The sequence below is a fragment of the Streptomyces flavusporus genome (assembly GCF_046267975.1).
Taxonomy (GTDB): domain Bacteria; phylum Actinomycetota; class Actinomycetes; order Streptomycetales; family Streptomycetaceae; genus Streptomyces; species Streptomyces flavusporus.
In genome coordinates this window covers 1,462,789-1,578,131 of the sequence record NZ_CP176503.1, presented here as the reverse complement: position 1 = coordinate 1,578,131, position 115,343 = coordinate 1,462,789, and the positions used below count along the sequence as shown (strand labels likewise).

Below are 115,343 nucleotides of genomic sequence, written 5' to 3'. Positions count from 1 at the left end.
GAAGCCGATGCCCAACATGGAGTACACGCCGTCGTTCTGGTCCTCGGTGGCGGGCACCTTCAAGGACGACCCGACCGTCGTCTTCGACCTGTTCAACGAGCCCTACCCGGACCGCGCCACCTCGACGGCGGAGCAGGCCTGGACCTGCTGGCGCGACGGCGGCACCTGCCCCGGCATCGGCTACCAGGTCGCCGGCATGCAGGACCTGATCGACGCGATCCGCGCCACCGGTGCGCAGAACCTGATCCTGGCCGGTGGGCTCGCGTACTCCAACGACCTCAGCCAGTGGCTGACGTACAAGCCGAGCGACCCGGCGGGCAATCTCGCCGCCGCCTGGCACGTGTACAACTTCAACGTCTGTGCCAACGAGAGCTGCTGGGACTCCACCCTCGCCCCGGTCGCCGCCCAGGTGCCGCTCGTCGCGGGCGAGATCGGCGAGAACACCTGCGCGCACTCCTTCATCGACCGCGTCATGGCCTGGTTCGACGCGCGTGAGCTCTCCTACCTCGGCTGGACCTGGAACACCTGGAACTGCAACTCCGGTCCGGCTCTGATCTCCAGCTACGACGGAACTCCCACGTCGTACGGAATCGGGCTGCGCGATCACCTGCGCGGCCTCGACGGATAACCCGACCCCGAAACACACCAACCCAGGAACACACCAACCCAGGAACACACCAACCCAGGAAGAGGAACCCGCACTGATGAGCCGTACCAGAACAAGAACGGCACTGCTCGCCGCCCTGGCGCTCGTGGGCGGTGCCACCGGGACCGCGATGGCGGCGGCCCCCGGCGACGTCGGCGCCGCCGTCGTCCCCTGCACCGTCGACTACAAGGTGCAGAACCAGTGGGACACCGGCTTCACCGCCTCCGTCACGGTCACCAACCACAGCGCCGCGAAGAACGCGTGGTCGCTGAAGTGGTCGTACGCCGGCAACCAGCAGATCACCAGCGCCTGGAACGCGAAGGTCAGCCAGAGCGGCGCCGCCGTGACGGCCGCCAACGAGGGCTACAACGGGACGCTGGCCACCGGCGGTTCGGTCAGCTTCGGCTTCAACGGCACGTACAGCGGCACCAACGCCGTCCCGGCGACCTTCACCCTCGACGGCGTGACCTGCAACGTCGACGACGGAGGCGGCGGCCCCACGGATCCGCCGGACCCCGACCCCACCGCGCGGGTCGACAATCCCTACTCCGGCGCCAAGGTGTACGTGAACCCCGAATGGTCCGCGAAGGCCGCCGCCGAACCGGGCGGCAGCCGGATCTCCGACCAACCGACGGGCGTCTGGCTCGACCGGATCGCCACCATCAACGGCGTGAACGGCGGCATGGGCCTGCGCGACCACCTCGACGAGGCGCTGGAGCAGAAGGGCGCAGGCGAGCTCGTCGTCCAGCTGGTCATCTACAACCTGCCCGGCCGTGACTGCGCGGCCCTCGCCTCCAACGGCGAGCTGGGCCCGACGGAGATCGGCCGGTACAAGACCGAGTACATCGACCCGATCGCCGCGATCCTCGCCGACCCGAAGTACGCGGACCTGCGGATCGTCACCACCGTCGAGATCGACTCGCTGCCGAACCTGGTCACCAACACCGGCAGCCGCCCGACGGCCACCCCGCAGTGCGACGTGATGAAGGCCAACGGCAACTACGTCAAGGGCGTCGGCTACGCGCTGGGCAAGCTCGGCGACGTGCCGAACGTCTACAACTACGTGGATGCCGGACACCACGGCTGGATCGGCTGGGACGACAACTTCGGTGCCTCGGCCAACACCTTCAAGGAGGCGGCCACCGCCGAGGGCGCCACGGTGAACGACGTCCACGGCTTCATCACCAACACGGCCAACTACAGCGCCCTGAAGGAGGAGAACTTCACGATCAACGACGCCGTGAACGGCACCTCGGTGCGCCAGTCCAAGTGGGTCGACTGGAACCGCTACGTCGACGAGCTGTCGTTCGCCCAGGCGTTCCGCAGCCAGCTGGTCTCGGTCGGCTTCGACGCGGGCATCGGCATGCTGATCGACACGTCCCGCAACGGCTGGGGCGGCTCCGCCCGGCCCGCCGGCCCCGGCGCGCTGACCAGCGTGGACACCTACGTGGACGGGGGCCGCTACGACCGCCGGATCCACGTCGGCAACTGGTGCAACCAGTCCGGCGCGGGCCTGGGCGAGCGCCCGCAGGCCGCTCCCGCCGCGGGCATCGACGCCTACGTGTGGATGAAGCCGCCCGGCGAGTCCGACGGGGCCAGCCGGGAGATCCCGAACGACGAGGGCAAGGGCTTCGACCGGATGTGCGACCCGACCTACACGGGCAACGCCCGGAACAACTTCAACATGTCGGGCGCCCTGCCGGACGCACCGCTGTCCGGGCACTGGTTCTCCGCGCAGTTCCGGCAGCTGATGGCGAACGCGTACCCGCCGCTGTCGTGACCTGATCCGGTCCGCCGGGGTCATCCCTCCCGGGACAGACCCCGGCGGATCGCGAACTCCACGGCCGAATAGTCCCCGTCGGCCCGGTCCAGCTCCACCTGCTGCGCCGGAGACAGCGGCGGCTGCGCCATGAAGCGCGGCCGGGTGCCGTGATGCGGCTGGGCGGCGTGCACCAGGAACGGATGACAGAGGTACACGTCGCCGGGACGGCCGGTGGCGTACGCCTGCGGGCGGTGCGCGGAGGCCGCGTCCACCTTCGGACCGAGCTCCAGGAAGGAGGCGCCCGCCTCGCCGTACGGCTCCAGGACCGGCGGTACGTCAAGATGCGAGCCGACTCTGATGCGGGTCGGGGCGTCCGTCTCGGTCACCTCGCTGAACAGGAACAGCATCAGCAGGGCACGGTCCCTCGACCGCACGTTGGTGTGCCACAGGGTCGCACCCTCGGGAAGGTAACTGCCCTCGACGTGCCAGCCCGCGTCGTCCGGCTCCTCCTCGTGCGGGAACCGCAGCGGGAAACTGCCCAGCGCATAGCGCGGCACCCAGCGACCCGCGCCGACCAGCACGTCGAACGCCTCGTGCAGCACGGGGGAGTTGGCGGCGGCGGCGAACGGGCCCTGCGCCATCGCGGCCACCCAGTGCACCGGGTCCTTCCACGTGCCGGGGTCCTGCGGGTCGTATCCCGTCTCCCGCCACAGCAGCCGCGCGCAGTCCTCGGCGACGCGTGGCGGGAAGGCACCCTCGATCCTCACGAACCCGTCCTCGAGGAACCGCTCCACCATCTCGTCGTCCATGCCGGCCATGGTGGGTGAGCCCGGCGTGTGTCCGCATCCCATTTTCTGACGCCCGTCTCTTTGCAGTTCCGGCAACGGAACTTGCCCCCTGGTGGTGCGCCGCCGCACGCTGGCCGTATCCGGAGGAGAGGCTGACCACCATGGCGCACGACCACGAACACGATCACGGCCATCACCATCACGGCCACGGGCATCACGACCACGCCGACATCGACTGGGCCGAGATGGGCCCCCTGCTGGAAGCGCAGGCGGAGCTGTTCACCCCGCTGTACGAGCGGGCGCTGGCCTGGCTCGCGAAGCGGCAGACCGACCCGGGGCTGATCGTCGACGCGGGCAGCGGTCCCGGTGTGGTCGCCTGTCTGCTCGCCGAGGCCTTCCCGGGTGCCCGGGTCGTCGCGGTCGACGGCACCGAACCGCTGCTGGAGCGGGCCGGTGCCCGGGCGAAGCGGCTCGGCGTCGCCGACCGCTTCGCCACGCTCTCGGGTGACCTTCCTGAGATCCTCGGCGATCTGAACTACCCCGCCGACCTGCTGTGGGCCAGCCGGAGTCTGCACCACCTCGGCGACCAGCGGGCCGCGCTCGCCGCCTTCGCCGGGCACCTGGCACCCGGCGGCACGCTCGCCCTCATGGAGGGCGGGCTGCCCTCCCGGTTCCTGCCGCGTGACATCGGCATCGGCCGTCCCGGACTGCAGGCGCGGCTCGACGTGCTGGAGGAGGAGTGGTTCGCGGAGATGCGCTCGTCCCTGCCCGGTGCCGTCGCCGAGACGGAGGACTGGCCGGCGCTGATGACCGCGGCGGGTCTGAAGCCCACCGGTACCCGCAGCTTCCTGCTGGACCTGCCCGCCCCGGCGACCGGCCGGGCCCGCGCCTACATCGCCGCCTCCCTGTCCCGGCTGCGCGACGCCTTCGGCGACCAACTCGACGCCACCGACCGCGCCACCCTGGACCGACTCCTCGACCCCGACGACAAGGCGAGCGTCCATCACCGTCCGGACGTCTTCATCCTGGCGGCGCACACGGTCCACACGGCGACCAGGACCCTGTAGACCGACTGACGTATGCGAAGCGCCCCGGGAACCGGTGCGGTCCCCGGGGCGCTTCGGCGTATGGTGCGTCAGCCCATGTCGAACGTGGCCGGGTCCGGGCCCAGCCGCCGGTCCTCGTTGAGCGCGCTGATCGCCGCGAGGTCCTCGGTGTCCAGCGAGAAGTCGAAGACGTCGATGTTCTCCTCGATCCGGGACGGCGTCACGGACTTCGGGATCACGACGTTGCCGAGCTGCAGGTGCCAGCGCAGCACCACCTGGGCGGGCGTGCGGTTGTGCTTCTGGGCGATCGCCACGATCGCCGGAACCTCCAGCAGGCCCCTGCCCTGGCCGAGCGGCGACCAGGCCTCGGTGTGGATGCCCTGCTCCGCGTGGTACTCACGGGCGGCATGCTGCTGGAGGTGCGGGTGCAGCTCGATCTGGTTGACCGCGGGGATGACCGACGTCTCGGCGATCAGCCGCTCCAGGTGCTCCGGCAGGAAGTTGGAGACGCCGATGGCGCGGATCCGGCCGTCGGCGTGGAGCTTCTCGAAGGCCTTGTACGTGTCGACGTACTTGCCCCTGGACGGCAACGGCCAGTGGATCAGGTACAGATCCACGTACTCCAGGCCGAGCTTGCCGAGGGAGACGTCGAAGGCGCGCAGAGTGGACTCGTACCCCTGGTCGCTGTTCCAGAGCTTGGTGGTGACGAAGAGCTCCTCGCGGGGGAGCCCGGAGGCGGCGATCGCCTTGCCGGTGCCCTCTTCGTTGCCGTAGATCGCCGCTGTGTCGATGCTGCGGTACCCGGCCTCAAGCGCCGTCGCCACCGCCCGCTCCGCCTCGTCGTCCGGCACCTGCCAGACGCCGAAGCCCAGCTGGGGCATCGCGACGCCGTTGTTGAGGATGATCGGGGGGACCTTGCTGCTCACGAGCTCTTGATCCTTCGGTTGTCGTCAGGTGGTACCCCTATCGTCAACGATCACGAGCCCCCATGCATTCCTGACCGCATAATCCGCCGGAATCAGATGCGCGCCTCACGTCTGGTACAGGGCGTTCACCTCGTTGGCGTAGGCGTTCTCGATCGCCTTCCGCTTCAGCTTCAGGGACGGGGTGAGGAGCCCGTGCTCCTCGGTGAACGGCTGCGCGAGGATGCGGAAGGTGCGGATCGACTCGGCCTGCGAGACAAGCGTGTTCGCGGCGACCACCGCGCGCCGCACCTCGGTCTCCAGATCCTGCTCACGCACCAGTTCGGCGGGGGACAGCTGGGGCTTGTTGCGCATCTGGAGCCAGTGTTCGACGGCCTCCTGGTCCAGGGTGACCAGGGCCGCGACGTACGGGCGGTCGTTGCCGACGACGATGCACTGGGCGACCAGCGGGTGGTCGCGTACGCGTTCCTCCAGCAGTCCCGGCGCGACGCTCTTGCCGCCCGACGTGACAAGGATTTCCTTCTTGCGGCCGGTGATGGTGAGGAAGCCGTCCTCGTCGAGGGACCCCAGGTCGCCGGTGGCCAGCCAGCCGTCGTGCAGGGTCTCGTCGGTGGCCTTGGGGTTGTTGAGGTAGCCCTGGAAGACGTTCGGGCCGTGCAGCCAGATCTCGCCGTCGTCCGCGATGTGCACGGTCATGCCGGGGATGGGCTGCCCGACCGTGCCGTACCGGGTGCGGTGCGGCGGGTTGGCGGTCGCGGCCGCCGTGGACTCGGTCAGGCCGTACCCCTCGTAGATCGGCACGCCCGCGCCCGCGAAGAACAGCCCGAGCCGCCGGTCCATCCCCGAGCCGCCCGACATCGCGTTGCGCACCCGGCCGCCCAGCGCGTCGCGGACCTTGGAGTAGACGAGCTTGTCGAAGAGCTGGTGCTGTATGCGCAGACCCGCCGACGGACCGGGCCCGATCCCCCACGCCTTGGCCTCCACCGCGTCCGCGTACCGCACGGCGACGTCGACGGCCTTCTTGAACGGACCGGCCTTTCCCTCCCGTTCCGCCTTGCGGCGGGCGGCGTTGAAGACCTTCTCGAAGATGTACGGCACCGCGAGGATGAACGTCGGCTTGAAGGCGGCCAGGTCGGGCAGCAGGGCGGCGGCGTTGAGCTGCGGCTGGTGGCCGAAGCGGACCTTGCCGCGGACGGCGGCGATCTCCACCATCCGGCCGAAGACATGGGCGAGCGGCAGGAAGAGCAGCGTCGCCGCCTCGTCGCCCTTCTTGGAGTGGAACACCGGCTCCCAGCGGTTGATGGCGGTGTCCGCCTCGTACATGAAGTTGCCGTGCGAGATGACGCAGCCTTTGGGCCGGCCGGTGGTGCCCGACGTGTAGATGACGGTCGCGACCGAGTCCGGGGTGACCGCCTTGCGGTGCCGATGCACCACCTCGTCGTCGAGGTGGGCGCCCGCCTCGTACAGCTCCTGGACGGCGCCCGCGTCGAGCTGCCACAGCCGGCGCAGCCGGGGCAGCCGGTCGATGACGGTGGCGATCGTCATCGCATGGTCCTCGTGCTCGACGATCGCGGCCGTCACCTCCGCGTCGTACAGCATCCAGAAGCACTGCTCGGCCGAGGAGGTCGGGTAGACGGGCACCACCTGGGCGCCGATCGTCCACAGGGCGAAGTCGAACAGCGTCCACTCGTAGCGGGTGCGGGACATGATGGCGACCCGGTCGCCGAACCGGATACCGCGGGCGAGCAGGCCCTTGGCGAGGGCGAGGACCTCGTCGCGGAACTCGGCCGCGGTCACGTCCCGCCACTGTCCCGACTCGTCCTTGCGGCCGAGCGCGATGTGGAGCGGGTCTTCCTGGGCGTGCTCGAAGACGGCGTCGGCCAGACCGCCCACCGGGGGTGCCAACGCCAAGGGAGGATTGGTGAACTCGCGCAAACCCGTTCCCCGCTCTCTGTGACGGCTCCCTGTGACGCTCCGCACAGGCGGTGAAAGCTACCTCACACGCAGTCGGGACGGGAGGGGGTGCGAAAGCCGGGCAGTGCTCAGGTATGCGCTGGTCAGCGGGGAAAATACGCGCACATGGGGAAGGGTCGGACAGATTCCTGACGGTGGAGTAAGTTTCGGTGCCGTAATCTCCACGGAATCTGTACGACCCGATTACGGCCCCGCGTCGGCCGGAACGTCAGCGCCGGTGCAGCCGGTCGCCCGCCGCCAGGATCGCCGTGGCCAGGGCATCGGCGGGCCCCTGGGCGGCGGAGGGCCGGCGGTGTCCGTGGATCAGGACGAAGTCGACCTGGCCGAGCTCGGGCAGGCCGAAGCGGTCGGACATCCGGACCAGGCCGGGTGGGACGAAGCCCCGGGAGTGGGCCATCACGCCGAGGCCCGCGCGGGCGGCCGCGATCAGTGCGTTGAGGCTGCCGCTGGTGCAGGCGATGCGCCACTCGCGCCCCTGCCGCTGAAGCGCATCCAGGGCGCGCTCGCGGGTGATGCCGGGCGGGGGATAGACGATCAGCGGGACCGGACGGTCGGGGTCGAGGCGCAGACGTTCCGCGCCGATCCAGACCAGCCGGTCGTGCCACACCAGCTCCCCGCGCGGATCCTCGGTCCGCCGCTTGGCCAACACCAGGTCCAGCTTCCCGGCCGCGAGCTGCTCGTGCAGCGTCCCCGACAGTTCGACGGTGAGCTCCAGGTCGACCTCGGGGTGGTCGTGCCGGAACCTCTCCAGGATCTCCGGCAGCCGGGTCAGCACGAAGTCCTCCGAGGCGCCGAAGCGCAGCCGGCCGCGCAGCCGGGTGCCGGTGAAGAACGCCGTGGCCTGCTCGTGCACCTCCAGGATCCGGCGCGCGAAGCCGAGCATCGCCTCGCCGTCCTCCGTCAGCTGCACGGAGTGGGTGTCCCGGCTGAACAGCTGCCGTCCGGTGGCGTCCTCCAGCCGGCGTACGTGCTGGCTGACGGTCGACTGACGCAGCCCAAGCCGCCGCGCGGCCTGGGTGAAGCTCAGCGTCTGGGCCACCGCGAGAAACGTCCGCAGGTGGGAAGGGTCGTACACCGTGCCAGCCTATCGCCGATCGTGATGACAGTCAGAGTGGTATGCCGGATTCCCGATCGACCTGCCGAGGAGCAGGATGGAGAGGGGACCTCTTGGCTCCCGTACCGCCGAGCACAAGCAAGTGGAGCACCGTGAAACGCCTGCGATGGCCGCGTTGGCTGCCGATCGACCCGTACATCCTGCTGCTGCTCGGGACGGTGGGCCTCGCGGCGCTCCTCCCGGCGCGCGGTACGGGGGCCGACGTGGCCTCCGGCGCCTCCACCGCCGCGATCGCCCTCCTCTTCTTCCTCTACGGCGCCCGGCTCTCCACCCGCGAGGCGCTGGACGGGCTCAGGCACTGGCGGCTGCATGTCACCGTCCTCGCCTGCACCTTCGTCGTGTTCCCGCTGCTCGGCCTCGCCGCCCGCGGACTGGTGCCGGTGTTTCTCACCCACTCGCTGTGGACGGGCCTGCTCTTCCTCACCCTCGTCCCGTCGACCATCCAGTCGTCGATCGCCTTCACCTCGATCGCCCGCGGCAACGTGCCCGCCGCGATCTGCGCCGGCTCCTTCTCCTCCCTGGCGGGCATCGTCATCACCCCGCTCCTGGCGGCCTCGCTGCTCGGCGGCAGCGCCGGCGGGTTCACCACGGACTCGATCGTGAAGATCGTGCTGCAACTCCTTGTGCCGTTCCTGGCCGGGCAGCTGCTGCGCCGCTGGATCGGAGGGTTCGTCACACGCCACCGGAAGGGCCTCGGCCTCGTCGACCGCGGGTCGATCCTCCTCGTCGTCTACACCGCGTTCAGCGAGGGCATGGTCCAGGGCGTCTGGCACCAGGTCAGCCCCGCCCGGCTGGGCGGACTGCTCGCCGTCGAGGCGGTGCTGCTCGCCGTGATGCTCGCCCTGACCTGGTACGGCGCCAAGGCGCTGGGCTTCAACCGGGCGGACCGCATCACCATCCAGTTCGCCGGCTCGAAGAAGTCGCTGGCCTCCGGACTGCCCATGGCGAGCGTGCTGTTCGGGGCCGAGGCGTCGCTGGCCGTGCTGCCGCTGATGCTCTTCCACCAGATGCAGCTGATGGTGTGCGCGGTGATCGCCAAGCGCCGCTCCCACGACCCCGTCGAGCCGCTCACCGCGCGGGCGTCAGCCGCAGCGTCACGAACCGCGGTCGGTACAGGCTCACGTTCCCGTTGATCTGCGCGGACGCGCCCGTGGTCGCCAGCCAGTTGACGTCGTAGCTCAGGACGAGGCGATCCTTGCCGCCGACGTCGGGGTGCGCCTGCGGGTTGTACGCGGCGACCCCGCCGGCCGGCAGCGGTGGGCTGAAGCTGCGGGTCGGCCCGTGCCACGGCCCGGTGGGCGAGCAGGCCCAGTACGACGTCACCGTGGTCAGCCCCCGCGCCCCGGCGGCCATGGTGAACAGCACGTACGTGTCCTCGTCCCGGACCACCGAGAACGCGCTGCCCACACCGGTGCGCCGCTGGTCCCCGAGCACCGGAGCCGGACGCGACCCGGTGACCCATGCGGAGCCGTCCCAGTACTCCCAGGCGGCGGGGTCGGCGAGCCCGCCCGCCGGCACCCGCGCCACATACGCGGAGGAGGTCGGGCGGGACGCGGCCTGCCCGTCGTTGCCGCCGAAGACGTAGGTCCAGCCGCCGTCCGTCAGCAGCGTCGTCCCGAACAGCACGCGCCGGGACGGGTCCGGCACCCGCTGCTGGTCGGACACCCTGGCGATGCCCTCGACGCGCAGGTCCGGCAGGGACAGCGTGGCGACTTCGGTGGCGAGGGGCACGCCGTAGATCCACGGCGCCTGGCCCGCCGCTCGCGTCCACAGCAGCACCCGTACGACCTGCTCCGACGAGCCGGGGGAGCGCGGCTCGACCCGGGCGGCGACCGGCCAGCGCCACTGGTTCGGGGCCGGGTCGGGGAAGAGGGGCGCGGGCAGTGTCGTACTCAGGCGGCCGTCGGACATCACCACAGCCGAGTTGCGCACCAGCGGCGCTGTCGTGTCGCGCCAGGCGTACGACTCGCCGGACGGGTTGGGCGGGGCGTGCACGGGGCCGAGGTAGGTGTCGGAGAACAGCCACAGCACCCGGCCGTCCGGCAGCCGCAGCGAGTGGGTGCCGTCGCCGCCGGTCCAGTCGTCGGTGCGGGTCGCGTCGTCGCCGTAGCGGGCGAACTCGGCGGTGAGCTCATCGTCCGGCGACCAGGACGCGACCGTACGGGCCTCGCACGCGGCGCCGCCCTCCCGGTCGTCGTCCGGGAGGGCGGTGAGCAGCACGGCCGCGAGAACCAGGGTCAGCAGCAGGCCGACCCCGGTTCCCGTCCGCTGTCGTGCACGTATGTCGTCGGGCACGTTCCGGGACGTTAGCGGCCGGCGGCCACCTGGTCCATGGGGAGCCACAGCACGTTGTCGAAGTCCGGGCCGGTGTTCGTCCGGTGTACGGCGGCGATCTCGGTGTCGCTCAGCGCCCGGTCCCAGACGCGGACCTCGTCGATGGCCCCGGTGAAGAAGGCCCGGCTGTCCATGCTCTGGCCGATGTGCACGCCGAACGGCGAGTTCCGGCTCACGGAGCCGGGCACGTCGGCCGTGCTGGTGGGTTCGCCGTCGATGAACAGGGTCAGTCGTCCGTCGCCGCGGCGCAGTGCGAGGTGGTGCCACCGGCCGTCGTTGTGGGCGGCGTCGGTGTTCACGGATGCCGACCGCACGGTCGTCGCGTCCTCCCGGGTGGTGATCAGGCCGCGTACCCGGCCCGCGTCGGGCTCACCGCGCAGCCAGACCTGTGGCTGGCTGTTGCCCACCCCGCCCATCCACAGCAGCGGCTGATCTCCGCTCTCGGCCGTGTAGCGGAACCATAGGGAGGTAGTGAACTCCTTGGTGTCGAGCGGGAGTTGGGGACGGTACGGCAGGCGTACGGCGTCGTCGGTGCCGTCGAAGGCCAGCGCGCCGCCCGACACGCCGCTGGTGCGCTCGGCGCCGCCGAGCACGGCCGCCGGCTGGCCGAGCACGGCATGGTCGGGCGTGGTCGGGTCGGCGCCACGGCGCGGCTTCAGCCACTCCTCGTTGAAGCGGGCGAAGCGGATCTCGTCGCGGGCGTCGACCGTGCCGCCCTCGTACAGCAGGCCTACGGTGCTGTCGTCGATCGGCGCCAGGTCGGAGTAGCCGGACCAGTCCCTGGTGACGACGGTGCCGCGGTCCACGCTCTCCCAGGTGCGGCCGCCGTCGTAGGAGGAGCGGATCATCATCGTCCGGCGGCGGTCGGGGTCACCGGGACAGGACAGCAGCATCCGGTCGCCCAGGCGCAGCGTGGCGCCCTGGACCTGGGGTGCGTAGAGGTCCGGGACGGACCGGAAGGGGGTGGCGAAGCTGTCGCCGCCGTCGCGGCTGACGGTCTGGGTGCGGTGACCGAGGTCGGTGCCGTCCTGTTCGCGGCCGCTGACCAGGAGCGAGCCGTCGGTGTGCTCGGTCAGGGTGACTTCCGAGGGCTTCTGCCGGAAGGTGCCGTCGAACGCGATCGGCCAGGAGTCGTTGGCGCCGACCCGCCAGGTGTCGCCGCCGTCGTCGCTCACGATGAGGGCGGCGTGGTTCCCGGTGACCCTGGTGCCGTCCCAGGTCTCGGTGTTGACGCCGAAGACCAGCCGGCCGGCGTGGCTGCCCCGAGTGAGCTGGATGCCGTGCACGGGACCGGTGGCGTACCAGGAGTTCCAGTGCGCGGGCATGATCTGCGGGCTGAGGTCGCGCGGATCGGACCAGGTGCGGCCGTCGTCGTCGCTGTACTGCAGATGGGGCCGGCGGTCGCAGGGGACCTCACAGTGGCCGCTGTCCGTACGGCCCGTGTTGTACGTCTGGGCCAGCAGGATCCGGCCGGTCTCGCGGTCGACGATCGGGGCCGGGTTGCCGTGGGTGTCGCCGGCGCCCTCGTTGACGACCTGGAGCGGGCCCCAGGTGCGGCCGCCGTCGGTGGAGCGCTTCATCACGATGTCGATGTCGGTCGCGTCTCCGCAGTTGAGGACGCGGCCCTCGGCGAACGCGAGCAGCGTGCCCTCGGTGGTCTGCACGACGGCCGGGATCCGGAAGCAGGCGTAGCCGGGATCCTGCGACGTCCTGAAGAGCACCTGCTGCTCGAACTGCGGGGCAGCCGTGGTGGGTTGGGCTTGCACCGGGTCGGGCAGGACGGCTGTCGCCGTCATGACGACGCCCGCGGTGAGGGTGGCTCTCAGACGTGCGCGAAGTCTCGACGGCATGCAGTGGCCCGCCCTTCATTTGTCAGAACATCGGGACATCCCACGTCGAACCTACGCGTCACAGAGGGTAGTTGGTGGCAGCGACACACCACAAGAAACGTGCTCGGACAACTCGACTGGGGGAGTGGTCGTCTGAGCTCACGTCAACTGAAACCTCGTCACGGAATTGGATGCGCTCATGACAAGGTGTGAGGCGGGACCCCTGCGGCGCAGGGGGCGCTCCCCGCCGGTCGGGGTCCCGCCGCCGTGCCGCGGGGAACCGTCAGCCCTGGGCGGCCGCGGTCCGCAGGGCGATGCGGTCCTCGCCCGCGTACACGTTCATGGAGCTGCCCCGCAGGAAGCCCACCAGGGTCAGCCCGCTCTCCACGGCCAGGTCCACGGCCAGCGACGAGGGCGCCGAGACCGCGGCCAGTACCGGGATGCCCGCCATCACGGCCTTCTGCGCCAGCTCGAAGGAGGCGCGGCCGGACACCAGCAGGATCGTGCGGGACAGGGGCAGACCGCCGCTCTGCAGGGCGCGGCCGACCAGCTTGTCGACCGCGTTGTGCCGGCCCACGTCCTCCCGTATGTCGAGCAGCTCCCCGTCCTCGGCGAACAGGGCCGCCGCGTGCAGCCCCCCGGTCCGGTCGAAGACCCGCTGGGCCGCGCGCAGCCGGTCGGGGAGGCTTGCGAGCAGCTCGGGCTCCACCCGGACCGGGGGAGTGTCGGCGATGGGCCAGCGGGCCGTCGTACGGACCGCGTCCAGGCTCGCCTTGCCGCACAGCCCGCAGGAGGAGGTGGTGTAGACGTTCCGCTCCAGCGTGATGTCGGGCATCGCGACGCCCGGCGCGGTCTTCACGTCCACCACGTTGTACGTGTTCGAGCCGTCCTGCGTCGCCCCGGCGCAGTAGACGATGTTCTGCAGGTCCGTCCGCTCGGCCAGTACACCCTCGCTCACCAGGAACCCCGCGGCGAGCGCGAAGTCGTCGCCCGGGGTGCGCATGGTGATCGCGAGCGGCTTGCCGTTCAGCCGGATCTCCAGGGGTTCCTCGGCGACGAGCGTGTCCGGACGGGCGGAGACCGCCCCGTCCCGGATGCGGATCACCTTGCGTCGTTCCGTGACTCGTCCCATGTCCCCATCAGTCCCGATCAGTCCCGGTTCTGTACGTGCTGGTAGCCGAAGCGGCCCTTGATGCACAGGTTGCCGTGGGTCACCGGGTTGTCGTGCGGCGAGGTGACCTTCACGATCTCATTGTCCTGCACGTGCAGCGTGAGGTTGCAGCCCACTCCGCAGTACGCGCAGACGGTGGTCGTCTCGGTCTGCTTCGACTCGTCCCAGGTGCCCGCCGCCCGCATGTCGAACTCCGACTTGAAGGACAGCGCTCCCGTCGGGCACACCTCGATGCAGTTCCCGCAGTACACGCACGCGGAGTCGGTGAGCGGGGCGTCGTGCTCGACCGCGATCCGGGCGTCGAAGCCCCGGCCCGCGACGGAGATCGCGAAGGTGTTCTGCCATTGCTCGCCGCAGGCGTCGACGCACTTGTAGCAGAGGATGCACTTGTCGTAGTCACGCACGTACAGATCGTTGTCGACCTTCGGCTCCTCGTTGAGGCGGGCCGCGTCCGGGCCGAAGCGGTCCGGCTTCGCCTCGTACTCCTTGAGCCACTCGGTGACCTGGGGAGTGGTCGACAAGTCGACCGAGGACGCGAGGAGTTCGAGGACGAGCTTGCGGCTGTGACGGGCGCGCTCGGTGTCGGTGTGCACCGCCATGCCGGGCTCCGCCCGGCGGGAACAGGCCGGGACCAGGGTGCGGGAGCCCTCGACCTCGACCATGCAGACCCGGCAGGCGTTCTTGGGCGTCAGAGTGTCGCCCTGGCAGAGGGTCGGGATGTCCTTCCCGGCGGCCCGGCAGGCGTCGAGGACGGTCGAGCCCTCCGGGACGCGGGCCTCCTCGCCGTCGATGGTGAACTCGACCAGTCGGCGCGGCACTCCCAGCGGTATCGCGGTCATTCGTAGGCCCCCAGACGGTCGATGGCGGATTCCACGGCGTTCCACGCGGTCTGCCCCAGACCGCAGATCGAGGCGTCCCGCATCGCGCGGCCGACCTCCCTCAGCAGTGCGATGTCGTCGGCGGCAGCGGCGCCCGTGCGCTCCACGATCCGGTGCAGCGCCTCCTCCTGCCGCACCGTCCCGACCCGGCACGGCACACACTGCCCGCACGACTCGTCGCGGAAGAACTCGGCGATGCGCAGCAGCAGCCGGGGCAGCGGGACGGTGCCGTCGAAGGCCATGACGACCCCCGAACCGAGCGTCGTGCCGGCGGCGCGGGTGCCTTCGAAGGTGAGCGGGATGCCGAGCTCGTCGGCGCGTACGAAGCCGCCCGCGGCGCCGCCGAGGAGCACGGCCCGCAGGCCCTCGCGCACCCCGGCCAGCTCCAGCAGCTCGCCCAGGGTGGCGCCGAAGGGGAGTTCGTAGATCCCGGGCCGCTCCACACTCCCCGACACGCAGAACAGCTTCGGTCCGGTGGACTTCTCCGTGCCGATCGCCGCGTACGCCGGTGCTCCCATCGTCAGGATCGGCAGCACGTTGACCAGCGTCTCGACGTTGTTCTCCACCGTCGGTTTGCCGAACAGGCCCTTCTCCACGGGGAACGGCGGTTTCGAGCGCGGCTCGCCCCGGTAGCCCTCGATGGAGTTGAACAGCGCCGTCTCCTCGCCGCAGATGTACGCGCCCGCGCCCCGCCGGATCTCGATGTCGAAGGCGTACCCCTGGCCGAGGACGTCGTCGCCGAGCAGGCCACGCGCGCGTGCCTGGGCGATCGCGTGCTCCAGGCGGTGCAGGGCGCGCGGGTACTCGCCGCGGAGATAGAGATAGCCCTTGTGCGCGCCGGTCGCGTACGCCGCGACGGTCATCGCCTCGACCAGCGCGTACGGATCGCCCTCCATGATCACGCGGTCCTTGAAGGTGCCGGGCTCGGACTCGTCGGCGTTGCAGACGAGGTAGTGCGGGTGGTCCGGCTGCGCTGCCGTGGCCTGCCATTTGCGGCCGGTCGGGAAGGCGGCGCCGCCGCGCCCGACCAGGCCGGAGTCGGTGACCTCGCGGATGACTCCGGCGGGGCCGAGCTCGAAGGCGCGGCGCAGGGCGGTGTAGCCGCCGTGGGCGCGGTAGTCGTCGAGCGACGACGGATCCACCACGCCGACGCGGCGCAGCAGCGCCAGCCCGGGGGAGCCCGCCTGGGGCACCGCCATCGCGGCCGGCGGCTCCTCGGGCGCCGAGTCGGGCGAGGTGGCGGCCAGGACGGCCTCGTGCACGGTCGTCGGCGCCGAGACCGCCGTACGGACCGGATCCCCCGCCCTGATCGCGAGCGCGGCCGGGGCACGTTCGCACAGGCCCAGGCAGGGGCTGCGTTCCACGGAGACCCCGGGCCCCAGCCGGGCCTCGACCCCCGCGCACAGCTCCGCCGCCCCGGCGGCCTGGCACGCCAGGTCCGTGCACACATGGAGCACGGTCGCCGGCCGGGGCCGGACGGAGAACATGGCGTAGAAGGTGGCCACCCCGTACGCCTCCGCCGGCGGCACGGTCAGCCGGCGGCACAGGTAGTCCAGGGCGCCCTCGCTGATCCAGCCGATCCGGTCGTTGATCGCGTGCAGCCCCGGCAACAGCAGGTCGCGACGGTCCCGGGCCTCGCGGCCGCCGCGCGCCCACCTCAGGTCGGCGTCGGAGCGGTCGGCGCCCTCCCAGGAGGACTCCGGGGGCCCGAGCAGGGCGTCGACGGCCGCCCGTTCGTCGTCCGTCGGTTTGCTGTCGCCGAAGTGCAGGTCCACTTGCGTCACCTCACGATGGTCGCGACGGGGAGCTTCTCGATCCGGATCGCCGACGCCTTGAACTCCGCTGTCCCCGCGATCGGGCAGTTGGCCTCGATCGTGAGCTGGTTGGTGTCCACCTCGTCGGGGAAGTGCATGGTCATGAAGGCGAGCCCGGGCCGCAGCGCCGGGTCGATCCACACCGGCGCGACGACCGAGCCGCGCCGTGAGGTCACCCGGACCTCCTCGCCGACCACGACCCCGTACCGCTCGGCGTCCTCCGGGCACAGCTCGACGTACTCGCCGCGCCGGAGCGGGGAGGCGAAACCGCCGCTCTGCACACCGGTGTTGTAGGAGTCGAGCCGCCGCCCGGTGGTGAGCCGGATCGGGTACTCCTCGTCGGTGAGGTCGACGGGCGGATCGTGCTGCACCAGCCCGAAGGGCGCGAGCCTGCCCCGTTTCGCCGGGTCGGTCTCCCACAACCGGCCGTGCAGATAGGTCGGTTCGAGCCGCTCGGTGCTGGGGCAGGGCCACTGGATGCCCTGGTGGTCCTCCAGGCGCTCGTAGGTCATCCCGTAGTGGTCCGGGGACACCGACCTGAGCTCGTTCCAGACCGCCTCGGCGTCGGCGTACTTCCATTCGTGGCCGAGCCGGGCCGCCAGGTCGCAGATGATGTCGATGTCCTCGCGGGCCTCGCCGGGCGGGGTCACGGCCCGGCGTACGCGCTGGACCCGGCGCTCGCTGTTGGTGGTCGTGCCCTCGGTCTCCGCCCAGCCGGCGGTGGCGGGCAGGACGACGTCGGCCAGTTCGGCGGTCTTCGTCAGGAAGATGTCCTGGACGACCAGGAAGTCCAGGGCCTGCAGCCGCCGTACCGCCTGTCCGCTGTCCGCCTCCGACTGCGCCGGGTTCTCGCCGATGCAGTAGACGGCCCTGAGCGTTCCCTCCTCCATCGCCTCGAACATCTCGGTCAGGTTCAGCCCGTAGTGCGGCTGGATGACGGTGTCCCAGGCCGACTCGAACTTGAGCCGGGTGTCCGCATCGAGGATGTCCTGGAACCCGGGCAGACGGTTGGGGATGGCCCCCATGTCGCCGCCGCCCTGGACGTTGTTCTGGCCGCGCAGGGGCTGGAGCCCGGCGCCGTAGCGGCCGACGTGGCCGGTGAGCAGGGACAGGTTGATCAGGGCGCGGACGTTGTCGGTGCCGTTGTGGTGCTCGGTGATGCCGAGGGTCCAGCACAGCTGGGCGCGCTCGGCTCGGGCGTAGGCGTGCGCCAACTCCCGGATGGCGGCGGCGGGCACGCCGGTCACCTTCTCGGCGAGGGACAGCGTCCACGGCTCGACGAGCGCCCGGTACTCCTCGAAGCCGCTGGTCGCCCGCTCGATGAACGCCTCGTTGGCCAGACCGGCGTGGATGATCTCGCGGCCGATCGCGTGCGCCATCGGGATGTCCGTGCCGACGTTCAGGCCGAGCCAGCTCTCCGCCCACTCGGCGGTGCTCGTCCGCCTCGGGTCGACCGCGTACATCCGGGCGCCGTTCCTGATCCCCTTCAGTACGTGCTGGAAGAAGATCGGGTGCGCGAAACGGGCGTTGGAGCCCCACATCACGATGACGTCGGTGTGCTCGACCTCCTCGTACGAGGAGGTCCCGCCGCCCGAGCCGAAGGCGGCGGACAGGCCCGCGACACTCGGCGCGTGGCAGGTGCGGTTGCAGGAGTCGACGTTGTTGGTGCCCATGACCACGCGGGCGAACTTCTGCGCCACGTAGTTCATCTCGTTGGTGGCGCGGGCGCAGGAGAACATGCCGAACGCGCCGCGGACGGCCGCCAGGCCCCGGGCGGTCCGGTCGAGCGCCTCGTCCCAGGTGGCCCGGCGCAGCGGCTCGTCGCGGGAGTCGCGGACCAGGGGGTGGGTGAGCCGGGTGTACGTCTTCGTGGACTGGCGTTTCCTCATGCGGCGCTCCTCAGCGCGAGCAGGTCAGAGATGGCGTGCACGGTGCGCAGGGTGGGCACGTCCACGCCGGTGATGTCCGCCAACTCGACGACGGCGGACAGGAGTACGTCGAGTTCGAGCGGCTTGCCGCGCTCCAGGTCCTGGAGCGTGGAGGTGCGGTGGTCGCCGACCTTCTCGGCGCCCGCGAGGCGGCGTTCGATGGAGACGCCCACCTTGCAGCCGAGGGCCTCGGCGACGGAGAGGGTCTCGGTCATCATGATCTCGATGACCCTGCGGGTGCCGCCGTGCAGGCACATCTGCCGCATGGTCGCGCGGGCCAGTGCGCTGATCGGGTTGAAGGAGATGTTGCCGAGCAGCTTCAGCCAGATGTCGTTGCGCAGGTCCGGCTCGACCGGGCACTTCAGCCCGCCGGCCTGTATGGCCTCGCTGAGGGCGAGACACCGCCGGGACACGCTGCGGTCGGGCTCGCCGATGGAGAACCGGGTGCCTTCCAAGTGCCGTACGACACCCGGTCCTTCGAGCTCGGTGGCCGCGTAGACGACACAGCCGACGGCCCGTTCGGGCGCGAGCACCGCACTGACCGCGCCGTCCGGGTCCACGCTCTCGACGCGGTGGCCGTCGTGGGGGCCGCCGTGCCGGTGGAAGTACCACCAGGGGATGCCGTTCTGGGCGGCCACGACCGCCGTGGTGTCGTGCAGCAGCGGCTCGATCAGCGGCCCGCACGCCGCGTACGAGTTGGCCTTCAGGCCCAGGAAGACATAGTCGACCGGGCCGACCTCGGCCGGGTCGTCGGTGGCGTGGGGGTGCGCGGTGAAGTCGCCGCGCGGGCTGAGCACCTGCACTCCGTGCTGCCTCATGGCCGCCAGATGCGGTCCACGGGCGATGAGATGCACATCGGCACCCGCGCGGTGGAGCGCGGCGCCGACGTAGGCGCCGATCGCACCGGCGCCGAGGACTGCGACTTTCACAGGGACAACTCCGTTCGGTTTGAGGGATACCGCGGAGGTGGTCGGGGTGGGTCCGGGGTGTTCGACGGCGGTTTCGTGCCTTGTCGACGAAATATTGTCTACAGTATGGAAGTTGGGTCGGCAAGAGTTCGAACGCCGACCGTTCGTCGCGTCCGGGATACCGTTCACCGCATACGGTCGACGCGTCGGCTTCTCAACTTCCCTCTTCCTTCCTACCGTTCGGGATCATGAGTCCCCCCGTCGCACCCCCGGGATGGAGCCGGTGGCTGGTGCCGCCCGCCGCGCTCTCCGTCCACCTGTCCATCGGCCAGGCCTACGCCTGGAGCGTGTTCAAGCCACCGCTCGAATCCGCGCTCGACCTCAGCGGCACGCAGAGTGCGCTGCCCTTCCAGCTCGGCATCGTCATGCTCGGTCTGTCGGCCGCGTTCGGCGGCACGCTCGTGGAGCGCAACGGGCCGCGCTGGGCGATGACCGTGGCGCTGGTGTGCTTCTCGTCGGGCTTCCTGCTCTCCGCGCTCGGCGCGGCGACGGAGCAGTACTGGCTGATCGTCCTCGGCTACGGCTTCGTCGGCGGGATCGGCCTCGGCATCGGCTACATCTCGCCCGTCTCCACACTGATCAAGTGGTTCCCGGACCGGCCCGGCATGGCCACCGGCATCGCCATCATGGGCTTCGGTGGCGGCGCGCTCATCGCCTCACCCTGGTCGGCCCAGATGCTGGAGTCGTTCGGCTCGGACAACTCCGGGATCGCGCTCGCCTTCCTTGTGCACGGGCTGTCGTACGCCGTGTTCATGCTGCTCGGCGTACTGCTGGTGCGGGTGCCGCGGACCGAGAAGCCGGTGGCCGACGGGCCGAGCGTGGTCGAGGGCGTGCAGGTGTCGGCGCGAAACGCCGTGCGCACCCCGCAGTTCTGGTGTCTGTGGGTCGTGCTCTGCATGAACGTGTCCGCCGGCATCGGCATCCTGGAGAAGGCCGCACCGATGATCACGGACTTCTTCGCCGACACCTCCACGCCGGTCTCGGTGACGGCGGCCGCCGGATTCGTCGCCCTGCTCTCGGCGGCCAACATGGCGGGCCGCATCGGCTGGTCGTCGACGTCCGACCTGATCGGGCGCAAGAACATCTACCGCGTCTACCTCGGCGCGGGCGCGCTGATGTACCTGCTCATCGCACTGTTCGGCGACTCCTCCAAGCCGCTGTTCATCCTGTGCGCGCTGGTGATCCTGTCCTTCTACGGCGGCGGGTTCGCCACCATCCCCGCCTACTTGAAGGACCTCTTCGGCACCTACCAGGTCGGCGCCATCCACGGACGACTGCTCACCGCCTGGTCCACGGCCGGTGTGCTCGGTCCGCTGATCGTCAACTGGATCGCCGACCGGCAGGAGGAGGCCGGCAAGCACGGCGCGTCCCTGTACGGGCTGTCGTTCGTCATCATGATCGGGCTGCTCGTCGTCGGATTCGTCGCCAACGAACTGGTCCGCCCCGTCCACCCCCGCCACCACCTGTCCGCCCCGAGGGAGGCCACCGATGTCCGACGACAGCAGCCAGAGTCCGCCTGACCGGCGGCCCCTGATCGCCTTCGCCTGGCTGTGGGTGGGGGCGCCGCTCGCCTACGGCCTGTACGAACTCGTACGGAAGGCCACCCAACTGTTCACCGGGTGACCGCCCGGGCGTTCGGGACTGTGCCGGACGTCGACTTTGCCGGACGTCCGGGAATCTGAGGGAAGCCGACAATCCGGGCCGCCGATTCCTGTGGCTTCACCTGCCGTCGTACCCGCGAGTCACTGATCAGACTGGTGAACCCCGCTAACCGCAACAAGGAGGGGGACACCATGAACGGCTCGCGGATCGCCGCCGTCGGCCACTACCAGCCCGCCAGAGTGCTCACGAACGAGGACCTGGCGGGCATGGTCGACACGAGCGACGAGTGGATCACGTCCCGGGTCGGCATCCGGACCCGGCACATCGCCGGCCCCGACGAGCCGGTCGACGAGCTGGCCGCACACGCCGCGGCCAAGGCGCTCGCGGCGGCCGGACGGGCCCCCGGCGACATAGATCTGGTCCTCGTCGCCACCTCGACGGCCGTCGACCGCTCCCCGAACATGGCCGCCCGCGTCGCCGCCCGGCTCGGCATCCCCCGGCCCGCCGCGATGGACATCAACGTGGTGTGCGCCGGTTTCACCCACGCCCTCGCCACCGCCGACCACACCGTGCGCGCGGGTGCGGCGACCCGGGCGCTGGTCATCGGCGCCGACAAGATGTCCGACGTCACCGACTGGACGGACCGGACGACGTGTGTGCTCGTCGGCGACGGAGCGGGGGCCGCCGTCGTGGAGGCCGCCGACGAGCCGGGTGTCGGTCCGGTGCTGTGGGGATCCGTGCCCGAGATGGGGCACGCCGTGCGCATCGAGGGCGAGCCCGCGCGGTTCGCGCAGGAGGGCCAGAGCGTCTACCGCTGGGCGACCACCCAACTGCCGCCCCTCGCCCGCCAGGCCTGCGAGCGTGCCGGGTTCGCCCCCGAGGACCTCGCCGCCGTCGTGCTGCACCAGGCCAACCTGCGCATCATCGAGCCGCTCGCCCAGAAGCTCGGCGCGGTGAACGCGGTCGTCGCGCGCGACGTCTCCGAGTCCGGCAACACTTCGGCCGCCAGTATCCCGCTGGCGTTCTCCAAGCTGGTGGAGCAGGGCGCGATCTCGAGCGGGGATCCGGTGCTGCTGTTCGGCTTCGGTGGGAACCTGTCGTACGCCGGGCAGGTCGTCCGGTGCCCCTGACCTGCACGGACCACGCGGTGTGACGCGATCGACTCCCCGGGGGCCTGGCATTTGTGCGCCGTAGACTGTAGACGAAAGACAATTGATACTGTCTTTCCATTGGTTTACGGCTGCTGTGCACGGCCTGCCGAGGAGGGGGACCGATGTTGTCGACAGGACTGCCGCAGGGGGCGGTGCCCAAGCTCGAACGGCCCGGTCCGCTGCGCGATCGCGTCTACGAGGCGCTGCTCGAACTCATCACCACCCGCGCCCTCCAGCCCGGTCAGCACCTGGTCGAGAGCGAACTGGCCGGGCATCTCGGCGTCTCCCGGCAGCCGGTGCGCGAGGCGTTGCAGCGGCTGAACACCGAGGGGTGGGTCGATCTGCGGCCCGCTCAGGGCGCGTTCGTGCACGAGCCCACCGAGGAGGAGGCCGACCAGCTGCTTACGGTCCGTACGCTCCTGGAGGCCGAGGCGGCCCGGCTCGCCGCCGCCAACGCGGGCAGCGCGGGTGTCGCCGCCCTGGAGGAGCTGTGCGCCGAGGGCGAGGGCGCGGTCGCCGCCGACGACGTGGAGGGGGCGGTGGCGCTCAACGCCCGTTTCCACGCGAAGATCATGGAACTGGCGGGGAACGCGGTCCTCGCCGAACTCGCCGCCCAGGTGGACCGCCGGGTGCGCTGGTACTACACGCCGGTCGCCCGGCAGCGCGGGCAGCAGTCCTGGATCGAACACCGGGAGCTGATCGCGGCGATCACGGACCGCGACGAGCAGCGGGCCACCCGGCTCATGCGCGAGCACACCGAGCACACCCGCCGCTCGTACCATGCCCGCCAGCGGTCGTAACCCGAGGTGGCCGGCCTCCTCCGGTCCACAGAGCACCGGTGCGTCTACGCCTTTGTCCTGTGAGTGGAGAAAGTCGGCGGCAATTCGTGCGCAGCTTCTTCCCAGTCCCGGCAGCCGCTGCTACGTTCCCCCTCGAAAGCCGGACAGCGATGGCCGATTCGAGGCGGGGAGGGGCTTGTGAGACGCATGACGGCACGACCCGCGAACGCCCACCAGGCCAGGCTGCTGAAGCTGTTGCGCGACGGCGGGCCCAACTCCCGGGCACAGTTGGGCGATCAGGTCGACCTGTCGCGGTCCAAGCTGGCCGTGGAGGTGGACCGGCTCCTGGAGACGGGCCTGGTCGTCGCCGACGGGCTCGCCGCCTCGCGCGGCGGACGCCGCTCGCACAACATCCGGCTGGCGCCGAACCTGCGCTTCCTCGGCGTCGACATCGGCGCGACCTCCATCGATGTCGCGGTCACCAACGCCGAGTTGGAGATCTTGGGGCACATCACCCAGCCGATGGAGGTGCGTGAGGGCCCGGTCGCGGTCTTCGAGCAGGTCCTGGCCATGGCCGCCAAGCTGAAGGCGTCGGGGCTCGCCGAGGGTTTCGACGGCGCCGGCATCGGCGTCCCCGGTCCGGTCCGGTTCCCCGAGGGCGTCCCCGTGGCGCCGCCGATCATGCCGGGCTGGGACGGCTTCCCGGTGCGGGAGGCGCTCAGCCAGGAACTCGGCTGCCCGGTCATGGTCGACAACGACGTGAACCTGATGGCGATGGGGGAGATGCACGCGGGCGTCGCCCGCTCCGTGGGCGACTTCCTCTGCGTCAAGATCGGCACCGGCATCGGCTGCGGCATCGTCGTCGGCGGTGCGGTCCACCGCGGTACGACCGGTTCCGCGGGCGACATCGGGCACATCCAGGCCGTGCCCGACGGACGTCCGTGCGCCTGTGGCAACAGGGGCTGCCTGGAGGCCCACTTCAGCGGCGCGGCACTCGCCCGCGACGCGCTGGAGGCGGCTCAACAGGACCTCTCCGCCGAGCTCGCGTCCAGGCTGGAGGCGAACGGCGGCCTCACCGCGATCGACGTCGCCGCCGCGGCCGCCGCCGGCGACGCCACCGCCCTCGAGCTGATCCGCGAGGGCGGCAACCGCACCGGCCAGGTCATCGCCGGCCTGGTCAGCTTCTTCAACCCCGGTCTGGTGGTGATCGGCGGCGGGGTGACCGGCCTCGGCCACACCCTGCTCGCCGCGATCCGCACCCAGGTCTACCGCCAGTCGCTGCCCCTGGCGACCGGCAACCTGCCCATCGTTCTGGGGGAGTTGGGCCCCACCGCCGGAGTCATCGGCGCGGCCCGACTGATCAGCGACCACCTGTTCTCACCCGCGTAACGAGACCGCGCACCACAGCTCGTCCAGTACCGCACCCTGCTCTGCTTTGCCCTGCCCTGAACCGGCCCGCACGCCCGCCAAGGGGAACCCACATGGCATCAGAACCACCGCTGCTCAGCATGTCCGGCATCACCAAGTCGTTCCCCGGCGTCCGCGCCCTGGACGGCGTCGACCTCGACGTCCAGGCCGGTGAAGTGCACTGTCTGCTCGGCCAGAACGGCGCCGGGAAATCCACACTCATCAAGGTCCTGGCGGGCGCCCATCAGCCCGACGACGGCACGATCCGCTGGCGCGGCGAGGCGGTCACCCTCCGCTCGCCCATCGCCGCCATGCGCCTCGGCATCGCCACCATCTACCAGGAACTCGACCTGGTGGAGCACCTGTCGGTGGCCGAAAACGTGCACCTGGGCCATGAACCCACGGCCGCCGGTTTCGTCGTACGACGGGGAGCGGCCAAGGCCGCGACGGCGCAGCTGCTGAAACGGCTCGGCCACCCGGAGATCGACCCCGCACGTCTGGTCGGCGAGCTGTCGGCGGCCCAGCAGCAGATCGTCTCCATGGCACGCGCGCTCTCCCACGACGTACGGCTGATCGTGATGGACGAACCGTCCGCCGCCCTCGACCCCGACGAGGTCGACAACCTCTTCCGGATCGTCGGCGACCTCACCGCCGACGGCGTCGCCGTCGTCTACATCTCGCACCGCCTGGAGGAGATCCGCCGCATCGGCGACCGGGTCACCGTGCTGAAGGACGGGCGGGCGGTGGCGGGCGGACTGCCCGCGAAGTCGACGCCGACGCGTGAGGTGGTGGCGCTGATGACCGGACGCAACGTCGAGTACGTCTTCCCCGACCGGCCGGCCGCACCGGCGCAGGGCGAGCCGCTGCTGGAGGTCCGGCAACTGGCCCGGGACGGGGAGTTCGAGGCGTTCGACCTGAGGGTGCGGCCCGGCGAGATCGTCGGTCTGGCGGGGCTCGTCGGCTCCGGGCGTTCCGAGATCCTGGAGACGATCTACGGGGCCCGCAAGCCGAGTTCCGGCCAGGTGCTGGTCGACGGACGGCCGCTGAAGCCCGGCAGCGTGCGCGCCGCCGTCCGTGCCGGACTCGGACTCGCGCCCGAGGAACGCAAGGCGCAGGCCCTGCTGATGCTGGAGTCGGTCACCCGTAACGTCTCGGTCTCCTCCATGTCCCGCTTCTCACGCGGGGGTTGGATCGACCGGGGTGCCGAGCTGAGCGCCGCGCGAGCGGTGACCCGCGAACTGTCGCTGCGGCCCGACAACCCCTCCGTGCCGGTGCGCACGCTCTCCGGCGGCAACCAGCAGAAGGCCGTCCTGGCCCGCTGGCTGCTGCGTGGCTGCCGCGTCCTGCTGCTCGACGAACCCACCCGCGGAGTCGACGTGGGCGCCCGCGCCGAGCTGTACGCGGTGGTCCGCCGACTCGCCGACGAGGGCCTCGCCGTCCTGCTGGTCTCCAGTGAAGTACCCGAGGTGCTGGGCCTCGCCGACCGCGTCCTGGTACTCCGCGAGGGCCGCGTCGTACACACCGCCCCCGCCCGTGAACTCGACGAACACCGCGTACTCGACCTCGTGATGGAAGGAAGCCCGGCGTCATGACGCAGCCCGTCTCCCCGCCGCGGGGCAGCACCGACAAGGTGCCGCCGGTCGGTCAACTCCCCGCCTGGCGCGGCCTCATGGCCCGCGCCGATGTCCGCACCCTGTCCCTTCTCGGCGTGCTCGCCGCGCTGGTCGTCATCGGCGGCATCACCAAGCCGGACGAGTTCCTCGACATCCGCAACCTCCAACTCGTCCTCACCCAGGCCTCGGTGATCGGCGTCGTCACCGTCGGCATGACCTTCGTCATCACCTCCGGCGGCATCGACCTGTCGGTCGGCGCGATCGTCGCGCTCGCCTCCGTGTGGGCGACCACCGTCGCCACGCAGGAGTACGGCTTCGGCGGCATCCTCTTCACGTCGGTGCTCGTCGGGCTCGGCTGCGGCCTGGTCAACGGACTGCTCATCGCGTACGGCGGGATGGTCCCGTTCATCGCCACCCTCGCCATGCTGGCCTCGGCGCGCGGACTGGCGCTGCAGATCACCGACGGCAAGACACAGATCGTCACCGTCGACGGCATCCTCGACCTCGGTGAACGCGACGCGTACGTGCTCGGCATCCCGCCGCTCGTCCTGGTCTTCGCCGTGGTCACGATCATCGGCTGGCTGATCCTGAACCGCACCACCTTCGGCCGCCGCACCGTCGCCGTCGGCGGCAACGCGGAGGCGGCCCGGCTGGCCGGCATCGACGTCCGCCGCCAGCGACTCTACCTCTACCTGCTGTCCGGGCTGTGCTGCGGTATCGCCGCCTTCCTGCTGATCATCCTGTCCGGCTCCGGTCAGAACACCAACGGCAACCTCTACGAACTCGACGCCATCGCCGCCGCGATCATCGGCGGCACGCTGCTCAGCGGCGGCCGCGGCACCATCGTCGGCTCCGTGCTCGGCGTCCTGATCTTCACCACGATCACCAACATCTTCGCCCTGAACAACCTGCAGAGCGACGTCCAGCAGATCGCCAAGGGCGCGATCATCGTCGCCGCCGTGCTGGTCCAGCGCCGTACCGCGAGCACGACCTGAGGAAAGGGTTCACCGCCATGTCACAGCTCCCCACACGCAGAGGACTGCTCTTCGGGACCGCCGCCGTCTCGGCCGGTGCCCTCCTCGCAGGTTGCACGAGTAACGAGCCCAAAGAGCAGGGTGAGGCCGCCGACAGCAACCAGCCGGCCGCCGACGACCAGCCGGGCAAGCAGGTCACCATCGGATTCGCCGGCCCGCAGGCCGACCACGGCTGGCTCAACGCGATCAACGAGAACGCCAAGAGCCGCGCCGAGAAGTACGAGGACGTGACTCTGGAGATCACCGAGGGCTCCAACGACACGGCCGCGCAGATCGGTCAGATCGAAACGCTGATCAACAAGAAGGTCGACGTCCTGGTCGTGCTGCCCGCCGACGGCAAGGCGCTCACCCAGGTAGGGCTCAAGGCGATGCGGGCCGGGATTCCGGTGGTCAACCTGGACCGGATCTTCAACACCCCGCAGGCGTACCGCTGCTGGATCGGCGGCGACAACTACGGCATGGGCCTCAACGCCGGCCACTACATCGGCGAAAAGCTCAAGGACAAGCCCAATGCCCGGGTCATCGAACTGGCAGGGCTGGACAACCTGGAACTGACCCAGCAGCGCACCAAGGGCTTCGACGACGCGCTGAAGAACTATCCCAACATCCGGAAGGTGGCCCGCCAGGCCGCCGAGTTCACCGTGGAGTCCGGGCAGGCCAAGATGGCCCAGCTCCTCCAGGCACAGTCGAAGTTCGACGCCCTGTGGAACCACGACGACGACCAGGGCGTGGGCGCGCTGCGCGCCATCGAGCAGGCCGGCCGCGACGACTTCCTGATGGTGGGCGGCGCGGGCGCGCTCTCCGCCTTCCAGGCCATCGAACAGGACAACGGCGTCCTGAAGGCGACCGTCCTCTACCCGCCCACCATGGCCGCCTCCGCGATCGACCTGGCCCGCGCCCTCGGTCAGGGCAAGGGCGTCGGCGGCCTCGCCGAGTACGAGATCCCGGCGTCGATCACGCTCTACTCGGCCGTCGTCGACAAGACCAACGTCGACCAGTACATGTCCACCGGCTTCCAGTGAGGCGCCCTGCTCACCGGCCCGACCGGATATCTCGGTCGGGCCCCACCCCCCACCGCGCCACGATGATGAGGAGGACATCCGTATGGCACAGCCGCACACGTCCGAAGGGGCCGAGTCCGAGAAGCCTCCGCTGCGCATCGGCATGGTCGGGTACGCCTTCATGGGCGCCGCCCACTCCCAGGGCTGGCGCACCGTGGGCCGCGTCTTCGACCTGCCCAGGCGCCCGGTGCTGGCCGCGATCTGCGGGCGGGACGCGACCGCCGTGCGTGCGGCGGCCGACCGGCACGGCTGGGCGGCGGCCGAGACCGAGTGGCGTGCCCTGATCGCCCGCGACGACGTCGACCTGGTCGACATCTGCACCCCCGGCGACAGCCACGCCGAGATCGCCCTGGCCGCGCTCGCCGCCGGCAAGCACGTCCTGTGCGAGAAGCCCCTCGCGAACACCGTCGAGGAGGCCGAGACGATGACGGCCGCCGCAGAAGCCGCGTACGAGCGCGGCCAGTTGGCGATGGTCGGCTTCAACTACCGCCGCCTTCCCGCCACCGCGCTGGCCCGCCGGATGGTCGCCGAGGGCCGGATCGGCACCCTGCGGCACGTCCGCGTGATGTACCTCCAGGACTGGCTGGTCGACCCGCAGGCCCCGCTGACCTGGCGGCTGCGCAAGGAACTGGCCGGCTCCGGCTCGCTCGGCGACCTCGGAGCCCACATCGTCGACCTGGCGCAGTACCTGGCCGGCGAGCAGCTGGCCGGGGTCTCCGCGCTCACCGAGACGTTCGTACGGGAGCGCCCGCTGCCCGGCGGCTCCGCGCGGGGCCTGTCCGCGGTCACGGCCGCCGGCACCGGACAGGTGACCGTCGACGACGCCGCCGTGTTCACCGCCCGCTTCACCTCGGGCGCGCTCGCCTCCTTCGAGGCCACCCGGTACGCCACCGGCCGCAAGAACGCCCTGCGCATCGAACTCAACGGCGAACGCGGCTCGTTGGCCTTCGACCTGGAGCGGCTCAACGAGCTCTGGTACCACGACGGCACCGAACCCGACGCTCACGCCGGCTTCCGCCGCATCCTCGTCACCGAGCCCGACCACCCCTACCTGGAGGCCTGGTGGCCGCCCGGCCACGGCCTCGGCTACGAGCACAGCTTCGTCCACCAGGCCCGCGACCTGGTCCACGCCGTCGCCGAGGGCCGCCGGCCCGCACCCTCCTTCGCCGACGGGCTCCAGGTGCAGCGCGTCCTCGCGGCGGTGGAGGAGAGCGCCCAGAAGAACTCCGTCTACACACCGATAGCGGTCTGATTCCGAGGAGCCCCTGACATGCCCCGCACCTTCACGCTCTTCACCGGCCAGTGGGCCGACCTGCCGCTCGAGGAGGTCTGCCGCCTCGCCCGTGACTTCGGTTACGACGGACTGGAACTCGCCTGCTGGGGCGACCACTTCGAGGTCGACAAGGCGCTGACCGATCCCGCGTACCTCGAATCCCGGCATGCGCTGCTGGACAAGTACGGCCTGAAATGCTGGGCCATCTCCAACCACCTGGTCGGCCAGGCCGTCTGCGACGCCATCATCGACGAACGCCACCAGGCCATCCTGCCCGCCCGCATCTGGGGCGACGGCGACGCCGAGGGCGTACGGCAGCGGGCCGCCGCCGAGATCGCCGACACCGCGCGCGCCGCGGCCGCGTTCGGCGTCGACACCGTCATCGGCTTCACCGGCTCCGCCATCTGGCACCTGGTCGCGATGTTCCCGCCCGCCCCCGAGTCGATGATCGAACGCGGCTACGAGGATTTCGCCGAGCGCTGGAACCCGATCCTGGACGTCTTCGACGCCGAGGGCGTGCGGTTCGCCCACGAGGTCCACCCCAGCGAGATCGCGTACGACTACTGGACGACGCAGCGGGCGCTGGAGGCGGTCGACCGCCGTCCCGCCTTCGGGCTGAATTTCGACCCCTCGCACTTCGTCTGGCAGGACCTCGACCCCGTCGGCTTCCTGTGGGACTTCCGCGACCGGATCTACCACGTCGACTGCAAGGAGGCCCGCAAGCGCCTCGACGGGCGCAACGGCCGGCTCGGCTCCCACCTGCCGTGGGGCGACCCGCGCCGCGGCTGGGACTTCGTCTCCGCCGGACACGGGGACGTCCCCTGGGAGGACGTCTTCCGGATGCTGCGCTCCATCGACTACCAGGGCCCCATCTCGGTCGAGTGGGAGGACGCCGGCATGGACCGGCTCCAGGGCGCCCCCGAGGCGCTGACCCGCCTCAAGGCGTACGACTTCGAACCGCCGTCGGCCTCGTTCGACGCGGCGTTCGGCAACTGACGCTCTCCGAGCTCTCTTTCACGTCTCCGGGGTGACGGCGCACCCCGGCGCAAAGGCACCCGCATGTACAACCGGCCCCTCTTCTGGAGGCACTCGTGCACGGGAACGACCGCACCACCAGCACCGGCAGAAACGAGACCCACAGACCACCCTTCTTGCGCAGAGCAGTCGCGCTCCTGAGCGGCGCGCTGCTGGCAGCCGCATCCCTCACCCTCGCCGCACCCCAGGCCGGCGCCGACCCCGGTACAGCTGCGGCCGCCGAGGACTTCCAGCAGGTCACTCTCGCCAAGGGCGAGGCGGAGGTCGGCGAACCCATGTCGCTCGCCGTCCTCCCGGACCGCTCCGTCCTGCACACCTCACGCGACGGTGAACTGCGCATCACCGACGCCGCCGGCAACACGCGACTGGCCGGCAAACTCGACGTGTACGCGCACGACGAGGAGGGCCTGCAAGGCATCGGCGTGGACCCGGGCTTCACCGAGAACCGCTTCATCTACCTCTACTACGCGCCCCCGCTGAACACCCCCGCGGGCGACGCCCCCGAGACCGGCACCGCCGCCGACTTCGCGCCCTTCGACGGCGTCAACCGGCTCTCCCGGTTCGTCCTGAAGACCGACGGCACCCTCGACGTCGCCAGTGAGACCAAGATCCTCGACGTCCCCGCCTCCCGCGGCATCTGCTGCCACGTCGGCGGCGACATCGACTTCGACGCGGCCGGCAACCTCTACCTGTCGACCGGCGACGACACCAATCCGTTCCAGTCCGACGGCTTCACCCCCATCGACGAGCGTGCGAACCGCAACCCGGCCTTCGACGCCCAGCGGTCCTCCGGCAACACCAACGACCTGCGCGGCAAGATCCTGCGTATCAAGGTCAACGCCGACGGGAGCTACTCGGTTCCCGACGGCAACCTCTTCCCGCCCGACACCGACAGGACGCGGCCCGAGATCTACGCGATGGGCTTCCGCAACCCGTTCCGCTTCAGCGTCGACAAGGAGACGGGGATTCTGTACGTCGGTGACTACGGTCCCGACGCCGGCGCCGCCGACCCCGCGCGCGGTCCCGCCGGACAGGTCGAGTTCGCCCGCGTCACCGGCCCCGGCAACTACGGCTGGCCGTACTGCACCGGCGACAACGACGCCTACGTCGACTACGACTTCGCCACCGGCACCTCGGGCGCTGCCTTCGACTGCGCCGCACCGAAGAACACCTCGCCGAACAACACCGGCCTGACCGACCTGCCCCCGGCGCAGGCAGCCTGGATCCCGTACGACGGCGGATCCGTGCCCGAGTTCGGCACCGGCTCCGAATCCCCCATGGGCGGCCCGGTCTACCACTACGACCCTGCGCTCGACTCGCCGGTGAAGTTCCCCGAGGCGTACGACGGGAACTTCTTCGCCGGGGAGTTCGGCCGCCGCTGGATCAAGCGGATCGTCAGCGACGGCGACGGAACCGTGCAGTCGATCAACGACGTGCCGTGGACCGGCACCCAGATCATGGACATGGCCTTCGGCCCCGACGGCGCGCTGTACGTCCTCGACTACGGCGTCTCCTGGTTCGGCGGCGACGAGCATTCGGCCCTGTACCGCATCGAGAACGCCACCGACGGCCACTCACCAGTGGCGCAGGCCGCCGCGAACCGGACCTCGGGACAGGCGCCGCTCAGGGTGCAGTTCTCCTCGGCCGGCACGACCGACCAGGACGGCGACGCCCTCACCTACAGCTGGGACTTCGGTGACGGCGGCACGTCCACGGCCGCCAACCCGACGTACAGGTACAAGAAGAACGGGACGTACACGGCGACCGTGACGGCCAAGGACCCGTCCGGCCGCACCGGCAGCGCGAGCGTGCAGATCGTGGTGGGCAACACCGCGCCCACGGTGGTGCTGGAGACCCCGGAGGACGGGCAGCTGTTCAGCTTCGGTGACGCCATCCCGTTCAAGGTGAAGGTCACCGATCCGGAGGACGGGACCATCGACTGCTCGAAGGTGAAGGTCACCTTCATCCTCGGCCACGACAGCCACGGCCACCCGGTGACCTCCGCGAACGGCTGCACCGGCACCATCCAGACCAGCGCCGACGGCGGCCACGACGAGAACGCCAACATCTTCGGCGTCTTCGACGCCGAGTACACCGACGGCGGAGGCGGCGGCCAGGCCCCGCTGACCACCCACGACCAGCACGTCGCCCAGCCCAAGCACCGGCAGGCCGAGCACTTCGGCGACTCCTCCGGGGTTTCGGTGATCACCAAGGACACCGCACACGGCGGCCGGACGGTCGGCGACATCAACAACGGCGACTGGATCTCTTTCAAACCGTACGTGCTGAGCAACGCCGGCAAGATCACCGCGCGTATCTCCTCCGGCGGCGCGGGCGGCACCCTGGAGATCCGCGCCGGTTCGGCGAAGGGGACCTTGCTGGGCAAGGCGACTGTGCCGGTGACCGGCGGCTGGGAGACCTTCCAGGACGTCAGCGCCGACCTGTCCCGCGCACCGCGCGGCACCACCACGCTCTACCTGGTGTTCAAGGGGAGCGGCACCGGCGCCCTGTTCGACGTCGACGACTTCACGTTCACGACAAGCTGAGGGAGGACGCTGTCATGCGTACAACCGGCAGACTGACGACGGCTGTGGTCGGGACCGCCCTGCTCCTCGGCTGCGTCGTCTCGGGACCGGCCGCATCCCACTCGCCCTCCGCTTCCGCGGACGACGGCAAGCGGGTACTGGTCTTCTCCAAGACGGCCGGCTTCCGGCACGACTCGATTCCGGAGGGCATCGCGGCCGTTCGGGAACTGGGCGAGACGGGCGGCTTCACGGTCGACGCGACCGAGGACGCGGGCGCGTTCACATCGCGGAACCTGGGACGATACGACGCGGTCGTGTTCCTGTCGACGACGGGAGACGTCCTCGACGCCGCCCAGCAGAGCGCCTTCGAACGCTACATCCGCTCCGGCGGCTCCTACGTCGGCATCCACGCCGCCGCCGACACCGAGTACGACTGGGAGTTCTACGGCGGACTCGCCGGCGCGTACTTCCACTCGCACCCGGCGATCCAGCCGGCGACGGTGGACGTGGAGGACCGCGCTCATCCGGCCACCTCCGGACTCGCCCGCACCTGGGACCGCACCGACGAGTGGTACAACTACCGCTCCAACCCCCGGGAACGAGCACACGTCCTCGCCTCCCTCGACGAGTCCTCCTACACCGGCGGCACCATGCACGGCGACCACCCCATCGCCTGGTGCCAGAACTACCAGGGCGGCCGCGCCTTCTACACCGGCGGCGGCCACACCAAGGAGTCCTTCGCCGAACCCGCCTTCCGCGAACACCTGCTGGGCGGAATCCGCTGGGCCATCGGCGACGCCCAGGCCGACTGCCGCCCGGAGAACGGCTACCGGCCGCTCTTCGACGGCAGCTCCGTGGAAGGGTGGAAACAGGCCGGCCCCGGCTCCTTCACCCTCTCCGACGACGGCACGCTGACGTCGAACGGCGGCATGGGGATGCTCTGGTACGCGGCGTCGAGCTTCGGTTCGTACTCCCTGAAGCTCGACTGGAAGATGGCCAGCGCCTCCGGCGACGACAACTCCGGTGTGTTCGTGGGCTTCCCGCCCTCGGACGACCCGTGGTCGGCGGTGAACCAGGGCTACGAGATCCAGATCGACGCCACGGACGTCCCCGAGAAGACCACCGGGTCCGTCTACGGCTTCCGCTCCGCCGACCTGAAGAAGCGCGACCGCGCGCTGAACCCGCCGGGGGAGTGGAACACGTACGAGATCCGCGTGGACGGCGAACGCCTCCGCGTCTGGCTCAACGGCGTGAAGATCAACGATTTCACCAACACCGATCCGGCCCGGAGCCTGCGTGACGGGCACCTCGGCATCCAGAACCACGGAGCCGAGGACCAGGTGTCCTTCCGCGACATCCGGATCAAGGAACTGCCCGCACAGGGCGACTGAGCGGCGGCGGGCGGGAGACGCCGGACTCCCGCCCGCCGTCATCCGGTGTCCGCCCCGGTATCGCGCTCGACGCGTTCGACAAGGAGGCTGCCCATGTCCGCGTCCGTTTCCCCACCGCGCATCGGAGTATGGCTGATCGGAGCACGCGGCTCCGTCGCGACGACGGTTGTCACGGGCTGCGCCGCCGTGACGGCCGGACTGCATCCGCCGGCCGGGATGGTCACCGAGACTCCCCTCTTCGAAGGCTGCGGCCTGCCACCGCTGTCGTCCCTCGTCTTCGGCGGCCACGACACGGCGAACTGTCCCCTGCCCAAGCGCGCCGAAGCCCTGGCCGCGGGCGGGGTCCTGCCCCCCGGCCTCCCTTCCGCCGTCGGCGCCGAACTCACCGCCGCCGACCGGGAGATCAGACCGGGCGGTCCGGCCCCCGACGACGTGCGGGACGACGACGCCCTGATCGCTGGCTTCGCCGCCGACATACGTGACTTCGTACGACGGCAAGGGCTGGCCCGCGCGGTCGTCGTGAACGTCGCCTCCACCGAACCGGCTCCGACGGGACCGCGGCTTCCGGCCAGCTCGCTGTACGCGGCGGCAGCCCTGCGGGCCGGCTGCCCGTACGTCAACTTCACCCCCTCGACGGGCCTCCACCACCCCGCACTGGCGGCTCCGGCCGCGGCCTCCGGTCTCCCCTACGCCGGACGCGACGGCAAGACCGGCCAGACGTTGCTCCGCTCGGTGCTGGGCCCGATGTTCGCCCAGCGGGCGCTCACCGTCCGCGCCTGGTCCGGCACCAACCTGCTCGGCGGCGGAGACGGCGCATCCCTGGCCGACCCGGCGGCCGCGGCCGCGAAGAACGCAGGCAAGGAGCGCGTCCTGGCCGACACCCTGGGCGCCACACCCGAGGGCGAGGTCCACATCGACGACGTCCCCGCGCTCGGCGACTGGAAGACCGCCTGGGACCACATCGCCTTCGACGGCTTCCTCGGCACCCGCATGATCCTGCAGACCATCTGGCAGGGATGCGACTCCGCCCTCGCGGCCCCCCTCGTCCTGGACCTGGCCCGCCTGACCACCCGCGCCCACGAGACCGGCCTCTCCGGCCCGCTGACCGACCTGGGCTTCTTCTTCAAGGACCCGGTGGGGGCCGGGCCCGCCGCACTGGGCGAGCAGTACGCGGCGCTGGCTGCGTTCGGAGAACGGCTGCGGGGGTCGGGGGTGGGGGAACATCCCGGTGACGCGGTGTCGGGAGGGCGGTCGTGAGCCACCGGCGTGTGCGGGCAGAGGGCGTCGAGGGCAGAGAGGTGGCTCGGCGAGCGACGCGTCGACGCGCCTGGGCAGAACTGCTCCGTCTCCCCGCCCTGTTCACCGTCCCCGGCGACGCGCTCACCGGTGCGGCCGCGACCGGCGTGCGCCCCAACTCCCGCACTCTGCTCGCCATCGGCTCCTCCATCTGTCTCTACGAGGCGGGAATGGCCCTCAACGACTGGGCGGACCGTGAGGAGGACGCCGCCGAACGCCCGCACCGTCCCCTCCCCTCCGGCCGCATCCGCCCGGCCTCCGCCCTCACGGCGGCCTGCGCCCTCACCGCCGCCGGACTGGCCCTCGCGGCCCGCGCCGGCCGGCCCGCCCTCACCGTCGCGACGCCCCTCGCGGCCACCGTCTGGACATACGACCTCGCCCTGAAGCACACTCCGGCCGGCCCGGTCGCCATGGCCGCCGCCCGCGGTCTCGACCTCCTCCTCGGAGCCGCAGCCACGACCGGGCGTACCCGTGAGGCGCTGCCGTCCGCCGCACTCCTCGGCAGCCACACCCTCGCGGTCACCACCGTGTCCCGCCGGGAGACCCAGGGCGGCTCGACCCTGCCACCCCTGGCGGCGCTCGCCACGACGGCCCTCCTCACCCGCCTGGTGACACACCCCTCCCCACTCCCGACCGGCCAACCGGACGCGGCCGGTCGCGATGCCGTCCCCGTGCGACCCTCCGTCGACGGCGCCCTGCGTACCGCCCTCGCCGTCGCCTACGCCGCGACCGCCGGCCGCCCCTACACCCACGCCGCCCTCAACCCCTCACCTCCGCTCACCCAACGAGCCGTCGGCGGCGGCATCCGCGCCACCATCCCTCTCCAGGCCGCCCTCTCCGCCCGCGCCGGAGCCGGTCTCACCGCCGTCGTCATCGCCGCACTGGCCCCGATCGGCCGGAAGTACGCGAGGAAGGTGAGCGTCACATGAGTCTCGGTCCTCTCGCCTCGGCACCGGACCGCGGGAAACCCATCCCCTCGAATCACCCCCTCCGCTTCGGCTACGGCACCAACGGCCTCGCCGACCTCCGTCTCGACGACGCCCTCACCCTGCTGGCCGACCTCGGCTACGACGGCGTCGGGCTGACCCTCGACCACATGCACCTCGACCCGCTCGCCCCCGACCTGGCCTCCCGCACCCGCCGAGTCGCGCAGCGCCTCGGCACGCTCGGGCTGACCGCCACCGTGGAAACGGGCGCCCGCTATGTGCTCGACCCGCGCCGCAAACACGGCCCCTCCCTGCTGGACCCCGACCCCGACGACCGGGCCCGCCGGGCCGACCTGCTGCTCCGCGCCGTCCGGGTCGCCGCCGACCTCGACGCCCACGCCGTGCACTGCTTCAGCGGGACCGTCCCGGTCGGCACGGACGAGGACACGGCGTGGAAACGCCTCGCCGAGAGCCTCGCCCCCGCACTGGACGCCGCAACCGCCGCCGGCATCCCGCTCGCCGTCGAGCCCGAACCGGGCCACCTCCTCGCCACCCTCGCCGACTTCCACCGCCTCCGTCGGCTGCTGGGCGAGCCTGCCGCTCTCGGCCTCACCCTCGACATCGGCCACTGCCAGTGCCTCGAACCCCTTTCTCCGGCCGACTGCGTCCGCGCGGCGGCCCCCTGGCTGCGGCACGTCCAGATCGAGGACATGCGCCGCGGTATCCATGAGCACCTTCCTTTCGGGGACGGGGACATCGACTTCCCGCCCGTCCTCGAAGCCCTCGCCGCAACCGGCTATCAGGGCCTGACGGTCGTCGAACTGCCCCACCACTCCCACGCGGGCCCCCACTTCGCCGAACACTCCCTCCCGTTCCTCCGCAACGCAGCGCCGACCCGACCCGGCACGGTTGCCCCGCTGGCCATGTCGTCCTCCACCGCACACCCCGACGCCACGCCGTCGAACACCACGCCACCCAACGGGCCAGTCCCACCCCCCACTGCGCCCGTCGCACCACCCGGCGAGCCCTTCGCCACCCCAGAAGGGAGCACCCCATGACCCGCCACCACGCCACCCCGGCCACCCCGGCGGCGAGAACCAAGGACACGACCTCCGCCTGCACCCCTCTCGAAACCCTCCACGCCCGTCTGAGCACCCACCTCTCCGGCCCCGCCCGTGCCTGGCTCGAGCGAGCCCTCACCGAGGCCGCCGCACACCCCGGAACGCACGGCCCGATCTCTGTCTGGGAGCTACGCCTTGCCGAGGCGGGCCGCCGCTGCGGTGACGAGCACGTCGACGCCGCCCGCGTCCTGATCCTGCACGCCGCCCGAGCCGACCCGGCCGCACTCACCCGCGTCTACCGCCAGGGCACCGCCGCGGAACGCCGCGCCGTCCTGCACGCACTGCCCCACCTCGTGCCCGGCCCGGACGCTCTCCCGCTGATCGAGGACGCTCTGCGGACCAATGACACCCGCCTCCTCGCCGCCGCCGTCGGCCCCTACGCGGCCCGGCACCTCGACCCGCACAACTGGCGTCAGGCCGTGCTGAAGTGCCTCTTCACCGGCGTGCCCATCGACGAGGTGGCCGACCTGGAGCGGCGCGCCGGCGCCGACGCCGAACTTGCCCGCATGCTCGGCGACTACGCCGCCGAACGCACCGCAGCGGGCCGTCCCGTACCGGAGGACCTGCACCGCGTCCTGGCCCTGACCGAGTCCGCGCCGCCGGCGCACGGCTCGGACACCCCCCACGGCAAGGAGTCCTGATGCGCATCTTCGACCCCCACATCCACATGACGTCCAGGACCACCGACGACTACCAGGCCATGCACGCCGCGGGCGTCCGCGCGCTCGTCGAGCCCTCCTTCTGGCTCGGCCAGCCCCGCACCTCGCCCGCCACCTTCCTCGACTACTTCGACTCCCTCCTGGGCTGGGAACCCTTCCGCGCCGCCCAGTACGGCATCGCCCACCACTGCACCCTCGCCCTGAACCCCAAGGAGGCGAACGACCCGCGCTGTGTCCCCGTCCTCGACGAACTGCCCCGGTATCTCGTCAAGGACCAGGTCGTGGCCGTCGGCGAGATCGGCTACGACTCGATGACCCCCGCCGAGGACACCGCCCTCGCCGCACAGCTCCAGCTCGCCGCCGACCACGAGCTGCCCGCGCTCGTGCACACCCCGCATCGCGACAAGCTCGCCGGGCTGCGCCGCACCCTCGACGTCGTCCGGGAGTCGGCGCTGGCCCCGGACCGGGTCCTGCTCGACCACCTCAACGAGACCACCGTCAAGGAGGCCAGGGACAGCGGCTGCTGGCTGGGCTTCTCCGTCTATCCGGACACCAAGATGGACGAGGAGCGGATGGTCGCCATCCTCCGTGCCTACGGCCCCGAGCAGGTCCTGGTGAACTCGGCCGCCGACTGGGGCCGCAGCGACCCCCTGAAGACCCGCAAGGTCGGCGATCTGATGCTGGCCGAGGGCTTCACGGAGGACGAAGTCGACCGGGTGCTGTGGCGTAACCCCGTCGCCTTCTACGGACTCAGCGGTCGTCTGCATCTGGACGTGGCCGCGACCGATGTCACCCACGAAGGCAACTCCATCCTGCGCGGAGGGGAGTGAGCGATGCGCTTCCGCCACCCCGACGGCTCCACGGTTCACCTCGCCTACTGCACCAACGTCCACCCCGCCGAAACCCTCGACGGCGTCCTCGCCCAGCTCCGTGACCACTGCGAACCCGTCCGCCGCCGCCTCGGCCGCGACCGCCTCGGCATCGGCCTGTGGCTCGCCAAGGACGCCGCCCACGCCCTGGTCACCGACCCGTCCGCGCTGCGCGCCCTGCGCACCGACCTGGACCGGCGCGGCCTGGAAGTCGTCACCCTCAACGGCTTCCCCTACGAGGGCTTCGGCGCCGAAGAGGTCAAGTACCGCGTGTACGAGCCGGACTGGACCGACCCCGAGCGCCTCGACCACACCACGGCCCTGGCCCGGCTGCTCGCCGGCCTGCTCCCCGACGACGTCACCGAGGGCAGCATCTCCACCCTCCCGCTCGCCTGGCGCACCCGGCGGGCGGAGTCGGCCCCCACCGCCCTGCGTACCCTCGGTGAACGCCTCGACGCACTGCGGGAACTGACCGGACGGTCCATCCGCGTCGGTCTGGAACCGGAACCCGGATGTCTCATAGAGACCACCGGCGACGCCATAGCCCCGCTGACCGCCATCGCCCACGACCGTATCGGCATCTGCGTCGACACCTGCCACCTCGCCACCTCCTTCGAAGACCCCGACACCGCCCTGGACGCCCTCACCCGAGTCGGCGTCCCCATCGTCAAAACCCAGCTCTCTGCCGCCCTGCATGCCCAACACCCCCATCTCCCCGAAGTACGCGAGGCTCTCGCCGCGTTCGACGAGCCCCGCTTCCTGCACCAGACCCGTACCGCCACCGCCGCGGGCCTGCGAGACACGGACGATCTCGGCGAGGCCCTGAAGGGCGAGGCCCTTCCCGACGGCGCCCCCTGGCGCGCCCACTTCCACGTCCCGCTGCACGCGGCGCCCGCCGCGCCGCTCACCTCCACACTCGACGTCCTGAAGACGACGCTGGCCGGGCTCGTCGGCGGTCCGCGCCCGCTCACCCACCATCTCGAGGTCGAGACCTACACCTGGCAGGCCCTCCCGCCGGAGCAGCGGCCCCGGGGCCGGGCCCAGCTGGCCGACGGCATCGCCGCCGAACTCGCCCTGGCCCGCGACCTGTTGACAGACCTCGGACTGAAGGAGCTCCCCTGAGCATGAGCCCTGACCCCACCCCACTCCTCGTCCTGGACGTCGTCGGCCTCACCCCCCGTCTCCTCGACCACATGCCGCACCTCAAGGCCCTCGGCCGGTCCGGCTCCCGTGCCTCGCTCGGCACCGTCCTGCCAGCCGTCACCTGCGCCGCCCAGTCCACGTTCCTGACCGGCACGATGCCGTCGGAGCACGGCATCGTCGGCAACGGCTGGTACTTCCGCGAACTCGGCGACGTCCTGCTGTGGCGCCAGCACAACGGCCTGGTCGCCGGAGACAAGATCTGGGACGCCGCCCGCCGCGCGCACCCCGGCTACACGGTCGCCAATATCTGCTGGTGGTACGCCATGGGCACAGACACCGACATCACCGTCACCCCCCGTCCGATCTACTACGCCGACGGCCGCAAGGAACCCGACTGCTACACCCGGCCCGCGGCCCTCCACGACGAACTCACCGAGAAACTCGGCACCTTCCCGCTCTTCCACTTCTGGGGGCCCGGCGCGGACCTGGTCTCCAGCCGCTGGATCATCGACGCGACCCGCCACATCCTGCGCACCCGGCATCCCGACCTGACGCTCTGCTACCTCCCCCACCTCGACTACGACCTGCAGCGCTTCGGCCCCGACGACCTGCGGTCCCTGAAGGCCGCCGCCGACCTGGACAGGGCCGTCGCCCCACTCCTGGACGACGCCCGCACCGAGGGCCGTACCGTCGTAGTCCTGTCCGAGTACGGCATCACCCGCGTGAACAGGCCCGTCGACATCAACCGCGCCCTGCGCCGCGCGGGCCTGCTCGAGGTGCACACGCAGGACGGCATGGAGTACCTGGACCCGATGGCGTCCCGTGCCTTCGCCGTCGCCGACCACCAGATCGCCCACGTCTACGTACGCCGCCCCGAGGACCTGGACGCGGCCAGAGCCATGCTGGACGGACTGCCCGGTATCGAGCAACTCCTCGACGACGAGGGCAAGAAGGCCCACCAGCTCGACCATCCTCGCTCCGGCGAGATCGTCGCCGTCGCGGAGCCGGACGCCTGGTTCACGTACTACTACTGGCTCGACGACGCCCGCGCGCCCGACTTCGCGCGACTCGTCGAGATCCACCGCAAACCCGGCTACGACCCGGTCGAACTCTTCATGGATCCCCTCGATCCCTACGTCAAGATCAAGGCGGCCACCGCACTGGTCCGCAAGAAGCTCGGCATGCGCTACCGCATGGCGGTCGTGCCGCTGGATCCCTCACCTATTCGCGGCAGCCACGGCCGCCTTCCCACGAGCGACGACGACGGTCCGCTCCTCATCTGCTCCACCCCCCGCGCTGTCGGCGACCGCGTCGCGGCCACCGACGTGAAGTCACTACTGCTCCAACTGGCCGGTCTGTGCTGACTGGTCACAAGTGAAGCACTCACCACTGACAACGCCCTCCGACATCGAGGAGTTCCAGGCATGAGCCGCATCTCCCAGCCCGATCCCGAACTCACCCACCGCCTCACCAGACGCGGCATGCTCGGCGTGGCCGCAGGCGCCACCGCCGCCGCCCTGCTGGGCGCCGCAGCGTCCCCCGCAGCGGCCGCCACCGAGTCCGCGAGCGGCACCCAGGGCCGCGGTCGCCCCGTTCTGCCCCCCGGCCGCCTCGGCATTCAGCTCTACAGCCTCCGCGACAAGGTCTCCACCCTGGGCTTCGCCGCCGTCTTCGCCGAGCTGGAGCGGTACGGCTACGACGAGGTCGAGTTCGCCGGATACACCCAGGGCTCGGCGGGGTCGATCACACTCGCCCAGCTCAAGCGGCTGGCCAGGAACCACGGCCTGAACCCGATCGGCAGCCACGTCGGCTACTACTCCAACGACCCGAACGCGTACACCTTCGCCCAGAACCTCACCAAGGTCCTCGACGACGCAGAGGCACTCGGCCTGAAGCACATCGGCACGGCCTCCGGCCCCTTCCGCTACGGCTCCACCGTCGACGCATGGAAGCGGGCCGCCGAGGACTTCAACGCCTACGGTGCGGCGGCGCGGGCCCGCGGTATGAAGTTCTACCAGCACAACCACTCCGAGGAGTTCTCCTTCGCCTCGGACCAACCGAACGTCCGCCTCTACGACGTGCTGCTCGCGGAGACCGACCCCGACCTCGTCTACCTGGAGATGGACATCTTCTGGGCGTACTCCGGCCAGTTCCGCTTCTCGAAGCGGCCCGACGGCACCCCCGCGCCCTTCGACCCCCTGGACTACGTGCTGAAGCAGCCCGACCGCTACCCACTCTTCCACGTCAAGGACGGCGTGAACGACCCCTCGACCCAGTACGGCTACCGCATGACCGACGTGGGCGACGGAGACATCGACTACCAGCGGTTCATCTCCGCCGTCACCCGGCTGCGCGGACAGCGCTTCGCCCACCACTGGCAGGCCGAGCACGACAACCCGACCGAGTCGTTCACGTTCGCCCGGCGGTCCAGCGAGCACCTGCACTCGCTGCGGGAGAAGTGCTGACGGGCGGTACGGACACGAGGAGGCCCTCCCCACTCGCGGACGCTGTTGGTTAATTCCGCCCCGCTGGATCTCATCCAGTGGGGCGGAGTGCTGCGAAGGGTGAAACGCGGGTCTTGGCGAGTGGTCTGCCGGTGAGCCATGCATCGACGCGAGCGAAGTTGATGGCCGCGCCGGTGAAGTGGTGCTGCAACCGGGTCTTGTCGAGTCCGCGGTAGCGGGATCTGCGCAGGCCGAAGGCCTGGACACCTTGTGAGATGGTGCCTTCGACGCCGGCTCGGTGTCCGTAGCGGCGGCGCCAGTGGTCGGTGTCCTGCTCAGTACGGGCCTGTTGAAGGATGTCGTGTTCGGTCTTCGGTCTCAGGGTCAGATTGCGGCCGGTCCTGGAGCTGGTGCACGAGGTCCGCAGTTCGCAGGGGTCGCAGTGCCGGGCGGCGAACCGGACCCGGGTGACCGGGGCGTCCCACTGGCTCTGGGCTTCTCGCCAGACGACACTGGTCTGTCCGCCGGGGCAGACGGCCTGGCGCTGGCCCCAGTCGATGGCGAAGTGGGTGTTGTCGAAGACGTCTCCGGTCGCCTGTCCCTTCACGGTGGTGGACTTGACCGGGCCGACCAGCTCGATGTCGTGATCGCGGCGGGCGTGGTGGATCTGTTCGGCGTCGATGTATCCGGCGTCCACCAGGTGCTCGTCCGGCAGCAGACCGCGTTCGGCCAGAGCGGTGTGGGTGTCCTCCAGGACGAGGACGTCGTTGACGGGCGCCGGCGTGGTGCGAATGTGGGTGATCAGATGCGGGGCGTCGGGCTCGCAGGTCTCGCTGAGGTGGACCTTGTAACCGGACCAGCCCAGATCCCGTTTCGAACCAGTGCGGGCCTCGGGCTCGTAGGGGGTCCGTAAGCGGATCAGACCCGGCGGGAGGTCCTTCGTCCCGCGCCAGCGCATGGCCCCGTCGACCTGGTGAAACTGCTGGACCCAGGTCTGCCGCAGGAACTCCACCGCGGGCAGGCTCTGCAACGTGGGCGGTGACACAGCCGACCAGACGGCCTTCAGCAGCATCATGCCGTCGGTCCCGCACTGGTCGGCGTGTTCGACGCGGGCCGCCCACCGGGACGCGAAGCGACTGTCCTCCGGCCGGGCCGAGTAACGGTCGAACCACTCCGGCGGCGACACCGTCATCAGCCAGTCCCCGGCCTCCTCCGCTACCTGGTTCAGTGCCGCCCGCAGTGTCTCGACCACGAACTCCAGCCGGTTCAGGTCTCTCGTTGCAGCCAGCACGTGGGTAGCATCCGTGCGCTGTCGCTTGCCCGCCTTGACCAGCCCTGCCTCGCCAGCCGCCCGAAGTACTGCATCGAACACCATCTGGCCGGCCTCACCGTCGACCAGCCGGGCACGGAACTCGCTGAGCACCGAGAAGTCGAATCCGGTGTCGGCCAACTCCAGCGAAAGAGCGTACTTCCAGTCCAGACGCGAGCGGACCGCGTGCGCGGCCTGCCGGTCGGTCAGCCCCTCCGCGAACTGCAACACCGACACCAGCGCGAGCCGGGCAGGAGACACCGTCGGCCGCCCCCTGACCGGGAAAAGTTCCTCGAAATCGGCATCCGAGAACACCGGCCCGAGCGCATCCCGTACCCGCATCACCAGGCAGCCCTTCGGGAACACCGCACGTGCCAGCCGAGCGGTCTCCTCCGGGATCTCCATCAGATCCACCCCACGCAGCGACACCGAACCCACCCCTCAACACAACGACGGCCTGCACAACCCCAACGGGGTCATGCAGGCCGTCGTCACGCCCGCACCCGATTTACCAACAGCGTCCACTCGCGGGGAGGGCCTTCAGGTCATGGTGGGGGACGGTGCGCGGCGTCGGGGTGTGACGGTGGGTCGTGCCCGGCGACGGAGGCCGCCATGTCAGGCCATCTCCTCGCCGAGCGGGTGCGGGTTGGGAGCGATGCCCTTGGCCCTGGGCCGCCCCGGCGGGTGCAGGAACAGCGCCACGAAGCCCGCGAACAGGGAGATCGAGCCGGCCAGGACGAACGCGCCGGCGTAGTCCCAGGCGGCCACCACCACGGCACCCATGCCGGAGCCGAGCAGGCCGGAGACCAGCTTCGACGAGTACACCAGGCCGTAGTTGGAGGCATTGTTGTTCTCGCCGAAGTAGTCGGCGGTCATCGCCGCGAACATCGGGAAGATGGCGCCGCCGCCGAAACCGGAGATGGACGAGAACAGCAGGAACAGCGGCAGGTTGCCGATGTTGCCGGAGAACAGGATGCCGTACTGCGACAGTCCGAGGACGATGCAGACGAAGATCAGGCACTGCTTGCGGCCGTAGCGGTCGGAGAGCCAGCCGATGACACCGCGGCCGGTGCCGTTCACGATCGCCTTCAGCGACATCGCGGTCGCCACGATGCCGCCCGCGAAGCCCGCCTCGTCACCGAAGGGCACCTGGAAGGCGATACCGAAGATGTTCACGCCCGAGGTGCACAGCAGACAGAACCACATGAGCGCCACGCGGCCCGTCCGCCATGCCTCCATGGGGGTGTACTGGTGCACGGCCGGAGGGTTCTTCTCCAGCGCGCGCCGGGCGCGGGCGTCGTCGGGCTTCTTCAGCGGGTCGACGTCGGCCGGCCACCAGTTCTTCGGCGGGTCCTTGAAGAAGTAGCCCGCCACCGCCACGACCGCGGCGAGGAAGAGACCGACCGAGACCAGCACCCAGCGGAAGTTGGTGAGGTCCATGTAGCCGGTGAAGAGAAAGACGAACGGCACCGAGCCGTAGGCGAAACCGCCGTTGACGAAGCCCGTCTTGCCGCCCTTGCGCTCCGGATACCACTTGGCGACCATGTTCACGCACGTCGCGTAGACCATGCCGGCGCCCATGCCGCTGAACATGCCGAAGCCGATGTACGCGACGATCACATGCGGCGCGAACGCGAGCGAGAGATAGCCGAGCAGCGTGCCGACGGCACCCAGCATCATCGCCCAGCGGGCCGGAAGTTTGCCGCTCTCGCGCAGCTTCCCCGCCGGGAAGGCCACCGCGGCCTGGAAGAAGACCCAGACGCCCAGCATCCAGAAGATGTGCCCGCTGCTCCAGCTGTGCGCCGTGTGCAGCGTGTCCTCGGCGGACGCGAAGGCGTACTCGGCCGAGCTGATGCCCATCATGCCGACCCACGGCAGGATGACCATCCACTTGCGTTTGCGGCCCATGATGTCGATGTCGGTCTCACCGATGCGGTAGACGCGCCCGTTGGCGTCGGCCACCTCTCGGTAGGCAACCGATGTCGGAAAATCGGTCGTTGTCATGTCGTGTTGCACCCCTTGCGTCGAAAGTTCTGGCCAGCGCCCCCTGTCCAATGCCTTTCGTGCGCGCACGGGTCCCGGGGCCGGCCGACGCGCACCGTCGGCCGGCTCCCTGTTCGCTCACCTCATGAGCCGCCCCCCAACAGTCCCGCCCGTCGCCCGCCGCCACCCTCAGCGGAGGGGCCTTCGGCCCCGAGCCTCCCTGATGCCCGGGCCCAGCGGTACTTCGCGCCGAGTACGGCCACCGGCTTCTCGGTCGTGTACGGATACGCCACGACACCCCGCTCGTAGAGGTACTGGCAGGCCTCCTCGACCTCGACGTCGCCGGCGAGCGACGCCACCACCGGCTTCTCGATCCCGCGCTCCCGGAAATCGGCCACCACGCGCGCGGTGAGCTCGGCGAAGACCATCGGAGGGGTGACGATGGTGTGCCAGTAGCCGAGGACGAGCGCATGGATGCGCGGGTCCTCCAGACCCAGCCGGATCGTCGCCTCGTACGTCGACGGCGGCTCGCCCCCGGTGATGTCCACCGGGTTGCCCGCGGCCCCGAAGGGCGGGATGAACTTCCGGAACGACGCGTCCAGGTCCGGCGGGATCTCCATCAGGGTCAGGCCGTTGTCGGTCACCGCGTCGGACAGCAGTACGCCGCTGCCGCCCGCCCCGGTGATGATCACGACGTTGTCACCCTGAGGAGCAGGAAGCACCGGCAACGCGCGCGCGTACTCCAGCATGTCGTTCAGCCCGGGCGCCCGGATGACACCGGCCTGCCGCAGGATGTCGTCGTACACGGCGTCGTCGCCCGCGAGGGCCCCCGTGTGCGAGCCGGCGGCCTTCGCGCCCGCTGCCGTACGGCCCGCCTTCAGCACCACGACCGGCTTTTTGGGGACGGTCTCCCGCGCGGCCTCCACGAACGCGCGGCCGTCCTTGAGGTCCTCCAGGTGCATGGCGATGCACTCGGTGTGCGGATCCTCGCCGAACCAGGTCAGCAGGTCGTCCTCGTCCAGGTCGGACTTGTTGCCCAGGCCGACGATCGCCGACACGCCGGTCTTCGTGGTCCGGGCGAAGCCCAGGATCGCCATCCCTATGCCGCCGGACTGCGAGGTGAGCGCCACCCCGCCCTTGACGTCGTACGGCGTGCAGAACGTGGCGCACAGGTCCTGCCAGGTCGAGTAGTAGCCGTAGATGTTCGGGCCGAGCAGCCGGATGCCGTGCCGCTCCGCTATCTCGACGATCTCGGCCTGGAGTTCGTGCTCGCCGGTCTCCGCGAACCCGGACGGGATCAGCACGGCGTTGGGGATCTTCTTGCGCCCCACCTCCTCCAGCGCCGCGGCCACGAACTTGGCGGGGATGGCGAAGACGGCCACATCCACCTCACCGGGAACGTCCGTGACACTCTTGTACGCCTTGCGGCCCAGAATGTCATCGGCCTTGGGGTTCACCGGGTGGATCTCTCCCGGGAAGCCGCCGTCGACGAGGTTGCGCATCACCGAGTTGCCGATCTTGCCCTGCTCGTTGGAGGCGCCGATCACGGTGACCGAGCGCGGCTGCATCAACCGGCGCATGGAGGTGAGGATCTCGTCGCGCGAGTAGCGGCGGCGCTGCTTCGCGGGCGCCTCGGAGAGGATCACGCGGATGTCCGCGGCGATCGCTCCCTCCGGGGTGGCGATCACCGGGTTGAGATCCACCTCGGCGATCTCCGGGAAGTCCGTGACGAGTTGGGAGACCCGGCGGATCTGTTCGGCGATCGCCCACCGGTCCACGCCCGCCGCTCCGCGCACCCCGCGCAGGATCTCCGCCGATCGGATCGAGTCCAGCATGGAGAGCGCCTCGGCGGCGTCCACGGGCGCGAGCCGGAACGTGACGTCCTTGAGGACCTCGACCAGCACTCCGCCGAGCCCGAAGGCCACGACCTTCCCGAACGTCGGGTCCGTCACCGCGCCGACGATGACTTCCTGTCCCTGCGGCAGCAGCTCCTGCACCTGCACACCCGCTATGCGGGCGTCCGCGTTGTACGCGCGCGCGTTGTCGATGATTTTGTGGAACGCGGCCCGTACGTCACCGGCCCCCTCGACGCCGACGACCACACCGCCGGCGTCGGTCTTGTGCAGGATGTCCGGCGAGACGATCTTCATCACGACCGGCCCGCCGAACCGCGCCGCGTACGCCACGGCCTCGTCGACGTCGGTCGCCAGTTCCTCGCCCGGTACGGCGATCCCGTAGGCATCGGCGATCACCTTGCCCTCGGGTGCGGTCAGCGCCGTGCGCCCCTCGGCGCGCACGGCGTCGAGGAGCGCGCGCACCCTGAGCACCCGGTCTTCGGCCATCACGTCAGATCACTCCGTTCGACTTGAGCAGGCGCAGCTCCTCGTCGCCGAGGCCGAGCTCGCCGACGTAGACCTCTTCGTTGTGCTCGCCGAGCAAGGGTGAACTGGTCACGTCCACCGGGGAGTCGGAGAGCTTGAGCGGACTGCCGACGGTCACGAACTCGCCGCGTTCCGGGTGCGGCACGCGGACGACCATCTCGTTCGCGACCAGCGAGGCGTCCTCGATGATCTCCTTGGTGGACAGGATCGGCCCGCACGGGATGTTGTGCGCGTTGAGCTTCTCCAGCACCTCCCACTTGGGCAGGCTCGAGGACCACTCCTCGATGAGCTGGAACATCTTGTTGAGCTTGGGCAGCCGGGCCTCCGGCGTCGACCACTCCGGATCGTCGGCCAGTTCGGGCCGGCCGATCAGCTCGCTGATGGGCTGCCAGCCGACGGGCTGCACGATGACGTACACGTAGTCGTTCGGGCCGCCCGGCGCGCACTTGACCGCCCAGCCGGGCTGGCCGCCGCCGGACGCGTTCCCGGACCTGGGAACCTCGTCGCCGAAGTCCTCGTTGGGATATTCAGCGAGCGGGCCGTGTGCCAGGCGCTGCTGGTCGCGCAGCTTCACCCGGCAGAGGTTGAGCACAGCGTGCTGCATGGCCACGTTCACCCGCTGCCCGCGCCCGGTGCGCTCCCGCTGGTACAGCGCCGCGAGGATGCCCGCCACGGCGTGCACGCCCGTGCCCGAGTCCCCGATCTGGGCCCCCGTCGCCAGCGGCGGCCCGTCCTCGAAACCGGTGGTCGACATCGACCCGCCCATGGCCTGCGCGACGACCTCGTACGCCTTGAAGTTGGTGTACGGGCCTTCGCCGAACCCCTTGATGGAGGCATAGACGATCCGTGGATTGATCTCCTGGATGCGGTCCCAGGTGAAGCCCATGCGGTCGACCGCGCCCGGTCCGAAGTTCTCGACCATGACGTCGGAGCGCCGGATCAGCTCGGTGAGGATCTCCTTGCCGCGCTCGGTCTTGGTGTTGAGGGTGATGCTCCGCTTGTTGCAGTTGAGCATCGTGAAGTAGAGGGAGTCGACGTCCGGGAGGTCGCGCAGCTGTTTGCGCGTGATGTCCCCGGTCGGCGCCTCCAGCTTGACGACGTCCGCGCCGAGCCAGGCGAGCAACTGGGTTGCGGAGGGCCCGGACTGGACGTGCGTCATGTCCAGGACGCGGATGCCTTCGAGAGCCTTTGCGGTCACCGGATCACCTCACTTGTACATGGTCTGGTTCATGGTTCCGGGGGCGTACGCGTCCGGGTCGACCCAGACGTTGATCAGCGACGGCTTCCCGGACTCCCGGGCGCGCCGCAGCGCGGGGCCGATGTCGGCGGGGTCGCGGACCTCCTCGCCGTAACCACCCAGCATCTGGGCGAACTTGTCGTAGTGGACGTCGCCGAGGGTGTTCCCGACCCGCTCGCGCTCCTTGCCGTACTTGGCGGCCTGGCCGTAGCGGATCTGGTTCATCGAGGAGTTGTTGCCGACGATGCCGACGAATGGGAGGTTGTAGCGGACGAGGGTTTCGAAGTCCCAGCCGGTCAGGGAGAAGGCGCCGTCGCCGAAGAGGGCGACGACCTCCTTGTCGGGCCGCGCCTGCTTGGCCGCGAGCACGAAGGGGACGCCGACGCCGAGCGTGCCCAGGGGACCCGGGTCCATCCAGTGCCCAGGCGACTTGGGCTGCACGACCTGCCCGGAGAAAGTGACGATGTCGCCGCCGTCGCCGATGTAGATCGAGTCCTCGGTGAGGAAGTCGTTGATCTCGCTGACCAGGCGGTACGGATGGATCGGCGAGGCGTCCGAGCGCAGCTGCGGCAGCCGCTTCTCCAGCGCGGTCTGCTCGGCGGCGCGCAGCTCGTCGAGCCACTCCTTGCGCTTCGACGCGCCCCCGTTGACACGCCCGGAGGCCGCCTCGGTCACCGACTTCAGCACCAGCCCCGCGTCGCCGACGATCCCCAGGTCGATGTCCCGGTTCTTGCCGACGGTGCGGTAGTCGAGGTCGATCTGTACGACGGTCGCGTTCGGCGACAGCCGCTTGCCGTAGCCCATACGGAAGTCGAAGGGCGTGCCGACGATGACGATGACGTCGGCATTGGAGAAGGCATAGCGGCGCGACAGCTGGAAGTGGTGCGGGTCGCCGGGCGGGAGGGTGCCGCGTCCGGCGCCGTTCATGTACGCCGGGACGTTGAGCGTGCGCACCAGCTCGATGGCCGCCTCGGTGCCGCGGGTCGTCCACACCTGGCTGCCCAGCAGGATCGCGGGCTTCTCGGCGTGCACGAGGAGGTCGGCGAGCTTCTCGATCGCCTCGGGATCGCCGACCGAGCGGGTGGAGGCGCGGTAGGCGCCGGGCTTCGGTACGCGTGCCTTGGACACCGGCACCTTCGCATCGAGGACGTCGCGCGGGATCTCCAGGAAGGAGGGGCCGAGCGCGCCGTGGTAGCACTCGCGGAACGCCATCGACACCATGTCCGCCGCGCGCGCCGTGTCCGGAACGGCCGCCGCGAACTTGGTGATCGGCGTCATCATGTCGACGTGCGGCAGGTCCTGGAGAGACCCCATCTTGTGCTGGGTGAGGGCCCCTTGACCGCCGATCAGCAGCATCGGGGACTCGGCGCGGAAGGCGTTGGCGACTCCGGTGACGGCGTCGGTCGTCCCCGGGCCCGCGGTGACGACCGCGCAGCCGGGCTTGCCGGTGATACGGGCGTACCCGTCGGCGGCGTGGGCGGCGACCTGCTCGTGGCGGACGTCGACGACTTCGATGCCCTCGTCGACGCAGCCGTCGTAGATGTCGATGATGTGGCCGCCGCACAGGGTGTAGATGCGATCCACCCCCTCGGCTTTGAGGGCCTTGGCGACGAGGTGACCGCCGGAGATCACGTCCTGGGTGTCGTCGGGCATGGCGAAGTCCTGTCCCTTCATAGGGGGTTGGCACGCTCTCGCGGTACATTGCATACAGTCGACGAATACTGTATGAAGCTTGTTATCCCGCATCCGGTGGGTGGTGTCCAGGGGGCGTGCGGCACTTTCCAGACAGGAGCCGAGATGGACCTGTACGAGCACCAGGCAAGGGAACTTTTCGAGGAGCACGGCATCTTGGTGCCGAGGGCCGAAGTCGCCGACTCGCCCAAGGAGGCGCGCGAGATCGCCCGCCGACTCGGTGGCCGGGTCGTCGTCAAGGCCCAGGTCAAGACGGGTGGCCGGGGCAAGGCGGGCGGAGTGAAGCCGGCCGCCGACTCGGCCGCCGCGGAACTGACGGCACGCCAGATCCTCGGAATGGACATCAAGGGCCACACGGTCGGCAAGGTCATGCTGGCCCAACCCGTCGACATCGAGACCGAGTTCTACGTCTCCTACGTCCTCGACCGGGCAGCGGGCGGCTTCCTCGCCATCGCCTCCGCGGAGGGCGGCATGGACATCGAGGAGGTCGCCGCCACCCGGCCCGATGCCGTGGCGCGCGTGCACATCGACCCTGCCGAGGGCGTCACCTCGGCGAAGGCAGGTGAGATCGCCGAGGCGGCCGGACTGCCGCCACAGACCGTCGACGTGCTCGTACGGCTGTGGGAGGTGCTGATCCGCGAGGACGCCCTCCTCGTCGAGGTCAACCCGCTCGTGCGCACCCGGCAGGGACAGATCCTGGCTCTCGACGGCAAGGTCACCCTGGACGACAACGCCCGCTTCCGGCAGGCCCGGTGGGGCGCCGAGGGGGCGGAGCACGACGATCCGCTGGAGGCGGTGGCCGCTGCGAAGGGCCTCAACTACGTCAAGCTCGACGGCGAGGTCGGCATCATCGGCAACGGCGCCGGACTGGTGATGTCGACCCTCGACGTGGTCGCCGGCTGCGGCGCCCGCCCCGCCAACTTCCTCGACATCGGGGGCGGAGCCTCCGCCCAGATCATGGCCGACGGTCTGACCGTCATCCTCTCCGACCCGGCGGTGAAGTCGGTGTTCGTCAACGTCTTCGGCGGCATCACCGCCTGCGACGCGGTCGCCGACGGCATCGTGCAGGCCCTGGACACGGTCCAGTTGACCAAGCCGCTGGTCGTCCGCCTGGACGGCAACAACGCCGCACGCGGCCGTGTGATCCTCGACGAACGGGCGCATCCGCTGGTCCAGCAGGCCACCACCATGGACGGCGCCGCACGCAAGGCGGCCCAGCTCGCCAACGCAGCCTAAGGAGACGGGACATGGCGATCTATCTCACCAAGGAGAGCAAGGTCCTCGTCCAGGGCATGACCGGCGGCGAGGGCATGAAGCACACCCGGCGCATGCTCGCGGCCGGCACGAATGTCGTCGGCGGGGTCAACCCGCGCAAGGCGGGCCGCACGGTCGACTTCGACAACCGTGCCGTGCCCGTCTTCGGCTCGGTCCGCGCGGGCATGGACGCGACCGGAGCCGACGTCACGGTCGTCTTCGTACCGCCCGCCTTCGCCAAGGCAGCCGTCGTCGAGGCCGCGGACGCGGGTATCGGCCTCGCGGTCGTCATCACCGAGGGCATCCCGGTGCACGACTCGGTCGCCTTCACGGCGTACGCGCGGTCGAAGGGCACGCGCATCATCGGCCCCAACTGCCCAGGCCTGATCAGCCCTGGTCAGTCCAACGCGGGCATCATCCCGGCCGACATCACCAAGCCCGGCCGTATCGGCCTGGTGTCGAAGTCCGGGACGCTGACGTACCAACTCATGTACGAACTCCGTGACATCGGCTTCTCGACCTGCGTGGGCATCGGCGGCGACCCGGTCGTCGGCACCACGCACATCGACTGCCTGGCCGCGTTCCAGGACGACCCGGAAACCGACCTGATCGTGCTGATCGGGGAGATCGGCGGCGACGCGGAGGAACGCGCCGCCGCATACATCCGCGAGCACATCACCAAGCCGGTCGTCGGCTACATCGCCGGCTTCACCGCCCCCGAAGGCAGGACCATGGGGCACGCGGGCGCCATCGTCTCCGGATCCTCCGGGACAGCGCAGGCGAAGAAGGAGGCGCTGGAGGCGGCCGGGGTGCGGGTGGGGAGTACGCCGACGGAGACGGCCCGTCTGGTGCAGGCCACGCTGGCGGGCACCGAGTGACGTCACCCATAGTTGTCGAGAGGTGACTGTCGCGCATCCCGGCGCGTCACTAGCTTCCCCCGTACGACGTCCCCGCACGGCAGTGCGAGCCGTGCACGGGACCAGCCATGCATCTCCCGCCCGCCCGTCTCCCACCACCATCCTTCCAAGGAAGGCCCTTACGGGCCCTCTTTCTCTCGACTGTGCACCGAGAGCGGAGCTCACCAATGGCACCCACCCTCACCCTCAAGTCGGACACCTCCTGGGCCGACGCCTGGCAGCGCTGCCTCGCCGTCGCCCCCGAGGCCTTCCGCGACGACCGCGTCCTCAACCTCTGGAACGCCGCTTGGCAGGCCGACGGCCGGGCCCTGCCCGCCACCACACCCGTCGACGGCACCCCCATCGCGGGCCCGCCGCGACTCGACGGCACCACCGCCCACCAGGCCGTACGTGCCTCACTCGACCAGCACCGCGCCTGGCGGCACATCCCCCTCGACGAACGCCGGGCCCGCGTCGCGGCCACCCTGGACGCCCTCACCGAGCACCGCGAACTGCTCGCGCTGCTGCTGGTCTGGGAGATCGGCAAACCCTGGCGGCTCGCCCAGGCGGACGTCGACCGGGCGATCGACGGGGTGCGCTGGTACGTCGACGGCATCGAGCCGATGGTCGCCGGCCGGGCCCCGCTGGACGGACCGGTGTCCAACATCGCGAGCTGGAACTACCCGATGAGCGTGCTCGTTCACGCATTGCTGGTACAGGCACTGGCAGGCAACGCGGTCATCGCCAAGACCCCGACCGACGGCGGTGTCGCCTGTCTGACCCTGGCCTGCGCGCTCGCCGCCCGCGAGGGACTTCCCGTCACCCTCGTCAGCGGCAGCGGAGGCGAGTTGTCCCAGGCGCTGGTGCGGGCGCCCGAGATCGGCTGTGTCTCCTTCGTCGGCGGCCGGGACACCGGCGCCGCGGTGGCCACGGCCGTCGCCGACCTCGGCAAGCGGCACATCCTCGAACAGGAAGGACTCAACACCTGGGGCCTCTGGAACTTCACGGACTGGGACACGCTCACGGCGGTCGTGCCCAAGCTCTTCGACTACGGCAAACAGCGCTGCACGGCCTACCCGCGCTTCGTCGTCCAGCGTGCGCTGTTCGACGAGTTCCTGGCGGCGTACCTCCCGGCGGTCCGCACGCTCAGGGTCGGCCATCCGCTCGCGGTCGAGCAGCGCGACGACCCCTACCCGGCGTTGGACTTCGGGCCGGTGATCAACGCGGCCAAGGCCAAGGAGCTGCACGACCAGGTGGCCGAGGCCATCGACCGCGGCGCCGTCCCGCTGCATCGTGGCCGGCTGAGCGACGCGAGCTTCCTGCCCGGCCAGGACACGTCGGCGTACGTCCAGCCGGTCACGATCCTGAATCCGCCGCCGTCCTCCCCGCTGCACCACGCGGAACCCTTCGGCCCGGTCGACACCATCGTCCTGGTCGACACGGAGGCGGAGCTGCTGGCCGCGATGAACGCGTCCAACGGCGCGCTGGTCGCCACGCTGTCCACGGACGACCGGGCGACATTCGACCGGCTCGCCCCGCAGATCCGCGCCTTCAAGGTGGGTCACGGCAAGCCCCGCTCCCGTGGCGACCGCGACGAGCTGTTCGGCGGCTTCGGCGCGTCCTGGCGCGGCGCGTTTGTCGGCGGCGAACTGCTCGTGCGTGCGGTGACGCAGGGACCGGCGGGGGAGAGGCTGCCCGGCAACTTCCCGGACTGCCACCTCATGCCGTGATCATCCGTCGCGCCTGCCGAACTTGCACCGAAGAGTGACACCCCGACCACTCGTCGTGACCAGGCCGGTCGGGGTGACGCACCCGCCTCAGGGGACGGAAACGCAGGTGAAGGGCACTCCGAAACCTTGGTATTGTTGTCCGTGTCGCCCCGGGGAACACCCCCGGCAAGGCGGCAGACACCTGGTCCGGGTGGCGGAATGGCAGACGCGCTAGCTTGAGGTGCTAGTGCCCTTTATCGGGCGTGGGGGTTCAAGTCCCCCCTCGGACACCAGTTGAGACCCCTGTTCACCAGGGGTCTCTTGCTTGTCCGGGCTGTGGCGTGACCAACAGCCCGAGCCATAGTCGTGTCACGGCAGCATTCACCCCCTGCCCCTGCCTGGTGCCGACGGGCTCGTGCATCACCTCGATGGCCTACGGTGTGGCCCGTGAAGAGGGAGAGAAAGCACACCCTGGGGCTCCGGCTGGGCGGGGCAGCGGCGACAGCCGTTTTATCCGGAGCGATCGGCGGTTGGGCCTATGCGAGGGCGGGTGGTTCCGCCGGGGACGTGACACGGGATCTGGCCGTCGGCTGGACGTATGCGGGCGCGGGCCTGATCGCCTGGTGGCGCAGGCCCGCGAACCGCACGGGCGCGCTGTTGGTCGCCGAGGGCGTCACCTGGTTCCTGGGCAATCTCCAGGGGACCGACGTGCCCGCCCTGTTTGCCCTGGGCGCCTGGTGGGAGGCGCTCAACATGGCCGTCCTGGCGCATCTGTTGCTCTCGTTCCCCGACGGGCGCCTCACCACCGCGCTGACGCGACGCATGGTCTTCTTCGCGTACGGGCTCGTCGCCGTGGGCGGGCTGCTGAGGGCAATGATGTTCGACCCGGCCGTCTCCTCGGACGCCACCTATCTGGACTGCCACGGCTGCGGCCCGAATCTGCTGCTGGTGCCCGGCACCACGGGACTCTTCGACTACGTCGACGGTGCCTATCGGGCGGTGGGCTGGGTCCTGACCGTGGCCGCGGTGGTGATGCTCGTCAGGCGCTGGCGGCATGCCTCGGTGGCGCGACGGCGGGCGCTGCTGCCGGCCTGGATCGCCGTCGTCATCGCGACCGCCTTCCTGCTCTCGCACGTGGTGCTGCGCGTGGTCCCCGGGATCGGCGACTCCGGGGAGAGTGCTGTCTACCTGGCCTCCGACCTCGCACAGGCCGCCGTGCCGCTGGCCTTCCTCGCCGGTCTGCTGCGGATGCAGCTGCAGCGCGCCGAGGTGAGCGGCCTGGTCATAGAGGTCGGCGCCGACCCGGATCCGGTGCGGCTGCGCGAGGCGCTCGCCCGGGTGCTCGGCGACCCCGGGCTGAGGCTGGGCCTGTGGAACGAGGAGCGCGGCGCGTATCTCGACGGCGAAGGCCGGCCCGTGCGGCCGGAGGGCGCGGGGCGCACCCACGTGGACTCCTCGCGCGGCGCCGCGCTGGCACTACTGCGGCACGACCCCGCGCTCGCCGAGGACCCGCAGCTGCTGGAGGCCGTGTCCGCGGCACTGCGGCTGGCGCTGGAGAACGTCTGGCTGCGCAACCAGGCCAAGGAAGTGACCTCGCGCATCGTCCGGGCCGCCGACACCGAACGCAAGCGGCTGGAGCGGGACCTCCACGACGGCGCCCAGGCCCGGATCGTCTTCGCGCTGATGGCGCTGCGCCGCCTGGACAGGGGGCTCGCGGACCATCCGGACGAGTCGCTGCGCCGTTCGGTCGCCGAGGTCGAGAGCAGTCTGAAGCTGGCGCTCGAGGAGCTGCGGGGCATCGCGCACGGCATCCATCCGGCCGTCCTCACCCGTGAGGGACTCGGTCCGGCGCTGAAGGCGCTGGCGGAGCAGGCCCAACTGACCGTCGTCGTGGCCGCCGAACCCCGACGGTACGATCCGGTCGTCGAGTCCACCGCCTACTTCACCGTCTGCGAGGCGTTGTCCAACGCCGCCAAGCACGCACGGGCGAAGGCCGTGAGTGTCTCCGCCCGGCACCACGACGGCAAGCTGGTCATCGAGACGGTCGACGACGGCGTCGGCGGCGCCGACACGGGGCGGGGCAGCGGTCTGCTCGGCCTCGCGGACCGGCTCGCCGCCGTCGACGGCGTACTGCACATTCACAGCCCCGCGGGCGGCGGGACGAGGATCAGGGCGGAGCTGCCGTGCGTGTGATCGTGGCCGAGGATTCGGCGATTCTGCGGGAGGGGATCGTACGTCTTCTCACCGACGAGGGCTTCGAGGTGCCCGCGCACTGCGGGGACACCGACCCCCTGCTCGACCTCGTCGACCGGCACCGGCCGGACGTGGTCCTGCTGGACATCCGTATGCCCCCGACACACACCGACGAGGGCATCCGGGCTGCCGCCGCCATCCGCGAGCGCCACCCCGGCACCGGAGTGCTGCTGCTGTCCCAGTACGTCGAGACCGCCGGCACCGTCCAGGCGCTCCTGCAGAACCAGCACGGATTCGGCTACCTCCTCAAGGAACGTGTCGCCGACGCCGACGAACTCGCCGACGCGCTGAAGCGGGTCGCCGCCGGCGGGACCGTCGTGGAGCCGGAGGTCGTCGCCCGGCTGATGGACGCCCCCCGGCCGGCGGACCCGCTCGACGAACTCACCGCGAGGGAGCGCGAGGTGCTGGCCCTGATGGCCGAGGGACGGTCCAATGAGGCCATCGCACAGCGACTGGTCATCGGTGGCAAGACGGTGGAGACGCACGTACGGAACATCTTCACCAAGCTGCAGCTCGAAGCCGACCTCATGGACCATCGCCGGGTGATGGCCGTGTTGACGTATCTGCGAGCCTGACCCCTTGCCAGGCTCGGGCCGGCGCTCCGCTCCGGGGACGGCAGTTCCCCCGTACTCCCCCGTGAGTCCCCCGTGTTTCCCTGCCGTCTCCCGGAGCGGTGCCGGTGAGAACAACCGTAAACGGGCCCGGATCCCGGGACATCAGGGTCAGCCCTGAGATCCGAAACCTGGGCCACCAGGTCTGGATCGGCGACCGGCTGGTCGGCACTCTCCGGTACGGCGGTGCGGGGTGGGCGCGATCGGCGGACCGAGCCGAGCCAGGCCGGTCCGGAGTGTGCACGAGGTCGAGTTAGCTCGATCGTGTGATGGTCGGCTCGCAGGCTTGCAGCTTCCTGGGCCGACCGGGTTAACGTGATCGTGCGATCTGGGACGCCGGGTACGGCGCCAGCGTGCGGGGCCCCCGCTCCACCAGAGAGATGGTCCGGGGCCTCCCCGTCGCCTCTGGCCGTACCCACCTGGCCGGGTCGCGCAGGGAACTGGCCTCCCGGGATCGGACCACGCACGCGATGCGTGTCGCCGCCCCGGGGTCGAGTACGCCGGGGACCAGTGCGCCCAAGACCGTTCGGGGCGTGCGGCTGAATGGGATCACTCCTGCTCAGTCTTCAGGAACGGTGTCCGGGAAGGCTGGGACGTCCATCGGACCGGCAACTGAATCGGGCCGCGGATGAGCATGCCGTGGCGCCAGGACAGGGCGGCCGGATGGGCGTCGAGGGCGAGGTCGGGGCAGCGCTCCAGCAGGGCGCGGATCGCGATTCGAGCCTCCATGCGCGCGAGCGGTGCGCCGAGGCAGTAGTGGATGCCGTGGCCGAAGGCGACATGACCGCCCGCGGGTCGCCGGATGTCGAAGCGGCCGGGGTCGGGGAAGCGTGCCGGGTCGTGGTTTGCGTCCGCCAGGGCCACGAGGACCAGCTCACCGCCGCCGGGTATGACCGTACTGCCGATCTCGACCGGCTCGGTGGTGAACCTGAACGTCGGCGTCTCCACCGGCCCGTCGTAGCGCAGCATCTCCTCCACCGCGTTGTTCATGAGTGTCATGTCCTCGCGTAGTGCGGCGATTTGATCGGGATGGGTCAGCAGGGCCAGCACACCGTTGGAGATCAGATTGACCGTGGTCTCATGCCCGGCGACCAGCAGCAGCCAGGCGGTACCGCGCAGTTCGTCCGCGGACAGCCGGTCGCCGTCCTCGTCGGTGGTGCGGATCAGGGCGCTCATCAGGTCCTGGCCCGGGGCCCGGCGCTTGCGCTCCAGCAACTCGGCGAGATACGTGGCCACCTCACGCGTGGCCGCCAGCCGTGCCCCCGGGTCGGGGTCGGTGAGGATCGTTCCGGTCCAGGCGCGGAACGCGGCCCGGTCCAGCATCGGCACGCCGAGCAGCTCGCAGATCACCGAGATCGGCAGCGGGAACGAGAGTGCCTCGACCAGATCGGCCCGCCCTTCTGGAAGCGCCACCATCGCGTCGAGCAACTCGTCGGTGATCTGCTGCACGCGCGGCGCGAGCTGCTCGATCCGGCGCGGAGTGAACTCGCGCACGACCAGTTTGCGCAGCCGCTCATGGTCCGGCGGGTCCGAGTTGAGCATGTGCGGTCCCGCAGATGGACTGGGGATCGGAAAGGAGGGCGAGGCGTTCTTCCACTGTTTGGATAATCGCGGATCCACGAGCGCGGACCGCCCGGCCTCGTACCCGACGACAAGCCAGGCCTCCGCACCCTCCGGAATCCGCACCTTGTGCACGGGTCCGCGCTCGCGCAGCGCCGCGTAAACCGGATACGGATCGCGGACGAAGTCCTCGCCCATCGCCACCAGATCGATCACCTCGGCTGCCGCCATCTCCTGCCCCCGTCTCCCGGTTGGCCGCGACGCTAGCAGTGGGCGGCGCTTCGGCGAAGGACGAATCCAGTCGAACCGGGCGGTGCAGAACTGGCACGACGCGGACGACGAAGGCGAGCACGGCGACCGTCAGGAGCCTGAAGACCACGGTGGCGTGGGGGATGAAGGAGTCGGCCACGTCGGAATTGCGCATGGCCGTGCTGGAATTACGGTGCCAGCGGTCGGGCAGTCACCTTCTGGAACAAGGCGCCTCGGTTTTCACGTGCTACAGCTGCGGGAGCACCTCACCGGCGATGAGTTCCAGGTGGTCGAGGTCGGTGAAGTCGATCAGCCGGAGATGGATACGGCTTGCGCCGATCGTGGAGAACTCGCCGAGCCGCTCCACCAGCTGGGCCGGGGAGCCGACCACCGGATCCTCCGGCGGCAGCGCGCTCTTGACGTGCAGCGGGGCGGCCCGCCGTTGAGCCTCCGCGTCGGTACGGCCGATTGCGACCACGACACCGGCCGAGAGCACCAGCGGTGCCTGACCGGCGACGGCCCGGCCGGTCCGGTCGCATGCCTCGGCAACCCGTTGGTACGCCCGGGCAGTCTCTGCCACCGACTTGAAGGGCATGTTGAACTCATCGGCATACCGAGCGGCCAGCTCCGGGGTGCGCTTGGGGCCGCGGCCCCCGACGATGATCGGCGGCGCCGGCACCTGCACGGGCTTCGGCAGGGCGGGCGCGTCGACCAGCTGGTAGTGGTCGCCGCGGTAGCTGAAGCTCTCGCCGACCGGTGTCCGCCACAACCCGGTGATCACCGCCAGCTGTTCCTCCAGCCGGTCGAAGCGCTCCGGGGCGGCCGGGAACGGGATGCCGTACGAGGTGTGTTCCCGTTCGTACCATCCGGCGCCGATGCCCAGCTCGATCCGCCCCCCGCTCATCCGGTCGACCTGCGCCACCATCACCGCCAGTGGGCCCGGCAGCCGGAAGGTGGCCGAGGTGACCAGGGTGCCCAGCCGGATCCGGGAGGTCTCCCGGGCGAGCGCGCCCAGCGTAAGCCACGCGTCGGTGGGGCCGGGCAGCCCGGGATCGGCGCCCATCGCCTGGTAGTGATCGGCCCGGAAGAAGCCCTCGAACCCGCCGGCTTCGACGAGTCGCGCAAAGCGCAGCTGATCCTCGTAGTCGGCGCCGCGGTGCGGCTCGGTGAAGACGCAGATCCGCAGGGTCATCGCCCCTCCGTTTCGGCCGACGTGAACACGTCCCGTTCCATCAGCAGCTCGTGCAGATCGGCACTGCACCGGGCCACTTCGCCGAGGTGCGCAGTTCGGCCCAGCATCCTCGGCCGGGGAATGGCGATGTCGACGATCTTGCGGATCCGGCCCGGGCGCGGGCTGAGCACCACCACCCGGTCGGCGAGCAGCACGGCCTCGTCTATCGAGTGGGTGACAAAGACGACTGTGGCCGAGTTCTCTATGTGGATGCGCTGCAGCTCCACCGCGAGGTCCGCGCGGGTCAGCGCGTCGAGTGCGGAGAACGGCTCGTCCATGAGCAGCACCCGGGGCTCGCCCATCAGCGACCGGCACAGTGCGACTCGTTGCTGCATACCGCCGGAGAGCTCGTGCGGCCGGTGCTTTTCGAAGCCGCTCAGTCCGGCCGTCTCCAGCAGCCGGTACGCCCGGTCGCGGTGCTCGGCCTTGCTCCAGCCGAAGATCTCCACGGGCAGCAGGATGTTGTCGAGGACGGACCGCCAGGGCAGCAGGGCCGGCTGCTGGAACAGCATGGCGACATCCCGCCGGGCTCCGGTGACTCGCTCGCCGCCGACGGTGATCTCGCCCTCGGTGACCGGCAGCAGCCCGGCGATCAGCCGGAGCAGAGTGGACTTGCCGCACCCGGACCGGCCCACCACCGCGACGAACTCACCCTCCGCGATGTGAAGGCCGATGTCCTGGAGCGCCACCGTCGAACCGGACCGGCTGGTGAAGCTCCGGGACACACCGGTGAGTCTGATCATCCGGCGGTCTCCCCATCCACTGGCGGTCGCCATGCCGGCCGGTTCGCAACGCCCGGTCAGGTTACCCGGAGCAGGCCGCTCAGCGGTACCTGTCGTCCTGTCGGTGAACGCCCCAGACCTGGCCCACAACTGCCTGGCCCTCGTACGCTGTTGCCCGCACCAAGTGTCATGCCCTCGGCGGGTCCGTTCCGCCGTTCTGTCTCGTCTGTCTCGACGCCCCTCCGCCGGCGCAGCCTGCGGTCGGAAAGGACAACACTGTGCGCATGAACAGGTTCGCCCGTACGGTCGCCGCGGTGGCCCTGGCCACAGCGCTGGCGCTGGTGTCGGGATGTGGCGGCTCGGACTCCGACGCAGGTGCCGGTGCGGACGACAAGGCACTGGAGAAGGTGACCTACCTGACTTCGTTCGGCAACTTCGGCCGGGACGCGTACGCCTGGGTCGCGAAGGACAAGGGGTTCTTCGAAGAGGCCGGCTTCGACGTGGAGATCAAGCCGGGCCAGGGCACCGGCGGCGTGATTCCGGCCGTCGTGGGTGGCCAGGCGCAGTTCGGCCCGATCGACCTGACGGGAGGTCTGCTGCACATGGGCAGCGGCCGGGCGAAGGACTTCGTCGCGGTGGCCGCCATCCAGCAGCGCACCATGGCCGCCATCGCCACCACCGAGGGCAGCGGCATCGCCACACCGAAGGACATCGAGGGCAAACGGCTCGCCGACACGCCCGGCTCTGTCGTGCGCAACCTCTTCCCGACGTACGCCCGACTGGCCGGAGTGGACGCCGACAAGGTGACCTGGGTCAACGGCGATGCGCAAACCCTGATGGGCACGCTCGCCAGCGGCTCGGTGGACGGCATCGGCCAGTTCGTGGTGGGCAAGCCGACCATCGAGGCGGTGACCAAGAAGAAGGCCGTCCTGCTGCCGTACAGCGACGTGATACCCGATCTCTACGGGAACGTGCTGATCACGTCGAAGAAGATCGCCGAGCAGGATCCGGAGATGGTGAAGCGGTTCACCACCGCGCTGCTCAAGGGCTTGGAGTACAGCCTCGCCAACTCCAAGGAGGCCGCCGAGATCCTGAAGCGGAACGTGGACGCCACGAATCCGGCCGCCGCGGCCGCCGAGTTGGAGTTGATGGCCGCGTACGTCACGCCAGGCGGTTCCGGCACGGCGATCGGGACGCTGGACTCCGGGCGGGTCGCGAAGAGCATCGCGATCCTGCAGGACGCGGGTGCGCTGCCGCAAGGAATGACCCCTGAGCAGATCATCGACTTCGACCTGGTACCGCAAGCCTGATCACGCCGCGCTGGGAGAAGGATGGGATGACCGAACTCCCGAAGCCGCAGCAGGCCCCGGCGGCGGCCCCGGAGCCGGTGCCCGTGCCGCGAGTCGGACCACAGCGCAGGACGGGCATCGGCGTAGTGCTGCTGCCCTTGGCCGGGCTGCTGGTCGCCCTCGGCGTGTGGTGGCTTCTCACGTCGGTGCTGGCGGTGATCCACCCGGCAGTGCTCCCTCCGCCCGGTGCCGTGCTCTCGGCGTTCACCGCAGCCCCGGCCCAGTTCCTGGAACACACCGGCGACACCACGGTGGAGACGGTTGTCGGGTTCGTTCTCTCCAGCGCCTGCGGAGTTCTGATCGGACTGTCACTGGCGGGCTCGCGGGTACTGGAGCGAATGTTCACGCCGCTGCTGGTCGCCGTCAACGCGGTTCCGAAGATCGCGCTCGGGCCGCTGTTGGTGGGGGCGCTCGGCTGGGGGCAGAAGCCGGTCCTGACCATGGTCTTCCTGCTCTGCTTCTTCCCGATCGTGCTGTCCACCGCGGCCGGCCTGACGTCGACCCCGGCGGACCTGGCCGAGTTGGCGCGCTCGCTGGACGCCTCACGCTGGCAGGCGTTCCGGAAGGTACGGTTGCCCGCCGCGCTGCCGCAGATCTTCGTCGGGCTGAAGGTGGCCATGCCGCTCGCCGCGATCGGCGCGGTCATCGGCGAGTTCCAGGCCGGTGAGACCGGGCTGGGCTATCTGATCGTGCAGGCCGGTGGGGTCGGCGACACCGCCACCGCCTGGGCCGCGATCATCCTGATCGGGTTGATGAGCATCCTGCTCTACTTCGCTTTGGTGTTGTTGGAGCGGTTCGCGCTGCCCTGGGTCAGGGAAACGACCTCGCGCGGCTGACCTGGGGGACTCTGTCGCCCGACTCCGGCACGCGGCAAGCGTCGCATCTCCCGCGGCGCGGCACGGGGCGTCGGCACACCTACGCCGTGCTGTCCGAGGCGAGGCGCACTGCCGCGTCGATCGGGCACCAGCCACTGGGCGGGTCCCGGCCCACCCGCCCAGGACGACTTGTGCGGGCGGAGCCTTCGCTCGGCCCGCACGAGTCGTGTGCAGTGTCCGCGTGCCCTCGCCGTGTGTGTCAGTGGCGCGGGAAGTACGCCTTCGGCAGCCGCATCCCGCGGTCGGCCATGATCTGCCGGACACGGTCCGGATAGTTCGTGATGATGCCGTCGACACCCATGTCCATGAGCGCCTCCACCGTGGCCGGGTCGTCGCAGGTCCACGGGACGACCTCCAGGCCCCGCGCGTGGGCCTCGGTGATCATCGTGCGGTCGGGGTAGAAGCGGAAACCGGGGTCGCCGATCTTGCCGTTCTGCGGGAAGCCGTAGTTGGGGGAGAGCGCCTTGACGCCGGGGACGGCCGCGGCCGCCCTGACGAAGTCGCCGTCGTAGTCGTCGGCGTCGATCCCGCCGAGCCAGGGGGAGGCACCGGGCTTGCCGACCTGGAGGAAGTCGTAGTTCGTCAGCGCCACCAGGGGCCACCTCGGCGCGAGCCTGTGCATCTCCTTCAGCGCGCCCCAGTCGAAGGACTGGATGGTGACCTGGCGCTCGAGGCCCGAGGCGCGGATCTCCTCGTACACGCGGCGCACGAACAGCTCCCGCGGCGCGGTCTGCTCGGGCGCTCCCGCTTCGACCTTCGTCTCGATGTTCAGGGTGACCTGCCTGGCCTTGTAGCTCTTGACGAGGTCCAGGACGTCCCGGAGCTCGACCATGCGGGCGCCCTTGATCTGCTCCTGCTCGGGGTAGCCGGGCAGTTGCTGGTAACCGCAGTCCATGGTGCGGATCTGCGCCAGCGTCAGGTCCTTGATGTACTTGCCGACGTACGGGTACATCGGGTCGCCCGGCACGACCGGTGCCGTGTCCCGGCACTTCTGGGCGCTGACCTGCCGGTCGTGGGTGACGACGACCTTCCGGTCCTTGGTGACCTGGGTGTCCAGTTCCAGCGTGGTGACACCCAGCCGCAGCGCCTTGCCGAACCCTTCCAGGGTGCTCTCGGTCGTCATGCCGAGGCCGCCGCGGTGGGCCTGCAGGTCGAAGTGCGACTTCCGGGGCAGGACGCCGGGGTCACTCGCCGTCGTCGCATGAGCGGCCGTCGGGAGGGCGAGCACCGGCACCAGGGCCAGGCCGGCGAGGAAATGTCTTGCGGACATCGAAACCTCACTCGTTGGGGTAGGGGCGATCCCAGGACGCTAGTTCGGCGCCGGGCGCGGCTGAAGACCTCGGTGTGATGCAGCTGTGAACGGTCGACGAACCCGAGGGTGACTGGGCGGTCGCCCGAAAATGGCAGGCCGGCCGCCGGGGGAGCGCGGCATCATGGCGGTCCGCCGCCACCCGTGCCACCGGGGCGCGCGATGAATCCGGGGGGACCTGTGACCGTGACGAACATCCTGCTGTCCGGCGTCGTCGGCTCGACCGCCTACGGACTGGCCCACGAGGGCTCCGACGTGGACCGGCTCGGCCTGTTCGCCGCCCCCACCGACGCCCTGCACGGCCTGCACGGCCCGAAGGAGTCCCACGTCACCACGGCCCCCGACCGCACCCTGCACGAGGCGGCGAAGTGGTGCCGGCTCGCCCTCGGCGGCAATCCGACCGTCATGGAACTCGTCTGGCTGCCGGAGGAGTTGTACGAGGTGCGGACGGAGCTCGGCGACGAGCTCATCGGCATCCGGGCGTCCTTCCTGAGCGCCCGGCGGGTCCGCGATGCCTATCTCGGGTACGCCACACAGCAGTTCAGGAAGCTCCGGAGCCGCGGCGACGGTTCGTTCTCCGCGGACACCCGCAAGCGCACCGCGAAGCACGCCCGCCACCTCAAGCGACTGTGCCAGCAGGGCTACGAGCTCTACACCACCGGGCAGTTGACCATCCGGGTCGAGGACCCCGAGAGCTACCACCGTTTCGGTGAACAGGTCGCCGCCGACCCCGCGGCCGCGCTGCCGCTGCTGCACCGTTTCGAGGCGGCCTTCGCCGAGTCCCGCAGCGTACTGCCCGAACAGCCCGACGAGACGGCCGCGGAGGCGTGGCTGCGGCGGGTCCGGGCGCGCTTCTACACGCCGGACGCGGTCCGGACGTAGACCTACGAAGACGTAAACCTCGAAGACGTAGACGTCGAAAAAATCCGGTGCTCCGCGCCCACCCGGTTCCCTACACTCACCACGTTCCGAACAGCGAGTCGAGCGAGGGGAGCCGGGCCGTGCGTGACCGCATCGCCGTCGTCGTTCCCCGCTCCCGCTACGAGGTGATCCTCGTGTCTCCGGCCGCCCGGTGCCCGCTGCGCGGCCGGTACCGGACACCCGTGACGAACGACTGAGCCACGCGCAACACCAACGCCTGGCGCTTGCCTGCCCGTTCCGTCCGGGAATCGCGCTGCCCTTCACCGAATCATCCCGAAAGGCCATGGGCCGTGCGTACCGCACTGAATCTTCGACCGACCACCGTCCGCAACCTCGGCATCCTCGCCCACGTCGACGCCGGCAAGACCACTGTCACGGAACGGATCCTCTACGCCACCGGCACCACCCACCGGCGCGGCGAGGTCCACGACGGCACGACCGTCACCGACTTCGACCCCCAGGAGCGTGACCGCGGCATCACCATCTTCGCCGCCGCCGTCAGCTGCGACTGGGACGGGCACCGGATCAACCTGATCGACACACCCGGGCATGTGGACTTCGCCGACGAGGTGGAGCGTTCGCTGCGGGTGCTCGACGGGGCGGTCGCGGTGTTCGACGCCGTCGCCGGGGTCGAGCCGCAGAGCGAGTCCGTGTGGCGGCAGGCGGACCGGCACGGCGTGCCGAGGATCGCCTTCGTCAACAAGCTGGACCGCGCGGGCGCCGACCTCGATACGGCCGTCGCCTCGATTCGCGAGCGGCTCCATGCGGCGCCGCTGGTCGTGCAGTTGCCCATCGGCGCGGAAGACGGCTTCACCGGCGTGGTGGACCTGGTACGGATGTGGGCGCTGGTGTGGACCGACGGCGCCGAGGCGGTCGTAGAGGAGCCGGTTCCGCAGGAGCTGAGGGACGAGGCGCTGCGGCGGCGTCGGCTGTTGGAGGAAGCTGTCGCCGAGCTGCACCCTGCCGCGCTGGAGGAGTTCTGCGACCAGGAGACGCTCACGGCAGCGACTCTTGCCTCCGCCCTGCGCGACCTGACCCGGACCGGCGACGGCGTGGTCGTGCTGTGCGGTTCGGCGTACCGCAACCGCGGGATCGAGCCGCTGCTCGACGCGGTCGTGTCGTACCTGCCGTCACCGCTGGACGTACCGCCGGTGCGCGGCACGCTCGACGGGGTGGAACAGGAGCGGGCTGCCGACCCGGACGCACCGCTCGCGGCACTGGCGTTCAAGGTGAGCGCCACAGCGACGGGACGGCTGACCTACCTGCGGCTGTACTCGGGGACGATCGAGAAGGGAGACACCGTGTGGGACGCGGGCGCGCGGCGCAGTGAGCGGATCGGCCGGATCCTGCGTGTGCAGGCCGACCGGCACGCCCAGGTGGAGCGGGCGGTCGCCGGGGACATCGTCGCCGTGGTCGGACTGAAGTCCGCCCGCGCCGGCTCGACCCTGTGCGCGCCGCACGCGCCGCTCGTCCTCGAACCGCCGAGTGTCGCCGATCCGGTCGTCACCGTGGCGGTCGAGGCCGCACGATCCACCGACACCGACCGGCTGGCCACGGCGCTGGCCCGGCTGGCCGAGGAGGATCCGTCGCTGGTCGTGCGGACCGACCCCGAGACCGGGCAGACGGTCCTCTCGGGCATGGGCGAACTGCACCTGGAGGTCGCCGTGGAGAAGCTCCGGCGTGCCCACGGGCTGGACGTGCAGGTCGGCCGGCCGAGGGTGACCTACCGGGAGACAGTCGTGCGCGGTACGTCCGGGTACGTCCATCGGCATGTCAAACAGGATGGCGGAGCGGGCCAGTTCGCACAGGTCGTCCTGGAGGTCGAGCCGCTGGAGGCGGGCTTCGAGTTCCGTTCGACGGTCGTCGGCGGCCGGGTGCCGCAGGAGTACGTCCGGGCGGTCGAGGCCGGCTGCCGGGACGCCCTGGCCGAGGGGCCGCTCGACGGGCACCCGGTGACCGGGCTGCGCGTCACCCTCACCGACGGGGCGACCCATGTGAAGGACTCGTCCGAGATGGCGTTCCGGACGGCAGGCCGGTTCGCGCTGCAGGGCGCCCTGCGGGCGAGCACGATGGCCCTGCTGGAACCGGTCGTCGAGGTCACGGTCACGGTGCCCGAGGACGCCGTGGGCAGCGTCCTCGGCGACCTCGCCGCCCGGCGCGGCCGGGTCTCCGGCTCGGTCACCCGGTCGGGCTCGGCGGTCGTCACCGCGACCGTGCCGCTGGCCGAACTCTTCGGGTACGCGACCCGGTTGCGCAGCCGCACCCAGGGCCGGGGCACGTTCGCGGCCCGGCCGACGGGGTACGCACCGGCGCCGGTGACGGTGTCGGCGCGGTAGTGCCGACGGCGGCCCCTCCTGTTTGCGGGCGGGGCCGCCCCCGGTCCGCACTTCGGACATCGGTATCCACCTGGTCGAATCCCGGACCCCGGCCGCGCGGCACGGACGAGATGCGGGTGCCAGAAGTGGCTGCACGAGTGTGCGACCACGAGCCACATCAACTATGCGGCAGCGCACCAGGCCGTGCTGCGAGGCTGGGGGCCGGCTGATGGGGACGCCACCGCCGGGCCAGAACGGCACCATCGACGTCAAGCCGGCCGACCTCCACCGTGTCTCCGGCGGTGTGGCGAGCCAGCAGACGGTGATGGACAGAGGCGCCAAGAGCCTGCTCGACGATCTGCACAAGTACCCGGACGCCGGCGGCTACGGCACCTCGCCCCAGGCGTTCGCGACGTCGTATGTCAAGGTGGGCAATCGCTTCCTCGAGGTATGGGCCAAAAGCGTCGTCAGCATCGGGGGTGCGGCAGTCGGCTTCACCTCGACGGCCAAGCCTATGCGAAGGCGGAGGCGGCCAACGACCCCGCGGGGAAGGCCAAGCCGGTCATCCAGCCGTTGCCGAAGGTCATCGACAAGCCGCCCGCCTACGGCTCCGTGCCGAACCTGAAGTGGGGAGACGACGACGGCGGCGACGACTTCATCCGCAGGCTTCTCGAGTGGGTGCCCGAGCCGGTCCGGGACGTGCTGAGGCCGGTGGTGAAGCACGCCTTCCGGATGGGCAAGGTCGCCGACGTCTATCCGTTTCCACAGCAGCATTACCTGAACTCGCTGTCCAAGGCGTGGATGGCGACGACCACCTCGCTCTCCATGGTGGAGAGCGGGCTGACCGGGAACGTCAGCAGCATCACGCAGCAAGCCCACAGCGAGTGGTACGACGCGATGCGCCATTTCTGCAGTTCGCTGTGGGGCACGACGTCGTGGGGCCAGAACCGCGAGGGGTACAAGTGGAAGCACGATAGCTCCTCCTCGCAGACCGCCAACCACCCCGTGATGACCGTGCTGTTCGATACGGCTCAGAAAATCAGCGATCTCCTCTACGAATTCGCCGAGGCGGCCGTCTATCTCAATCGCGAGGTATGGGACGTCTACATCGAGGCCGTACGCGACGCGATTCCAAAGGTCGAGGTCAACCTCAAAGACGGTGTCGGCATGGACGACGTCAAGGGCCTGGTCAAAGGCGTGGTCAAAGGTGTCGCCAAGGGCGCGAGCCAGCTGGGCCAGGGCATCGTCCTGAACATGGACACCGCCAAGCTGAATGCGATCGTCACCGAGTACAACCGACGGGTCGACGCGCTCGTTCCGAAACTCGACGCGCTCATGGACCCCTTGGACGAGGCGCACCGGAGCGCCCCGAAGTTCGAGGCCCAGGAGGCGCGGGCGGAGGGCTTCGGCATGAGGGCGCTCAACGAATTCAAGACCGAGCATCGCTGGACCGAACCGGAGGACACCAAGAACGGCGTCTACCGCATTGATCTGGCGAGCAGCGAATGGCTTGAGAACGGACACACCCTGGACAGGCACGTAGGAAAGAGCCCGGAGCAACTGGCCCAGCGCCTGCGTGATCAGGGCGATGATCCGACCGGGACCTGGGTGCACGGGAAACCCAAAATCGGGGGGGGCTTCCAGCTTCACCGATCTGGAGAGCGCGCAACGGTACACGCAGTACAACATCGACGCTCATTCCGCCGAGATCAAGGCATGGCTGGATGGCCCGCCCGACCTTAATGATCCGTACAAGAAAATCGTTGGCCCAGGACCCAACGGCGACGTCGCGGGTGTCAGCGTCAGGAAGCAGCCGTACGACCCGTCCGATCCCATGACGGGTTTCAAGGAGGGGGGAATGAATGTCAGGCCCATTGAAGTGAAGAACATCGATACGCGCCTGAAGTGCGATCCCAACCTTGATCCGCCATTCGTTGTCGTCACTTCCATGCCGGCGCTGTGACCGATCCGTACGAAAAGAGAATGCGAACTATGACCCAGGTCCCATGGGAAAACGCTGTCCAGCGTCTGCTGGAGGACGTGTACACCTTCGCGGCGACCGGCCCGAGGACCCTTGCCGGCTGGCAAAGGGACGCGCTGGCGGTGATGAACCGGGAGGTCGACGATCCTCGCGGATGGATCACCCTGGACTGGGACAAGGACAACGACGAGGAGCGGACCAAGAGCCGACCCTGTTTTCCCTTCGTCCCGCTGTCCGAGGCGGGGCTGGGTAGCCGGCTGTACCCCGTGACGGCCGAGACAGCCGCTCGCCTGTTGGTTGAGATGACGTACGAATGGGGACCGGTCGGAACGGAGGAACAGACCAGGGCGGCGCTCGCTGACGCCCGAACTGTGCTCGACCGGTACGGAGACAGAATCTCCTGTTACAGCAACGTCACTGAAGCGCGGAAAACACCGTCACCGGACCTCACGAACGGGGTCACCGACTGGAATCCTCTCACCGAGTTCATCGGCGACTTCGGGTTCGTCGTCGTCTCATCCGAAGAGGTCGGAGTCTTCTGGGCGTTTGATGCCAGGTGAGGGGCCCACTGTCATGCGTACCCGAAGCGCTACATATCCCGACCGCGAAACGGCTCAGTGGGCTACCCAGCAGGTCGTCACTGCAAACGAACAGGTCATCCACCGATGGCTGGCGCGATCCACGAGGTCACGACTGGCCATTGAGGCGTCCTGGCCCTCCCGGCACGAGCCCGTCGGGCAGGTACTCCTCCAGGCGATGATGCTGGTGGGGCGGGAGCCCGTCGACGTGCGGGCCGCGCGAGTGATCCTCAAACGCGACGCATCCCGTCCCCACGGATTCGTCGTGCACTCCACGTTCCCCATCTACCTGTGACCCCCGTAGAGGCTGAGTACCCGTGCCCCTGAGCCCCCTCGATCATGACCGCCGCTACGGCGAGCTGGACCAGGTGATCCGCGCCTACGCCGGACAGCAGGCCGACGACACACCGGAGCGAGCGAGCCTGGCGCTGACCGCTTACCTGCGGCACACCTGGCACACCCGCCCATGGGCGCTGGCTGTCGCCGAACGGCAGTTGCGCGAGTACGCCGAGCACCCGCCCGGACGACTGCGCCTGCGTCTGGGGGAGTTCTACGCCGTCCCCGACGTAGGACTGCCCGAGAACGACATCCAGCAGTGGCTCCACTGTCTCGCCGACCACATCAAACACAGCGTCACCGAGGGCGCGGTCCCGCCCCCGGCCACGCCCGTGACCCACTGGGAGTGGCACGCGCGCTTCCCGGAACTCGGACAGTTCCTCGGCGGCTGGTTCTCTCAGGACATGCCGGACGAATTCGACGACCACGAGGCAGCCGTCACCGACTACCTCGCGCACACCGATCCGCACCTCGTCGCCCGCCTCGTGGGCGAACTCCACGAGCTGCTCGCGCTCCCCCTGGACGAGGGGGACTACGCCCTGGCCGCCGCCGAGCTCGGCATGGAGGTCGGCCCGCCCGAGCCGTTCTCCTACGGCGCCTGGTTCCAGTCGGTTGCGGCGACGCTGGCCGGCGGCTGATCCGGGCTTGAGGCCGCCATCCACTTGTGGACGAAGTCCCAGGTCAGCTACCTGGGACTTCGTCGTCGTCCAGGCCGACCAGGGTCAGCGGACTCAACGTCGGAGCCTCGGCAGCAGGATCTGGCGCTGTCACGTTGATGGAGTGTTGATCGATTGAGGGCGTGTCAGGGCTCGGCGGTCGTCACCACGGCCGTGCCGCTGACCGAACTCTTCGGGTACGCGACCCGGGTGCGTAGCCGCACGCAGGGGCGGGGCACGTTCGCGGTCGGGGCCGCCACTCAGGCGGCCCTTTGCCTCACCTGTCGGTGATCTCGGAGATCCAGGCCGCGTCCTCCGCGCCCGGCGCACCGGGGCCTGGGTCGGGCAGCCAGCGCACCTCGCCCGTGCCGAGAGCGATCATTGCCCGCGGCCGCATCGGCCCGTCGCCCCTGCGCGAGAGCAGGACGAGCTCCCAGACCGTCGCCGTCATGACGTCGAGCCGGGCGGCACAGTCGGCGGCGACCCGCTGCGCGTCCCGGGTCCGGCCCAGGGACAGATGCGGTGTGAAGCCCTTGGCGCGCCGACGACAGCGTGGGAACCGTTGCTGCAGAGCGCGGTACAGACCCGCCCACGGCGTCTCGCCGGCCGCCGCCGGGTCGAGCCACACGGTGAAGTACGCCCGGTGCCGGAAGGTGCGCACCCCGTCCAGCCGGGCCGTGAAGACCGGCGTCTCGGCCGCTGCCGCGGCCAGCAGCGGGGCCGCCCGCTCGAAGTCGGACTCCGGCACGAAGCCGAAGAGCAGATTGATGTGGGGCGGCCAGCGGTGGATCTGCGGATCGTGATCCCGACGGATGTCCTGGATCGGCGGCCAGAGCTCCGCAGGCGGAATCCAGGCCACCGCCGTGCGGGGCGTCGGGGATACGTCGAGGACGCCAGTGGGCTCGCTCCCGCCGAAGCTCGGGTCCGCTTCCACACCGTAATGGTCCGCTACGTACCAGCCCTCCGGGGTGGGCACATCACCCCGCACCCGGCCGGCGTCCGACGTGTCGATGCAGTCCACACCCGTGGCCCGGTCCCAGACCACCTCACCGTCCGCCTCGATGAACACCACCCGGTGCCACGGGATGTCGCCTCCGGGCACGAAGGAGGGCAGCGGGATGCGCTTGGGGGCGTCCCCGCGCTGGCTGATCCCCAGCACGAAACGGGCCGGGTCGAACCGCGGGTCCCAGAGGACCCGGTGACAGATCTCGTCGCTGGTCCGCATCACGCCTCCTCTCCCTCCAGGATGCGGCCGTCATGTCCTCGACGGTCCCGTTCGCATCCGCTGCTGCCACACCCACGCTCGCCGAGGCTGCCGCCCGTGCCGAGGCCGAGGTCAGTGCAAGCCTCAGCCCATCGGACGTGCTGACCGCAATCGACGACGCAAGGTCGGGCCGATGACTGTCGTTGACTGCTCGGAGCTCGTCTTCTTCCTCACCGACGAGGGCTCCATCGGGCACCGGGTACGTGGACATGTCGCGAAGGAGGACCGCCTCGCCGCACCTCACATGATCGATTACGAGATCATGTCCGCACTGCTGGGTCTGGCGCGCGGTCGGCACGGCGGAGAGCCCAAGCTGAACGAAAAACAGCTGTGCAAGGCCCTGGCGACGTACCGCGACCTGGCGATCGACCGGCATGAGACGTTGATCCTCTGGGAGTGCATCAAGGGCTTGTCGAGCAACCTGTCCGCCTATGACGCCCAGTACGCCGCCCTGGCTGAAAGCCTGGGCGTGCCGTTGATCTCCAGTGATGCCAGGATCGGCAGGAGCGGCGTAGCGCTGTGAGATCGAGACGTTCGCGGCATCTCCCTGACCATCGTGTCAGCGGCCCCAGGGTTCGGTCGTGATCCGGCTCAGGGGCGCTACTGCTCGTCGCCGTCCGCCAAGTCGTTGATCAGTGGCAAGAGGAGCGGGTGGACCGAGAAGCCGGACGCCCGTATCTCGCCCGGCTCGTACGTGTACCGGTGGAGATTCTGCAGCGCATTGGCGTCCGGGGCGACCAGGCCGCCAGTCAGCACTGTGCCGCGGCCGTCAGACGGCTTCTCTGGGGGTAACCGTGTGGCGCGAGCGAGTGGAGACCACTTTGTGCAGCTCAGCGCCGGTTCAGACGACAGTATCGTGTGCAACACCTGTGGCGCTACTTGATCGCCGATCATGGTTGATGCCTGGCAGAAGGACCGCGTCGGCAGTGCACTTCGAGGCAAGAACTTCCAGTGCTCCGGAAGCTGGATGCAGGCTTCCCGATGATCGGACGCGGCGGGGCGGCTTCCCGCAGGCTTGTAGAATCATGGCGTGGCATTCATGAGCACCCCGCACTGCTGCTTTCTGTGATCAGGAGGCGTTGAGGGCGATGCCGGACGGCGTCGCCCTCCTTGGTGTGCCTGCTGCGTGAACCACGCTTCCTGGCGCTGCCCATATTGAGGCGGCTGGACGCTGGGCCTCGTTCTTCCTGAACGAATTTCCGAACGCGCGTGCAGGCACAGTCCCTTCCTTTCACCGTTGTCAGGAGTGCCTTGTGCCCGTGTCGCTTCCCTCTGCCCTCGTACCGTTCCTTGACATGCTGCGTTGCCCGGCGTGCCGCGCCCGGCTTCACCCTGCCCTTGGCGCACTGCGTTGCCCGGCGGGTCACACCTTCAACATCGCCCGCCAGGGCTATGTCAGTCTCTTGACGGGCGCCCGCGCCACCAGCGGAGACGACGCGGCCATGGCCCGGTCACGGGACCGGTTCCTGCCCACCGGCAGGTATGCACCCATCCGGCAGGCTGCGGCCCGCCTGGTGGAAGATGCCCTGCCCGACCAGGGCACGGTCATGGACGTCGGTTGCGGCACGGGCTACTACCTGGCCGGCGTGCTCGACCAGCTGCCCGGCGCCCGCGGTCTAGGTCTCGACACCTCGGTGCGTGCTCTGCGTTCGTCGGCCCGAGCCCACGAGCGCGCCGCCGCGGCGAGCTGGGACGTCTTCCGTCCCTTCCCTCTGGCTGACGGAGTGGCCGATGTCGTGCTGAACGTGTTCGCCCCGCGCAACCCATCTGAGTTCCACCGGGTGCTCCGTCCGAGCGGCCGGTTGATCGTGGTCCGTCCTACCCAGCGACACCTGGCCGAGTTGCGTGGCCAGGTGCCCGCGATGGTCAAGGTCGATCCGGCCAAGGAACAACGCCTGAGCCAGGCACTGGGGCCCTTTTTCGAGGCCGCCGATAGCCAGCAGGTCGAGTACGTTGCGTCCCTGACCAGGCAGGAGTCCCTAGATCTGCTGGGGATGACGCCGAGCGCACGCCACTTGGACCATGTAGACCTTCGCGATGACGTTCTGCTGCCCGACCGGGTCACCGTCTCGGTGCTGGCCACCGCCTATCAACCTCGGTGACCACGGCGTCAGCCGCGTTGGTTCAGAGCTCTGGTCAGGTCCCGGTTGGCCTCCCTCGCGGCATCGAGATCAGATCGGGCCTCCTCCAACGCGGAGGTCAGTTCAACGTTGTGCTGCTCCAGCCTCGTGATCTTCCGCTGGAGCTCGTCGATGTCCGCTGGGGCTCCGAGCCCTGACTCCTGCCATGCCTGAGCTCCCAGCGCCTGCGACAGTCGCTTCTCCAACTGCTGAATGCGGGCGGCCAGGCGGGTGTTGCGGGCCTGGGCATTGGCGAGATCGGCCTGGAGCGAGGCCCGGCTCACCGGCGAGCCGCCGCCCGGGTCCTGGGCTGCCGGTTCGAGTTCGGCGGCATGGACGATTTCGAGGAGGTCGCGGTGACGGTAGAGGAAGCTGCGGTCCACTCCGGCTTGCCGGGCGATGGCCGAGACGCTGATCGGGGTGCCGTTCTTCGCGGCGTTCCTGACCGCTGTGGCCACCCGCTGGCGGCGGCGCTCGGTGTCTGCCTGGCGGCCGTCGCGCATGGCCGGGATCATGGCATCCTCCAGGGCCTGACATCGGGAAGTGGCTGGCCGACGCGAGGCATGCCCAGCATCACCACACGGCCACGGCGAACCACGGCGACGGCTTCCTCGATCTGTGCACGTTCCTCTTCTGACAGGTCGTCCAGGTCCGCCTTGACCCGGTTGATCAGGCGGCGGACGCGGCGGATCTCCTCTTCGGAGGGTATGGCCTCACTGCGAGCCCAATCGTCGGCCTCGAACGCCGACATGAGCCGCTCGCGGCTGCGGAGCAGATCAGAGAGGTAGCGCTCCAGGTCGGGAAGGTAGGAGACGTCAGTGCGGAAGTGGTCGCAGCCGACGCAGCGGAAGCGGAGCGGGCAACTCTGGCCGCCGGCTGCGACGTTGTGCGGTTCCAGGCAGATGCCGTAGGCCGTGGCGACTTCTCCGATGGCCCGCCGTACGTGTTCGGAGTCCAGCATCGCCTGTGCTTTCCGCCAGACGCGGTTGCCGCGACGGTCGAACTGCAGGGCGGTGACCCGGTCGACGGCCTCGCGCCGTCGCTCCTGGCTGACCCGGTAGTACCCCTGAGTTGTGGAGAGTTCACGATGGTCCATCAAATCCATGAGCACGTCTGGGTAGACGTTGGCGTCCGCGTGCCGCTGGGCGAAGGAGTGCCGGTAGGCGTAAGGGAAGATCTTGGACTTGTCGAAGGGCAGCATCTTCGTCACCAGCTGCCCGTCGGCCTCGACGACGACCGGCATCATGATGTCGGGCAAGCTGTCGACCCACGCTCGGTGAGCGTCGCCGATCGAGCCGATCGGCTTCGTCCCCTGGGGATTGGAGATCGGGCTCGGCAGCAGCTTGAGCTTGCTGGCCGGGGTGTTGGGGAACCGCTGCCGTACCCGTTCCTGCTGTTCCGTGATCACAGCGGCAGTTGCCTTCGCGATCGGCAGGCGACGGCCCAGCCGGTAGTTCTTGGAGTTGTCGTAGACCAGGACGAGGGTGCCGTCCGGATCCTTCTCCAGACACTCGAACGGCAACGTACTGATCTCGTCGGGCCGCCGCCCGGTGTCGATCAGCAGCTCGGTCGCGACGCGGAACTCGCGGTTGCTGATCTTCTCCAGCAGATCGAGGTTGTCGCAGAGTTCCCGCATCACCTCGTCCGGCAGATCGCGCCCAGCTTCGGTGTCCTCGGGCTCGTCGGGGATGTCTTGTATGGACAGGGCGAAATCAGTCGGCAGACCCTCCAGCACCTGGCCGGGACCGGTGAGGCCCATGACGCGGATCCGGTTCACGATGTTCCGGACGTAGCGGATCACATTGACCCGGTGGTGAGCCCCGAAGACGCCGGTCTCGGCGAGGAACGCGATCCGGTTGCAGAAACTGACCATGTCCGTGCGGCTCAGGAGCCGGAGTTGGTGTCCTTCGTCGTCTCGTTGCAGGCGCAGGCTCTCCGAGAGCTGTTCCATGCCGCGGATCATGTTCTGCATGGAGGACGCGACGTTCCGACCGCGTCGCCGAGGGAGTTCGTCGTAGGCCCAGACCTTGACCGCCTCGCGGAGGGGCCGCTGATGGATCCGGCTGAAGTTGAGGGTGCCGTGGTGGCCGAAGACGAACAGGTCCCAGATGTCCTTGAGGCGTTCGGTCTCCGGAGTCGCCCCCAGCCTGCGCAAGGAGGTCTGAGCGCCCCTGATGATCATTCGGAGGTCGTCGACCAGCCCCGCGCGGACCATGTCAGCGTCTTCGAGTGTTTCCAGGCTGGGGACCTGGAGGAGACGCAGCTGGTCGCTGATGTGCCGGATCCGGTGGTCGCGGGTCTTCACCTCCCGGGCGGTGCGGACCTGCAGGCAGTAGAGGAGCTCGGCGACCAGGCGGTCGGGCAGCCCGCGCAGGCTGGCCTCGCGGTTGACGGCCACCGCCGGCGTCGTCAGGCGCCACCGCTCCTCGTCGCCTTCGAAGGTCCCCAGGCGCCGTTCACGGTTGAGCCGCCCGCGGTGAACCTCGCAGTAGATAGTCCGCTCCGAGCCGCGCAGCCTGTAGCAGGCAGCAACCTGGCAGGGGCCGAACCCGGGCAGCCCTTTCTGCGGGGAGTTCCGCAGAAAGTCCTCCACGGTCGGCTCGGACGATGTCAGCCACCGGCTCCCGTGGGTTGTGCAGAGCCCGTGCGTCACCAGTCTGGGCGGCCGCTGGCATCCCGAGACCCGGCAGAGCGTCTGTCCGTCGGAGCGGTGATACGTGCCCGGCCTCGGGGCGGCGGCGAAGTCCTCGAAGGCCATCCCGGACTGCCGCCAGCGGTTCCTGCAGCCGATGCAGACCGGTTCGCCGAGCGGGGTGCCCTTCGTGCAGTCGAGGATTTCGCAGTCCGGCATGCCAAGCACCGGGTGGCTCTTGGGATAGCGGACGACCCGCTCCTCCCAGTTCCAGCTCACCAGGCTCAGGAAGTCGGCGTCCAGCGCGGCGATGATCTCCGCGGTCCGCAGGTCCTTCAGTTCCTGGGCCAGCGGCGACGGCGTCACGATCACTTCTCCCCCGTCCCGTGCAGGGCCCGCGGGGAGGGAACGCGCTCGATCGCTTCACGCAATCGTGCCCGGTCAGGAATCAGGTAGGGCCTGGGTGACTCCGGGTGCGTCTGACCGAGCAGGGCCTGCACCTCGTCCACCGACCCGCCGGCATGAGAGACGTTGCTGCCGAAAGCGCGGCGGGCCATGTGCGGGCCGACCTTCCGCGACAGCTTTGCGCGCTGGCCCAGGCGCTCGAACAACTCGCCCAGCGCGTCCGGCGACATCGGCGCCCCCAGCGGCTCGCGGAACAGGTTCACCAGCAGGAAGTCACTGCCGCCCGCCCCGAGGATCTCGTGGCGCTCGTCGATGTACTGGTCGAAAGCCTGGACCACCAGGAAGTCCAGCGGCTGCGTCCACGCTTCCTTCGACTTCGACCACGCCCGGTTGCTGTTGTCGCGGCGCCGGACGTGCACGTGGGCGCCTTCGTAGTCGCAGCCGAGAGCCCGTGAATCAGGCAGCAGGTGACAGTCGCTGCGGTGCAGGCCGGCCGCCTGGCCACGGCGCAGCCCGACCCGGCCGAGCAGCAGCACGATCAGCCGGTCCCGGGCGTTGCGGCACTCCAGGAACATCGCAACCAGCTCGTCGTCAGTGGCCCGGTCCACCTCCGCCTCCGGCTCCTGCACCCGGTGGACGGCCCGCAGCCGGTAGGACAGGCCGGAATCCTCGCCCTGGGCCTCCAGCGGCAGGTCCCGGCTGTCGGCCAGCTCGTATATCTGCCCGAGCACGGAGCGGGGCGCCTCGCCCACCGACACGGCGTACGACAGCAGCCCGCGTACTGCGGTCAGCACCCCGTTGATCCGCCGTTCCCGCCGGGCCGGCTCGGCCCCGGGCCCCAGCACGACAGGGGCTGGTTCACCGTCCTGCGTCGACGGCGTGTACTTCAGCCAGACCATGAACAGGCCCATGTCCCGGGCCGCCTGCGGCCATTGCCGCCCCGTGATCCGGCACCACAGCAGGTACAGCGCCACGCTCTCGGCGTACGCCTTCGTCGTCAGCTCGGCCCGGCTGCGACCGAACCGTAGGAACCGCAGCCACTGATCTGCGACCCACACCACCTCGAAGTCGTCGTCAACGACCGTCCAGTACCGAACTCCCGACGGCAAATCCACAGGAAAGGCACGCAATGCAACTCCACGATCTGACGGTTGATGCAACAACCCGCCACAGAGCCACACCCCCCGAGAACGAGTCTCAGAAGATCAACTTACTGCCCCCACGCAACGCCACACCACATCGGGCTGGCCCCCAGAGAAGCACCCGGTGTCGTGTCATTCACCCATGCCCCCGTCTGCCCTGCGTGCGCTGGGACTTCGTGCGCCACCGCGCCCGTGGTGTCGGTATCGCTTCCGGCGCGGCCGCGGTGGGGAACAGGGGAGTTTCGCCATCAGTGAGTGCGGGTGGAACGGGAATCCAGCTCCGTCCACACCGTCTTGCCTCTCGGCAGATACGGCTCCGTGCCCCAGCGGTCGGCCAGTGCGGCGACCAGAAGCAGACCGCGGCCGGACTCACCATGCGCGCCTGGGTCCGCCGGTGGCGCGGGCATGTGGTCGCTGCGGGCGTCGGTGACTTCGACGCGGAGTGTGCCGGTCGCGGTGTCGAGGGTGAGGGCGAGCCGGAAGTCGCGGCCTCGCACCTGGCCATGGAGTACGGCATTGGCGGCGAGCTCGGCGACGATTTGTTCGACACGTTCCGTGACGCCCGGTGGGGCCTCCCAGGCGCGGAGCTGCTCGGCGGCGAGCAGCCGGGCGAGACGGGCGCCGCGCCGGGTGGAGGAGAGCAGATGAGAGAACGTACGTGCGGGAGCGGGGAGTTGAGGGACGGTTGCGTTCATGGGTGCCACCGTGGTGGGCGCACGGGGGCGCGTACCAGCGCCGCGCCCCGTACGGTCGGTCAGTGTACGGGCACATTCGGTGGACAGTACGTCGATCTTGCCGTCACTCTGGGTGAGTTGAGCGCGGGGAGCATGCACACACGCACCTGGAGGTGGCCGCGTATGACGAGCGGCGACGTTGATGTGATGGCCGGTGACTGGGAGCGGGAGCCGGACCCGTCGGACAGCCTGAGGACCTTCGGGGCCGTCGTCCAGGCCCTGCGCGAGCACGCCGGGCTCAGCCGAGCCGACTTCGGTACACGGGTCCGGTTCTCCAAGCACACCGTGGAGTCGGTGGAGTTGGGACGCCGCATGCCGGACGAGTCGTTCGTGGAGCGGGCGGAGGAGGCGCTGGGCAACACGGGCGCCCTGCGGAAGGCGGCCAGGCATCTGACGCGGGGGGAGCCGGGGCTGGCCGCTTGGTTCCGGCGGTGGGCGCGGCTGGAGAAGGTGGCCGTGAGCTTGTGTACGTATGAGTGTCGGCTGGTGCCGGGGTTGTTGCAGTCGCAGGGGTACATGCGCGCCCTCTGCGACAACGACATTCCACCCCTGACCGACGACGAGTTGGAGGCCACGATCGCGGCGCGCTTGGAGCGTCAGCAGCTTCTGTACGAAAGGCCCAACACAACCTTCGACTTCATCGTTGAGGAAGCTGTCTTCATGCGTCGCCTCGGGGGAGTAGAGGTCACCCGTGAGCTCCTCGACAACGTCCTTGCGCTCAGCGCTCGGAGGAACGTCACGCTGCAGATCATGTCTGCCGACAGTGAGTACCACGCGTGCCTTGCCGGACCCGTACGCCTGCTGGAAACGCCGGACTGCCGGCGGCTCGCGTACTCCGAGGGGCAGGAGAACGGCCGCTTGATCGCTGATGCAAAAGAGGTCGGCAGGATCCAGATGCGCTATGCGAGACTGCGTTCGCAGACCCTCTCTCCGAAAGACTCCGCGGGTCTGCTGGAGCGGATGCGAGGAGCGCTATGACCACGTCTGAGCTCAACTGGTTCAAGTCCAGCTACAGCAGCGCCCAGGGCGACGACTGCGTGGAGGTCGCCCTCACCGAACAGGCCGTCCACGTAAGGGACTCCAAGGACCTCACGCGCCCCCACTTCGCGGTCGCGCGTGAGGGATGGTCCCGATTCTTGGCGTTCGTGGCGGACGCCTGAGCGGTGCGTACGCCGGCGGCGTTGCGTCCGCCGCGGACGGTGATTGGTAGATCTGTGCCAGCTCCGGAGCCCGTGACCAGGTACGACCAGGGGCGGGAGTGGCACGGATCCGCCAATCGTGGGGTGGGAGCCCTCGGGCCCGCAGGAAGCGGGCGTCACCGTAGTTCGGAGTGCCGCCGCAGGGCCATGTGCCAGTGCATGAACAGTGCCTCAGGCGGGGGAGCCAGCCGGTCCAGGTTGAAGAGGACCTGCCGGTACAGCGGATGCGGCCGGTTGGCGCCGTGCGCGGTGACCAGTGCGGACAGCAGCGGCCTGTCGTCCGGTGTTTCGCGGTCCGCCTCGACCAGTACGGCGACCTTGTCGTCGGGGTGGAGAGCCGCGAGAGGAGCTCCGATCCGCAGAGCCAGTTCACCCCAGGTCGTCGTATGCCCCGCACGCGCGGTCCGGCGTAGCGCGATGCGGACGGCGACTGCGTGGCCGCATATCTCCGACAGCGTGAGGCGCTCGGTGATCCGTGCCAGGTGCTGCCGCCAGCGCGCGATGTCGCGGAGCTCTTCCGCTGCCAGCTCCTCTCCGATCTCTTCGGCGAGTTCCTCGGCGCTCCGAAGAACGCGGCGCAACTGGTCCGGATGGAGGTCGTCTCCCTCGCCGTTGAGCCGATCGACGAGGGCGGACAGGCGCTCCCAGGTCTCGTGCAACTCGTCGCCGCGCCGGTCCACCAGCCAGTCCGTGAGGCTCCGTACGGTCTCATGGGCGTCCGTCGACCAGGCTACCCGTTCCGCCAGGAACAGGTTCTGTTCGAAGGCATCGAGATCACCGGCGTGCCGTGCCTCATGAGTCAGGTCGATCAGCGCGTCGAAGGTCGCGCGGCGGCGAGCGGAGGCAGAATCGGCCCGCCACCAAGTGATCCGGTCCGATGGCTGGCTCCGGGCTTCACGGCTTGGGAGAGACGGTGGGTTCGCCGGGCCGCTCCTGCTGTAGGCCGCGTGGGCGCGGCGGCGCTCGCGGTCCCAAATGCCGAGCAACTCGGCGTCTGAGAAGTCCTTCGTCCAGCCGACTCCGCGCAGCACCTCTCTGAAGAACGGAGCTGGGCCACCGTCCCGCCCCTTGATCAGGGCGGACAGGATGGGCTTACCGGGTGTCCGGGGCTGCTCGACCTGGACGAGCAGCTGCCGCCACCGCTCCACGGGGAGTTCATGGTCGTGGAGGGATGCTTGCCTGCACAGCGTTGCCATGGTCACGATGTTCTTGCTCCGCGCTGTGTTTTCCAGCGTCGCGCGGAAGGACCTGACGAGGTTGGCGTCGGGGGGAAGCGGCTGTTCCTGGGGCGACGGGTCGTGAGTGTCGGCGGTAGGCGGGCCGATGTCCGTTTTTCGCTGGGCAGTGATGTCGGCCGGGATGCGGTGCAGCGCCCCGGCCTCGATCAGCCAAGTGCCATCGCTGTTGAGGGAGAGGGTGGCGCCCATGGGCAGGTACGCGTGATGGACGTCGGGCGTTTCCGCGTGGGCAGGGAGGGACAGGCGGGCGTTGACGCGTACGGAGATGTCGAAGAAGCGGTGTGTGTCGGTGGCGTGGGACAGCGCGGCGTCAGTGATGAGGACGGAGGCCGGGGTGAGCGGTAGGGCGGACGCGGGAAGGGCCGGCGTTGCCGGGACGGCGTGGCGCGGAACGATGCCGCTCGGCGTGTGGAGGAGGCTCGGGGTGACGATGCCTTCGGGCGTGAGAGAGCATTCGGACAGAGACGTCCATTCCACGGGCCGGTCCGGAAACTGGGTTCCGATCTCCACCTCGCGGGTCGCACCCAGTGACCGGCACTGCACCCGGAGGGCGTAACCCTGCCGATCGAGCTGCCAGTTGGCGAGGAGACTGTCGGGTCCGAACAACCAGTCGAGGCCGGCGTGCCGGGCCCGGAGCTCCGCGTCGGACTCCTCCCACTCCCGCTTGGATCGCCGGGCGAGCTGAACACGTACCAGTCGGCGCCCTGCCTCGTACGACACGTCGATGACGTCACGGACTTGATGGCCCTGGGGCTTGTACACGGGCTGAACCGCCCGCTGTTTCTGCCGCTTCAGCCAGTCGGCGATGGCCCGTCCGATGTAGAGGTGGTCGGCGCTGGCCTCGTCTCCCTCCGTGCGGCGGCAGTTGACTGCTGCCGACACATGGGCAAAGTGGCACTTGCGGTCCCGGTACTGCTTCGGGGACAGCCTCTGGCCACAGCCGCCGAGGAGCGTTCCGCAGAAGAAGGCGCGTTGGGGGTAGCGGGAGATGAACGCGCCGAATTCGTCGGCGTCCATGGGGAGGTACACCGGCAGGTCCGATCCGGCGTGCCCGGAGACGGCGGTCTGGACCTTGCGGGTGTCTTCTTCTGCGTTCGGCATGGGGTAGCTCCGGGCGGGGCGGATCGTACGTGCAGGGCGGGCGGCGTGGGGCCCGAGGTCGTTGGCCAGGGCGGCTCGCTCGACGTGGCGACCTTGACGGGCACGACAACGTGGGCTCGCTCAGCGGGCTGGGTGTCAGGGGCCTTGGCTCGGGTGGTGAGCGTGGCGTGCCCCAGACGTGAGTTGCACGTGCATGCAGAAGGCGACCAGCGGGATTGTGAAAAGGTTGCACGGAGCTGCGGGGAAAATGTGCTTCCCCGGCTAAAGCCGGAGCCGTCGGGCCGCGGAACGGTAGTCCGATTGCCGGCATCGCTGCCCGCTGTCAGGCTCCTGCCCATGCCAACTTTCACGGCTCCCGACGGCACCACCCTCGCGCCGGCGAGTACGACGTGGCGGCACCGCCACGGGTGATGGCGGAGTACGCGGGGCTGTTTCCGGAGGCGGAGGCGGAGGCGGTGGTGCAGTCGGGGGCCTGCGGATCCAGTCTCCGCTCCCGGCGTCCCACCCCATGTCCCGCCACGTGCCGCCTCGTTGTCCTCCCCGCCGTGCTGCTCGCCACTGCGGGCTGCGGCGACGGCACGTCCGGCGCGGACGACGATGGACCGTCTGCGTCACCTCGGACCCAGTCCTCATCCCCGTCCCCGTCCAGCGCGACCCCGCGGCCCAGCCGCGGTCCGGTCAGCCCCGTCGGCGACTGGACGCTGAGCCACAGCGATGCCGGCTCCGTCTTCTACGTCCTGACCGTCGAGAAGAACCGGGACCTCAGCACGCTGGGCCGCCCCCGGGGCGGGATGAGCGAGAGCGGAACCGACCTCTGCTTCGGAGACCTCACCGCCGGGCCGGACCCCTACAAGGTGAAGATCACGTGCCTCAACACGGAGGACCTGAAACCGGGGCGCCCGAAGACCGACGTGTTCGAAGGCACGGCCGTCATCTCCGCGGACCCGATCGGTGGCGAGGACACGTTCGTGATCACATGGAATGACGGAGCGACGGACTACCTCACGAAGATGGGCAACGACGACTGGTGATCATGCCCCGAACATAATGCATATGATGTGCAAGTGCGTGACTACTGCATCAGGACCGCGGAACCGGAAGACCTCGACGGCGCCCGAGCCGTCATGCTCGACACCGTCTACCGCGACTTCGGGACCGGATACGTGCCCCGCTGGCACGGCGACATCATCGACCCGGCCGCCGCCTATCTCGTCCCCGCCCGCCACACCCTCCTCGTCGCGGTGGACCAGAGCGACGGCAGCGTGGTCGCCACCGCCGCCCTCGACTCCCGTGGCCCGGCCTCTCCGCCCAACCCACGGGACGTCGCCGAGCGCTTCCCCCCCGGCGAGACCGCGCAGCTGCGCCGCGTGTACGTGCGCCCCGAGCACCGCCGCCGCGGGCTCGCCCGGCGGCTCGTGGACGCATTGGTCGCCTTCGCCGAGGCCGACGGCGGATACCGCTCCGCGTATCTGCACACCGACCCTGCCGTGCCGGGCGCCGAAGGCTTCTGGCGGTCGTGCGCCAAGATGGTGCACGACGAGCGGGAGGATCCCGGCGGCGGACAGGGGATCGTGCACTTCGAGATACCCCTGGGGCGGTGACACGCGTGCGCTCCTCCCGACTGCTCGCCTCCGTGCTGCTCATACCGCTGCTCGCCGGATGCTTCGCCTCCGACGGCGACACCGGCACCTCCGGTGACAACAAGGACGGCTCACGGCTCCGTGTCGCCCTCGCCTTCCCGCCCGCCGAGAACCTCTCCCCGTACGGCGCCGACGCCACCATCCTGAGCCGGCTCGGCGTCACCGAGGGCCTGACCGCCCTGGACGCCAACGGTGCCGCGGCGCCCGCCCTCGCCGCATCCTGGCAGCGCGAGGACAACCGGACCTGGCTGTTCACCCTGCGCGAGGCCACCTTCCAGGACGGCACCGACGTCACCGCGAAGGCGGTCGCCGCCTCCCTCACCGAGGCCACCGAGGCCAAGCCCGAGCCCGCCGCCCTTTCCGGCGTCACCCTCACCGCGAAGGCCGAGGGGAGAAGTGCCGTACGGATCACCACCGGTGATCCCGATCCCGTGCTGCCGCTGCGGCTCGCCAGTCCCAGCCTCGCGATTCTCGCGGCGAAGGCGTACGACGAGAAGGACCGGGTCGACCTCGCCGGCACCGCCACCGGGCCCTTCGAGCTCACCAAGGCCGGCAGCAGCTCCGCCACCCTCGACCGCTACGACGACTACTGGGGCGGTCGCGCCCAGGCGTCCGGCATCGACGCGAAGTTCATCGCCGACGGCACCGCCCGCACCGCCGCCCTGCGCACCGGTGACGTCGACCTCGCCGAGGCGGTGCCCGTCGCGCAGGCCGCGAGCCTCGACGAGGACACCCGCCGGGAGACCGCGACCACCCGCACCACGAGCCTGCTGCTCAACAGCAAGTCCGGTGTCTTCAAGGACGCGAAGCTGCGGGCCGCCGCGCGTGCCGCCGTCGACACCTCCGCGCTCGCCGACGGCGTCCACGAGGGGCACGCCGATGCCGGCGTCGGCATCTACGGGCCCGCCGTGACCTGGGCCGAGGGCAAGCGGCAGCAGCCCGTGGGGCGGGCGCGGGCCGCGCAGCCCGACGGCACGTCGATCACTCTTGCCACGTACGACAACCGGCCCGAACTGCCGGAGGTCGCCCAGGTGCTGAAACAGCAGCTGGAGAAGGCCGGGTTCAAGGTGACGCTGGAGGTGCGCGAGTACTCGCGGATCGAGAGCGACGCGCTGGCCGGCAAGTTCGACGCCTTCGTGCTCGCGCGCAACAGCCTGGTCGACACCGGCGACCCCGTCGCCGTCCTCGCCGGCGACTACACCTGCGACGGCGGCTACAACCTGGCGCTGCTGTGCGACAGGAACGTCGACCGGGCCGTCGCCCAGGCCGAGGTCACCTCCGACACCGCCAAGCGGCAGGACGCCGTCATGGCCGCCGAGGCGCGGATCCTCGGCACCGACGCCGTGGTGCCGCTGGTCCACCAGCGGGTCATCACCGGTGTGGGCGCCGACGTCCGTGGCGCGCTCCTCGACCCGTACGAGCGCACCCTCGTCGGCACGGGGACGCGGCGCTGAACGATGCTCCACCACCGACGGGCGGTCACGTTGCTGTGGCGGGCCGCCCTCGCCGCCGCCCTCGTGTGCGCCATCGGCCTGCTGCCGTGGCTCGCGCACACCGACCCGGCGCTCACCGTGCTCAAGGCGCGCTCGGTCGACCGTGAGCCCACGCCCGAGGTGCTGGCGGACATCCGCGCGCAACTCGGGCTCGACGCCGGTCCGTTGCACCTGCTCGGGCAGTGGCTGGCGGGGTTGCCGCGGGGGGACGCCGGGCGGTCCTGGCTGTCCGGTACCGAGGTCATGCCCGCCGTGCTCGAGGCGCTCGGTGTGTCCCTGCTGCTGACGGCGGTGGCGCTGGTCGTCGCGGTGGTCACCGCGGGGCTCGTGTGCGCCCGCACCCTGTGGCTCGGTTCGCGCCGCCGGCTCGGTGGGCGCCGGGCGGGCGGCGGGTCGGCGGTCCTTGCCGCGCTGCCCGAGTTCCTCGCCGCGTCCGTGCTCGCCACCGTCGTAGGAGTGCAGCTCGGGTGGCTGCCCGCGCTCGGCTGGTACGGGCCGCAGTGGACGGTGTTGCCCGGGCTGGCCCTCGGGTTGCCCGCCGGGGCCGTGCTCGGGCGGATGCTCGACGACCTGCTGCCCGGTGCCTTCGCCGAGCCATGGGCGCTGGCCGCGGCGGCGCGCGGGCTGCCGCGGCGGAGCATCGCACGTCAGGCGGTGCGCCGGTGTGCGCCCGCACTGCTGCCGAACGCCGGGCTGTTCGTCGTCGGCCTCACCGGCGGTGCCGTCGCCGTGGAGCAGATCTTCGACATTCCCGGCCTCGGTCGCACCACGCTCCAGGCCGCCCTCGCCCAGGACCTGCCCGTCCTCCAGGCCGGCACCCTGGCCCTCCTGCTGGTCGCGGCGGCGGCCACCGGACTGGCCCGGCTCGCCGCGCGACTGCTGATCGGACCCGCCCTGAGCGACGGTGCCCTGCCCACCCTGCACCGGCCCACCCCGCCCGCGCGCCGCATCCTGCCCCTCGTCCACGCCACCGTACTGCTCGGCGTCATCGCCGCCGGACTGCCCCGCGACCCGCTCGCCCTCGACACCACCGAGCGCCTCCAACCGCCCTCCTGGACACACCCGTTCGGCACCGACTCGCTGGGCCGGGACATGCTCGCCCGGATCGGTCACGGCGCCCTGGACACCCTGCTGCTCGCCCTCGCCATCACCGTCGTCGCCCTGTTCACCGGCGTGCTGCTCGGGCTGGTGCCCCGCCTTTCCGGGCCCCTCGTCGACACCGTCAACGCCGTACCGGCCGTCCTGGGCGCCCTCCTCGTCACCGCCGTGGTGGGCCGCGGAACGGCCACGCCCGCGCTCGCGGTGAGCGTCGTCGCCTGGGCGCCGCTCGCCGCGCACACCTCCTCGCTGCTGCTCCAGGAGCGCGCCGCCGTGCACATCACCGCCACCCGTGCGCTGGGCGCCGGCCGCTGGTACCTGCTGCGCCACGAGCTGCTGCCCGCCGTCCTGCCGCCCGTCACCCGTCATGCCCTGCTGCGGCTGCCCGGTGTCGCACTCTCCCTGGCCTCACTCGCCTTCCTCGGCCTCGGCGCCCAGCCGCCGTCCCCGGAGTGGGGCCTGCTGCTCGCCGAGAACCAGCCCTACGCCGAGCGCGCCCCCTGGGCCGTCCTGGCCCCCGCCGCCGTCCTCGCCCTTCTCGGCGCGCTCGCCGTGACCGCGGCGAGCGGAGCGAGATGGGGGTCCCCCCGGCCGAAGGCTGGGGGAGGAGTGCGATGGCGGCCCCGCCGTACGGCCGCGGTCGGCGCCGAACATCGGCGGGTCACCAAGGAGTTGGCCGCCGCCGGAACGGAGACCCGATGACCGCCCTGTCCGCCCCCCGCGTTCGACGGTCAGTGGAGCGCCCCCGCCTGTCGCCGCTCCTGCGGCTGCTGATCCTCACCCAACTCGCCTTCAACATCGGCTTCTACGCCGTCCTGCCCTTCCTGTCCGAACACCTCGGACAGGCGATCGGCATGGCGGGCTGGCTGGTCGGATTCGTGCTCGGGCTCAGGACGTTCAGCCAGCAGGGGCTGTTCGTGGTCGGCGGGGCGCTCGCCGACCGGTACGGCATCCGGCCGGTCGTGCTCGCCGGCTGCGCGTTGCGGATCGCCGGGTTCACCTGGCTCGGACACGCCGAGCAGACCTGGTCGGTGATCGGCGCGGTCCTGCTGATCGGCTTCGCCGCGGCCCTGTTCTCGCCCGCCGTGGAATCGGAGGTCGCCCGGCAGGCGGTGCTCTGGGAGGAGGAGAGCGGGGGCTCGCGCACCCGGGTGCTGGCGCTGTTCACCGTGGCCGGTCAGGCCGGTGCGTTCGTCGGCCCGCTGCTCGGCGCGCTGCTGCTCGCGGTGGACTTCCGTACGGCGTGCCTCGCCGGTGCGGGGGTCTTCGTGCTGGTCCTCGCCGGGCACGCGTGGCTGCTGCCGCAGCGGATCCCCGGGCGGGAGCGCGTCCGGGCGAAGGGCGGGCTTCGGGCGCTGCTGCGCAACCGGCGCTTCCTGGCGCTGTGCTGCGCCTACGGTGCCTACCTTCTGGCGTACAACCAGCTCTATCTCGCCCTGCCCGACGAGGTGGAGCGCGCCACGGGTTCGCAGGCGTCGCTGGCCTGGCTGTTCGCGCTGTCCTCGCTGCTGGTCGTGACCGCCCAACTGCCCGTCACCCGCTGGGTGGGCGACCGGCTCGCCCTGCGCCGCTCCATGGCGGTCGGACTGCTGCTGATCGCCGCCGGGTTCGCCGTCGTCGCGGTGGCGCGGCCCGCCGGGTGGAGCGGTACGGCGGGGCTGGTGCCCGCGGCCGGATTCGTCGTGCTGCTCACCGTCGGGCAGATGCTCGTCGCGCCCGCGGCCCGGGCCTGGGTACCGGACCTCGCGGAGGACGGCCGGCTCGGTCTGTACACCGGGGCACTGTCCTCGGTCTCCGGCCTGATCGTCCTGGTCGGCAGCGCGGCCACCGGCTCACTGCTCGACGCGGGTCTGCCGTCGGCCGTGCCGTGGCTGGCGCTGGCTGCCATACCGGCAGCGGCGGTCTGGCTGCTGCCGCGCCGGGCGACCTGAATGACGGCCGTCACCCGGCGACGGGCTCCAGCACCTTCTCGGAAACGTCGAGGGACGGGGCCGTGTCGGCGGGGGCGGCGCCCTCGAAGCGGGCGCCCGTCCCAGTGGACGTCGCCTCGCCCGCAACCTTCACGGCCGCGTCCTGCTGCCCCCGCGACGTCCGCCACAGCCACAGCACGTCCCGTCCGAACGACCACACCAGCAGGCCCAGCGCCACCGCCACCACCCCGGCATTCGCCAGGAGGGGCAGCAGGTCCGCGGCGGCGACCAGCAGGAGCACGCCCTGCAGCGCGGCCACCGTCTTGCGGGCCGTGCTCGGCGGCAGCGGGGCGTTGAGCCACGGCAGGACACGGGCCGCGGCGACGAAGACGTACCGCATGCCGCCGATCAGCAGCACCCACGGACCCAGCGACATCGACACGTACACACTCAGCACCAGGATCAGAAACGCGTCGACCTCCATGTCGAACCGCGCCCCCAGCGCCGACGACGTGCCCGTGCGCCGGGCGACCTTGCCGTCCACGCCGTCCAGGATGAGCGCCACCGCCGTCAGGCCGACGAACAGCGTGACCGGCGGTGAGCTCTGGAAGGAGTCCGCGACCAGCGCGGTCACCGCGCCGACCAGGATCGCGCGCCCGAGCGTGACCCGGTTGGCCGGGCCGAAGGACCGCAGCCGTGACCGGTGCAGGGCCCGCGAGAGCACCGCCCAGGTGGCGATCGCGAAGGCGAGGCCGGTCAGCCAGCCCGCCGGTCCCATGCCGATCGCCGTGCCCAGCAGGGCCAGCAACAGGACCTGCAGGCCCGCGCCCACGGCGGTCTCCTGCTGGACCAGCCTCGCGTCGTAAGTGTTGTTCAGGGCCACCGAACATCCTCCGGCCGTGTGACAGAGTCGATCAACGCCGCGTACTGTGCGCGGCCTGTGCACACCTCGGTACGTGAACAACTTCCCGATCGTTCAGGAGGACCCGCCGATGACCCGCACCGCACGTGCGTTCTGGCTCCGCTCGCCAGGTCAGGGCGAGATACGGGACGTGGATCTTCCGGATCCCGCCGAGGACGAGGTGCTGGTCCGCAGCCTGTGGTCCGGGGTGAGCCGCGGCACGGAGACGCTGGTCTTCCGCGGCGGGGTGCCGGAGAGCCAGTACGAGGCCATGCGGGCGCCGTTCCAGGAGGGCGACTTCCCCGGCCCGGTCAAGTACGGCTACCTCAACGTCGGCCTCGTGGAGGAGGGACCGGCACACCTGGTCGGCCGTACCGTCTTCTGCCTCTACCCGCACCAGACGCGGTACGTCGCCCCCGCCGCCGCCGTGACACCCGTACCGGACTCCGTCCCCGCCGAACGGGCCGTCCTCGCCGGCACCGTGGAGACCGCCGTCAACGCGCTGTGGGACGCGGCGCCCCTGGTCGGCGACCGGATCGCGGTGGTCGGCGGCGGCATGGTCGGCTGCTCGGTGGCCGCGCTGCTGGCCCGGTTCCCCGGCGTGCGCGTCCAGTTGGTCGACGCCGACCCCGGCAGAGCCAAGGTCGCCGAGGCGCTCGGCGTCGACTTCGCGTCACCCGACGACGCGCTCGGCGAGTGCGACCTCGTCGTCCACGCCAGCGCGACGGAACAGGGACTCGCCCGTTCCCTGGAACTCCTCACCGCCGAAGGCACGGTCATCGAACTGAGCTGGTACGGCGACCGGCGGGTGAGTCTCCCGCTCGGCGAGGCCTTCCACTCCCGGCGCCTGGTCGTCCGCAGCAGCCAGGTCGGCACCGTGTCCCCGGCCCGCCGCGGCAGCCGCACCTACGCCGACCGGCTCGCCCTCGCCCTCGACCTGCTCGCCGACCCGGCCCTCGACGCCCTCGTCACCGGGGAGAGCGCCTTCGACGAACTCCCGGACGTGCTGCCCCGGCTCGCCTCCGGGGAGATTCCCGCGCTGTGCCACCGGGTGCGGTACGAGGACCTCGCCTAATGCGAGCCTGACCTCAGAAAAGACGTACGAGCCGCTGAACAAGGGAAGGACAGCAGCCGTACTACTCGGCATCCATCCCCCGCACCTGGAGGGTCGTCCGTTGTTCAGTGTCACCGTCCGCGATCACATCATGATCGCCCACAGCTTCCGCGGCGAGGTCTTCGGGCCCGCGCAGCGCCTGCACGGAGCGACGTTCCTGGTGGACGCAACGTTCCGGCGCGAGCAGCTGGACGACGACAACATCGTCGTCGACATCGGACTGGCCACGCGGGAACTCGGCGCCGTCGTCGCCGAGCTGAACTACCGCAACCTCGACAACGAACCCGACTTCGCCGGGATCAACACCTCCACCGAGTTCCTGGCGAAGGTCATCGCCGACCGGCTCGCCGAACGGATCGAGAAGGGTGCGCTGGGCGAGGGCGCCAAGGGACTGGCGGGCATCACGGTCACCCTGCACGAGTCGCATGTCGCCTGGGCGAGTTACGAGCGTGCCCTGTGACCGACACGACCATGGAGCAGTCGCCCCTCGCCTTCGTCCCCGCACAGCCCGCCGCCCCGAAGATCGGCGAGATCATCCCCATGTCCCTGCGTACCGTGCACTTCGTCATGCCGGGCGGCGTGGACGACCCGGCCACTCCGAGCGGCGGCAACGCCTATGACCGGCGGGTCTGTCTGGACCTGCCCGGCTTCGGCTGGCAGGTCCGCAAGGCGGTGGTCGACGGGGCGTGGCCCCGGCCGGGGGCCGAGGCTCGTACGGAACTCGCCCGAAGACTGGGGGAGTTGCCGGACGGTTCGGTCGTGCTCCTCGACGGGCTGGTCGCCTGCGGCGTCCCCGAGATCGTCGTCCCCGAGGCCGAACGGCTGCGCCTCGCCGTCCTCGTCCACCTCCCCCTCGGCGACGAGACCGGCCTCGCGCCCGCCGTGGCCGCCGAGCTGGACGCCAGGGAACGTACGGTCCTCAGGGCCGTCGATGCGGTGATCGCCACCAGCGACTGGGCGGTCCGCCGGATCGTCGCCCACCACGGCCTCGCCCCCGACCGCGTCCATGTCGCCGCACCCGGCGCCGACATCGCGCCCCTCGCTTCCGGCACCGATGGCGTCTCCCGACTGCTGTGTGTCGCCGCGGTCACCCCGCGCAAGGGACAGCACCGGCTCGTCGAGGCGCTCGCCGCGGTGACCGACCTGCCGTGGAGCTGCGTGTGCGTGGGCGGACTCGGCCAGGACCCGGAGTACGTCGCGCAGTTGAGGGCGCTGATCAGGAAGTACGGCCTGGAGGATCGTTTCCACCTCGCGGGCCCCCAGGCCGGCGCCGCACTCGACGCCAGCTATGCCACCGCCGACCTCATGGTTCTCGCCTCCTACGCCGAGACCTACGGCATGGCGGTCACGGAGGCCCTCGCGCGCGGTATCCCGGTGCTGGCCACGGACGTCGGCGGGCTTCCCGAGGCGGTCGGCCGCGCCCCCGACGGCGGCGTGCCCGGGATCCTCGTGCCACCGGAGGATCCGGCGGCCCTCGCCGCCGAGTTGCGCGGCTGGTTCGGCGAGCCCGACGTACGGCGCCGCCTGAAGTCCGCCGCCCGCAGCCGTCGTGCCGCACTCGACGGCTGGGCGACCACGGCGAAGAACCTGGCCGGCGTACTGGGCCGGCTCCCGAACGAACCCCGGAGGGCAGCATGAGGAGCACGCCGACGGCTGCGCAGGGGGCCGCCGCGAGGATCCCGGCCCAGCCGGGACCGCGGGGCGAGGACAGCGGGGGGAGTGCGCAGGCAGCTCCGGCCGCAGGGGAGGCCGACCCTCAGGACGGGCCCGTTGCTGCGGCTCCCGGCGAGGCCGTCAGTGCCGGTGCCGGTCCCGTGTCGCGCCCCGGTGAACGGGCCACCGTGCGGTTGCGTGACGCCGATCCCGACGAGCCGCCCCGGTACGCGCCCGAGTGGCTGGAGCTGCGGGAGGGGGCCGACGCGGCCGCGCGGGCGCCCGAACTGCTCGACCCCCTGCGCATCCGGCTCGCCAACCTGCCGCGACGGGTGGACGGGTTCGTCGTGCACGACCTGGGCTGCGGCACCGGCTCGATGGGCCGTTGGCTCGCCCCCCGGCTGGACGGCGCCCAGCACTGGATCCTCCACGACCGCGACCCCTACCTCCTGCACTTCGCCGCCGTCGGCTCCCCGCGTTCCGCCGCCGACGGCAGCCGGGTCACCGTCGAGACGCGGCGCGGTGACGTCGCCCGCCTCACTCCGGACGCCCTGGCCGGCGCGTCCCTGGTGACGGCGTCCGCGCTGCTCGACGTCCTCACCCGGGAGGAGGTCGACACCCTCGCCGCCGCCTGCGCCGGGGCCGGCTGCCCGGCACTGCTGACGCTGTCCGTGGTCGGCCGCGTCGACCTGACGCCGGGCGACCCGCTCGACGCGGAGATCACCGAGGCGTTCAACGCCCACCAGCGCCGCGGCGGCCTGCTCGGCCCGGACGCGGTCACGGTGGCGTGCGAGGCGTTCGCCGACCACGGGGCGACCGTACGGGTGCAGCCCAGCCCGTGGAAGCTCGGCCCGGACGAGTCCAAGCTCACGGCGCAGTGGCTGCGCGGCTGGGTCGGCGCGGCGGTCGAACAACGCCCGGAACTGGCGGCGCGCGCCCAGAAGTACCTGGCGGCCCGCCTGGCCGCCTGCGCCGCGGGCGAGTTGCGCGTCGTCGTCCACCACAGCGACCTCCTGGCGCTGGCCCGGCCGACGGGCGGAGCGTCATGAGCGCGCGGACGGCGCAGGCGGGCACGCTGCGGATGCCCAGGCCCGGTACGGCGAGGCCGCTCCAGGGTGGTCCCGCGGTGACCCCTCGCCCGTCCGACCGCCCCCGCCGCGGGCGTGCCCTGCGTGCCCACCTCGGCACGATCGCCGGTGTCGTCATCCTCGCCGTCCTGTTGTGGCGCCTCGGTACCGGTGTCTTCCTGGACGGGCTGCGGCGGATCGATGCGTTCACGCTGGTCGCGGCGGTCGGGATCGGCGTGGTCACCACCGTGTTCAGCGCCTGGCGCTGGCAGTTGGTGGCCCGGGGGCTGCGGATCCGGCTGCCGTTCGGGCCGGCCGTCGCCGACTACTACCGTGCGCTGTTCCTGAACGCCGCCCTGCCCGGCGGCGTCCTCGGCGATGTGCACCGCGCCGTACGGCACGGGCGGAGCGCCGGTGATCTGGCCCGCGGCGTGCGCTCGGTGGTTCTTGAACGGACCGCCGGTCAGGCCGTGCTGGCCGTGGCGGGTGTGGCCGTCCTGCTGACGGTCCCGTCCCCGGTCATGGCCGGGGCCCGGCACGTCGCCGTGCTGCTGGCGTTCGCCGCGCTGGGCGCGCTCGCGATCGTGCTCGCCCTGCGCATGAACCGGACGTCCGCGACCCGTCGGCGTGCCCTTCTCGACGAGGCACGTGAGGCCCTGCTGTCCCGCCGCAACGGCCCGGGCGTTGTCGGTTCGTCCTTCGTCGTCCTCGCCGGCCATGTCGCGATGTTCCTGCTCGCCGCCCGGGTCGCCGGAACGTCCGCCTCCGTGACCGTGCTGCTGCCGCTCGCGGTGCTTGCGCTGCTGGCGATGAGCCTGCCGCTCAACGTCGGCGGATGGGGCCCGAGGGAGGGCGTCACCGCCTGGGCGTTCGGCGCCGCAGGGCTGGGCGCGGGCAACGGACTGGCCGTCGCCGTCGTGTACGGGGTGCTGAGCTTCGTGGCGAGTCTGCCGGGCGCCCTCGTCCTGGTCGCCCGCTGGTACGCGGGCCTGCGCGCCGGTTCCGCGACCGTCGTAGCGGACGCGGAACCGGGCCACGCACCCGGCGGCGACTACCCGCGCTCGCCCCCCGCCGGGGCCGATGGCGAGGTGAGCACCTTGAAATACGCGCCGAACGACTCGGCCAGACTCGCCAGCAGCTCCTTCCCCTTTTCCGCGGCTCCGAGTGAAGGACGGCCTATGACGCCCGAATCGGTATATGCGGACATGCCCAGGGTGAGCAGCTGGCGCCGGTCGTCCGCGACGAAATCGGCGCTCTCATAACCGGGCCGGACCAATTCCGGATGAGTGTGCAGAAGGATGGAGGTCTCAATTTCCCCCGCGTGCATGTCGGTGAGCAGCGAGGTCCGCACCCCGGCCCGCTCCCTTGCCGCCTCCCAGTCCTCCGCGGCCGGGAACAGCGCCATGGTCTCGCCCCGCGCGGAGGACTCCTGAACGACGTTGCCCAGGACGTAGTTTCCGCCGTGCCCGTTGACCAGGACCAGGGCCTCGACGCCCGACCGGCGGAGCGACGCCGCCATGTCCCGTACCACCGCATGAAGGGTCACTGAGGAGATGCTGACGGTCCCCGGCCAGGCCGCGTGCTCGTGCGAGCAGGAGACCGTCACCGGAGGGAGGAGGTGTACCGGGTACGCGTCGGCGATCTCCCGGGCGATCGCGCAGGCGACGAGCGTGTCGGTCGCCAGTGGAAGGAACGGACCGTGCTGCTCGAAGCTGCCGACGGGAAGGACGGCGACCTGTCGTGAAACACCGGCTCCGCGCGCGCGTACGTCCTCCGTGGTGTCGGACGGCACCAGAGCATGTGTCACCGACCGCGTTCCCGAACCACTCATCTTTTCACGGCCTTTCGTCTCTGCTTAGGAACTCGAGAATCATGACAGAAAACCTTGGCGTAATCGGCAAGAAGTCATCGCAGCGCACGGGGGTGGAACGCGTCGTGAATGCCCCCCTGCCCACCGTGTACGGCGAATTCAGCGCGGTCGGCTATCTGGACCACGACCGCGGTGAAGAGCAAGTGGCCCTGGTCTACGGCGACATCGGCACCGAAGACGTCCTCACCCGACTGCACTCGGAGTGCCTGACCGGGGACGCCTTCGGCTCGCAGCACTGCGAGTGCGGCGACCAGCTGGCCTCGGCGCTGCGTGCCGTCGTCGCCGAGGGACGCGGCATCGTCGTCTACCTCAGAGGGCACGAGGGCCGCGGTATCGGACTGCTCGCCAAGCTGCGCGCGATGGCCCTGCAGGCGGAGGGCCTGGACACCGTCGAGGCCAACCTCGCCCTCGGCCTGCCGGTGGACGCCCGCGACTACGGTGTCGCCGCCGAGATCCTGCGCGACCTGGGTGTGCGTTCGGTGCGCCTGATGTCCAACAACCCGCGCAAGCGGGAGGCGTTGCTGCGGCACGGCATCCAGGTCGCCGAGGAAGTTCCGCTGCTGATCCCGCCGTGCGAGAACAACATCACGTATCTGCGGACGAAGCGGGAGCGACTGGACCATCATCTGCCGCACCTCGACGCGGTGGCGCACTGGTCCTGAGCCGGCGCGGCACGCGTCCTGACGGGAGACCGCCCCGGCGTCCGGGCCGGGGCGACCCGCCGGGGGCTGCTCACGTGCTGAAACGGTCAGTCCGTCACCGCGTCGTGGACCAGCTGCTTGAGGCCCCGGAACATCGTGTGCGAGGTGCGCGGGCGCACCTGCGTCAGGAACTGCACGGTCAGGTCGCGGGTCGGGTCGACCCAGAACGTCGTGGTCGCCACGCCGCTCCAGCCGTACGTGCCGAGCCCGGCGGGCGCGATCGTACGGTCGGGGTCGATCACCACGGACACGCCGAAGCCGAAGCCGACCCCGTCGTTGCCGGGCTCGTCGTGGGCCGGGCGGCTGCCGAAGGCGCGCAGGTCGGCACCGCCGGGGAGGTGGTTGGTGATCATCAGGTCGACGGTCTCGGGTGCGAGGAGCCGGGTGCCGTCGAGCTCGCCGCGGCGGCGCAGCAGCTCCGTGAAACGGTGCACGTCGTACGCGCCGGCCACCATGCCGCCGCTGCCCGACAGGAACCGCGGCCGCCCGTGCAGCGGCAGTCCGGGGATCGGCTCGATTCCGGTGCCGTCCTCCTTCTCCCCGTACAACTCGGCCAGCCGGCCCGCCTGTTCGCCGGTGACCTCGAATCCGGCGTCCGGCATCCCCAGCGGGCCGAAGATCCGCTCCGCGAAGAACACGTCCAGCGGCTGCCCGGACACCACCTCGATGACCCGGCCGAGGACGTTGCTGGCCACCGAGTAGTTCCACTGCGTGCCCGGTTCGAACTGCAGCGGCAGGCTCGCGTACACGTCGATCGTCTCGGCGAGGTTCGCGCCCGGCGGCACCGAGGACTCCAGACCGGCCTCGCGGTAGAGGGCGTCGACGGGGTGGGTGTGGTAGAAGCCGAAGGTCAGGCCCGAGGTGTGGGTCATCAGATGCCGGACGAGTATGGGCCCGGCGGCGGGGCGAGTTCTGGTCTCTGTACCGGAGCCGCTCTCGTACACCCGCGCGTCGGCGAAGGCGGGGAGGTGACGGGCGACCGGGTCGTCGAGCGACAGCCGCCCCTCCTCCACCAGCAGCAGCGCCGCGACCGCGGTGACCGGCTTGGTCATGGAGTAGATCCGCCAGAGCGTGTCGGGCTCGACGGGGAGTCCGGCGGCGATGTCGCGGCGGCCGTGCGTGGTGAGGTGGGCGACCCGGCCGCCGCGGGCCACGCAGACGAGGAAGCCGGGCAGTCGGCCCTCGTCGACGTAGTGGGCGAAGTGCTGGTCGAGGCGGTCCAGTGCCTTCGGATCCAGTCCGGCCTCGCCCGGGTCGACCTCTTGCCGCAACTGTGCCATCGCTCGCCTCCGGGTCCGTCGAGTGCGATCGGGATACCCCGCCCACGCGCCCTCAGACCTCATCGTCGCGCACCAATCCGCAAACGGTCCGCCGGACGGCCGCGATGCGCCTGACTTGCGGACTCCTCGTCGTCCCGACCCGGCAGCGCCAGGGCCACCACGGCCCCGGCCGCGGCCACGACGGCGAGGACGGCCAGGGCCACGCCGGTTCCGCCCCCGCCCATCAGCGTGGCCGCCACCGCCACGCCCAGCACCGGCCCGAGGTTCATCGCCGTCAGCTGCAGACCGCCCGCCACGCCGGCCGACTCCACCGGGGCCCGGCGTACCACGACATGGGTCGCCGCCACCATCACCGTGCCGAAACCGGCGCCCAGCAGGGCGAAGCCGCAGCACAGCGTGAGCGTGGCCGAGCCCGCGGAGAGCACCAGGATGCCGACGGTCAGGACGGCCATCGCCGCCACCGTCGTCCGCCGGGGGCCGACCCGGCGCAGCAGCACCGCGCACACCGGTGCCGCCACCACCATCAGCACCGCCAGCGGCAGACTGACCAGGGCGCTGCGCAACGGGTCGAGGCCAAGCACGCCCTGCAGGACGTACGTTCCCACGAACAGCGTGCCGAACAGCGCCGCCGACGCCGCCACCAGCACCCCGAGCGCCGCAGCGACCGCCGTCGAGCCGACGACCTCCGGTGGCACCAGCGGGGCGGCGGTACGGCGCTCATGCCGGACGAACGCCGCACCGGCGACCGCCGCTCCGATCCAGCCGACCGCCGCCCGGCCGGCGTCCGGCAGTGTGACCAGGGCGTACACCAGGCAGGCCAGGCTCACCGCGAGCATGAGCGCACCCGGCGGGTCCAGCCGAGCGGTGGCCGTCCGGGGTTCCGGCCCGCCCGCCGTCACGGCGAGCACACCGAAGACCAGGGCGGGGACGACATTGACGAAGAACACCGAGTGCCAGCCCAGCAAGTCCACCAGCGCCCCGCCCACGAGCGGCCCCGCGGCGGCCGCCAGCCCGATGGCGCCGGTCCGCACCGCGAGGGGCGTCCGCAGCCGGTCGGGCGGGTAGGTGGCGCGCAGCATGCCGAGCGTGGCCGGCTGGAGCAGGGCACCGAAGACGCCCTGCGCGATCCGCAATCCGATCACCCAGCCGACGCCGGGCGCCAGGCCGATCGCGGCCGAGGTGACGCCGAAACCGACCATGCCCGTAGCGAACAGGCGCCGGTGGCCGTACCGGTCGCCGAGCCGCCCGGCGAACACCAGCAGGGCGGCCACCGCGATCAGATAGCCGGTGCTGGTCCACTGGACCTGTGCGAACGACGCGTCCAGGTCCCGTTGCAGGGTGGGCTGCGCGATGGTGAGCACCGTGCCGTCGAGGGCGACGAGCACGGCCCCGGCCACGCTGCTCGCCAGCGTCAGCCGGCGGTTCACCGCTCGTCGCCGGGGCCGAGGTGGGCGTCGAGGGCGGTGTGCAGCAGGGGCAGGAAGTCGTCGGCGCCCGTGGCGAGTTGGAGACTGCCCCAGCGCCACAGCTGGGCGATGCCGTGCAGCTGCGCCCACAGCGCCCCCGCGACGGCGTGGGCATCCGCGTCGGGGCGGACCCGGCCGACCAGGTCCACGAGGACGGCGAACAGCGGCAGGCTGGTGTCCCGGAGACCTAGGTGGCCGCTTTCGAGGAGATCGTGACGGAACATCAGTTCGTACATGCCGGGGTTGTCGAAGGCGAACTCCAGGTAGATCCGGGTCAGTTGTTCGAGCTGCGTACGCGGGTCCCCGTCGGTCACAGTCGTCGTCCGGTCGGCCAGCTCGGCGAAGCCGCGGCGCGCGATGGCGGACAGCAGTTCCAGGTGGGTGGGGAAGTAGCGGCGAGGGGCGCCGTGCGAGACGCCGGCGCGGCGGGCGATCTCGCGCAGGGTGAGCGCGTGCACACCTTCGCCGGCGACCAGTTCCACGCCTACGTCGACCAGACGGGTCCGCAGGTCCTTCTCGGGTGCACTCATAGACAGTGTCTACCAGCTCATCGTAGACACTGTCTACTCGCTGGGAATGTGAGGCCATGCACGGGCGGTTTACCGAGTCATGAGTGAGGATGCACTGCTGAAGCTGCTCTCCGAAGGTCACAGCGGGGTGCTGGTCACCCTCCGGCGCGACGGCCGCCCCCAGCTGTCGAACGTCATGCACGCCTACTGTCCGGAGGAGCGGACCATTCGGATCTCGGTCACCGACGACCGCGCCAAGACCCGCAACCTGCGCCGCGACCCCCGGGCGTCGTACCACGTGACCACCGCCGACCGGTGGGCCTACACGGTCGTCGACGGCACCGCCGACCTCTCGCCGGTGGCCGCAGACCCGTACGACGACACGGTCGAGGAGCTCGTCCGCCTCTACCGTGACATCGAGGGCGAACACCCCGACTGGGACGACTACCGCGCCGCCATGATCCGCGACCGTCGACTGGTGGTGAGGCTACGGGTGGAGAGGGCGTACGGCGCCCCGCGGGGCTAGTTCATTTCGCCAGGTGGCAGATTCAAGAGGGTGCCTCGGCACGCGCCTTGATGTGCCGTCACATGCCGCTAGGGTTGATCACAACCGAGACCTGGACGGGGGGAGTGCGCGGCATGGTGGATCCGATCTCGGTGGGGGCCATCGGCGCGGTGCTCGGAGCCGTCGGGGCCGGCATGGCGAACGAAGCCGGCAAGTGGGCCTGGGAGTCGGCCGGCGGTCTGGTCCGCCGTATCGCCGGACGCGAGGTGCCCGCGCCCACCACGCCCGGTCAACTGGACGACGTGGCCCGCCTGGTGCACGAGCGTCTGCACGACGATCCTCAACTGGCCACTGCATGGTCCCAGTTCACGTGCACTGTCCGCCTCCCGAACGCGTCGGGGCGCCCGAGCCTTCCCGACGCACCGCGCTTTTTCACGGACCGTCAACAGGCCCTGAAACTCCTAGACAAGGAGGCAAAGCGCTCCTTCGACGGACGCCCCCGCCGCATTCTCCTCCACGGCCCCGAAGGCATCGGCACCAGCACACTGGCCGTCCACTGGGGCTGGCGGCAGACCGCCCGCTTCCCCGACGGCCAGTTGTACGCCGATCTGCGCGCCCGCACGCCCGAGGCGCTCCTGCGCACTCTGCTGCGCGGGCTGGGCCTGCCGGACGAGGAGATACCCCCGGCCGCCGAGGACCGCGCCGACCTCCTCCGGCGCTGTCTGGCCGACCGGCGGCTGCTCCTCGTGCTCGACCACGCCCGGACCGCTGCGCAGGTGCAGCCGCTGCTGACCTCGGCGCCCGGTGTGTTCACGATCGTCGTCGCCCGGCACCGGCTCATCGGCCTGGACGCCCTGCCGATCGCGGTCGGTCCGCTGGCCCGGCGGGACGCCGTGCGGCTGCTCACCGAGCTGGCCGGGAAACCCGCGGTCACCGCCGCCCGAGCCACCCTGCCCGCCGTACTCGACCGCTGCGCGGGCTCCCCCTACGCCCTGCGCGCCGCCGCACCCCGCCTCGCCGACCCACCCCCGCAGCCGGAGGCCCCCGCCGTGCCCGAGAGCGACCCGGTCCGCGCCGCCGCCGAGGACTCGTACCGCCGGCTGACACCGCAGGCGGCCCGCCTGTACCGCCTCGCCGGCCTCCGTGGCTGGCCCGCCCTCGACGCCGCGGCCGCGGCACGCGCCGCCGACCTCGACCCCGCCGAAGTCCCCGCGCTCCTGGAGGCACTCGTCGACGCGCTCCTCCTCGAACGCACCGACACCGGCCGTTACCGCTACCGACCTGCAGTGCGCGTCCATGCCGAGCGCACGGCCGCCGCCGCCGACGGCATCGCGGTCTGTTCCGCCGCCGTGGCCCGAGTCGTCGAGGGCTACCGGGACCTGGCGGTGGGCGCGGCGCGGGCGGCCCTCCCGGAGAGCTGGCGGGTCCCCGACGCGGACTCGCCGGTCTCCTACCCGGACAGGGGTGCAGCCGTTGCCGCCCTGGCCGCAGAGGCGCCCAACCTCGTGGAGGCCGTACGCGCGGCGGACGAGTTCGGAGACAAGGACACAGTCGTCCTGCTCTGCCAGGCCTTGTGGCCGCTCCAGCTCAAGGCCGGACACCACGAGGTCCTGCTGCCCGCCCTGCGGACCGGTGCCCGCACCGCCGACGAGCACTTCCCCGGCACCCGGACCGCCGGTGCCCTGCATGCCCAACTCGCCCACGCCCTCACCGAGTTGCGCCACTGGGGCGAGGCCGAGCCGGAGGCGCTCGCGGCCGCCCGGGACGAGCAGTCCGCGGGACACGTCCGCGGCCACGCCTCCGCCGTGGAGTTCCTGGGCCTGCTGCGGCTGCGCCAGTGGCGATTTGCGGAGGCGTACGCCTGCTTCGAGGAGGCGGACGGCATCCTCGACGGCATCGGTCCCGCCGACGAGGGCGCCGCCGACCTGCCACGCGCCCGCGCCCTGCTGCAGCGGCACCGAGGGCGAGCACTGCGCGGTCTGGGCCGCCGCGACGAGGCCGTACGGCGACTGGAAGGTGCCCTGCGCTTCTTCCGGGACAGCGGCGAGGCCTACAACACCGCCCGCACTCTGACAGACCTCGCCGAAACCCACCTGGACGGCGGTGAGTTCGTGGCAGCCCTGCCGTTGATCGAGGAGGCGATCGCAGCTCTTTCTGCGGAGAAGGCCGAGTATCAGGTGGCCCATCTGCGGATGCTGCGGGAGCGGTGCGTCACACCGGAGTGACCGCGACCCGGTGCCCGGTCTCACCCGTTCGGACCGTCAGTCCCTGTGCGGTCAGCTCGTCCAGGGACTTGCCGGCCGCGAGCCAGGCATGGAGGGCGGAGGCGTACGCGGCCGGGTCGGCGTCTGCGCCGGAGTCGGCGTCCAGATGCAGCAGTGCTCCCGCGCGCGTGCGCAGCACACAGGACCTGGGGCCGGTGACGTAGGCCGCGAGCGCGCAGTGCGGATGCCGGTTCAGGACCTGCGCCGTCCACCGGGCGGGGGAGCCGAAGCGCGGGTCGTCGGCATCGCCGTACCGGAACACCACGTCGGCGAGGTCCAGTTGGTCCGTCTCCCGGGTGTCCTCGTGGACGGCGGTGTGCGCCTCGCCCTTGTCGTCGTCCGACGCATGCGGGCCCGCGTACCGCGTGACGGCGACCTCGCCGGAGCCCAGCAGCCGGGTGAGCACCAGGAGGGGCACGGTGTGAACCGACGGTTCGTACGGCGGCAGCGGGAGCGGTTCGAGGTGGGCGGGGCCGTCGGGTTCGGGGATACCGATGACGTCGTAGAAGTGGCGGCGCAGCCGGGTCGCCGACTCGCCGGGCACCGAGCTGGTGAACTCGGCCGGTTCCGGCGGAGGTCGGTGGTGGTCGAGCAGCGTCTCCAGCTGGGGACGGAGTGGGAGCGCGGGGTCCAGACGGGGTGCGGTGCGCACGAACTCGTGGACCGGGGCGTCCGGGGCGAGACCGGAGAGGGGGGCGGCGCCCAGGAGCACCGGTGTACCGAGGGCGGCGGCGTAGTAGGTGACCGAGCCGTGGTCGCCGATCACCGCGTCGGCGGCGATCAGGGCCTGCCGCCAGCCCTCCAGGGGGTCGATCAGAGCCAGGCCGGCGCGCCGGGCGCGATGGAGCCAGGCGCGGATCTGGCCGGGGCCGTGACCGTGCCAGATGTTGGGGTGCAGGACGGCGGCGAGGCGGTACTCGTCCGTCGGCAACTCCGAGGTCAGACGTGGCAGGAGGGACGGCAGTACATCATCTCCGTCGTCACCGAAGAGCGACTCGGGGTTCCAGGTGGAGGTGAGGACGATCAGGCGTCGGCCCCGGCCCACTCCGAGGGCCCGGCGGAAGCGGTCGCGGTACGTGCGGGCCGCCAGCATGCGGTCCCAGCAGGGGTCCCCGGCGAGTACGGCTGAGGGCGCGACCTCGGGGCAGACGGTGCGCAGGCGCTCGTACTGCTCGGGATGGGAAAGCACGAGCGCGTCGGCGACGGGCGCTCCGTCCTCGGTGAGCAGCCACTCCCTCGACATCCCGAAGACGGGCGCTGCCCCGGCTTCCCCCGCTCGCCCGCTCGCCCGCTGCCGGGTGTTGGGTGTTGGGTGTTGGGTGTTGGGTGTTGGGTGTTGGGTGTTGGGTGTTGGGTGTTGGGTGTCGCCAGCCTCTTAGTATATCCGACACCATGTGACATCACGGTCAAGACGCCGGAAAGTGCTCGGAGTTGACCGCCGAAGCTCGCCGAGATCGCGAGGTCGACCGGAGTGGCAACCGCCTGTTCCCAGGGCAGCACGGGAACCTCCGTGTCCGCCAGCAGCTCGGCGAGGCCCGCTCGGAACGCCGACGACCCCGGGCTCGTAGCCAGCAGCTGCACCCGGAAGTCGTCGTGGAAGAGGGGCAGGATGTCGAGGAGCCGGGTCGCCGAGGTCACGTTGTGCACGACGAGCAGCACTTTGTGGCTGTGCCCCCGCGTCGCCCATCGTGCCGCGTCGTCCCCGACCGGCACCCGTATCCACCCGGCCCCCGCCACGTCCTCGCCCGCCTCTCTTCGCCCGCTCATGTGATCGGGCAACGATAGTCAAAGGGCGTCGAGAGCGCTGCTGGTGTTTGCCGCCCGCCGGGACCGCCCATAACGCCCGAGCCCCCGGATGCCGTCACGGCTCCGGGGGCTCGGGCGTTATGGGTCAGGCCGTCACCGTCTCCGGCTGCGCGGCCTCGCGGGGGGTCCGCACGCCGAGGTGTTCCGTGGGCACCTTGTGGGTCTCGCGGGCGGAGAGCGCGGCGATCACCGGCGGGATGCACAGGGCCGCGGTGAACAGGGCCACGGAGGACCAGTCGTCGCCGTCGGGGCCGGCGATCCGGGCGGCGAAGGTGACCGCGAAACCGGCGACCGCGAAGCCGATCTGCGTGCCGATCGCCATGCCGGACAGGCGCACCCGGGTGGAGAACATCTCGCCGTAGAAGGAGGGCCACACCCCGTTCGCGGCGCTGTAGACGACACCGAAGGTGACGATGCCCAGCAGCAGGGTCAACGGGTACGAGCCGGTGGAGATCGCCCAGAGGTAGAGGAACATCGTGATCGCGCTGCCGACGGCGCCGACCAGGTACACCGGGCGGCGGCCGATACGGTCCGACAGCGTGGCCCACAGCGGGATCGCGGCGAGTGCGACGACGTTGGCGAGGGCGCCCACCCACAGCATGGAGGAGCGGCTCATGCCGACCGAGTCGCTGGTGGCGTACGACAGCGCCCAGACCGTGAATATCGTGCTGACGGAGGCGATCAGTGCGCCCGCGATCACCCGGAGGACGTCCGCCCAGTGTTCGCGCAGCAGCACTGCCAGCGGCAGTTTCACGACGCCTTCGGTGGCGGTCTGCTGCTCGAACGCCGGGGTCTCGTCCAGCTTGCGGCGGATGACGTAGCCGACGACCGCGACGGCGACGCTGAGCCAGAACGGCACGCGCCAGCCCCAGGACATCAGATGCTCCTCGGGGAGCGCGGCGATCGGGATGAAGACAAGGGTGGCCAGGAGTTGGCCGCCCTGGGTGCCGCTGAGGGTGAAGCTGGTGAAGAAGCCGCGCCGGTTCGGTGGCGCGTGTTCCAGCGTCATGGAGTTGGCACTGGCCTGCTCGCCGGCCGCCGATATGCCCTGCAGCACGCGGCACAGGACCAGCAGGACGGGCGCGAGGGTCCCCACCTGGGCGCGCGTGGGCAGACAGCCGATGAGGAACGTGGAGATGCCCATCAGCATCAGCGTGAAGACCATGATCTTCTTACGGCCCACCCGGTCGCCGAAGTGTCCGAGGAAGAGGGCGCCGATGGGGCGGGCGGCGTAGGCGACGCCGAACGTGGCCAGCGACAGCAGGGTGGCCGTGGCCGGGTCGGACTCGTCGAAGAAGACCTCGGGGAAGATCAGGGCGGCCGCGCTGCCGTAGATGAAGAAGTCGTAGTACTCCAGGGCGCTGCCGATCCAGGCCGCTGTCGCGGCCTTCTTCGGCTGCCCGGGCGGGGCGGAGGGGGCGGCGGGGACGGACACGGCGGCTCCTTTGAGGGAACTCCAACGCAGAGAACGTAGAGGGAGTGAGCGGCGGGGGAGAAGGGCCGGATCTTCGGCTAATTAACCCACTGGATAGTTAGTCCCGGTGGGTAGGGATGTTGCGCCCGCGTTTCCCTGCTGTCAAGGGGTTGTACCGTGCGGCGTTCAGTCGGTCGCGCGCTCCGCCGTCAGGTAGGCGATCACCATGTCTCCGAGCGTGGTCCGGTAGTGCTCGCGCTGCGCGGGGTCGACCAGGTCGCGGCCGAACAGGGCGCCGAAGGTGGCCCGGTTGGACACCCGGAAGAAGCAGAACGAGCTGATCATCGCGTGCAGGTCGACGGCGTCGACGTCGGCCGTGAACAGGCCGGATTCCTGTCCCGACGCCAGGATGCGGCGGATCACGTCCAGCGCCGGTGAGCCGATCCTGCCGAGCTTCTCGGAGGCGGCGATGTGCTGGGCGCCGTGGATGTTCTCGATGCTGACCAGGCGGATGAAGTCGGGGTGTGCCTCGTGGTGGTCGAAGGTCACCTCCACCAGGCGCCGGATGGCCGCGACCGGGTCGAGGTGCTCGACGTCCAGCTCCTGCTCGGCCTCGCGGATCACGCCGTACGCCCGCTCCAGGACGGCCGTGAAGAGCTGCTCCTTGCCGCCGAAGTAGTAGTAGATCATCCGCTTGGTGGTGCGGGTGCGGGCGGCGATCTCGTCGACCCGGGCGCCGTCGTAGCCGGCCCGGGCGAACTCCTGGGTGGCGACGTCGAGGATCTCGGCCTTGGTGCGGGCGGCGTCACGGATGCGCCCGCCTGGTCGTGCCGTTTCGTCGACGCTGGTCATCGGGTTCCTTCGGGCGATGGGCAGGTGCCGAGATTGTAGAGCTCGCCGTCGGAAGTCGGTTCGGAAGTCTTCCCCTGTCCGAGGACTGCCTGCTATGACTAACGTACTAGTTCGTACATTACTGGTTTCCAGGTGCTCAGGAGGTCCTCGGTGGCCAAGGACTCGTTTCTCGTCGGACTGATCGGTTCCGGTATCGGACCCTCGCTCAGTCCGGGCCTGCACGAGCGGGAGGCCGACCGTCAGGGCCTGCGCTACCTGTACCGGCTGATCGACATCGACACCCTCGGCGTGCCGCCCGAGGCGGTCGGCGAACTGCTGCGGGCCGCCCGCGACCTCGGCTTCGACGGGCTGAACATCACCCACCCGTGCAAGCAGCTCGTCATCGACCACCTGGACGCGCTCGCCCCGCAGGCCGAGGCGCTGGGCGCGGTCAACACCGTCGTCTTCGAGGACGGCCGCGCCATCGGCCACAACACCGACGTCACCGGCTTCGCGGCCTCCTTCGCCCGGGGACTGCCCGACGCTCCGATGGAGCGGGTCGTACAGCTCGGCGCGGGCGGCGCGGGCGCGGCCGTCGCGCACGCCACGCTCACCCTCGGCGCCGGGCAGGTCACCGTCGTCGACGCCCGGCCCGAGCGGGCCGCCGCCCTCACCGGCTCCCTGAACCGGCACTTCGGCAGCGGCCGGGCGGTCGCGGCGGCCCCCGAGGAGCTGGCCGGCCTGCTCGAGCGCGCCGACGGCATCGTCCACGCCACCCCCACCGGCATGGCCGCCCACCCCGGCCTGCCCTTCCCCGCCGGCCTGCTGCACCCCGGCCTGTGGATCGCCGAGGTGGTCTACCGCCCGCTGGAGACCGAACTGCTGCGCGCCGCCCGCGCGATCGGCTGCGCCGCTTTGGACGGGGGCGGGATGGCCGTCTTCCAGGCCGCGGACGCGTTCCGGCTGTTCACGGGCCGGGAGCCCGACAGCGTGCGCATGCTGGCGGACATCGCGGAGATGGCCGGCGTTGCGGAGAGCCCGGCGGGCAAGGCGGTATGACACCTGCGGGCCGCTCGTGGCTGGTCGCGCAGTTCCCCGCGCCCCTTCGGGGCGCCGCAGTACGGAATCTTGAAGGAGCAGGTCCATGCGTACGTCCATCGCCACCGTCTCCCTCAGCGGATCCCTCACCGAGAAGCTCACGGCCGCCTCCCGGGCCGGCTTCGACGGCGTCGAGATCTTCGAGAACGACCTGCTCGCCAGCCCCCTCACCCCCGAGGAGATCCGCGCCCGCTGCGCCGACCTCGGCCTGACCATCGACCTCTACCAGCCGATGCGCGACATCGAGGCCGTCCCCGCCGACGAGTTCGCCCGCAACCTGCGCCGCGCCCGGCACAAGTTCGAGCTGATGCACAGGCTCGGCGCCGACACCGTCCTCGTCTGCTCCAGCGTCTCCCCGCTCGCCGTGGACGACGACGCCCTCGCCGCCGAGCAGCTGCACCAACTCGCCGACCTCGCCCAGGACTTCGGCATCCGCGTCGCCTACGAGGCGCTCGCCTGGGGACGGCACGTCAGCACGTACGACCACGCCTGGCGCATCGTCGAGACTGCCGCCCACCCGACGCTCGGGACCTGCCTCGACAGTTTCCACATCCTCTCCCGCGGCTCCGACGTCAAGGGCATCGAGGACATCCCCGGCGAGAAGATCTTCTTCCTCCAGCTCGCCGACGCCCCGCTGCTCGCCATGGACGTCCTGCAGTGGAGCCGTCACTACCGCTGCTTCCCCGGCCAGGGCGGCTTCGACGTCGCCGGTCTCGTCCGGCACGTCCTGCGCACCGGTTACGCCGGCCCGCTCTCCCTCGAGGTCTTCAACGACGTCTTCCGGCAGGCCGAGGCCGGCCCGACCGCCGTGGACGCCCACCGCTCGCTGCTGGTGCTCCAGGAAGCCGTCGGCGCCGCGGCCCTGCCCCGACCCGTCGTCCCCACCGGGGTCGCCTTCGCCGAACTGGTCACCCCCGACACCGAACCCGTCTCCGCCCTGCTCACCGCCCTCGGCTTCGCCCGCACCGCACGGCACCGCACCAAGCCGGTCGACCTGTGGCAGCAGGGCGAGGCCCGCATCCTGGTCAACACGGGACCGTCCGTACCCCGCGGCGGTACCCAACTCGCCGCCATCGGCCTTCAGTCACCGGACCCGGCAGCCGCGGCCGAGCGCGCCGAGGCGCTCCTCGCCCCCGTGCTGCCCCGCCGCCGCGCCCCTGAGGACGCACCGCTCGACGCCGTGGCCGCTCCCGACGGCACGGAACTCTTCTTCTGCGGCTCCGACCGCTGGCGCACCGACTTCGAGCACCTCGCCCACACCCCCGCCGCCACCGACGTCCACCGCATCGACCACCTCGCCCTCACCCAGCCCTGGCACCACTTCGACGAGGCGACCCTCTTCCACCGCAGCGTCCTCGGACTGCACCCCCAGGAGAGCGTCGACGTCGCCGACCCCTACGGCCTGCTGCGCAGCCGCGCCGTCACCAACGCCGACGGCAGTGTCCGCATCGCCCTCACCGTCGGCGCCGCACCCACCGACGACACCGTCCGCGCCCAGCACATCGCCCTCGCCACCGACGACGTGATCGCCGCGGCCCGCCGCTTCCGCGAGGCAGGCGGCCACCTGCTGCCCGTCCCCGCGAACTACCACGACGACCTCGCGGCCCGCTACGACCTCACCGACGAGGAGCTGAAGACGTACCGCGACCTCGGCATCCTCTACGACCGTGACGCCTACGGCGTCTTCCGCCACTGCTATACACAGACCGTGGGCCGCGTCTTCTTCGAGCTCGTCCAGCGCGACGACGGCTACCGAGGCTACGGCGCCCAGAACGCGCCGGTGCGCCTGGCCGCCCAGCACGCGATGAAGGCCGTCACTGGCGGCTGATGGTCCGGGTCAGGCCCGCCGCGACCGTCGTGGCCAGGATCCAGCCGGTGAGGACGAGGACGTAGGCCAGCACCTGGTACCCGTCCTTGGGGGCGAACGCGGGTTCCTGGCCGAAGGAGATCACCGGCAGCAGCAGGTCCAGCGTGTAGAACACCGGGTTGAAGGGCGGGGCCTCGTCCGCCTTCAGCGGCCGGGGATGGTGCAGGGCGAAGGCGACGGAGCCGACCGCGAGCAGCGACAGCAGCCAGCCGGCCGCGCGCAGCGGACGGAAGCCGTAGCCGACGGTGACGTCCTGGACGTGGCCCCACAGGCGGCCGAACCAGGGGAGAGTGCCGCGATGCCGGCGCTGTTTGGCGAGCTGGACCAGCCGGGCCGCGTGGTCGTCGCCGATGCGCTGAAAGGCGGCGGTCAGCTGCTCGTAGGCGTGCGGGACATAACCGTCGCCGTCGCGCTCCAGCATGGGGATGCGTCGCTCGGCGGGCTCGTGCGGGGTGAGGGAGGTGTAGGTGAGGCTGTTGAGGAGGACACGGTCCGGCAGCATCTCCGGCTCCAGGAACAGGACTTCGATCTGGGCGCGCCGCAGATTGAGCGTGCCTTCCATGGGCGGGCCCTTGCGCAGCCAGAGTTCGCCGATCGTGCTGCTGCTCGCCCGCAGCACCGCCTCGCCGGGGTTCGACAGGTGTGAGTACGCCAGGTCGAGCCGGCCCGCGATCCGGGCGCCGCGCAGACCGATCCATCCCTGCACGCGCGCGTGACGCATCAGGAAGTGGCCTCCCACGCTGAGCGTCTCCGCGTCGAGGGGGCCGTGTCCGAGATGGCTGAGCTGTGCCTCGTTGAGGTTGACCGACCCGCCGACGTCGGCGCCGTTGAGCCTGATCTGCCCGTGGACGCGCAGCCCGGGTGCCCACAGGTCGTCGCCCACGGTCACCTGGTTGAGCTGGAGCGCCGGATCCTGGGCGTCCGGCGCGCTGATCTCCGCGCCCTCCAGGTACAGGCTCCCGGCGATCTGTGCCCCGCCGAGCCGCACCACTCCCCGGAACCGGGCGCGCGTCATCCGCAGGACGCCCTCCACGTGCACGGCGTGGGAGGTCAGCCCCGGCAGGACGGACTCGCTCAGGTTGAGCTCACGCAGCCGGCAGCCGTAGAAACGCGGTACCTCGTCGAAGTAGCAGTGCCTCAGCCGGGCGGGGTGGTCGATCGTCGCGTACTGCAGGTCGAGCATCCCCGTGATGCGGGCGCCCGCCAGACTGAGCGAGGCTATTTCGCCGTCCTCCTGCGGTCCGTTGAGGAGCAGCGACCTCAGCACGGCCGCGCGTACGGTGCGTTCGGGCCCCCAGCCCGCCCCCGTTGCCGGGTCCTCGTCGTCGACGGTGCGGAAGTCCACGAACTCCCCGCGCGGAAAGGCCCGCCACACCCGCAGTTCGGCCGCCGTCAGATCGTTGATCTCCATCGCCGGCGACTCTGACCCGACCGAACCACGGGTGTCAACACGGCGCTTACGGCCGGGTGTTCCACTCCGCGACGACCGGCCGCCCGTGCTCCGTCGACAGCCGGCTCACCGTCCCCGTCGCCAGCTGGAACAGCCGCCCGTCCCGGGGCGGCAGCCCGAGCCGGCGGGCCGCCAGGACGCGCAGGAAGTGGGCGTGGGCCACGAGGACCACGTCGCCCTCGGCGAGCGCGTCGCCGACCCGGGACAGAACGCGGTCGGCACGGGCGCCCACCTCGGCCGGGGACTCGCCCGGATGCCCCTGGGGGCCGGGCGGCACGCCGTCCGTCCACAGGTACCAGTCGGGACGGGTGCGGTGGATCTCGCGGGTGGTGACACCTTCGTAGCCGCCGTAGTCCCATTCCTGCAGGTCGGGGTCAGGTGTGGCCCCGGTCAGGCCCGCCAGTCCGGCGGTGCGTATCGCGCGGGTCAGCGGGCTGGTGAGCGCGAGAGCGAAGGTCCGGCCGGACAGGAGTGGAGCGAGGGACTTGGCCTGTTCCTCGCCGTGCCCGGTGAGGGGCAGGTCGGTCCAGCTGGTGTGCTGTCCCGTGACGCTCCACTCCGTCTCACCGTGGCGGACCAGCAGGAGATCCCCCACGGCCGGCTACTCCTTCGACTCGACGGCGTGCCCGCCGAACTGGTTGCGCAGGGCCGCGATCATCTTCATCTGCGGGGAGTCGTCCTGCCGGGAGGCGAACCGCGCGAACAGCGACGCCGTGATCGCGGGCAGCGGCACGGCGTTGTCGATCGCCGCCTCCACCGTCCACCGGCCCTCGCCGGAGTCCTCGGCGTAGCCGCGCAGCTTGTGCAGGTGCTCGTCCTCGTCGAGGGCGTTCACCGCGAGGTCGAGGAGCCAGGAGCGGATGACGGTGCCCTGCTGCCAAGAGCGGAAGACCTCCCGGACATCGGTCACGGAGTCGACCTTCTCCAGGAGCTCCCAGCCCTCCGCATACGCCTGCATCATGGCGTACTCGATGCCGTTGTGGACCATCTTCGCGAAGTGGCCGGCGCCCACCTTGCCCGCGTGGACGTACCCGTACGGGCCCTCCGGCTTGAGCGCGTCGAAGATCGGCTTCAGGCGGTCGACGTGCTCCTTGTCTCCGCCGACCATGAGCGCGTAGCCGTTCTCCAGGCCCCACACACCACCCGAGACCCCCGCGTCGACGAAGCCGATGCCGCGCTTGCCGAGTTCCTCGGCGTGCTTCTCGTCGTCCGTCCAGCGGGAGTTGCCGCCGTCGATGACGGTGTCGCCGGGCTTGAGCACGCTCGCCAACTGGTCGATGACGCCCTGGGTGACGGCGCCGGCCGGGACCATGACCCAGACCGCGCGCGGCGCCTGGAGCCGGTCGGCGAGTTCGACCAGGTTCTTCACGTCGGAGAGCTCGGGATTGGTGTCGTAGCCGACGACCTCGTGGCCGGCGTTGCGCAGGCGCTCGCGCATGTTGCCGCCCATCTTGCCGAGACCAACAAGACCGATCTGCATGTCAGCTCACTTCCTCAGTTCGCGGTAAGCGGCCACCAGCGCGGCCGTGGACGGGTCGATACCTGGGACCTCGGCGCCCTCGGTGAGGGCCGGCTCGACGCGCTTGGCGAGGACCTTGCCGAGTTCGACGCCCCACTGGTCGAAGGAGTCGATGTTCCAGATCGCGCCCTGTACGAACACCTTGTGCTCGTACAGCGCGACCAGCTGGCCGAGGACCGACGGGGTCAGCTCGGCGGCCAGGATCGTGGTGGTCGGGTGGTTGCCCTTGAAGGTGCGGTGCGGCACCTGCTCCTCGGGCACGCCCTCCGCGCGCACCTCCTCGGCGGTCTTGCCGAAGGCGAGCGCCTGTCCCTGCGCGAACAGGTTCGCCATCAACAGGTCGTGCTGCGCCTTGAGTTCGTCGCTCAGCTCGGCGACCGGCCGGGCGAACCCGATCAGGTCTGCCGGGATGAGCTTCGTCCCCTGGTGGATCAACTGGTAGTAGGCGTGCTGCCCGTTGGTGCCGGGCGTGCCCCACACCACCGGGCCGGTCTCCCAGCCCACGGTGTGGCCGCCCCGGTCCACCGACTTGCCGTTGGACTCCATGTCGAGCTGCTGCAGGTAGGCCGTGAACTTGGACAGGTAGTGGCTGTACGGCAGCACCGCGTGCGACTGGGCCTCGAAGAAGTTGCCGTACCAGACGCCCAACAGGCCGAGGAGCAGCGGGGCGTTGGCCTCGGCGGGCGCGCTGCGGAAGTGCTCGTCGACGATCCTGAACCCGTCGAGCATCTCCCGGAAGCGTTCCGGGCCGATCGCGATCATCAGGGACAGGCCGATGGCCGAGTCGTACGAGTAGCGGCCGCCGACCCAGTCCCAGAACTCGAACATGTTGTCCGGGTCGATGCCGAACTCGGTGACCTTCCCGGCGTTCGTGGACAGGGCGACGAAGTGCTTCGCGACCGCCTTCTCCTCGCCGTCGAGCCCGGCCAGCAGCCAGGAGCGGGCGGAGGTGGCGTTGGTGATCGTCTCGATCGTGGTGAACGTCTTGGACGCGACGATGAACAGCGTCTCGGCCGGGTCCAGGTCCCGCACAGCCTCGTGCAGGTCGGCGCCGTCCACGTTCGAGACGAACCGGAACGTCAGCGAGCGGTCGGTGTACGCGCGCAGCGCCTCGTACGCCATCGCCGGGCCCAGGTCCGAGCCGCCGATGCCGATGTTGACGACGTTCCTGATCCGCTTGCCGGTGTGGCCGGTCCACTTCCCGGAGCGGACCCGGTCGGCGAAGGCGCTCATCTTGTCGAGCACCGCGTGGACCTGGGGGACCACGTTCTCGCCGTCGACCTCGATCACCGCGTCCCGCGGGGCGCGCAGCGCGGTGTGGAGCACGGCGCGGTCCTCGGTGATGTTGATCCGCTCACCGCGGAACATGGCGTCGCGCAGCCCGAACACATCGGTGGCGGTGGCGAGTTCCTGGAGCAGGGCGAGCGTCTCGTCGGTGATGAGGTGCTTGGAGTAGTCGATGCGCAGGTCGCCGACGCGTACGACGTACCGCTCCGCACGCCCGGGATCCGCCGCGAACAGCTCGCGCAGCCGCGGGCGTTGCAGCGCGTCCGCGCGGTGGTCCTCCAGGGCGGTCCACTCGGGCCGCCGCGTCAGCAAGGGCTGGTCAGACATGGGAGGGGGTCTCCTTGGTGGTGCCCTCGCCCCGCAGGGCGACGGCGTACATCTCGTCGGCGTCGAGGCGCCGCAGCTCCTCGGCGATGAGTTCGGAGGTGGGGCGCACCTTCAGCGCGAGCGTGCGCGACGGCTGGCCCGGCAGGGTGAGCGTGGCCAGCGGGCCCTCGGGCCGGTCGATGACGATCTCGCCGGTCTCGGTGCCCAGCCGTACGCCGGTGACGACCGGACCCGCGGTCTCCACGCGGTCGACCCGGACGTGCAGCCGGGCCTCCAGCCAGCGGGCCAGCAGCTCGGCGCTGGGGTTCTCGGCCTCGCTCTCCACGGCCGCCGAGGTGATCCGCAGCTTGGCCTGGTCCAGAGCGGCGGCCAGCATCGAACGCCAGGGCGTGAGCCGGGTCCACGCGAGGTCGGTGTCACCGGGTGCGTACGAGTGGAGGCGGTCCTCCAGTGCGGCCAGCGGCGTCTCGACGGCGTACATGTCGGTGATCCGGCGTTGGGCGAGCGCCCCCAGCGGGTCCTTGGCG

The 115,343-nt window shown here is 70.6% G+C and carries 95 protein-coding genes, 1 tRNA gene and 3 pseudogenes (2 of these 99 only partly in view); 59 read left to right on the top strand and 40 right to left on the bottom strand.

The window, feature by feature from the left end; all coding sequences use genetic code 11:
• Positions 1-628: the 3' portion of a cellulase family glycosylhydrolase gene (locus ACKTSN_RS07715; protein WP_409468406.1), read on the top strand. It extends 857 nt beyond the left edge of the window; 628 of the gene's 1,485 nt are visible here — the last part of the coding sequence; its start codon lies off the left edge, out of view; it ends in the stop codon at positions 626-628.
• A gap of 76 nt (positions 629-704) precedes the next feature.
• The gene (locus ACKTSN_RS07710) at positions 705-2,426 is read left to right on the top strand and encodes a glycoside hydrolase family 6 protein (RefSeq protein ID WP_409468405.1); all 1,722 of its coding nucleotides are present in this window, start codon (positions 705-707) and stop codon (positions 2,424-2,426) included.
• Positions 2,427-2,446: 20 nt separating this feature from the next.
• Here ACKTSN_RS07710 and ACKTSN_RS07705 read toward each other — a convergent pair whose 3' ends face one another.
• On the bottom strand, positions 2,447-3,217 hold the full coding sequence (locus tag ACKTSN_RS07705; protein ID WP_409468404.1) for a phytanoyl-CoA dioxygenase family protein: 771 nt from the start codon (positions 3,215-3,217) through the stop codon (positions 2,447-2,449).
• A 140-nt stretch (positions 3,218-3,357) separates the two neighbouring features.
• On the opposite strand from ACKTSN_RS07705, the gene ACKTSN_RS07700 reads away from it, so the two are divergent.
• On the top strand, positions 3,358-4,263 hold the full coding sequence (locus tag ACKTSN_RS07700) for a class I SAM-dependent methyltransferase (protein WP_409468403.1): 906 nt from the start codon (positions 3,358-3,360) through the stop codon (positions 4,261-4,263).
• A 68-nt stretch (positions 4,264-4,331) separates the two neighbouring features.
• Here ACKTSN_RS07700 and ACKTSN_RS07695 read toward each other — a convergent pair whose 3' ends face one another.
• The 3 genes from ACKTSN_RS07695 to ACKTSN_RS07685 all read right to left on the bottom strand — a co-directional run bounded on the left by ACKTSN_RS07695 (position 4,332) and on the right by ACKTSN_RS07685 (position 8,214).
• On the bottom strand, positions 4,332-5,168 hold the full coding sequence (locus ACKTSN_RS07695) for an aldo/keto reductase (protein ID WP_409468402.1): 837 nt from the start codon (positions 5,166-5,168) through the stop codon (positions 4,332-4,334).
• A gap of 105 nt (positions 5,169-5,273) precedes the next feature.
• A complete protein-coding gene (locus tag ACKTSN_RS07690; protein ID WP_409468401.1) occupies positions 5,274-7,100 on the bottom strand; it encodes an AMP-dependent synthetase/ligase in 1,827 nt (608 codons plus the stop codon).
• 247 nt (positions 7,101-7,347) lie between these two features.
• Positions 7,348-8,214, bottom strand: a complete 867-nt coding sequence (locus ACKTSN_RS07685) for a LysR substrate-binding domain-containing protein (RefSeq protein ID WP_409468400.1) — start codon at positions 8,212-8,214, stop codon at positions 7,348-7,350.
• Between the two features lie 131 nt (positions 8,215-8,345).
• Here ACKTSN_RS07685 and ACKTSN_RS07680 point away from each other — a divergent pair, with 131 nt between their 5' ends.
• A complete protein-coding gene (locus ACKTSN_RS07680) occupies positions 8,346-9,386 on the top strand; it encodes a bile acid:sodium symporter family protein (protein ID WP_409468399.1) in 1,041 nt (346 codons plus the stop codon).
• On the opposite strand, the gene ACKTSN_RS07675 is transcribed toward ACKTSN_RS07680, so the two are convergent.
• The 7 genes from ACKTSN_RS07675 to ACKTSN_RS07645 all read right to left on the bottom strand — a co-directional run bounded on the left by ACKTSN_RS07675 (position 9,322) and on the right by ACKTSN_RS07645 (position 19,136).
• Positions 9,322-10,548, bottom strand: a complete 1,227-nt coding sequence (locus ACKTSN_RS07675; protein ID WP_409468398.1) for a DUF4185 domain-containing protein — start codon at positions 10,546-10,548, stop codon at positions 9,322-9,324. The genes ACKTSN_RS07680 and ACKTSN_RS07675 overlap by 65 nt on opposite strands.
• 11 nt (positions 10,549-10,559) lie before the next feature.
• Positions 10,560-12,437, bottom strand: a complete 1,878-nt coding sequence (locus tag ACKTSN_RS07670) for an exo-alpha-sialidase (RefSeq protein ID WP_409468397.1) — start codon at positions 12,435-12,437, stop codon at positions 10,560-10,562.
• 262 nt (positions 12,438-12,699) lie between these two features.
• On the bottom strand, positions 12,700-13,548 hold the full coding sequence (gene fdhD / locus ACKTSN_RS07665; protein WP_409468396.1) for a formate dehydrogenase accessory sulfurtransferase FdhD: 849 nt from the start codon (positions 13,546-13,548) through the stop codon (positions 12,700-12,702).
• Positions 13,549-13,565: 17 nt separating this feature from the next.
• Positions 13,566-14,426, bottom strand: a complete 861-nt coding sequence (locus tag ACKTSN_RS07660; protein WP_409468395.1) for a 2Fe-2S iron-sulfur cluster-binding protein — start codon at positions 14,424-14,426, stop codon at positions 13,566-13,568.
• Positions 14,423-16,240, bottom strand: coding sequence for an NADH-ubiquinone oxidoreductase-F iron-sulfur binding region domain-containing protein (locus ACKTSN_RS07655; RefSeq protein ID WP_409474769.1), 1,818 nt, complete (start codon positions 16,238-16,240; stop codon positions 14,423-14,425). The genes ACKTSN_RS07660 and ACKTSN_RS07655 overlap by 4 nt, the downstream gene beginning before the upstream one ends.
• Before the next feature lie 5 nt (positions 16,241-16,245).
• Positions 16,246-18,168, bottom strand: a complete 1,923-nt coding sequence (locus tag ACKTSN_RS07650) for a molybdopterin oxidoreductase family protein (protein ID WP_409468394.1) — start codon at positions 18,166-18,168, stop codon at positions 16,246-16,248.
• Positions 18,165-19,136 (bottom strand): 2-dehydropantoate 2-reductase, encoded by a 972-nt coding sequence (locus ACKTSN_RS07645; protein ID WP_409468393.1) that lies wholly within the window; start codon positions 19,134-19,136, stop codon positions 18,165-18,167. The genes ACKTSN_RS07650 and ACKTSN_RS07645 overlap by 4 nt, the downstream gene beginning before the upstream one ends.
• 227 nt (positions 19,137-19,363) lie before the next feature.
• Here ACKTSN_RS07645 and ACKTSN_RS07640 point away from each other — a divergent pair, with 227 nt between their 5' ends.
• From ACKTSN_RS07640 to ACKTSN_RS07545, 20 genes are all read left to right on the top strand, one after another.
• Positions 19,364-20,695, top strand: coding sequence for an OFA family MFS transporter (locus ACKTSN_RS07640; RefSeq protein WP_409468392.1), 1,332 nt, complete (start codon positions 19,364-19,366; stop codon positions 20,693-20,695).
• Entirely contained in the window at positions 20,664-20,798 is a 135-nt protein-coding gene (locus ACKTSN_RS07635; RefSeq protein WP_263579290.1) for an MFS transporter small subunit, read from the top strand. Before ACKTSN_RS07640 ends, ACKTSN_RS07635 begins: the two co-directional genes overlap by 32 nt.
• 170 nt (positions 20,799-20,968) lie before the next feature.
• The gene (locus ACKTSN_RS07630) at positions 20,969-21,907 is read left to right on the top strand and encodes a beta-ketoacyl-ACP synthase III (protein ID WP_409468391.1); all 939 of its coding nucleotides are present in this window, start codon (positions 20,969-20,971) and stop codon (positions 21,905-21,907) included.
• A 143-nt stretch (positions 21,908-22,050) separates the two neighbouring features.
• Entirely contained in the window at positions 22,051-22,728 is a 678-nt protein-coding gene (locus ACKTSN_RS07625; protein WP_409468390.1) for a GntR family transcriptional regulator, read from the top strand.
• Between the two features lie 186 nt (positions 22,729-22,914).
• On the top strand, positions 22,915-24,096 hold the full coding sequence (locus ACKTSN_RS07620) for an ROK family transcriptional regulator (RefSeq protein WP_409468389.1): 1,182 nt from the start codon (positions 22,915-22,917) through the stop codon (positions 24,094-24,096).
• A 92-nt stretch (positions 24,097-24,188) separates the two neighbouring features.
• Positions 24,189-25,706: a sugar ABC transporter ATP-binding protein gene (locus ACKTSN_RS07615; RefSeq protein ID WP_409468388.1), complete on the top strand. Its 1,518-nt coding sequence runs from the start codon at positions 24,189-24,191 to the stop codon at positions 25,704-25,706.
• The gene (locus ACKTSN_RS07610) at positions 25,703-26,722 is read left to right on the top strand and encodes an ABC transporter permease (RefSeq protein WP_409468387.1); all 1,020 of its coding nucleotides are present in this window, start codon (positions 25,703-25,705) and stop codon (positions 26,720-26,722) included. Before ACKTSN_RS07615 ends, ACKTSN_RS07610 begins: the two co-directional genes overlap by 4 nt.
• A gap of 17 nt (positions 26,723-26,739) precedes the next feature.
• On the top strand, positions 26,740-27,783 hold the full coding sequence (locus ACKTSN_RS07605; protein ID WP_409468386.1) for a substrate-binding domain-containing protein: 1,044 nt from the start codon (positions 26,740-26,742) through the stop codon (positions 27,781-27,783).
• 82 nt (positions 27,784-27,865) lie between these two features.
• Positions 27,866-29,074, top strand: coding sequence for a Gfo/Idh/MocA family protein (locus ACKTSN_RS07600; protein WP_409468385.1), 1,209 nt, complete (start codon positions 27,866-27,868; stop codon positions 29,072-29,074).
• Between the two features lie 18 nt (positions 29,075-29,092).
• Positions 29,093-30,091 (top strand): sugar phosphate isomerase/epimerase family protein, encoded by a 999-nt coding sequence (locus tag ACKTSN_RS07595; protein ID WP_409468384.1) that lies wholly within the window; start codon positions 29,093-29,095, stop codon positions 30,089-30,091.
• A 95-nt stretch (positions 30,092-30,186) separates the two neighbouring features.
• Positions 30,187-32,676, top strand: a complete 2,490-nt coding sequence (locus tag ACKTSN_RS07590) for a PQQ-dependent sugar dehydrogenase (protein WP_409468383.1) — start codon at positions 30,187-30,189, stop codon at positions 32,674-32,676.
• A 14-nt stretch (positions 32,677-32,690) separates the two neighbouring features.
• Complete coding sequence (locus tag ACKTSN_RS07585) at positions 32,691-34,046, top strand: ThuA domain-containing protein (RefSeq protein ID WP_409468382.1); 1,356 nt, start codon at positions 32,691-32,693, stop codon at positions 34,044-34,046.
• A 93-nt stretch (positions 34,047-34,139) separates the two neighbouring features.
• Positions 34,140-35,303 (top strand): inositol-3-phosphate synthase, encoded by a 1,164-nt coding sequence (locus ACKTSN_RS07580; RefSeq protein ID WP_409468381.1) that lies wholly within the window; start codon positions 34,140-34,142, stop codon positions 35,301-35,303.
• A gap of 11 nt (positions 35,304-35,314) precedes the next feature.
• Positions 35,315-36,271 carry an SCO3242 family prenyltransferase gene (locus ACKTSN_RS07575; RefSeq protein ID WP_409474768.1) on the top strand — a complete coding sequence of 319 codons (957 nt, stop codon included), beginning with the start codon at positions 35,315-35,317 and terminating at the stop codon, positions 36,269-36,271.
• Complete coding sequence (locus tag ACKTSN_RS07570; protein WP_409468380.1) at positions 36,268-37,326, top strand: sugar phosphate isomerase/epimerase family protein; 1,059 nt, start codon at positions 36,268-36,270, stop codon at positions 37,324-37,326. The genes ACKTSN_RS07575 and ACKTSN_RS07570 overlap by 4 nt, the downstream gene beginning before the upstream one ends.
• Positions 37,323-38,030, top strand: coding sequence for an EboA domain-containing protein (locus tag ACKTSN_RS07565; RefSeq protein WP_409468379.1), 708 nt, complete (start codon positions 37,323-37,325; stop codon positions 38,028-38,030). The genes ACKTSN_RS07570 and ACKTSN_RS07565 overlap by 4 nt, the downstream gene beginning before the upstream one ends.
• Positions 38,030-38,878, top strand: a complete 849-nt coding sequence (locus ACKTSN_RS07560) for a TatD family hydrolase (protein WP_409468378.1) — start codon at positions 38,030-38,032, stop codon at positions 38,876-38,878. Before ACKTSN_RS07565 ends, ACKTSN_RS07560 begins: the two co-directional genes overlap by 1 nt.
• A 3-nt stretch (positions 38,879-38,881) precedes the next feature.
• Positions 38,882-40,039, top strand: coding sequence for a metabolite traffic protein EboE (gene eboE, locus ACKTSN_RS07555; RefSeq protein WP_409468377.1), 1,158 nt, complete (start codon positions 38,882-38,884; stop codon positions 40,037-40,039).
• 2 nt (positions 40,040-40,041) lie between these two features.
• Entirely contained in the window at positions 40,042-41,424 is a 1,383-nt protein-coding gene (locus tag ACKTSN_RS07550; RefSeq protein WP_409468376.1) for a nucleotide pyrophosphatase/phosphodiesterase family protein, read from the top strand.
• 60 nt (positions 41,425-41,484) lie between these two features.
• Positions 41,485-42,525: a sugar phosphate isomerase/epimerase family protein gene (locus ACKTSN_RS07545; protein WP_409468375.1), complete on the top strand. Its 1,041-nt coding sequence runs from the start codon at positions 41,485-41,487 to the stop codon at positions 42,523-42,525.
• Positions 42,526-42,595: 70 nt separating this feature from the next.
• On the opposite strand, the gene ACKTSN_RS07540 is transcribed toward ACKTSN_RS07545, so the two are convergent.
• The 5 genes from ACKTSN_RS07540 to ACKTSN_RS07520 all read right to left on the bottom strand — a co-directional run bounded on the left by ACKTSN_RS07540 (position 42,596) and on the right by ACKTSN_RS07520 (position 51,067).
• Positions 42,596-44,242, bottom strand: coding sequence for an IS1182 family transposase (locus ACKTSN_RS07540; RefSeq protein WP_409468374.1), 1,647 nt, complete (start codon positions 44,240-44,242; stop codon positions 42,596-42,598).
• 186 nt (positions 44,243-44,428) lie between these two features.
• Positions 44,429-45,817, bottom strand: coding sequence for an OFA family MFS transporter (locus tag ACKTSN_RS07535; RefSeq protein WP_409468373.1), 1,389 nt, complete (start codon positions 45,815-45,817; stop codon positions 44,429-44,431).
• Between the two features lie 122 nt (positions 45,818-45,939).
• A complete protein-coding gene (locus ACKTSN_RS07530; RefSeq protein WP_409474767.1) occupies positions 45,940-48,138 on the bottom strand; it encodes an acetate--CoA ligase family protein in 2,199 nt (732 codons plus the stop codon).
• Between the two features lie 4 nt (positions 48,139-48,142).
• Complete coding sequence (frc, locus tag ACKTSN_RS07525; RefSeq protein ID WP_409468372.1) at positions 48,143-49,375, bottom strand: formyl-CoA transferase; 1,233 nt, start codon at positions 49,373-49,375, stop codon at positions 48,143-48,145.
• Between the two features lie 9 nt (positions 49,376-49,384).
• The gene (locus ACKTSN_RS07520) at positions 49,385-51,067 is read right to left on the bottom strand and encodes a thiamine pyrophosphate-binding protein (protein WP_409468371.1); all 1,683 of its coding nucleotides are present in this window, start codon (positions 51,065-51,067) and stop codon (positions 49,385-49,387) included.
• 144 nt (positions 51,068-51,211) lie between these two features.
• Between ACKTSN_RS07520 and sucC the strand changes: the two genes are divergently transcribed.
• The 6 genes from sucC to ACKTSN_RS07490 all read left to right on the top strand — a co-directional run bounded on the left by sucC (position 51,212) and on the right by ACKTSN_RS07490 (position 57,793).
• The gene (gene sucC / locus ACKTSN_RS07515; protein WP_409468370.1) at positions 51,212-52,342 is read left to right on the top strand and encodes an ADP-forming succinate--CoA ligase subunit beta; all 1,131 of its coding nucleotides are present in this window, start codon (positions 51,212-51,214) and stop codon (positions 52,340-52,342) included.
• Between the two features lie 11 nt (positions 52,343-52,353).
• Positions 52,354-53,238, top strand: coding sequence for a succinate--CoA ligase subunit alpha (gene sucD / locus ACKTSN_RS07510; protein ID WP_409468369.1), 885 nt, complete (start codon positions 52,354-52,356; stop codon positions 53,236-53,238).
• Positions 53,239-53,444: 206 nt separating this feature from the next.
• Entirely contained in the window at positions 53,445-54,986 is a 1,542-nt protein-coding gene (locus ACKTSN_RS07505) for an aldehyde dehydrogenase family protein (RefSeq protein ID WP_409468368.1), read from the top strand.
• 184 nt (positions 54,987-55,170) lie between these two features.
• A tRNA-Leu gene (locus ACKTSN_RS07500) sits at positions 55,171-55,258 on the top strand.
• Positions 55,259-55,532: 274 nt separating this feature from the next.
• Complete coding sequence (locus tag ACKTSN_RS07495) at positions 55,533-57,158, top strand: sensor histidine kinase (RefSeq protein ID WP_409468367.1); 1,626 nt, start codon at positions 55,533-55,535, stop codon at positions 57,156-57,158.
• Positions 57,155-57,793: a response regulator transcription factor gene (locus tag ACKTSN_RS07490; RefSeq protein ID WP_409474766.1), complete on the top strand. Its 639-nt coding sequence runs from the start codon at positions 57,155-57,157 to the stop codon at positions 57,791-57,793. Before ACKTSN_RS07495 ends, ACKTSN_RS07490 begins: the two co-directional genes overlap by 4 nt.
• A gap of 585 nt (positions 57,794-58,378) precedes the next feature.
• Here the strand turns inward: ACKTSN_RS07490 and ACKTSN_RS07485 are convergent.
• The 3 genes from ACKTSN_RS07485 to ACKTSN_RS07475 form a co-directional block, all read right to left on the bottom strand.
• Complete coding sequence (locus ACKTSN_RS07485; RefSeq protein ID WP_409468366.1) at positions 58,379-59,620, bottom strand: cytochrome P450 family protein; 1,242 nt, start codon at positions 59,618-59,620, stop codon at positions 58,379-58,381.
• Between the two features lie 265 nt (positions 59,621-59,885).
• Entirely contained in the window at positions 59,886-60,830 is a 945-nt protein-coding gene (locus tag ACKTSN_RS07480) for an LLM class F420-dependent oxidoreductase (protein WP_409468365.1), read from the bottom strand.
• Complete coding sequence (locus ACKTSN_RS07475) at positions 60,827-61,612, bottom strand: ABC transporter ATP-binding protein (RefSeq protein WP_409468364.1); 786 nt, start codon at positions 61,610-61,612, stop codon at positions 60,827-60,829. The genes ACKTSN_RS07480 and ACKTSN_RS07475 overlap by 4 nt, the downstream gene beginning before the upstream one ends.
• Before the next feature lie 263 nt (positions 61,613-61,875).
• Here ACKTSN_RS07475 and ACKTSN_RS07470 point away from each other — a divergent pair, with 263 nt between their 5' ends.
• Both ACKTSN_RS07470 and ACKTSN_RS07465 read left to right on the top strand, forming a co-directional pair.
• A complete protein-coding gene (locus ACKTSN_RS07470; RefSeq protein ID WP_409468363.1) occupies positions 61,876-62,901 on the top strand; it encodes an ABC transporter substrate-binding protein in 1,026 nt (341 codons plus the stop codon).
• 26 nt (positions 62,902-62,927) lie between these two features.
• Positions 62,928-63,776, top strand: a complete 849-nt coding sequence (locus ACKTSN_RS07465; RefSeq protein ID WP_409468362.1) for an ABC transporter permease — start codon at positions 62,928-62,930, stop codon at positions 63,774-63,776.
• Positions 63,777-64,014: 238 nt separating this feature from the next.
• Here the strand turns inward: ACKTSN_RS07465 and ACKTSN_RS07460 are convergent, their stop codons facing one another.
• A complete protein-coding gene (locus ACKTSN_RS07460) occupies positions 64,015-65,085 on the bottom strand; it encodes a glycerophosphodiester phosphodiesterase family protein (RefSeq protein WP_409468361.1) in 1,071 nt (356 codons plus the stop codon).
• A 219-nt stretch (positions 65,086-65,304) separates the two neighbouring features.
• Between ACKTSN_RS07460 and ACKTSN_RS07455 the strand changes: the two genes are divergently transcribed.
• The 8 genes and pseudogenes from ACKTSN_RS07455 to ACKTSN_RS07420 all read left to right on the top strand — a co-directional run.
• Positions 65,305-66,006: a nucleotidyltransferase domain-containing protein gene (locus ACKTSN_RS07455; RefSeq protein WP_409468360.1), complete on the top strand. Its 702-nt coding sequence runs from the start codon at positions 65,305-65,307 to the stop codon at positions 66,004-66,006.
• 329 nt (positions 66,007-66,335) lie between these two features.
• Positions 66,336-68,381: an elongation factor G gene (fusA, locus tag ACKTSN_RS07450; RefSeq protein ID WP_409468359.1), complete on the top strand. Its 2,046-nt coding sequence runs from the start codon at positions 66,336-66,338 to the stop codon at positions 68,379-68,381.
• A gap of 429 nt (positions 68,382-68,810) precedes the next feature.
• Positions 68,811-70,103 carry a hypothetical protein gene (locus ACKTSN_RS07445; RefSeq protein WP_409468358.1) on the top strand — a complete coding sequence of 431 codons (1,293 nt, stop codon included), beginning with the start codon at positions 68,811-68,813 and terminating at the stop codon, positions 70,101-70,103.
• Positions 70,015-70,323, top strand: coding sequence for a hypothetical protein (locus ACKTSN_RS07440; RefSeq protein ID WP_409474765.1), 309 nt, complete (start codon positions 70,015-70,017; stop codon positions 70,321-70,323). The genes ACKTSN_RS07445 and ACKTSN_RS07440 overlap by 89 nt, the downstream gene beginning before the upstream one ends.
• On the top strand, positions 70,320-70,901 hold the full coding sequence (locus ACKTSN_RS07435; protein ID WP_409468357.1) for a hypothetical protein: 582 nt from the start codon (positions 70,320-70,322) through the stop codon (positions 70,899-70,901). The genes ACKTSN_RS07440 and ACKTSN_RS07435 overlap by 4 nt, the downstream gene beginning before the upstream one ends.
• A gap of 13 nt (positions 70,902-70,914) precedes the next feature.
• Positions 70,915-71,214: an RNase A-like domain-containing protein gene (locus tag ACKTSN_RS07430; protein WP_409468356.1), complete on the top strand. Its 300-nt coding sequence runs from the start codon at positions 70,915-70,917 to the stop codon at positions 71,212-71,214.
• Positions 71,215-71,236: 22 nt separating this feature from the next.
• Positions 71,237-71,893 carry a contact-dependent growth inhibition system immunity protein gene (locus ACKTSN_RS07425; RefSeq protein WP_409468355.1) on the top strand — a complete coding sequence of 219 codons (657 nt, stop codon included), beginning with the start codon at positions 71,237-71,239 and terminating at the stop codon, positions 71,891-71,893.
• 168 nt (positions 71,894-72,061) lie between these two features.
• Positions 72,062-72,202 (top strand): annotated as a pseudogene (locus ACKTSN_RS07420) (hypothetical protein); the annotation flags it as partial.
• A 13-nt stretch (positions 72,203-72,215) separates the two neighbouring features.
• Here ACKTSN_RS07420 and ACKTSN_RS07415 read toward each other — a convergent pair.
• Positions 72,216-73,136: pseudogene (locus tag ACKTSN_RS07415) on the bottom strand (RNA repair domain-containing protein); the annotation flags it as partial.
• Between the two features lie 172 nt (positions 73,137-73,308).
• Between ACKTSN_RS07415 and ACKTSN_RS07410 the strand changes: the two are divergent.
• Complete coding sequence (locus ACKTSN_RS07410) at positions 73,309-73,698, top strand: type II toxin-antitoxin system VapC family toxin (RefSeq protein ID WP_409468354.1); 390 nt, start codon at positions 73,309-73,311, stop codon at positions 73,696-73,698.
• Between the two features lie 77 nt (positions 73,699-73,775).
• Here the strand turns inward: ACKTSN_RS07410 and ACKTSN_RS07405 are convergent, their stop codons facing one another.
• Positions 73,776-73,931, bottom strand: coding sequence for a hypothetical protein (locus tag ACKTSN_RS07405; RefSeq protein ID WP_409468353.1), 156 nt, complete (start codon positions 73,929-73,931; stop codon positions 73,776-73,778).
• 497 nt (positions 73,932-74,428) lie between these two features.
• On the opposite strand from ACKTSN_RS07405, the gene ACKTSN_RS07400 reads away from it, so the two are divergent.
• A complete protein-coding gene (locus ACKTSN_RS07400; protein ID WP_409468352.1) occupies positions 74,429-75,277 on the top strand; it encodes a putative RNA methyltransferase in 849 nt (282 codons plus the stop codon).
• An 8-nt stretch (positions 75,278-75,285) separates the two neighbouring features.
• Here ACKTSN_RS07400 and ACKTSN_RS07395 read toward each other — a convergent pair whose 3' ends face one another.
• From ACKTSN_RS07395 to ACKTSN_RS07380, 4 genes are all read right to left on the bottom strand, one after another.
• A complete protein-coding gene (locus ACKTSN_RS07395; RefSeq protein ID WP_409468351.1) occupies positions 75,286-75,798 on the bottom strand; it encodes a DUF6262 family protein in 513 nt (170 codons plus the stop codon).
• A gap of 8 nt (positions 75,799-75,806) precedes the next feature.
• Positions 75,807-78,293, bottom strand: coding sequence for a hypothetical protein (locus ACKTSN_RS07390; protein WP_409468350.1), 2,487 nt, complete (start codon positions 78,291-78,293; stop codon positions 75,807-75,809).
• Between the two features lie 2 nt (positions 78,294-78,295).
• Complete coding sequence (locus tag ACKTSN_RS07385) at positions 78,296-79,447, bottom strand: tyrosine-type recombinase/integrase (protein ID WP_409474764.1); 1,152 nt, start codon at positions 79,445-79,447, stop codon at positions 78,296-78,298.
• 275 nt (positions 79,448-79,722) lie between these two features.
• Positions 79,723-80,169, bottom strand: a complete 447-nt coding sequence (locus ACKTSN_RS07380; RefSeq protein ID WP_409468349.1) for an ATP-binding protein — start codon at positions 80,167-80,169, stop codon at positions 79,723-79,725.
• A 162-nt stretch (positions 80,170-80,331) separates the two neighbouring features.
• Here ACKTSN_RS07380 and ACKTSN_RS07375 point away from each other — a divergent pair, with 162 nt between their 5' ends.
• The gene (locus tag ACKTSN_RS07375) at positions 80,332-81,186 is read left to right on the top strand and encodes a helix-turn-helix domain-containing protein (protein ID WP_409468348.1); all 855 of its coding nucleotides are present in this window, start codon (positions 80,332-80,334) and stop codon (positions 81,184-81,186) included.
• Positions 81,183-81,368, top strand: coding sequence for a DUF397 domain-containing protein (locus ACKTSN_RS07370; RefSeq protein WP_409468347.1), 186 nt, complete (start codon positions 81,183-81,185; stop codon positions 81,366-81,368). The genes ACKTSN_RS07375 and ACKTSN_RS07370 overlap by 4 nt, the downstream gene beginning before the upstream one ends.
• Before the next feature lie 155 nt (positions 81,369-81,523).
• Here the strand turns inward: ACKTSN_RS07370 and ACKTSN_RS07365 are convergent, their stop codons facing one another.
• Complete coding sequence (locus tag ACKTSN_RS07365) at positions 81,524-83,746, bottom strand: competence protein CoiA family protein (protein WP_409468346.1); 2,223 nt, start codon at positions 83,744-83,746, stop codon at positions 81,524-81,526.
• A gap of 545 nt (positions 83,747-84,291) precedes the next feature.
• Here ACKTSN_RS07365 and ACKTSN_RS07360 point away from each other — a divergent pair.
• Genes ACKTSN_RS07360 through ACKTSN_RS07340 form a run of 5 tightly spaced genes read left to right on the top strand, consistent with a single transcriptional unit; the run spans position 84,292 to position 89,908 of the window.
• The gene (locus tag ACKTSN_RS07360; protein ID WP_409468345.1) at positions 84,292-84,777 is read left to right on the top strand and encodes a hypothetical protein; all 486 of its coding nucleotides are present in this window, start codon (positions 84,292-84,294) and stop codon (positions 84,775-84,777) included.
• 33 nt (positions 84,778-84,810) lie between these two features.
• Positions 84,811-85,347 (top strand): GNAT family N-acetyltransferase, encoded by a 537-nt coding sequence (locus ACKTSN_RS07355; protein WP_409468344.1) that lies wholly within the window; start codon positions 84,811-84,813, stop codon positions 85,345-85,347.
• 5 nt (positions 85,348-85,352) lie between these two features.
• Positions 85,353-86,840, top strand: a complete 1,488-nt coding sequence (locus ACKTSN_RS07350; RefSeq protein ID WP_409474763.1) for an ABC transporter substrate-binding protein — start codon at positions 85,353-85,355, stop codon at positions 86,838-86,840.
• Between the two features lie 3 nt (positions 86,841-86,843).
• Positions 86,844-88,679, top strand: a complete 1,836-nt coding sequence (locus ACKTSN_RS07345; protein ID WP_409468343.1) for an ABC transporter permease subunit — start codon at positions 86,844-86,846, stop codon at positions 88,677-88,679.
• A complete protein-coding gene (locus ACKTSN_RS07340; protein ID WP_409468342.1) occupies positions 88,676-89,908 on the top strand; it encodes an MDR family MFS transporter in 1,233 nt (410 codons plus the stop codon). Before ACKTSN_RS07345 ends, ACKTSN_RS07340 begins: the two co-directional genes overlap by 4 nt.
• A gap of 10 nt (positions 89,909-89,918) precedes the next feature.
• Here the strand turns inward: ACKTSN_RS07340 and ACKTSN_RS07335 are convergent, their stop codons facing one another.
• Entirely contained in the window at positions 89,919-90,770 is an 852-nt protein-coding gene (locus ACKTSN_RS07335) for a CDP-alcohol phosphatidyltransferase family protein (protein WP_409468341.1), read from the bottom strand.
• A gap of 109 nt (positions 90,771-90,879) precedes the next feature.
• Between ACKTSN_RS07335 and ACKTSN_RS07330 the strand changes: the two genes are divergently transcribed.
• From ACKTSN_RS07330 to ACKTSN_RS07310, 5 genes and pseudogenes are all read left to right on the top strand, one after another.
• A complete protein-coding gene (locus tag ACKTSN_RS07330) occupies positions 90,880-91,863 on the top strand; it encodes a zinc-dependent alcohol dehydrogenase (RefSeq protein ID WP_409468340.1) in 984 nt (327 codons plus the stop codon).
• Between the two features lie 100 nt (positions 91,864-91,963).
• Positions 91,964-92,362 carry a 6-pyruvoyl trahydropterin synthase family protein gene (locus ACKTSN_RS07325; protein WP_409468339.1) on the top strand — a complete coding sequence of 133 codons (399 nt, stop codon included), beginning with the start codon at positions 91,964-91,966 and terminating at the stop codon, positions 92,360-92,362.
• Positions 92,359-93,540 carry a glycosyltransferase family 4 protein gene (locus tag ACKTSN_RS07320; RefSeq protein ID WP_409468338.1) on the top strand — a complete coding sequence of 394 codons (1,182 nt, stop codon included), beginning with the start codon at positions 92,359-92,361 and terminating at the stop codon, positions 93,538-93,540. The genes ACKTSN_RS07325 and ACKTSN_RS07320 overlap by 4 nt, the downstream gene beginning before the upstream one ends.
• Entirely contained in the window at positions 93,537-94,604 is a 1,068-nt protein-coding gene (locus tag ACKTSN_RS07315; RefSeq protein WP_409468337.1) for a class I SAM-dependent methyltransferase, read from the top strand. The genes ACKTSN_RS07320 and ACKTSN_RS07315 overlap by 4 nt, the downstream gene beginning before the upstream one ends.
• A pseudogene (locus ACKTSN_RS07310) lies at positions 94,601-95,518 on the top strand (lysylphosphatidylglycerol synthase transmembrane domain-containing protein); the annotation flags it as partial. The gene ACKTSN_RS07315 and the pseudogene ACKTSN_RS07310, both read left to right, overlap by 4 nt.
• A 155-nt stretch (positions 95,519-95,673) precedes the next feature.
• On the opposite strand, the gene ACKTSN_RS07305 reads toward ACKTSN_RS07310, so the two are convergent.
• Positions 95,674-96,453, bottom strand: coding sequence for a creatininase family protein (locus tag ACKTSN_RS07305; protein WP_409468336.1), 780 nt, complete (start codon positions 96,451-96,453; stop codon positions 95,674-95,676).
• Between the two features lie 41 nt (positions 96,454-96,494).
• Here ACKTSN_RS07305 and ribA point away from each other — a divergent pair, with 41 nt between their 5' ends.
• A complete protein-coding gene (gene ribA, locus ACKTSN_RS07300; protein WP_409468335.1) occupies positions 96,495-97,154 on the top strand; it encodes a GTP cyclohydrolase II in 660 nt (219 codons plus the stop codon).
• Between the two features lie 86 nt (positions 97,155-97,240).
• Here the strand turns inward: ribA and ACKTSN_RS07295 are convergent, their stop codons facing one another.
• From ACKTSN_RS07295 to ACKTSN_RS07285, 3 genes are read right to left on the bottom strand one after another with little or no spacing between them, the layout of a single operon-like run.
• Positions 97,241-98,473 (bottom strand): serine hydrolase domain-containing protein, encoded by a 1,233-nt coding sequence (locus ACKTSN_RS07295; protein WP_409468334.1) that lies wholly within the window; start codon positions 98,471-98,473, stop codon positions 97,241-97,243.
• Between the two features lie 59 nt (positions 98,474-98,532).
• Positions 98,533-99,900, bottom strand: a complete 1,368-nt coding sequence (locus ACKTSN_RS07290) for an MFS transporter (protein ID WP_409468333.1) — start codon at positions 99,898-99,900, stop codon at positions 98,533-98,535.
• The gene (locus ACKTSN_RS07285; protein ID WP_409468332.1) at positions 99,897-100,469 is read right to left on the bottom strand and encodes a TetR/AcrR family transcriptional regulator; all 573 of its coding nucleotides are present in this window, start codon (positions 100,467-100,469) and stop codon (positions 99,897-99,899) included. Before ACKTSN_RS07285 ends, ACKTSN_RS07290 begins: the two co-directional genes overlap by 4 nt.
• 79 nt (positions 100,470-100,548) lie before the next feature.
• On the opposite strand from ACKTSN_RS07285, the gene ACKTSN_RS07280 reads away from it, so the two are divergent.
• Both ACKTSN_RS07280 and ACKTSN_RS07275 read left to right on the top strand, forming a co-directional pair.
• Positions 100,549-100,974, top strand: coding sequence for a PPOX class F420-dependent oxidoreductase (locus tag ACKTSN_RS07280; protein ID WP_409468331.1), 426 nt, complete (start codon positions 100,549-100,551; stop codon positions 100,972-100,974).
• Positions 100,975-101,087: 113 nt separating this feature from the next.
• On the top strand, positions 101,088-103,178 hold the full coding sequence (locus ACKTSN_RS07275; protein WP_409468330.1) for a tetratricopeptide repeat protein: 2,091 nt from the start codon (positions 101,088-101,090) through the stop codon (positions 103,176-103,178).
• Here ACKTSN_RS07275 and ACKTSN_RS07270 read toward each other — a convergent pair.
• From ACKTSN_RS07270 to ACKTSN_RS07260, 3 genes are all read right to left on the bottom strand, one after another.
• A complete protein-coding gene (locus ACKTSN_RS07270) occupies positions 103,165-104,460 on the bottom strand; it encodes a hypothetical protein (RefSeq protein ID WP_409468329.1) in 1,296 nt (431 codons plus the stop codon). The genes ACKTSN_RS07275 and ACKTSN_RS07270 overlap by 14 nt on opposite strands.
• Positions 104,461-105,108: 648 nt before the next feature.
• Positions 105,109-106,458, bottom strand: a complete 1,350-nt coding sequence (locus ACKTSN_RS07265) for an MFS transporter (protein WP_409468328.1) — start codon at positions 106,456-106,458, stop codon at positions 105,109-105,111.
• Positions 106,459-106,623: 165 nt separating this feature from the next.
• On the bottom strand, positions 106,624-107,289 hold the full coding sequence (locus tag ACKTSN_RS07260; protein WP_409468327.1) for a TetR family transcriptional regulator: 666 nt from the start codon (positions 107,287-107,289) through the stop codon (positions 106,624-106,626).
• A 150-nt stretch (positions 107,290-107,439) separates the two neighbouring features.
• Between ACKTSN_RS07260 and ACKTSN_RS07255 the strand changes: the two genes are divergently transcribed.
• Both ACKTSN_RS07255 and ACKTSN_RS07250 read left to right on the top strand, forming a co-directional pair.
• Positions 107,440-108,327, top strand: coding sequence for a shikimate dehydrogenase (locus ACKTSN_RS07255; protein WP_409468326.1), 888 nt, complete (start codon positions 107,440-107,442; stop codon positions 108,325-108,327).
• 85 nt (positions 108,328-108,412) lie between these two features.
• On the top strand, positions 108,413-110,194 hold the full coding sequence (locus ACKTSN_RS07250; protein WP_409468325.1) for a bifunctional sugar phosphate isomerase/epimerase/4-hydroxyphenylpyruvate dioxygenase family protein: 1,782 nt from the start codon (positions 108,413-108,415) through the stop codon (positions 110,192-110,194).
• On the opposite strand, the gene ACKTSN_RS07245 is transcribed toward ACKTSN_RS07250, so the two are convergent.
• The 5 genes in view from ACKTSN_RS07245 to opcA are tightly spaced (at most 46 nt apart) and all read right to left on the bottom strand, a layout consistent with a single transcriptional unit that may run on beyond the window.
• Positions 110,181-111,644, bottom strand: coding sequence for a membrane-associated oxidoreductase (locus ACKTSN_RS07245; protein WP_409468324.1), 1,464 nt, complete (start codon positions 111,642-111,644; stop codon positions 110,181-110,183). The two genes, ACKTSN_RS07250 and ACKTSN_RS07245, sit on opposite strands and share 14 nt — an antisense overlap.
• A gap of 46 nt (positions 111,645-111,690) precedes the next feature.
• Positions 111,691-112,278, bottom strand: a complete 588-nt coding sequence (locus ACKTSN_RS07240) for a histidine phosphatase family protein (RefSeq protein WP_409468323.1) — start codon at positions 112,276-112,278, stop codon at positions 111,691-111,693.
• A gap of 6 nt (positions 112,279-112,284) precedes the next feature.
• Complete coding sequence (gnd, locus tag ACKTSN_RS07235; RefSeq protein ID WP_409468322.1) at positions 112,285-113,163, bottom strand: phosphogluconate dehydrogenase (NAD(+)-dependent, decarboxylating); 879 nt, start codon at positions 113,161-113,163, stop codon at positions 112,285-112,287.
• 6 nt (positions 113,164-113,169) lie between these two features.
• Complete coding sequence (gene pgi, locus ACKTSN_RS07230; RefSeq protein WP_409468321.1) at positions 113,170-114,816, bottom strand: glucose-6-phosphate isomerase; 1,647 nt, start codon at positions 114,814-114,816, stop codon at positions 113,170-113,172.
• Positions 114,809-115,343 carry the 3' portion of a glucose-6-phosphate dehydrogenase assembly protein OpcA gene (gene opcA / locus ACKTSN_RS07225; protein WP_409468320.1) on the bottom strand. 404 nt of this gene lie beyond the right edge of the window, so 535 of the gene's 939 nt are visible here — the last part of the coding sequence; its start codon lies off the right edge, out of view — the gene reads right to left on this strand; the stop codon is at positions 114,809-114,811. The genes pgi and opcA overlap by 8 nt, the downstream gene beginning before the upstream one ends.

Bases quoted from the DNA above. Each gene is read 5' to 3' on its own strand.
- ACKTSN_RS07660 (WP_409468395.1), bottom strand. From the start codon at position 14,426: ATGACCGCGATACCGCTGGGAGTGCCGCGCCGACTGGTCGAGTTCACC.
- ACKTSN_RS07245 (WP_409468324.1), bottom strand. From the start codon at position 111,644: ATGGAGATCAACGATCTGACGGCGGCCGAACTGCGGGTGTGGCGGGCC.
- ACKTSN_RS07505 (WP_409468368.1), top strand. From the start codon at position 53,445: ATGGCACCCACCCTCACCCTCAAGTCGGACACCTCCTGGGCCGACGCC.
- ACKTSN_RS07280 (WP_409468331.1), top strand. From the start codon at position 100,549: ATGAGTGAGGATGCACTGCTGAAGCTGCTCTCCGAAGGTCACAGCGGG.
- ACKTSN_RS07630 (WP_409468391.1), top strand. From the start codon at position 20,969: ATGAACGGCTCGCGGATCGCCGCCGTCGGCCACTACCAGCCCGCCAGA.
- ACKTSN_RS07380 (WP_409468349.1), bottom strand. From the start codon at position 80,169: ATGAACGCAACCGTCCCTCAACTCCCCGCTCCCGCACGTACGTTCTCT.
- ACKTSN_RS07330 (WP_409468340.1), top strand. From the start codon at position 90,880: ATGACCCGCACCGCACGTGCGTTCTGGCTCCGCTCGCCAGGTCAGGGC.
- ACKTSN_RS07395 (WP_409468351.1), bottom strand. From the start codon at position 75,798: ATGCGCGACGGCCGCCAGGCAGACACCGAGCGCCGCCGCCAGCGGGTG.
- ACKTSN_RS07260 (WP_409468327.1), bottom strand. From the start codon at position 107,289: ATGACCAGCGTCGACGAAACGGCACGACCAGGCGGGCGCATCCGTGAC.
- ACKTSN_RS07670 (WP_409468397.1), bottom strand. From the start codon at position 12,437: ATGCCGTCGAGACTTCGCGCACGTCTGAGAGCCACCCTCACCGCGGGC.
- ACKTSN_RS07460 (WP_409468361.1), bottom strand. From the start codon at position 65,085: ATGTCCGCAAGACATTTCCTCGCCGGCCTGGCCCTGGTGCCGGTGCTC.
- ACKTSN_RS07285 (WP_409468332.1), bottom strand. From the start codon at position 100,469: ATGAGTGCACCCGAGAAGGACCTGCGGACCCGTCTGGTCGACGTAGGC.
- ACKTSN_RS07365 (WP_409468346.1), bottom strand. From the start codon at position 83,746: ATGCCGAACGCAGAAGAAGACACCCGCAAGGTCCAGACCGCCGTCTCC.
- ACKTSN_RS07550 (WP_409468376.1), top strand. From the start codon at position 40,042: ATGAGCCCTGACCCCACCCCACTCCTCGTCCTGGACGTCGTCGGCCTC.
- ACKTSN_RS07340 (WP_409468342.1), top strand. From the start codon at position 88,676: ATGACCGCCCTGTCCGCCCCCCGCGTTCGACGGTCAGTGGAGCGCCCC.
- ACKTSN_RS07430 (WP_409468356.1), top strand. From the start codon at position 70,915: ATGCGTACCCGAAGCGCTACATATCCCGACCGCGAAACGGCTCAGTGG.
- sucD (WP_409468369.1), top strand. From the start codon at position 52,354: ATGGCGATCTATCTCACCAAGGAGAGCAAGGTCCTCGTCCAGGGCATG.
- ACKTSN_RS07270 (WP_409468329.1), bottom strand. From the start codon at position 104,460: ATGTCGAGGGAGTGGCTGCTCACCGAGGACGGAGCGCCCGTCGCCGAC.
- ACKTSN_RS07650 (WP_409468394.1), bottom strand. From the start codon at position 18,168: ATGAGGAAACGCCAGTCCACGAAGACGTACACCCGGCTCACCCACCCC.
- ACKTSN_RS07535 (WP_409468373.1), bottom strand. From the start codon at position 45,817: ATGACAACGACCGATTTTCCGACATCGGTTGCCTACCGAGAGGTGGCC.
- ACKTSN_RS07530 (WP_409474767.1), bottom strand. From the start codon at position 48,138: ATGGCCGAAGACCGGGTGCTCAGGGTGCGCGCGCTCCTCGACGCCGTG.
- ACKTSN_RS07700 (WP_409468403.1), top strand. From the start codon at position 3,358: ATGGCGCACGACCACGAACACGATCACGGCCATCACCATCACGGCCAC.
- ACKTSN_RS07410 (WP_409468354.1), top strand. From the start codon at position 73,309: ATGACTGTCGTTGACTGCTCGGAGCTCGTCTTCTTCCTCACCGACGAG.
- ACKTSN_RS07545 (WP_409468375.1), top strand. From the start codon at position 41,485: ATGAGCCGCATCTCCCAGCCCGATCCCGAACTCACCCACCGCCTCACC.
- ACKTSN_RS07710 (WP_409468405.1), top strand. From the start codon at position 705: ATGAGCCGTACCAGAACAAGAACGGCACTGCTCGCCGCCCTGGCGCTC.
- fdhD (WP_409468396.1), bottom strand. From the start codon at position 13,548: ATGGGACGAGTCACGGAACGACGCAAGGTGATCCGCATCCGGGACGGG.
- ACKTSN_RS07565 (WP_409468379.1), top strand. From the start codon at position 37,323: ATGACCCGCCACCACGCCACCCCGGCCACCCCGGCGGCGAGAACCAAG.
- eboE (WP_409468377.1), top strand. From the start codon at position 38,882: ATGCGCTTCCGCCACCCCGACGGCTCCACGGTTCACCTCGCCTACTGC.
- ACKTSN_RS07640 (WP_409468392.1), top strand. From the start codon at position 19,364: ATGAGTCCCCCCGTCGCACCCCCGGGATGGAGCCGGTGGCTGGTGCCG.
- ACKTSN_RS07620 (WP_409468389.1), top strand. From the start codon at position 22,915: ATGACGGCACGACCCGCGAACGCCCACCAGGCCAGGCTGCTGAAGCTG.
- ACKTSN_RS07610 (WP_409468387.1), top strand. From the start codon at position 25,703: ATGACGCAGCCCGTCTCCCCGCCGCGGGGCAGCACCGACAAGGTGCCG.
- ACKTSN_RS07570 (WP_409468380.1), top strand. From the start codon at position 36,268: ATGAGTCTCGGTCCTCTCGCCTCGGCACCGGACCGCGGGAAACCCATC.
- ACKTSN_RS07625 (WP_409468390.1), top strand. From the start codon at position 22,051: ATGTTGTCGACAGGACTGCCGCAGGGGGCGGTGCCCAAGCTCGAACGG.
- ACKTSN_RS07370 (WP_409468347.1), top strand. From the start codon at position 81,183: ATGACCACGTCTGAGCTCAACTGGTTCAAGTCCAGCTACAGCAGCGCC.
- ACKTSN_RS07560 (WP_409468378.1), top strand. From the start codon at position 38,030: ATGCGCATCTTCGACCCCCACATCCACATGACGTCCAGGACCACCGAC.
- ACKTSN_RS07305 (WP_409468336.1), bottom strand. From the start codon at position 96,453: ATGAGTGGTTCGGGAACGCGGTCGGTGACACATGCTCTGGTGCCGTCC.
- ACKTSN_RS07705 (WP_409468404.1), bottom strand. From the start codon at position 3,217: ATGGACGACGAGATGGTGGAGCGGTTCCTCGAGGACGGGTTCGTGAGG.
- ACKTSN_RS07275 (WP_409468330.1), top strand. From the start codon at position 101,088: ATGGTGGATCCGATCTCGGTGGGGGCCATCGGCGCGGTGCTCGGAGCC.
- sucC (WP_409468370.1), top strand. From the start codon at position 51,212: ATGGACCTGTACGAGCACCAGGCAAGGGAACTTTTCGAGGAGCACGGC.
- ACKTSN_RS07480 (WP_409468365.1), bottom strand. From the start codon at position 60,830: ATGACCCTGCGGATCTGCGTCTTCACCGAGCCGCACCGCGGCGCCGAC.
- ACKTSN_RS07615 (WP_409468388.1), top strand. From the start codon at position 24,189: ATGGCATCAGAACCACCGCTGCTCAGCATGTCCGGCATCACCAAGTCG.
- pgi (WP_409468321.1), bottom strand. From the start codon at position 114,816: ATGTCTGACCAGCCCTTGCTGACGCGGCGGCCCGAGTGGACCGCCCTG.
- ACKTSN_RS07580 (WP_409468381.1), top strand. From the start codon at position 34,140: ATGTCCGCGTCCGTTTCCCCACCGCGCATCGGAGTATGGCTGATCGGA.
- ACKTSN_RS07585 (WP_409468382.1), top strand. From the start codon at position 32,691: ATGCGTACAACCGGCAGACTGACGACGGCTGTGGTCGGGACCGCCCTG.
- ACKTSN_RS07595 (WP_409468384.1), top strand. From the start codon at position 29,093: ATGCCCCGCACCTTCACGCTCTTCACCGGCCAGTGGGCCGACCTGCCG.
- ACKTSN_RS07315 (WP_409468337.1), top strand. From the start codon at position 93,537: ATGAGGAGCACGCCGACGGCTGCGCAGGGGGCCGCCGCGAGGATCCCG.
- ACKTSN_RS07445 (WP_409468358.1), top strand. From the start codon at position 68,811: ATGGGCCAAAAGCGTCGTCAGCATCGGGGGTGCGGCAGTCGGCTTCAC.
- ACKTSN_RS07465 (WP_409468362.1), top strand. From the start codon at position 62,928: ATGACCGAACTCCCGAAGCCGCAGCAGGCCCCGGCGGCGGCCCCGGAG.
- ACKTSN_RS07600 (WP_409468385.1), top strand. From the start codon at position 27,866: ATGGCACAGCCGCACACGTCCGAAGGGGCCGAGTCCGAGAAGCCTCCG.
- ACKTSN_RS07605 (WP_409468386.1), top strand. From the start codon at position 26,740: ATGTCACAGCTCCCCACACGCAGAGGACTGCTCTTCGGGACCGCCGCC.
- ACKTSN_RS07475 (WP_409468364.1), bottom strand. From the start codon at position 61,612: ATGATCAGACTCACCGGTGTGTCCCGGAGCTTCACCAGCCGGTCCGGT.
- ACKTSN_RS07520 (WP_409468371.1), bottom strand. From the start codon at position 51,067: ATGCCCGACGACACCCAGGACGTGATCTCCGGCGGTCACCTCGTCGCC.
- ACKTSN_RS07470 (WP_409468363.1), top strand. From the start codon at position 61,876: ATGAACAGGTTCGCCCGTACGGTCGCCGCGGTGGCCCTGGCCACAGCG.
- ACKTSN_RS07485 (WP_409468366.1), bottom strand. From the start codon at position 59,620: ATGGCGGCAGCCGAGGTGATCGATCTGGTGGCGATGGGCGAGGACTTC.
- ACKTSN_RS07375 (WP_409468348.1), top strand. From the start codon at position 80,332: ATGACGAGCGGCGACGTTGATGTGATGGCCGGTGACTGGGAGCGGGAG.
- ACKTSN_RS07295 (WP_409468334.1), bottom strand. From the start codon at position 98,473: ATGGCACAGTTGCGGCAAGAGGTCGACCCGGGCGAGGCCGGACTGGAT.
- ACKTSN_RS07345 (WP_409468343.1), top strand. From the start codon at position 86,844: ATGCTCCACCACCGACGGGCGGTCACGTTGCTGTGGCGGGCCGCCCTC.
- ribA (WP_409468335.1), top strand. From the start codon at position 96,495: ATGACAGAAAACCTTGGCGTAATCGGCAAGAAGTCATCGCAGCGCACG.
- gnd (WP_409468322.1), bottom strand. From the start codon at position 113,163: ATGCAGATCGGTCTTGTTGGTCTCGGCAAGATGGGCGGCAACATGCGC.
- ACKTSN_RS07250 (WP_409468325.1), top strand. From the start codon at position 108,413: ATGCGTACGTCCATCGCCACCGTCTCCCTCAGCGGATCCCTCACCGAG.
- ACKTSN_RS07635 (WP_263579290.1), top strand. From the start codon at position 20,664: ATGTCCGACGACAGCAGCCAGAGTCCGCCTGACCGGCGGCCCCTGATC.